Source organism: Mycobacterium sp. IDUB_3, assembly GCF_055419585.1.
Map to the genome: position 1 here is coordinate 402342 of NZ_JBVAXZ010000002.1, position 111234 is coordinate 513575.

Annotated in this window: 109 protein-coding genes, 4 pseudogenes and 1 riboswitch (2 of these 114 running past the window's edge); of the genes and pseudogenes, 65 read left to right on the forward strand and 48 right to left on the reverse strand. The window is 68.6% G+C overall.

The window, feature by feature from the left end:
- From ACZYVJ_RS22790 to ACZYVJ_RS22815, 6 genes are all read left to right on the forward strand, one after another.
- On the forward strand, positions 1–825 hold the 3' portion of the coding sequence (locus ACZYVJ_RS22790; RefSeq protein WP_463833434.1) for a Rieske 2Fe-2S domain-containing protein. 183 nt of this gene lie to the left of the window's left edge; 825 of the gene's 1008 nt are visible here — the last part of the coding sequence; its start codon lies beyond the left edge, outside the window; its stop codon occupies positions 823–825.
- The gene (locus ACZYVJ_RS22795) at positions 822–1904 is read left to right on the forward strand and encodes an NAD(P)H-dependent amine dehydrogenase family protein (protein ID WP_463833435.1); all 1083 of its coding nucleotides are present in this window, start codon (positions 822–824) and stop codon (positions 1902–1904) included. Before ACZYVJ_RS22790 ends, ACZYVJ_RS22795 begins: the two co-directional genes overlap by 4 nt.
- A gap of 210 nt (positions 1905–2114) precedes the next feature.
- A complete protein-coding gene (locus ACZYVJ_RS22800; protein WP_463833436.1) occupies positions 2115–2654 on the forward strand; it encodes a hypothetical protein in 540 nt (179 codons plus the stop codon).
- 87 nt (positions 2655–2741) lie between these two features.
- On the forward strand, positions 2742–3479 hold the full coding sequence (gene dapB, locus ACZYVJ_RS22805; protein WP_463833437.1) for a 4-hydroxy-tetrahydrodipicolinate reductase: 738 nt from the start codon (positions 2742–2744) through the stop codon (positions 3477–3479).
- Complete coding sequence (locus ACZYVJ_RS22810; protein WP_463833438.1) at positions 3476–3943, forward strand: tetratricopeptide repeat protein; 468 nt, start codon at positions 3476–3478, stop codon at positions 3941–3943. The genes dapB and ACZYVJ_RS22810 overlap by 4 nt, the downstream gene beginning before the upstream one ends.
- Positions 3940–4395, forward strand: coding sequence for a flavodoxin family protein (locus ACZYVJ_RS22815; protein ID WP_463833439.1), 456 nt, complete (start codon positions 3940–3942; stop codon positions 4393–4395). The genes ACZYVJ_RS22810 and ACZYVJ_RS22815 overlap by 4 nt, the downstream gene beginning before the upstream one ends.
- 502 nt (positions 4396–4897) lie before the next feature.
- On the opposite strand, the pseudogene ACZYVJ_RS22820 reads toward ACZYVJ_RS22815, so the two are convergent.
- The 9 genes and pseudogenes from ACZYVJ_RS22820 to ACZYVJ_RS22860 form a co-directional block, all read right to left on the reverse strand.
- Positions 4898–7509, reverse strand: a pseudogene (locus ACZYVJ_RS22820) (FAD-dependent oxidoreductase); the annotation flags it as partial.
- Positions 7494–7910, reverse strand: coding sequence for an SCP-2 sterol transfer family protein (locus ACZYVJ_RS22825; RefSeq protein WP_463833440.1), 417 nt, complete (start codon positions 7908–7910; stop codon positions 7494–7496). The gene ACZYVJ_RS22825 and the pseudogene ACZYVJ_RS22820, both read right to left, overlap by 16 nt.
- Positions 7903–8925 (reverse strand): hypothetical protein, encoded by a 1023-nt coding sequence (locus tag ACZYVJ_RS22830; RefSeq protein ID WP_463833836.1) that lies wholly within the window; start codon positions 8923–8925, stop codon positions 7903–7905. Before ACZYVJ_RS22830 ends, ACZYVJ_RS22825 begins: the two co-directional genes overlap by 8 nt.
- Complete coding sequence (locus ACZYVJ_RS22835; RefSeq protein ID WP_463833441.1) at positions 8922–9191, reverse strand: hypothetical protein; 270 nt, start codon at positions 9189–9191, stop codon at positions 8922–8924. Before ACZYVJ_RS22835 ends, ACZYVJ_RS22830 begins: the two co-directional genes overlap by 4 nt.
- The gene (locus ACZYVJ_RS22840) at positions 9188–9646 is read right to left on the reverse strand and encodes a hypothetical protein (protein ID WP_463833442.1); all 459 of its coding nucleotides are present in this window, start codon (positions 9644–9646) and stop codon (positions 9188–9190) included. The genes ACZYVJ_RS22835 and ACZYVJ_RS22840 overlap by 4 nt, the downstream gene beginning before the upstream one ends.
- Complete coding sequence (locus ACZYVJ_RS22845) at positions 9643–10848, reverse strand: polyprenyl synthetase family protein (RefSeq protein WP_463833443.1); 1206 nt, start codon at positions 10846–10848, stop codon at positions 9643–9645. The genes ACZYVJ_RS22840 and ACZYVJ_RS22845 overlap by 4 nt, the downstream gene beginning before the upstream one ends.
- On the reverse strand, positions 10817–11614 hold the full coding sequence (locus tag ACZYVJ_RS22850; RefSeq protein WP_463833444.1) for a hypothetical protein: 798 nt from the start codon (positions 11612–11614) through the stop codon (positions 10817–10819). Before ACZYVJ_RS22850 ends, ACZYVJ_RS22845 begins: the two co-directional genes overlap by 32 nt.
- 102 nt (positions 11615–11716) lie before the next feature.
- Positions 11717–16021, reverse strand: a complete 4305-nt coding sequence (locus tag ACZYVJ_RS22855; protein WP_463833445.1) for an AAA family ATPase — start codon at positions 16019–16021, stop codon at positions 11717–11719.
- Between the two features lie 290 nt (positions 16022–16311).
- Positions 16312–17145 (reverse strand): thioesterase family protein, encoded by an 834-nt coding sequence (locus ACZYVJ_RS22860; protein ID WP_463833446.1) that lies wholly within the window; start codon positions 17143–17145, stop codon positions 16312–16314.
- Between the two features lie 39 nt (positions 17146–17184).
- On the opposite strand from ACZYVJ_RS22860, the gene ACZYVJ_RS22865 reads away from it, so the two are divergent.
- Entirely contained in the window at positions 17185–18717 is a 1533-nt protein-coding gene (locus ACZYVJ_RS22865) for a class I adenylate-forming enzyme family protein (RefSeq protein WP_463833447.1), read from the forward strand.
- Positions 18714–21941, forward strand: coding sequence for an acetyl-CoA carboxylase family protein (locus ACZYVJ_RS22870; RefSeq protein WP_463833448.1), 3228 nt, complete (start codon positions 18714–18716; stop codon positions 21939–21941). The genes ACZYVJ_RS22865 and ACZYVJ_RS22870 overlap by 4 nt, the downstream gene beginning before the upstream one ends.
- 12 nt (positions 21942–21953) lie before the next feature.
- On the opposite strand, the gene ACZYVJ_RS22875 is transcribed toward ACZYVJ_RS22870, so the two are convergent.
- Entirely contained in the window at positions 21954–22283 is a 330-nt protein-coding gene (locus ACZYVJ_RS22875; RefSeq protein ID WP_463833449.1) for a PE-PGRS family protein, read from the reverse strand.
- 133 nt (positions 22284–22416) lie between these two features.
- Here ACZYVJ_RS22875 and ACZYVJ_RS22880 point away from each other — a divergent pair, with 133 nt between their 5' ends.
- From ACZYVJ_RS22880 to ACZYVJ_RS22895, 4 genes are read left to right on the forward strand one after another with little or no spacing between them, the layout of a single operon-like run.
- Positions 22417–23199 carry an SDR family oxidoreductase gene (locus ACZYVJ_RS22880; protein WP_463833450.1) on the forward strand — a complete coding sequence of 261 codons (783 nt, stop codon included), beginning with the start codon at positions 22417–22419 and terminating at the stop codon, positions 23197–23199.
- Entirely contained in the window at positions 23196–24389 is a 1194-nt protein-coding gene (locus tag ACZYVJ_RS22885) for an acyl-CoA dehydrogenase family protein (RefSeq protein ID WP_463833451.1), read from the forward strand. The genes ACZYVJ_RS22880 and ACZYVJ_RS22885 overlap by 4 nt, the downstream gene beginning before the upstream one ends.
- A complete protein-coding gene (locus tag ACZYVJ_RS22890; RefSeq protein WP_463833452.1) occupies positions 24386–25489 on the forward strand; it encodes an acyl-CoA dehydrogenase family protein in 1104 nt (367 codons plus the stop codon). The genes ACZYVJ_RS22885 and ACZYVJ_RS22890 overlap by 4 nt, the downstream gene beginning before the upstream one ends.
- A gap of 56 nt (positions 25490–25545) precedes the next feature.
- A complete protein-coding gene (locus ACZYVJ_RS22895; RefSeq protein WP_463833453.1) occupies positions 25546–26760 on the forward strand; it encodes a glycosyltransferase in 1215 nt (404 codons plus the stop codon).
- On the opposite strand, the gene ACZYVJ_RS22900 is transcribed toward ACZYVJ_RS22895, so the two are convergent.
- On the reverse strand, positions 26749–27498 hold the full coding sequence (locus ACZYVJ_RS22900) for a dienelactone hydrolase family protein (RefSeq protein WP_463833454.1): 750 nt from the start codon (positions 27496–27498) through the stop codon (positions 26749–26751). The two genes, ACZYVJ_RS22895 and ACZYVJ_RS22900, sit on opposite strands and share 12 nt — an antisense overlap.
- Positions 27499–27596: 98 nt before the next feature.
- Between ACZYVJ_RS22900 and ACZYVJ_RS22905 the strand changes: the two genes are divergently transcribed.
- The 9 genes from ACZYVJ_RS22905 (at position 27597) to ACZYVJ_RS22945 (ending at position 37033) form a co-directional block, all read left to right on the forward strand.
- Positions 27597–28397, forward strand: a complete 801-nt coding sequence (locus ACZYVJ_RS22905; protein ID WP_463833455.1) for a thymidylate synthase — start codon at positions 27597–27599, stop codon at positions 28395–28397.
- Positions 28398–28458: 61 nt separating this feature from the next.
- Positions 28459–28983: a dihydrofolate reductase gene (locus ACZYVJ_RS22910; protein WP_463833456.1), complete on the forward strand. Its 525-nt coding sequence runs from the start codon at positions 28459–28461 to the stop codon at positions 28981–28983.
- A 71-nt stretch (positions 28984–29054) separates the two neighbouring features.
- Positions 29055–29789 (forward strand): cell division protein DivIVA, encoded by a 735-nt coding sequence (locus ACZYVJ_RS22915; protein ID WP_463833457.1) that lies wholly within the window; start codon positions 29055–29057, stop codon positions 29787–29789.
- Positions 29790–29845: 56 nt separating this feature from the next.
- Complete coding sequence (locus ACZYVJ_RS22920; RefSeq protein ID WP_463833458.1) at positions 29846–31066, forward strand: winged helix-turn-helix domain-containing protein; 1221 nt, start codon at positions 29846–29848, stop codon at positions 31064–31066.
- Positions 31066–32469 (forward strand): class I SAM-dependent DNA methyltransferase, encoded by a 1404-nt coding sequence (locus tag ACZYVJ_RS22925; RefSeq protein ID WP_463833459.1) that lies wholly within the window; start codon positions 31066–31068, stop codon positions 32467–32469. The genes ACZYVJ_RS22920 and ACZYVJ_RS22925 overlap by 1 nt, the downstream gene beginning before the upstream one ends.
- Positions 32466–33599 (forward strand): restriction endonuclease subunit S, encoded by a 1134-nt coding sequence (locus ACZYVJ_RS22930; RefSeq protein ID WP_463833460.1) that lies wholly within the window; start codon positions 32466–32468, stop codon positions 33597–33599. The genes ACZYVJ_RS22925 and ACZYVJ_RS22930 overlap by 4 nt, the downstream gene beginning before the upstream one ends.
- Before the next feature lie 10 nt (positions 33600–33609).
- Positions 33610–34362, forward strand: coding sequence for an FAD-dependent thymidylate synthase (gene thyX / locus ACZYVJ_RS22935; protein WP_463833461.1), 753 nt, complete (start codon positions 33610–33612; stop codon positions 34360–34362).
- Positions 34363–34434: 72 nt separating this feature from the next.
- Positions 34435–35337, forward strand: a complete 903-nt coding sequence (gene dapA / locus ACZYVJ_RS22940; RefSeq protein ID WP_463833462.1) for a 4-hydroxy-tetrahydrodipicolinate synthase — start codon at positions 34435–34437, stop codon at positions 35335–35337.
- A 19-nt stretch (positions 35338–35356) separates the two neighbouring features.
- Positions 35357–37033, forward strand: coding sequence for a ribonuclease J (locus tag ACZYVJ_RS22945; RefSeq protein WP_463833463.1), 1677 nt, complete (start codon positions 35357–35359; stop codon positions 37031–37033).
- Positions 37034–37037: 4 nt separating this feature from the next.
- Here ACZYVJ_RS22945 and ACZYVJ_RS22950 read toward each other — a convergent pair whose 3' ends face one another.
- Genes ACZYVJ_RS22950 through ACZYVJ_RS22960 form a run of 3 tightly spaced genes read right to left on the reverse strand, consistent with a single transcriptional unit; the run spans position 37038 to position 39060 of the window.
- A complete protein-coding gene (locus tag ACZYVJ_RS22950; protein ID WP_463833464.1) occupies positions 37038–37910 on the reverse strand; it encodes an SAM-dependent methyltransferase in 873 nt (290 codons plus the stop codon).
- 5 nt (positions 37911–37915) lie between these two features.
- The gene (locus ACZYVJ_RS22955) at positions 37916–38746 is read right to left on the reverse strand and encodes a mycofactocin-coupled SDR family oxidoreductase (RefSeq protein ID WP_463833465.1); all 831 of its coding nucleotides are present in this window, start codon (positions 38744–38746) and stop codon (positions 37916–37918) included.
- Positions 38746–39060 (reverse strand): putative quinol monooxygenase, encoded by a 315-nt coding sequence (locus ACZYVJ_RS22960; protein ID WP_463833466.1) that lies wholly within the window; start codon positions 39058–39060, stop codon positions 38746–38748. The genes ACZYVJ_RS22955 and ACZYVJ_RS22960 overlap by 1 nt, the downstream gene beginning before the upstream one ends.
- A 170-nt stretch (positions 39061–39230) precedes the next feature.
- Here ACZYVJ_RS22960 and ACZYVJ_RS22965 point away from each other — a divergent pair, with 170 nt between their 5' ends.
- Positions 39231–41744, forward strand: coding sequence for an FtsK/SpoIIIE family DNA translocase (locus ACZYVJ_RS22965; protein ID WP_463833467.1), 2514 nt, complete (start codon positions 39231–39233; stop codon positions 41742–41744).
- A 5-nt stretch (positions 41745–41749) separates the two neighbouring features.
- Here the strand turns inward: ACZYVJ_RS22965 and ACZYVJ_RS22970 are convergent, their stop codons facing one another.
- A complete protein-coding gene (locus ACZYVJ_RS22970; RefSeq protein ID WP_463833468.1) occupies positions 41750–42292 on the reverse strand; it encodes an amino-acid N-acetyltransferase in 543 nt (180 codons plus the stop codon).
- A gap of 38 nt (positions 42293–42330) precedes the next feature.
- On the opposite strand from ACZYVJ_RS22970, the gene pgsA reads away from it, so the two are divergent.
- The 4 genes from pgsA to pspM all read left to right on the forward strand — a co-directional run bounded on the left by pgsA (position 42331) and on the right by pspM (position 45153).
- Positions 42331–42930, forward strand: a complete 600-nt coding sequence (pgsA, locus tag ACZYVJ_RS22975) for a CDP-diacylglycerol--glycerol-3-phosphate 3-phosphatidyltransferase (RefSeq protein WP_463833469.1) — start codon at positions 42331–42333, stop codon at positions 42928–42930.
- Between the two features lie 115 nt (positions 42931–43045).
- Entirely contained in the window at positions 43046–43372 is a 327-nt protein-coding gene (gene clgR / locus ACZYVJ_RS22980; RefSeq protein WP_007774977.1) for a transcriptional regulator ClgR, read from the forward strand.
- Positions 43373–43505: 133 nt separating this feature from the next.
- Entirely contained in the window at positions 43506–44333 is an 828-nt protein-coding gene (gene pspA / locus ACZYVJ_RS22985; protein ID WP_463833470.1) for a phage shock protein PspA, read from the forward strand.
- A gap of 10 nt (positions 44334–44343) precedes the next feature.
- Entirely contained in the window at positions 44344–45153 is an 810-nt protein-coding gene (gene pspM, locus ACZYVJ_RS22990) for a phage shock envelope stress response protein PspM (protein WP_463833471.1), read from the forward strand.
- Positions 45154–45162: 9 nt separating this feature from the next.
- On the opposite strand, the gene ACZYVJ_RS22995 is transcribed toward pspM, so the two are convergent.
- Positions 45163–45594, reverse strand: coding sequence for a limonene-1,2-epoxide hydrolase family protein (locus ACZYVJ_RS22995; protein WP_463833472.1), 432 nt, complete (start codon positions 45592–45594; stop codon positions 45163–45165).
- Positions 45595–45644: 50 nt separating this feature from the next.
- Here ACZYVJ_RS22995 and ACZYVJ_RS23000 point away from each other — a divergent pair, with 50 nt between their 5' ends.
- The 3 genes from ACZYVJ_RS23000 to ACZYVJ_RS23010 are packed head-to-tail and all read left to right on the forward strand — an operon-like array spanning position 45645 to position 47380.
- A complete protein-coding gene (locus ACZYVJ_RS23000; RefSeq protein WP_463833473.1) occupies positions 45645–46811 on the forward strand; it encodes a glycosyltransferase in 1167 nt (388 codons plus the stop codon).
- Positions 46812–46860: 49 nt separating this feature from the next.
- Positions 46861–47133, forward strand: coding sequence for a hypothetical protein (locus tag ACZYVJ_RS23005; protein WP_463833474.1), 273 nt, complete (start codon positions 46861–46863; stop codon positions 47131–47133).
- Between the two features lie 52 nt (positions 47134–47185).
- A complete protein-coding gene (locus ACZYVJ_RS23010; protein ID WP_463833475.1) occupies positions 47186–47380 on the forward strand; it encodes a DUF3046 domain-containing protein in 195 nt (64 codons plus the stop codon).
- Positions 47381–47389: 9 nt separating this feature from the next.
- Here the strand turns inward: ACZYVJ_RS23010 and ACZYVJ_RS23015 are convergent, their stop codons facing one another.
- Positions 47390–48067, reverse strand: coding sequence for a (2Fe-2S)-binding protein (locus ACZYVJ_RS23015; protein ID WP_463833476.1), 678 nt, complete (start codon positions 48065–48067; stop codon positions 47390–47392).
- Positions 48068–48107: 40 nt separating this feature from the next.
- Positions 48108–48246: riboswitch (cobalamin riboswitch) on the reverse strand.
- Between the two features lie 168 nt (positions 48247–48414).
- On the opposite strand from ACZYVJ_RS23015, the gene recA reads away from it, so the two are divergent.
- The 4 genes from recA (at position 48415) to ACZYVJ_RS23035 (ending at position 52145) form a co-directional block, all read left to right on the forward strand.
- The gene (gene recA / locus ACZYVJ_RS23020; protein ID WP_463833477.1) at positions 48415–49455 is read left to right on the forward strand and encodes a recombinase RecA; all 1041 of its coding nucleotides are present in this window, start codon (positions 48415–48417) and stop codon (positions 49453–49455) included.
- Positions 49421–49942: a recombination regulator RecX gene (gene recX, locus ACZYVJ_RS23025; protein ID WP_463833478.1), complete on the forward strand. Its 522-nt coding sequence runs from the start codon at positions 49421–49423 to the stop codon at positions 49940–49942. The genes recA and recX overlap by 35 nt, the downstream gene beginning before the upstream one ends.
- Positions 49943–50004: 62 nt before the next feature.
- Complete coding sequence (gene miaB, locus ACZYVJ_RS23030; RefSeq protein WP_463833837.1) at positions 50005–51516, forward strand: tRNA (N6-isopentenyl adenosine(37)-C2)-methylthiotransferase MiaB; 1512 nt, start codon at positions 50005–50007, stop codon at positions 51514–51516.
- Between the two features lie 8 nt (positions 51517–51524).
- A complete protein-coding gene (locus tag ACZYVJ_RS23035; protein ID WP_463833838.1) occupies positions 51525–52145 on the forward strand; it encodes an Rv2732c family membrane protein in 621 nt (206 codons plus the stop codon).
- A gap of 6 nt (positions 52146–52151) precedes the next feature.
- Here the strand turns inward: ACZYVJ_RS23035 and ACZYVJ_RS23040 are convergent, their stop codons facing one another.
- The gene (locus ACZYVJ_RS23040; RefSeq protein WP_463833479.1) at positions 52152–53483 is read right to left on the reverse strand and encodes a DUF349 domain-containing protein; all 1332 of its coding nucleotides are present in this window, start codon (positions 53481–53483) and stop codon (positions 52152–52154) included.
- A 319-nt stretch (positions 53484–53802) separates the two neighbouring features.
- Between ACZYVJ_RS23040 and ACZYVJ_RS23045 the strand changes: the two genes are divergently transcribed.
- The 8 genes from ACZYVJ_RS23045 (at position 53803) to ACZYVJ_RS23080 (ending at position 64205) form a co-directional block, all read left to right on the forward strand.
- Positions 53803–54732 carry a DMT family transporter gene (locus ACZYVJ_RS23045; RefSeq protein ID WP_463833840.1) on the forward strand — a complete coding sequence of 310 codons (930 nt, stop codon included), beginning with the start codon at positions 53803–53805 and terminating at the stop codon, positions 54730–54732.
- Between the two features lie 238 nt (positions 54733–54970).
- Positions 54971–55948, forward strand: coding sequence for a DMT family transporter (locus ACZYVJ_RS23050; protein WP_463833480.1), 978 nt, complete (start codon positions 54971–54973; stop codon positions 55946–55948).
- A 53-nt stretch (positions 55949–56001) separates the two neighbouring features.
- Entirely contained in the window at positions 56002–56694 is a 693-nt protein-coding gene (locus ACZYVJ_RS23055) for a class III extradiol ring-cleavage dioxygenase family protein (protein ID WP_463833481.1), read from the forward strand.
- 8 nt (positions 56695–56702) lie between these two features.
- Positions 56703–57647: a tRNA (adenosine(37)-N6)-dimethylallyltransferase MiaA gene (gene miaA, locus ACZYVJ_RS23060; RefSeq protein ID WP_463833841.1), complete on the forward strand. Its 945-nt coding sequence runs from the start codon at positions 56703–56705 to the stop codon at positions 57645–57647.
- A 4-nt stretch (positions 57648–57651) separates the two neighbouring features.
- The gene (dapF, locus tag ACZYVJ_RS23065) at positions 57652–58524 is read left to right on the forward strand and encodes a diaminopimelate epimerase (protein ID WP_463833482.1); all 873 of its coding nucleotides are present in this window, start codon (positions 57652–57654) and stop codon (positions 58522–58524) included.
- Positions 58525–58569: 45 nt separating this feature from the next.
- Positions 58570–60009 (forward strand): GTPase HflX, encoded by a 1440-nt coding sequence (hflX, locus tag ACZYVJ_RS23070; RefSeq protein WP_463833483.1) that lies wholly within the window; start codon positions 58570–58572, stop codon positions 60007–60009.
- Between the two features lie 154 nt (positions 60010–60163).
- Positions 60164–61324 carry an acyl-CoA dehydrogenase family protein gene (locus tag ACZYVJ_RS23075; RefSeq protein ID WP_463833484.1) on the forward strand — a complete coding sequence of 387 codons (1161 nt, stop codon included), beginning with the start codon at positions 60164–60166 and terminating at the stop codon, positions 61322–61324.
- 634 nt (positions 61325–61958) lie between these two features.
- The gene (locus ACZYVJ_RS23080; protein ID WP_463833842.1) at positions 61959–64205 is read left to right on the forward strand and encodes an LGFP repeat-containing protein; all 2247 of its coding nucleotides are present in this window, start codon (positions 61959–61961) and stop codon (positions 64203–64205) included.
- A 17-nt stretch (positions 64206–64222) separates the two neighbouring features.
- Here the strand turns inward: ACZYVJ_RS23080 and lexA are convergent, their stop codons facing one another.
- Positions 64223–64921 (reverse strand): transcriptional repressor LexA, encoded by a 699-nt coding sequence (gene lexA / locus ACZYVJ_RS23085; protein ID WP_463833485.1) that lies wholly within the window; start codon positions 64919–64921, stop codon positions 64223–64225.
- Positions 64922–65213: 292 nt separating this feature from the next.
- On the opposite strand from lexA, the gene ACZYVJ_RS23090 reads away from it, so the two are divergent.
- The 3 genes from ACZYVJ_RS23090 (at position 65214) to ACZYVJ_RS23100 (ending at position 66897) form a co-directional block, all read left to right on the forward strand.
- On the forward strand, positions 65214–65708 hold the full coding sequence (locus ACZYVJ_RS23090; protein WP_463833486.1) for a LysM peptidoglycan-binding domain-containing protein: 495 nt from the start codon (positions 65214–65216) through the stop codon (positions 65706–65708).
- Positions 65709–65857: 149 nt separating this feature from the next.
- Positions 65858–66322: a transcriptional regulator NrdR gene (gene nrdR, locus ACZYVJ_RS23095; RefSeq protein ID WP_463833487.1), complete on the forward strand. Its 465-nt coding sequence runs from the start codon at positions 65858–65860 to the stop codon at positions 66320–66322.
- An 89-nt stretch (positions 66323–66411) separates the two neighbouring features.
- Entirely contained in the window at positions 66412–66897 is a 486-nt protein-coding gene (locus ACZYVJ_RS23100; protein ID WP_463833488.1) for a peroxynitrite isomerase, read from the forward strand.
- A 22-nt stretch (positions 66898–66919) separates the two neighbouring features.
- On the opposite strand, the gene ACZYVJ_RS23105 is transcribed toward ACZYVJ_RS23100, so the two are convergent.
- The 3 genes from ACZYVJ_RS23105 to ACZYVJ_RS23115 form a co-directional block, all read right to left on the reverse strand.
- A complete protein-coding gene (locus tag ACZYVJ_RS23105; protein ID WP_463833489.1) occupies positions 66920–67606 on the reverse strand; it encodes a PhzF family phenazine biosynthesis protein in 687 nt (228 codons plus the stop codon).
- Between the two features lie 45 nt (positions 67607–67651).
- Entirely contained in the window at positions 67652–68683 is a 1032-nt protein-coding gene (locus tag ACZYVJ_RS23110) for an alpha/beta fold hydrolase (RefSeq protein WP_463833490.1), read from the reverse strand.
- Between the two features lie 72 nt (positions 68684–68755).
- Positions 68756–69727: a proteasome assembly chaperone family protein gene (locus ACZYVJ_RS23115; RefSeq protein WP_463833491.1), complete on the reverse strand. Its 972-nt coding sequence runs from the start codon at positions 69725–69727 to the stop codon at positions 68756–68758.
- Between the two features lie 230 nt (positions 69728–69957).
- Between ACZYVJ_RS23115 and ACZYVJ_RS23120 the strand changes: the two genes are divergently transcribed.
- Positions 69958–70794: a trypsin-like serine peptidase gene (locus tag ACZYVJ_RS23120; RefSeq protein WP_463833492.1), complete on the forward strand. Its 837-nt coding sequence runs from the start codon at positions 69958–69960 to the stop codon at positions 70792–70794.
- A gap of 58 nt (positions 70795–70852) precedes the next feature.
- Here ACZYVJ_RS23120 and sthA read toward each other — a convergent pair whose 3' ends face one another.
- Positions 70853–72268 carry a Si-specific NAD(P)(+) transhydrogenase gene (gene sthA, locus ACZYVJ_RS23125; RefSeq protein WP_463833493.1) on the reverse strand — a complete coding sequence of 472 codons (1416 nt, stop codon included), beginning with the start codon at positions 72266–72268 and terminating at the stop codon, positions 70853–70855.
- A 112-nt stretch (positions 72269–72380) separates the two neighbouring features.
- Here sthA and ACZYVJ_RS23130 point away from each other — a divergent pair, with 112 nt between their 5' ends.
- Positions 72381–73439, forward strand: a complete 1059-nt coding sequence (locus ACZYVJ_RS23130; RefSeq protein ID WP_463833494.1) for a DUF4192 domain-containing protein — start codon at positions 72381–72383, stop codon at positions 73437–73439.
- A gap of 20 nt (positions 73440–73459) precedes the next feature.
- On the opposite strand, the gene ACZYVJ_RS23135 is transcribed toward ACZYVJ_RS23130, so the two are convergent.
- From ACZYVJ_RS23135 to ACZYVJ_RS23145, 3 genes are all read right to left on the reverse strand, one after another.
- A complete protein-coding gene (locus ACZYVJ_RS23135) occupies positions 73460–74149 on the reverse strand; it encodes a metal-dependent transcriptional regulator (protein WP_463833495.1) in 690 nt (229 codons plus the stop codon).
- Positions 74150–74278: 129 nt separating this feature from the next.
- Positions 74279–75238: a sigma-70 family RNA polymerase sigma factor SigB gene (sigB, locus tag ACZYVJ_RS23140; protein WP_007774892.1), complete on the reverse strand. Its 960-nt coding sequence runs from the start codon at positions 75236–75238 to the stop codon at positions 74279–74281.
- Positions 75239–75405: 167 nt separating this feature from the next.
- Positions 75406–75840: a DUF3099 domain-containing protein gene (locus ACZYVJ_RS23145; protein ID WP_463833496.1), complete on the reverse strand. Its 435-nt coding sequence runs from the start codon at positions 75838–75840 to the stop codon at positions 75406–75408.
- 58 nt (positions 75841–75898) lie between these two features.
- Here ACZYVJ_RS23145 and ACZYVJ_RS23150 point away from each other — a divergent pair, with 58 nt between their 5' ends.
- Positions 75899–76138 carry a DUF3039 domain-containing protein gene (locus tag ACZYVJ_RS23150; RefSeq protein ID WP_064879665.1) on the forward strand — a complete coding sequence of 80 codons (240 nt, stop codon included), beginning with the start codon at positions 75899–75901 and terminating at the stop codon, positions 76136–76138.
- On the opposite strand, the gene ACZYVJ_RS23155 is transcribed toward ACZYVJ_RS23150, so the two are convergent.
- Positions 76139–77143 (reverse strand): YihY/virulence factor BrkB family protein, encoded by a 1005-nt coding sequence (locus ACZYVJ_RS23155; protein ID WP_463833497.1) that lies wholly within the window; start codon positions 77141–77143, stop codon positions 76139–76141.
- A gap of 66 nt (positions 77144–77209) precedes the next feature.
- The gene (locus tag ACZYVJ_RS23160; protein WP_007774888.1) at positions 77210–77395 is read right to left on the reverse strand and encodes a DUF7455 domain-containing protein; all 186 of its coding nucleotides are present in this window, start codon (positions 77393–77395) and stop codon (positions 77210–77212) included.
- Between the two features lie 133 nt (positions 77396–77528).
- Here ACZYVJ_RS23160 and ACZYVJ_RS23165 point away from each other — a divergent pair, with 133 nt between their 5' ends.
- Complete coding sequence (locus tag ACZYVJ_RS23165; RefSeq protein WP_463833498.1) at positions 77529–77909, forward strand: DUF952 domain-containing protein; 381 nt, start codon at positions 77529–77531, stop codon at positions 77907–77909.
- Here the strand turns inward: ACZYVJ_RS23165 and ACZYVJ_RS23170 are convergent.
- From ACZYVJ_RS23170 to ppgK, 3 genes are all read right to left on the reverse strand, one after another.
- Complete coding sequence (locus tag ACZYVJ_RS23170; protein WP_463833499.1) at positions 77843–78271, reverse strand: RidA family protein; 429 nt, start codon at positions 78269–78271, stop codon at positions 77843–77845. The genes ACZYVJ_RS23165 and ACZYVJ_RS23170 overlap by 67 nt on opposite strands.
- Positions 78272–78371: 100 nt before the next feature.
- Positions 78372–79919, reverse strand: a complete 1548-nt coding sequence (locus ACZYVJ_RS23175) for an RNA polymerase sigma factor (RefSeq protein WP_463833500.1) — start codon at positions 79917–79919, stop codon at positions 78372–78374.
- Between the two features lie 175 nt (positions 79920–80094).
- Positions 80095–80904 (reverse strand): polyphosphate--glucose phosphotransferase, encoded by an 810-nt coding sequence (gene ppgK / locus ACZYVJ_RS23180; RefSeq protein WP_463833501.1) that lies wholly within the window; start codon positions 80902–80904, stop codon positions 80095–80097.
- 101 nt (positions 80905–81005) lie between these two features.
- On the opposite strand from ppgK, the gene ACZYVJ_RS23185 reads away from it, so the two are divergent.
- A complete protein-coding gene (locus ACZYVJ_RS23185; protein ID WP_463833502.1) occupies positions 81006–81884 on the forward strand; it encodes an inositol monophosphatase family protein in 879 nt (292 codons plus the stop codon).
- A 9-nt stretch (positions 81885–81893) separates the two neighbouring features.
- On the opposite strand, the gene cei is transcribed toward ACZYVJ_RS23185, so the two are convergent.
- Positions 81894–82544: an envelope integrity protein Cei gene (gene cei, locus ACZYVJ_RS23190; RefSeq protein ID WP_463833503.1), complete on the reverse strand. Its 651-nt coding sequence runs from the start codon at positions 82542–82544 to the stop codon at positions 81894–81896.
- 170 nt (positions 82545–82714) lie between these two features.
- Here cei and ACZYVJ_RS23195 point away from each other — a divergent pair, with 170 nt between their 5' ends.
- A complete protein-coding gene (locus tag ACZYVJ_RS23195) occupies positions 82715–83017 on the forward strand; it encodes a DUF4193 domain-containing protein (RefSeq protein WP_036468275.1) in 303 nt (100 codons plus the stop codon).
- A 4-nt stretch (positions 83018–83021) separates the two neighbouring features.
- On the opposite strand, the gene ACZYVJ_RS23200 is transcribed toward ACZYVJ_RS23195, so the two are convergent.
- Positions 83022–83507: a DUF3093 domain-containing protein gene (locus tag ACZYVJ_RS23200; RefSeq protein WP_463833504.1), complete on the reverse strand. Its 486-nt coding sequence runs from the start codon at positions 83505–83507 to the stop codon at positions 83022–83024.
- A 25-nt stretch (positions 83508–83532) separates the two neighbouring features.
- On the opposite strand from ACZYVJ_RS23200, the gene dut reads away from it, so the two are divergent.
- On the forward strand, positions 83533–83997 hold the full coding sequence (gene dut, locus ACZYVJ_RS23205; protein ID WP_007774869.1) for a dUTP diphosphatase: 465 nt from the start codon (positions 83533–83535) through the stop codon (positions 83995–83997).
- Complete coding sequence (locus ACZYVJ_RS23210) at positions 83994–84770, forward strand: DUF3710 domain-containing protein (RefSeq protein WP_463833505.1); 777 nt, start codon at positions 83994–83996, stop codon at positions 84768–84770. Before dut ends, ACZYVJ_RS23210 begins: the two co-directional genes overlap by 4 nt.
- 57 nt (positions 84771–84827) lie before the next feature.
- Here ACZYVJ_RS23210 and ACZYVJ_RS23215 read toward each other — a convergent pair whose 3' ends face one another.
- Positions 84828–85529 carry an alpha/beta hydrolase gene (locus ACZYVJ_RS23215; protein ID WP_463833506.1) on the reverse strand — a complete coding sequence of 234 codons (702 nt, stop codon included), beginning with the start codon at positions 85527–85529 and terminating at the stop codon, positions 84828–84830.
- A gap of 138 nt (positions 85530–85667) precedes the next feature.
- On the opposite strand from ACZYVJ_RS23215, the gene ACZYVJ_RS23220 reads away from it, so the two are divergent.
- A complete protein-coding gene (locus tag ACZYVJ_RS23220) occupies positions 85668–86036 on the forward strand; it encodes an OB-fold nucleic acid binding domain-containing protein (protein WP_067346731.1) in 369 nt (122 codons plus the stop codon).
- Between the two features lie 53 nt (positions 86037–86089).
- Positions 86090–86746, forward strand: a complete 657-nt coding sequence (locus tag ACZYVJ_RS23225) for a DUF3159 domain-containing protein (protein WP_463833843.1) — start codon at positions 86090–86092, stop codon at positions 86744–86746.
- Here the strand turns inward: ACZYVJ_RS23225 and ACZYVJ_RS23230 are convergent, their stop codons facing one another.
- Positions 86747–87424, reverse strand: coding sequence for a potassium channel family protein (locus tag ACZYVJ_RS23230; RefSeq protein WP_463833507.1), 678 nt, complete (start codon positions 87422–87424; stop codon positions 86747–86749).
- Between the two features lie 34 nt (positions 87425–87458).
- Positions 87459–88124: a potassium channel family protein gene (locus tag ACZYVJ_RS23235; protein ID WP_142279296.1), complete on the reverse strand. Its 666-nt coding sequence runs from the start codon at positions 88122–88124 to the stop codon at positions 87459–87461.
- Between the two features lie 126 nt (positions 88125–88250).
- Here ACZYVJ_RS23235 and ACZYVJ_RS23240 point away from each other — a divergent pair, with 126 nt between their 5' ends.
- Both ACZYVJ_RS23240 and ACZYVJ_RS23245 read left to right on the forward strand, forming a co-directional pair.
- The gene (locus ACZYVJ_RS23240) at positions 88251–90245 is read left to right on the forward strand and encodes an APC family permease (protein WP_463833508.1); all 1995 of its coding nucleotides are present in this window, start codon (positions 88251–88253) and stop codon (positions 90243–90245) included.
- A complete protein-coding gene (locus ACZYVJ_RS23245; RefSeq protein ID WP_463833509.1) occupies positions 90242–91471 on the forward strand; it encodes a class I SAM-dependent RNA methyltransferase in 1230 nt (409 codons plus the stop codon). The genes ACZYVJ_RS23240 and ACZYVJ_RS23245 overlap by 4 nt, the downstream gene beginning before the upstream one ends.
- Here ACZYVJ_RS23245 and ACZYVJ_RS23250 read toward each other — a convergent pair.
- Positions 91468–91683: pseudogene (locus ACZYVJ_RS23250) on the reverse strand (MarR family transcriptional regulator); the annotation flags it as partial. The gene ACZYVJ_RS23245 and the pseudogene ACZYVJ_RS23250 sit on opposite strands and share 4 nt — an antisense overlap.
- Positions 91684–91738: 55 nt before the next feature.
- Here ACZYVJ_RS23250 and ACZYVJ_RS23255 point away from each other — a divergent pair.
- The 3 genes from ACZYVJ_RS23255 (at position 91739) to dxs (ending at position 95767) form a co-directional block, all read left to right on the forward strand.
- On the forward strand, positions 91739–92104 hold the full coding sequence (locus tag ACZYVJ_RS23255) for a hypothetical protein (protein WP_463833510.1): 366 nt from the start codon (positions 91739–91741) through the stop codon (positions 92102–92104).
- 214 nt (positions 92105–92318) lie between these two features.
- A complete protein-coding gene (locus ACZYVJ_RS23260; RefSeq protein ID WP_463833511.1) occupies positions 92319–93791 on the forward strand; it encodes a cation:proton antiporter domain-containing protein in 1473 nt (490 codons plus the stop codon).
- A gap of 50 nt (positions 93792–93841) precedes the next feature.
- Positions 93842–95767 carry a 1-deoxy-D-xylulose-5-phosphate synthase gene (gene dxs, locus ACZYVJ_RS23265; protein WP_463833512.1) on the forward strand — a complete coding sequence of 642 codons (1926 nt, stop codon included), beginning with the start codon at positions 93842–93844 and terminating at the stop codon, positions 95765–95767.
- 58 nt (positions 95768–95825) lie between these two features.
- Here the strand turns inward: dxs and ACZYVJ_RS23270 are convergent, their stop codons facing one another.
- The 3 genes and pseudogenes from ACZYVJ_RS23270 to ACZYVJ_RS23280 all read right to left on the reverse strand — a co-directional run bounded on the left by ACZYVJ_RS23270 (position 95826) and on the right by ACZYVJ_RS23280 (position 98697).
- On the reverse strand, positions 95826–97130 hold the full coding sequence (locus ACZYVJ_RS23270; RefSeq protein WP_463833513.1) for an HRDC domain-containing protein: 1305 nt from the start codon (positions 97128–97130) through the stop codon (positions 95826–95828).
- A gap of 1 nt (position 97131) precedes the next feature.
- Positions 97132–97798, reverse strand: a pseudogene (locus tag ACZYVJ_RS23275) (DUF3000 domain-containing protein).
- An 89-nt stretch (positions 97799–97887) separates the two neighbouring features.
- Positions 97888–98697, reverse strand: a complete 810-nt coding sequence (locus ACZYVJ_RS23280; protein ID WP_463833514.1) for an enoyl-CoA hydratase/isomerase family protein — start codon at positions 98695–98697, stop codon at positions 97888–97890.
- Between the two features lie 87 nt (positions 98698–98784).
- Here ACZYVJ_RS23280 and hemE point away from each other — a divergent pair, with 87 nt between their 5' ends.
- The 4 genes from hemE to ACZYVJ_RS23300 all read left to right on the forward strand — a co-directional run bounded on the left by hemE (position 98785) and on the right by ACZYVJ_RS23300 (position 102719).
- Positions 98785–99834 carry a uroporphyrinogen decarboxylase gene (hemE, locus tag ACZYVJ_RS23285; protein WP_463833515.1) on the forward strand — a complete coding sequence of 350 codons (1050 nt, stop codon included), beginning with the start codon at positions 98785–98787 and terminating at the stop codon, positions 99832–99834.
- Positions 99831–101207: a protoporphyrinogen oxidase gene (locus ACZYVJ_RS23290; protein WP_463833516.1), complete on the forward strand. Its 1377-nt coding sequence runs from the start codon at positions 99831–99833 to the stop codon at positions 101205–101207. The genes hemE and ACZYVJ_RS23290 overlap by 4 nt, the downstream gene beginning before the upstream one ends.
- 5 nt (positions 101208–101212) lie before the next feature.
- On the forward strand, positions 101213–101908 hold the full coding sequence (hemQ, locus tag ACZYVJ_RS23295) for a hydrogen peroxide-dependent heme synthase (RefSeq protein ID WP_064879708.1): 696 nt from the start codon (positions 101213–101215) through the stop codon (positions 101906–101908).
- 61 nt (positions 101909–101969) lie between these two features.
- Positions 101970–102719, forward strand: a complete 750-nt coding sequence (locus ACZYVJ_RS23300) for a class I SAM-dependent methyltransferase (protein WP_463833517.1) — start codon at positions 101970–101972, stop codon at positions 102717–102719.
- Positions 102720–102828: 109 nt separating this feature from the next.
- Here the strand turns inward: ACZYVJ_RS23300 and ACZYVJ_RS23305 are convergent, their stop codons facing one another.
- The 5 genes from ACZYVJ_RS23305 to ACZYVJ_RS23325 form a co-directional block, all read right to left on the reverse strand.
- Entirely contained in the window at positions 102829–103635 is an 807-nt protein-coding gene (locus ACZYVJ_RS23305) for an endonuclease domain-containing protein (protein WP_463833844.1), read from the reverse strand.
- Positions 103636–103799: 164 nt separating this feature from the next.
- Complete coding sequence (gene msrB / locus ACZYVJ_RS23310; protein ID WP_463833518.1) at positions 103800–104222, reverse strand: peptide-methionine (R)-S-oxide reductase MsrB; 423 nt, start codon at positions 104220–104222, stop codon at positions 103800–103802.
- Positions 104223–104287: 65 nt separating this feature from the next.
- Entirely contained in the window at positions 104288–105628 is a 1341-nt protein-coding gene (gene aftC / locus ACZYVJ_RS23315) for an arabinofuranan 3-O-arabinosyltransferase (protein WP_463833846.1), read from the reverse strand.
- A 40-nt stretch (positions 105629–105668) separates the two neighbouring features.
- Positions 105669–107234 carry an alpha/beta fold hydrolase gene (locus tag ACZYVJ_RS23320; protein ID WP_463833519.1) on the reverse strand — a complete coding sequence of 522 codons (1566 nt, stop codon included), beginning with the start codon at positions 107232–107234 and terminating at the stop codon, positions 105669–105671.
- A 14-nt stretch (positions 107235–107248) separates the two neighbouring features.
- Positions 107249–108046 (reverse strand): pyrimidine reductase family protein, encoded by a 798-nt coding sequence (locus tag ACZYVJ_RS23325; RefSeq protein WP_463833520.1) that lies wholly within the window; start codon positions 108044–108046, stop codon positions 107249–107251.
- Here ACZYVJ_RS23325 and zapE point away from each other — a divergent pair.
- Positions 108045–109166, forward strand: coding sequence for a cell division protein ZapE (zapE, locus tag ACZYVJ_RS23330; RefSeq protein WP_463833521.1), 1122 nt, complete (start codon positions 108045–108047; stop codon positions 109164–109166). The genes ACZYVJ_RS23325 and zapE overlap by 2 nt on opposite strands.
- Here the strand turns inward: zapE and ACZYVJ_RS23335 are convergent.
- The 3 genes and pseudogenes from ACZYVJ_RS23335 to ACZYVJ_RS23345 all read right to left on the reverse strand — a co-directional run bounded on the left by ACZYVJ_RS23335 (position 109144) and on the right by ACZYVJ_RS23345 (position 111066).
- Positions 109144–109693: pseudogene (locus ACZYVJ_RS23335) on the reverse strand (N-acetyltransferase family protein). The gene zapE and the pseudogene ACZYVJ_RS23335 overlap by 23 nt on opposite strands.
- Complete coding sequence (locus ACZYVJ_RS23340) at positions 109681–110211, reverse strand: hypothetical protein (protein WP_463833847.1); 531 nt, start codon at positions 110209–110211, stop codon at positions 109681–109683. The pseudogene ACZYVJ_RS23335 and the gene ACZYVJ_RS23340 overlap by 13 nt, the downstream one beginning before the upstream one ends.
- Positions 110212–110304: 93 nt before the next feature.
- Positions 110305–111066: a Clp protease N-terminal domain-containing protein gene (locus ACZYVJ_RS23345; protein ID WP_463833522.1), complete on the reverse strand. Its 762-nt coding sequence runs from the start codon at positions 111064–111066 to the stop codon at positions 110305–110307.
- A 104-nt stretch (positions 111067–111170) separates the two neighbouring features.
- On the opposite strand from ACZYVJ_RS23345, the gene ACZYVJ_RS23350 reads away from it, so the two are divergent.
- Positions 111171–111234: the beginning of a DUF732 domain-containing protein gene (locus ACZYVJ_RS23350; protein WP_463833523.1), read on the forward strand. It continues 284 nt past the right edge of the window; only the first 64 of its 348 coding nucleotides appear in the window; its start codon is at positions 111171–111173; the stop codon falls past the right edge of the window.

Below are 111234 nucleotides of genomic sequence, written 5' to 3' on the forward strand. Positions count from 1 at the left end.
GGGTATGGCGGCAAGGTCGTCGGCGAGGTGCTGCAGTGCCCGTTCCACGGGTGGCAGTGGAGCCGGGAAGGCCGCAACGTCTGCATCCCGTACCAGGATCGACCCAACCGCGGTCGCCGCATCCGCACCTACCCGGTGGTCGAGCGCAACGCGTCGGTATACATCTGGCACGACCTGGACCGCCGCGAACCCTACTTCGACGCGCCCGACGTGTTCGCCGCGTTCGAGGATGGCAGCAGCGCCGACGACTACTACCCCCAGCAGCGGCTGTATCGCGAAACCCTGGAACTGCACCCGCAATACGTGCTGGAAAACGGGGTGGACTTCGCGCACTTCAAGTTCGTGCACAATACCCCGATCGTGCCGGTGTTCACCCGCCACGACTTCGCCGAGCCGGTGTCCTACGTCGACTTCACCATCACCTTCGAAGGCGACGACGGGCAGAAGATCGAGGACGTCAACAGCGGCGTGCAGGCCATCAACGGCGGACTGGGCATCGCGGTGACCAAGAGCTGGGGCATGATCGACAACCGCACAATCTCGGCGATCACGCCGATCGACGAGTTCACCTCCGATGTGCGCTTCATGGTCTACATCGGCCGCACGCCCCACCAGGACCCCGACCGCGCCGCCGCCAAGGCGAAAGAATTCGGGCGCGAAGTCATCCGCCAGTTCGAGCAGGACATCGAGATCTGGCAGCACCAGCGCTATTCGGATCCACCGGCCCTGGCCCCCGACGAGTACGAAGGCTTCACCGCAATTCGCAAGTGGGCCAAGCAGTTCTATCCCGAGGCGTTCGCATCGCAGGAAGGTTCAAGGCAATGAGTGCAGCACCGGTTCGCGTCTTTCAGGTCGGAAGCGGGAACGTCGGCACCGAGATGATCAAGCGGATCGCCACCCAGCCCGACATCGATCTCATTGGCGTGCACTGTTATTCGCCGGAGAAGGTCGGCAAGGACACCGGAGAGTTCGCCGGGCTGCCGCCCAACGGGGTGGCCTTCACCGGGACGATCGAGGAGATCATCGCCGCCAAGCCTGACGTGCTGACATTCCACGGGGTGTTCCCCGACGAGGACCTCTACTTACAGGTGCTCGAGGCGGGCATCAACATCGTCACCACCGCGGACTGGATCACCGGCTGGCACCGCGACAAAAACCACCCGCACCCGTCGGGCAAACCGGTCAGCCGGCTGCTGGCCGAGGCCGCCGAGAAGGGCGGCGCGACGTTCTACGGCACCGGGATGAACCCGGGGCTCAACCAGATCCTGGGCGTGGTGTGCTCGGCCGACGTCGCCGACATCGAGAACGTCACCACCATCGAATCGGTCGACGTGTCCTGCCACCACTCCAAGGACACCTGGATCGAGGTGGGGTACGGCCAGCCCGTCGACGACCCCGAAATCCCCTCCAAGCTCGAGAAGTACACCCGCGTCTTCGCCGACAGCGTGTACATGATGGCCGACTGCTTCGACCTGCGGCTCGACGAGGTCAAGTTCAGCTACGAGCTGGGCGCGTGCACCAAGGATGTCGACCTGGGCTGGTACACGCTGCCCAAGGGTTCGCTGGGCGGTAACTACATCAAGTACCAGGGCATGGTCGACGGCGTGCCGCGGGTCGAGACGCACCTGGAATGGCAGATGACCCCGCACACCGATCCCAGCTGGAACATCAAGGGCTGCTACATCACTCAGATCCAGGGCGACCCCTGCATCTACAACAAGCACATGATCTTCCCGAAACCCGGAGTGGACCTGTCCAACCCGGACAACTTCGCCTCCATCGGCATGACCGTCACCGGCATGCCGGCGCTGGCTTCGATCAAGTCGGTGGTCGCGGCACCGCCAGGACTCATCACCAGCGCCGATCTGCCGCTGCGCGGGTTCGCCGGGCGCTTCAAGATATAGCCGTTCCGGATGGTGAAAGTCGTTGGTGCGATTCGCGTTCAGCCGCAACGGGGTTCGCTGTTCGACACCCAAGCCACTACGACCGGAGGCGCCAGGCCGCCTCGCTGAACGTGCTCCTGCCACTTCAGCAAAAGGGCAAGCCGGGTGTTTTGACGCGGGCATCAGACAATTCCGCGTTTTTCGTGGGAGCGCTGCGGGTAACCTCTCGTGGTGCGCGCGGGATTTGTAGTCGCGGCAGCCGCGGTCGCCGCGGTCATTGGCGCATGCTCGTGTCCCTCCGGTTCGGCCGACCCCACATCCGAGAGTCCACCGTTCCCGATCGGTCAGATGGGCGTGCCCGTGCATGCGCGGGCGGCCGGCGGCGCGACGGCCGACATCACCGTCAACAGTGCAACGTGGTTGCCGCCGGGGTGCGCTTCTCATTTTGCCAATCCGGCGTCTGACCCCGGATGCAAGGTGGTGGAGATGACCATCACCGCGACGTCCCACAAGTTCTTCCATTTCAACGAGCGCTATATGTTCGCCGGATACGGCGGTGGCAACGAGGCGCCCCAGCCGGCGACGACGGCGGTCGACTACCAGAGACTGAACAAGATGCCCCCGTTGCAAACGGGCGGCCTGCACGACGGGCAGACCGCGCATGGATTCGTCGGCTTCGTTATGCCGGCGGGAGGCGACCTGTACCTCACGATCAACGATCCCGACCAACCCGCTCCCTACACCGAAGCGGGCTGGCTCATTCACGCCTGATCGGCGCGAGAAACCCACGTTGGCGTTGTCATGACCTAACTCGACGCACGCCGCGGCGCAGAATTGACCCGGTCTAGGGTGAAGAACATGCGGGTAGGAGTGCTGGGAGCCAAGGGCAAGGTCGGATCGGCGATGGTGGCGGGGGTGCAGGCCGCCGAGGACCTGACCCTGTCGGCCGAAGTGGACGCCGGCGACCCGATGAGCCTGCTGACCGAGGGCAACACCGAGGTCGTCATCGACTTCACCCATCCCGACGTGGTGATGGACAACCTGAAGTTCGTCATCGACAACGGGATTCACGCCGTCGTGGGGACCACGGGCTTCACCGCCGAGCGGCTGCAACAGGTGCAGGACTGGCTCGCCGGCGGCGCAGGCACGTCGGTGCTGATCGCGCCGAACTTCGCCATCGGGGCGGTGCTGTCCATGCACTTCGCCAAGCAGGCGGCGCCCTTCTTCGACTCGGCGGAGGTGATCGAGCTGCACCACCCGCACAAGGCCGACGCCCCGTCGGGCACCGCGACGCGCACCGCGAAGCTGATCGCCGAGTCGCGAAAAGGCTTGCCGCCCAACCCCGATGCCACCAGCACCAGCCTGCCGGGCGCGCGTGGCGCCGACGTCGACGGCATCCCGGTGCACTCGGTGCGGCTGGCCGGGCTGGTCGCCCATCAGGAGATCCTGTTCGGCACCGAGGGGGAGACGCTGACCATCCGCCACGACAGCATCGACCGGACCTCGTTCGTGCCCGGCGTGCTGCTGGCCGTGCGGCGGATCAAGGAACACCCCGGCCTGACGGTGGGTCTCGAGGCCCTGCTCAATCTGCAATGACCAAAGCCGTACGCACCCAATTGCTCGTCGCCTTCATGTGCTTCGCGCTGTTGGTGTACTTCGCGCTGCTGGGGCGCGTGGCCGTCGCGATGATCGGCTCCGGCCGGGGCGCCGCCGTCGGCCTCGGACTCGCGGTGCTGATCCTGCCCGTTATCGGGCTGTGGGCGATGATCGCCACCGTGCGTGCCGGATTCGCGCACCAGAAGCTGGCCCGGCTGATCGCGGCCGACGGAATGGAACTGGACACCAGCTCGCTGCCGCGCCGCCCGTCGGGCCGCATCCAGCGCGACGCGGCCGACGAACTGTTCGCCACGGTGCGCGCGGAGGTGGAGGACGATCCGGACGATTGGCGGCGCTGGTACCGGCTGGCCCGCGCCTATGACTACGCGGGGGATCGCCGTCGCGCCCGCGAAGCCATGAAGACGGCCTTGGACTTACACCGAGACCTGCAGGGCCGCCCATGAGCAAGACGCTGCTGATCGTGCACCACACGCCGTCGCCGCACACCCACGAGATGTTCGAGGCGGTGGTCTCCGGCGCCACCGACCCCGACATCGAGGGCGTGGAGGTGGTGCGGCGCCCGGCGCTGACGGTCTCGCCGGCCGAGATGCTCGCGGCCGACGGCTACCTGCTGGGCTCGCCGGCGAACCTCGGGTACATCTCGGGCGCGCTCAAGCACGCGTTCGACTGCGCCTACTACCAGCTGCTCGACTCGACCCGCGGGCGACCGTACGGGTTGTACCTGCACGGCAACGAGGGCACCGAGGGCGCCGAGCGCGCCGTCGACGCCATCACGACGGGCCTCGGTTGGGTGAAAGCCGCGCAGAGCGTGGTGGTTTCAGGCAAGCCGAGCAAGGACGACGTCGAGGCATGCTGGAACCTGGGGGCGACGGTCGCCGCGCAGCTGATGGAGTGATGCCCAAAACCGCTCAGGGCGAGGGCGTTTCACCGTGTTCCCGGAAGCTGGTCGAGGCGCCCGGAGTCGAGAACAGCGATCTCGGCTCGACCTGTGGCAGTGCAGTGGGCTCGACGTTAGACATCGTCCTGAGAAAGGCCGAACCCACGTCGGGCTGGGCGGTTGCTTCCGGCAGAGGGTAGGAGGTTATCGGCCGAGCCGCCAAGACTGCCGGGTCGGGCATCTGGAATGGCTCGCCAGGACGGTCGAACGGCGTTGCTAATGGGTCGAGATGGACCTCGGTGAGTTGAGTCTGGTCCCATCTGAACGGCGGCCGGTCGATCACCTTCGGCGGTATCGCGTCCGAATTCTGACTGTCATCGCTCTGAGACACGCCCTCGCCCCAGGCCGGGCCGTCGGGCGAAGGCGGCCCGTTCGGCGGGCGGTTCGGACCACTTTTGCCGCCGTCGTCGGCAGTAACCGTGGTCGGTGTTGACGGGGTCCATGCCTGCGGCCGCGCCGGACTTGCGCCCGCCGCCTGCTCGAGGTACTGCCGCCACGCCTGGAGGTAGCCGAACAGTTGCTGGGTGTAGTCAGCCGGCGCCGGCGAAACCGGCGGCGCCGCGGCGGTGGGCGGCCCCATCGGCGTTGGCGGCATGAACGGCATGAACGGCATGAACGGAGGCATGAACGGCATGTACGGCGGCATGAACTGTCCTCCCGCGGGCGCGGTGGGCAGCACGGGCGGCGCGGTCAGGAATGGTGAACCGGCCGCCATGGCCGCCCACTGCTCCAGCAGCTGTCGCCAATTCTGCAGGTAGCAGAGCAACTGCTGGTTGTAATCCGTTGTAGGCATGGACATTTGTTGACCTCCAGCTAGTGCGGGATAGGGGACGGAGGGGCGCCGGGCGAAAACGCGACCGGTGTGTCCAACGGATGCGGCAGCGACCGCTCACAGAGTGTCGAGTCGAGCATGCGGAGCGCGCGGGTGTCGGCCGGCTCGCGGTTTTCGATGTCGAACACGTAGCAGTAGTCACCGGCCGGTGTCGGCATCCGGATCGGGCTCGACAAACCTTGATCGAGGAAGCCGTACGGGAAATCCCAGTAGAGCGCCGGGGTCTTCTCCCGGCGATCGCGACCACCCGATTCGACCCAGATGTAGTGGTCGAGAATGGCATTGACGGCATGTCGTCCCGACTCGCACGCGGACTCCATCGACGTCACCCGGGTGAAAGTCTTGTTCCACGTTCCCGCGAAGACCACCGAATTGTTGTGCACCTGGTAGCCGCCGTGGCGGGCCTGCCAGACGTTGCGCTGCTGGAGATCTTCGAGCCACCCGTCCTCGTCCGGGGTAGCCGTCCACGACGTTCCATGCGGATTCCACGGGTCGCTGCCGGGCCGATTGTTCCAGTCTCCGACGATGGGAACGAGGTACGGTGACTCGTTGCGAACTACGCGGCCGTGGCCCTGACCGGGTCCGGTAGCCATGACCAACCCGCGATCGAGCGCATACCACGCCGGCCGCGGCATGACCCCTTCCCCGGCGGATCCCGGACAGCTCGTGAGCGCGGATGTGATCTGGCGCCACACCTCCGCGGCGATTTCGTCGGGTGTGCAGTCGCGGGCCGTCTTACCCTGCCCGGAAGCGTCGACCAGGTGGGAAGAGGGAGTGTTGAAATCCCCGATGTCGACCGAGAGCACCGAGATGCAGCCGTCGCGGTCCAGAATCGGTCGTTTCTCCCACAATCCAGACTGGTTGATCGATGACAGCGCCCACTCCGTGCCGGTGAGCAGGATGTGCCCGCGGAGCAACTGAAATTCCGTGTCGAAGTAGTACTGGATGCCGCACAGCGTTTGGAACCGGTCCCATGGCACCCGTCCCATCTCGTCCAACGAGTAGGGATTCCGTCGGTGCCGCGGCCTCGTGGTCCGGGGCTGCAGTGGACCGTCGGGCGGGGGAGGGAGGGTGGTGAAACCGTCCAGCCTGCCCACGGTTCCGCCGGTGCCCGCCGCACGCAGCGCGGTGATGATGTATTCGGCTGCGGGGGCGTCGACGGCGACGACCGTGTAGTCGGGAGCCACCCGGATACCGTCGGCAAAGGTGATCCGCGCGCGGGGCCGCAGATGGGGTGGCTGAGCCGGGTCGAAGGCCGGAGGGTCGAGGCGAGTCGCCGTGTTGTGGACGAAGCCGACGCCGAGTGTGACGAGGTGGCGGTACCAGTGGTCCAGCCACGACTCGGTGGTGGGACCGTTGAGCACCCCGTCGGCCTTGTTGTCGCGGCGGTCCATGTTCAGGTACAGCTGCAGGTAGGTGCTCATGTTGGTGCGCGCGTCACCCCAGACCGAATCGAGAGCGACCAGGATTCTTGGCATTTGGCGCAACAGCTGGTCGCAAGTCGGCGAATAGGAGAACTTGTTGATCCCGGTCGTGGGGTCGTGTCCGACCAAGAAGTCGTAGGCGGACACGTTCTGCAGTTCCCGCCCGCGACGCAAAGGGCTGGTGGACAGGTAGTGGAGCAGCCTGCCCAGGTAGGTCCCGACGTCGCTGGGGGTGAAGCCCAATGTCGCAAGTTCGCTGAGGATTCCGAGAAACTCGGCGGGGCTGCGTGGGAGTTCGCTCGGAAAGACGAGGGACGGCCGGTGATACACCGTGGTGCCCTTGGTAATGACCCGCCGAACGTTGTCGTAGACGGTGCGTGAAGTCGGTGTCCAGCCGGCCGGGCCGCGGCCCGTCTGCGTGAGCTGATAGACCGGGATGCGCTGGAACAGGTCCCAGATGTGTAGGTAGAACGCCGGAAAGAAGCGAAAGCCATGTTCGCCCGCAACCGCTCGCTGCGGGGTGCGCGGCCGGCCCTGTCGGCCGGGGAAGGGGCGCAGCTCGGCCTGGCTCCCGTCGCGCGTGCCCACCGTCGAATATTGAGAGGCGGCGAGGCCGCCGAGCTTGACCGGCGGGTAGGTTCCCGCCGGCTCGGATCCCAACCCGTTGCGTTCATCCTGTCGCGACTCGTACACCGTGACCACGAAACCGCGCTCCGCGAGTTCGTGAGCGGCGGTGAGGCCGGCGATGCCGGCACCGAGTACCGCCACGGTGGGACGTCGGTGCTGTGACGCCGGCGTCGTTATGCGCTCGGACATGGGGCCCCCGCGCGAAGTTCGGACAGGAGTGTGGGCTGCGAGGAGGCCCGGACCGCGGCGTGGACGTACGCCAGCAGCGCGTCGTGCGCACGCTGGACGTCATCGAGCGGCCCTCGTACGCGCACCGTGCCGGTCTCCACGGCCTCGCCGAGCCCCACCCCGGCATCGAGCAGGTCGAGGATGGCGCCTCGCGAAGTGGCGATCCGGGCACCGGCCGGCTGGCTCGCACCTTCGGACACCCGAAGTCGAGTGCCGCCGCGCAGCGAAAACATCTCGCCGTCGACGTCGAGTTCGACCACCATGGGGCCCAGCGCCGCGACCAGCAAGCGGTAACTGTCGGGCACCTCGTCCTCCAGGTATTCGAGCGAGCGCCGCAATAGCGACGAAATGGGTTCAGCCATAAAGAAACTCGAATACACCGGTGCCGATGAAGTCGAAGCTCTCGCCGTTGATGGTGCCGCTCGCCCGGGTGGTACCGCCTGTTTCGCAGAGCACAGTCGATCGGTCGAGGAACGCCTCGCTCGGCTGCGCCAGGCGGGCATAAGAAAGCGAGCGGAACTCGGCGTGCACCGTGTCGCCGGCCCGTGTCGCGGTGATGGCCATCCGGGCCGGAACGCCCGGCACCTCGCCGTCCAGCAGCAGCCGCATCGGGGGCGGCAAGGTGCAATCGGCCGCGCGGGCGAGCCGGCCGTCCGAGCGCGTCCGCACCGCCGCGTGCCGGAATATCGCGGCGGGCTCGTCGTGGTGCCAGACGTACAGTGCTTGCGACAGGCAGCGGGCCCGGCTCCGGTCGGTCGTCTGCAAGAACACCATCGACCACGGGTTCTGTGGCTCGGTGGGCAAAATGGTGCCCCACGTCCAGCCGAAGTCGTCGCCCCACCGGAACCGGCCCCAGTTGTGGTCGTGATAGGCGAGGTCGCCTTCGACGCGGTGTTCGCGACCGCCGATACGCAGCGATCCGTCGGCGCGCAGCCGCGGTACGAAGAGCCAATTGATCCGGCCGTCGCCCAGCGGTTGGTTGCGGACCACGAACGGGTGGCTCGCCGAGGTGAAGTGCAGCTCACCGCGAATGTCCTTGTCGGGCAGGTCGATTGTCACGTGGTAGCCGTCGGGTAGTACGGTCATCCGGCTGCCGCCGATGGTCAGTTCACCAAGATCGGCCGAGACGTTCAGGGCGCGCTCGTCGAACTGCTCGATGGCGCCGGTCCAGTTCTCGTCGTGCGCGATCACGATGACGCGTGGCGCAAGTCGGGTTTCATTCGCGTGGAACTCTTCTTTGTTGAGGCTGAAGTTGATCAGGAGCCGCCAGCCTCGTCCGTGGACCACGAAGTGGTGCCACTCCTTGAAACCCGTGGGGCGGGCCGTGGCCAGCACCGGCGCGCGGAGGAAGTCGTTGCGTGCGAGCAGCGCGGTCATCGTAGCCACCGCGTGGTCGGTATGACTGCCTGCTCAGTCGGATTCTGCTGTGCCGTAGCAGGATTGGCGATCCGTTCGATCGCCGCACCGAGGCTGGCAAGCCCGAGCAGGACGTGCACGAAGTCATCTGGGCCGTGGCAGGTGTCGGATCGGCGGTCGTCGTCGGCCAGGGTGTGAACCATCCGGGCCACGCCGGCGAGGCCGACCAGGTAGCCGATGAAATTGCTCTGGTCGGCCAGAGCTTCGCGAGGATCGGTCAGCGTCATGCGAACCCCTCGGGTCGCAGGCGAGCCAGGATCCGGTCGCCGAGGTCGTGGCCGATGACAACGTCGGCCAGCAGATCCGCCCAGGCATCGGGGGCCCCGTTGGGCGCGGCGGGGCCGTCGAGAACGTTGAGGCTCAACATCTCCCAGACGCGCCGCAGGTTCTCGACGGCTTCGGAAGCGACCAACGCGTCGCGCAGCCGCGCCCCTCGTGGGGTGGCTGCGTAGCGGCGGCCTTCGGCAACAAGCAGGTCGTGCAGCGCGCGGGCGGCCGCGGGGTTGCCCAGCACCGCGCGGCGCGCGCCGACAAGCAACTCGAACGCGGTTCGCTCCGTCCCGCTAGCCTCTGCCGGCGGCGTCGGGCTCAGCTGCGGGGTCTCGCGGTCGATGAGGTCGAGAGTGAGCTCGCGGATCCGTTCGAGCTCCGCCAGCATGCCGATCATGAATTCGGGGTTCATCGGGTCCGCCCGTGCACGTAGTCCACCAGGTCGGCCAGCATGTCTCGATGGCGACTGCGGGGGAACCAGTCGAGACCGGCGAGCACGGCGGCCGCCTTCCGGGCATGCTCGGCGGCGACATTCCGAGCGTGCTTAAGCGAACCGGCCCGGTGCATCAGATCGTAGATCCATCGAATGTCGTTGAGGCTCTTGGACTCCGAGGGGTGGTGTCCCTGCAGCCGAGCCTGGATCTGGGCCCGGCCCGACTGAGACAGTTGCCCACAGACGGTAAGTCGATCCAGCAACTGGGTCAGCTCTAACTCGCCGTCGGGTCCCGGTCGGCGCTTGGCCAGGATCGCCACGGCGCGTTCCCGGTCGTTCGGCTCGGCGCATCGCAAGGTGTGCAACAGCATCAGGGTCCGCTTGCCCTCCCAGATGTCGCCGCCGATCTCCTTGCCGTACTCCTCGGGATCCGCCCGCAAGTTCAATAGGTCGTCGGTGATCTGAAAGGCCGCGCCGAGGTGCCGGCCGAGGGACTCCAAGGGGGCCATTCGCTCGGGTCCGGCGCCGGCCGCGATCGCGCCCGCCTGCAGCGGGGTGATGAACGTGTACCAGCTGGTCTTGAGCTCCACCATGGTGAGGTAGTCGGCGTCGTTGAGCCTCCAGGTGTTGGACCGGACCCACTCGAGTTCCACCCCCTGACCGTCGACGGTCATCCGCGTCATCTTGGCGATGGCGCGCAGGATGCGCAGGGCGGCCCCGAGCCCGACCCGTTCGACGTTGTCCAGCAGCGGTTGCAGCGACAGCGACAGCATGGCGTCACCGACGTTGACGGCGATCGGCACCCCGTGGTCGATGTGCAGCGTGGGTTTGCCGCGCCGCCACCATGATTCGTCCTCGATGTCGTCGTGGATGAGGAATGCGTTGTGGTAGAGCTCGAGGGTCGCGGCGGTCGGGAGTATTGCCTCGAGGTGACCGCCGAGGCCGAGACAAGTGGCGATGCTCAGCGCCGGCCGCAGCGCCTTCCCGCCGCGCAGCGGGTAGTCGAGGATCAGGTCGTAGAGACCGTTGGACCCGCGCTCACCGGGACCGTACAGCCGGTCGATCTCGCCGTCACAGGCCTCCTTGCACAGGGCCAGATAGTCGTCGAGCGGGTTGCAGGCTGGCGGGTTGGTGCTGCCGTTGAGTGGCCTAATCTTTGAGAGCGACGACACCTGTGGCATCGGTGATCCTAGTCGCGTAACGGATCCGGGGGGAGAGTTGGATTGCGCCCGTTCCGGTTTCGCCGTCGACCTCCACGCCGGGAAGGACGCTGAATGCGAGGTCCACCGGCTCCTCACCGGGCGATGCCTCCGGCGCCGCGCCTTGGGAGATCCGCCGGCGACGGCCGATCAAGACCATCCGGACCTTCGTTTGGGCGGTACCGTCGAGCGGCTCGAATCGGTAGAGCGAGTTGACGTTCGCCGCGGCCAGTATCTGCTGAAAGAGGTTGTAATAGCCGCTGACCAACTGGTTGAGCTTTTGGAGCCCCACAGTATTGGTGACCAGGCAGGACGGCGCCCGATACCCGGCGTTCTCGACGTACACGCGGGCGTTGATCAGCGCATCCTGTAGGTGCTGCGCGTCGGTCGACGTGACGGTGATGACATTCGGCGGTTTCGGCGCGGCGAAGCACGCCTTGAGGACGTCGGTGTCAAAGTTGTTGGCGAGGGTCTTGGTCGCCGCCATCACTCCGGTTAGCAGCGCATCGGGGGTCGGCGCGATCGCCTCCGCGACTGTCAGCTGGATCGTTGGCTGCGGAGGCGGGGACGGAGGTGGGGCAAGGGTGAGAAAGCCCGCGGACGTCCCCAGCAGGCCATTGGGGACATTGATCTGACCAGGGTCGCGGGTATCCCAGTGCGGGATGGCTTGCCACGCAACGCTGCACTGCTCGAACGTCTCTTTGACCGCTTGGTTGGCGAGGGCCAACCGTTCTGCACTCAGGTACATGGTTGCCGCTCCTTGACCGCCCCCGGCTGTCGGTACGAGTCATGAGACAAATACCACACTCGCGCAATCACTTCAGCAAAGTTTCAAAAGTGGGGTAGTGCATTACTTGTTCAGCAGTGCCACCTCTTGACCAGGGGTCATCTCACCGCGCGCCACCGCGTCGCAGTGCGCCAGATGCAGCGGCGCGACGGGATCGTCGGGCAGCAGCTCGCGACAGCGTTCGAAGGCGGCGCGAGCGCCATCGACGTCGCCCGCGTCGAAAAGTGCGAAGGCCTCGTCGAACGCCGGCTGCGCCGCGCGTTTCGCGGCGCGAAGCGGAGCCGAATCCTCGTCGTACACTTCGTAAATCGTCACCGGCCGGCGTCGGTTGACCACCATGACGCGCTCCATGCGACGGACTTTGAACGGATCCGACGCAGCGAGGCGCTGGTACGTGTGATCGGAGATGAGCAAGGCGGATCCGTAGCGCTTGTTGGTGCTCTCGATGCGTGCGGCCAGATTCACCGCGTCGCCGATGATGGTGAGCACCATGCGATTCACCCCGCCGACGAGCCCGACTCCGACCATCCCGGTATTGATGCCGATTCCCGCCCGCAGTTCTTCGGATCCGGCTGCTTTTCGCTCCCGGTTGTGCGCGCGCAAGGAGCGCAGCATCGCCAGTCCCGCCCGGACGGCGTCGGGTTCGGACTCGAAGACGGCGACGATCTCGTCCCCGCGTACGTCTTGAATCATGCCGTTGTAGCCGATGATTGGGAGTTCGACGGCACGCAGAAAACCCATCGCCAGGTTGCTCGCCTCGGAGACGTTCATGTCCTCGATCATGGTTGTGTAGCCACGGATGTCGCTGATGAGCACCGTCATCTCGCGCTCGACCCGGTAGCCGTTGCGGACGCGGCGAAGGTCGTCGATGTCGAGGATGCGCAGCAGTTCGTTGGGCACGAATCTCGATTGCGCGTCCATCAGGGACTGCCGGTGCTCGTCGGCGGCCCGTAGTCGCGCCTCGAGCTGGAAGTTCCACAGTGGAGCGGCGGCCTGGGCGCACAGGAAGGCGACGGCCTGCTCGTGGTCGGCGCCGAAGTGTCGGCCGGACTCGTCCTGCTCGGCGTAAATCACGCCAATTGTTTTGTTGTGCACCCTGATCGGAGCGGCGAGTATGGACGGCGCCTGATGCTCGGCTGCGACGATGACCGGCGAGCCACCGTCCAGCACGCGGCGCACGATGGCCCTGTCATAGCCAACTTCGGTCCACGGCCCCTCGACAATCGAAATGTGTCCGTGATCCTGGATGGCCCGGACCGACAGATTCTCGGCTTCGCCGGTGAGGAGCAGGACGCGGCCCGCTCCGGTGGTGTCCGCGACCGACCCCAGGATGATGTTGGCCAAGCCTTCCTGGTTCGGCGCGCCCGACAGCGCGCGGAGGAGCTGATGCGCGCCGACCGGGTCGATCCCGGTCGAACCCGTCGTAAGGTCGCGCCTGAGTAGCCAGGGGTACTCCCGCGCGAGCCGGTCCGTACGCATCGCGAAACCCAAGTTCAGCCAGCGCTGGTACGCCGATCGCAGCATGTGTTCGCGCAGCGTCGTTCGCCTGAGGTCGGCGTAGAGCGCGGCGGCTTCCTCATATGCACACGCACTGATCATGGGAAGCTGGTTTTCCTCGGCGAGTTCGATCGCTTGGTGGAGGTAGCGCTCCGCCCTGGCGTGTTGCCCCCGCGCTCGTGCCCATGCTCCCTGGATCAGTTCGTGCGGTGCCTTGTAATTTTCCGGTGCGCCCGCGGCCCATTTGCGGTGCAACGCCAGTGCCTGGTGTACGAAGGCGGCCGTCGCCCGATCCCGCGGCGCCTGCTGGATCATGCTTAAGGCGCCGATCAGGTAGATGAGTTGTGAGATCGCGGTGCCGGCGAGACCGCCGAGATGCTCGATCGCCTCCGGCGTGGCGGCGAGCGCCCCGGCGTAGTCGCCGCACCAAAAGTGCAGGCCCTGCATCCGGGCCGCGGCCGAGCTCAGCGCCACCTCGTCGCCTTCGCGGCGGGCCGCCTCCAGCACGTCTCGCTCGTCGTAACCGCTCTCGCCGGCGAGCAGGAAGGGATCGGCGCTGCGGCCCATCAGGTTGAGGCAGAACTGGTGCGTGGCCTGGCACAGGGCGCTGGGCACGGGCTGGGAACGCACGTGCGGGATCAGTGAGCTGGCGAGGGCGTCGATCTCCGCGAGCGGACGGCCGGCCCAGAATGACTGGGAAAGCAGGACCGCGACCAGGTATCCGGCGTACTCCTGGTCACCTTGGTCGAGGGCCTCCTCGGCGCTGGCGCGCAGCTCGCTGAGGCCGTCGCGGAGGGGGTGTCGCCAGTGGTGGATGTAGCCCAGATGCATGAAGACCGTTTGCGGCCGCGTCTCCCGGTATTCCGGGCGCTCCGCCAGCTGCATGCCTACTTCGCCGAAGCGCTGCCCGCCCGCGTGGTCACCGGCCAACACGAGGACGATCCCGTAAGCCGCGACGACCAGCGGCGAGGACGGCGTGTGCCCGTGGGCCAACGTGAGATCGAGTTGCTTGCGCACCAGCAAGGGCAGGAGGTTGGGCCGGACGAGGACCGCCAGGCTGCACAGTTCGACAAGAACCCGGTGCAGCGCGATGACCTTCTGGTCGTCGCACTGCGGCAATGCCAACAGCCGCTCGTTGCTCCAGCGGCGCATCGTCAGCCTCATCCGCACGACGGCGTTGGCCATGCGCGGCGTGCCCGCGTCGGTCGGCACCCTTTCGCCGAGCTCGGCGAGCGCTCGCAACCCGATCTCGAGCGCCTCCTGGAGACGGTTCTCTGCTACGCGGCCTTTCAGCCGGAGGTAAGCGATGCGCGCGCGGTCCGGTGGGTCGCGCAGGATCTCCTCGGCTTCGTCGAGTAGCGAATTCAACGCCGGTACGTCACCCACCAGCAACGCGAAGTCAGCGGCATCGAGCTGCAGCTGCCGGGTAAGGGCGAAGTGAGCGGCCCAGCGCTGCCCACCGAGCAGGTCCAATGCGTCCCGGCAGTAGTTGAGCGCCAACGGAAATGAAGCCTGGGCCCGCGCCTTCTGCGCCGCACGCCGCAACACCTCGACGAAACGAACGCGGTCGGCGTCGTCGGTGAGTCCACGTCCGCCGATGCCGAGGTGGCGCGCGGCCTCGAACAACCGGTCGTCCTCCTGCTCGACCAGCCACCGACCGATCCGCAGGTGTGTCGTGCGGACCTCGTCGTCGGACAGGCCGACTCGCGCCGCCTCGGTCACCCGGTCATGGCTGAAGCGGTACCGGGCGTCGTGACTGATCGCGTTGGCGATCCGTCTGCCGCCGCTGTCGACGGCCTCGAGCAGACGAAGCTCGAGGCACGCCCAGAGCGCCTGGGCCACCACATCGGGCGGCTGCGCGGCCGCTGCCGTGGCGTCGTTCAGGTCGAACTCGCCGCCGAAGCACGACAGCGAGCTCAACACCGACCGATCCTCCGGACTCAGCTGGCCCAGGTAGCGGCCGAGAAACTCCGCGGCCGTGGCAGTGACCTCGAGCGACGCCAGGACGCGCAGGTCCCAGCCGGGCCGCCCACCCTGCCCCACCGGGATGAGTGCGCCTTCGCGTTGCGCGCGGTACAGCAGCTGACGGACCTGCAGTGGGTTGCCGCCGGTCCGATGGTGGAACTCGGCGGCCACGTCGCCCAGCTCCACGCTCTGGCCGCACACGTCGGCCAGCAGCTCCTCGACGTCTTCGGGGGCCAGCGGTTGCAGTTCGATGGTGGTGAGGTTTTCCGATTTGATGCCCCCGGCGTCCGGGTCGAACTCACCCGCGCGGTGGCCGCCGACCACCAGGACGTTGCGAAGCGACACCGTCAACAGCTCGGACAACAGCAGCAGCGTGTCTCGGTCTGCCCACTGCAGGTCATCGATCGCCAGCACCACCGGACGGTAGGACGCCGTGGTCGACACCAGCAGGATGGCAGCGCGGTGCAGACGACGGCGAGCATCCGCCGCATCGAGATTGGCGTCAGTCGAGGCCTCGCCGAGCACCGGCGCCAGTTCGGGCACGAGTGGCGAGAGGACGCCCGCAAACCCCGACATCTCACTGACGAGGTCGGCACGCCAACGATCACGCTCCGCCGGGCCGGTGGCCTCCATGGTGCGGACAACCGAGCTCAGTGCGTCGGCCAACGCCGAGTACGGAGCCGGCCCGCCGTCTCGGCACCTCCCGTAGGCGAATACACAGTCGCGACGGGAGATCTCGACGCCGAACGCCTGGATGAGCGTCGACTTGCCCACCCCTGGGACCCCGCTGAGCAGGACGCATCCTCCGCTGACCCGTTCGGCCGTCGCCACCGCGGTCCGGAGTTCGCTGAGCTCCTGCCGTCGGTTGGCCACCCGGCCGTCGAGGTCCAGTACCGGGGTCGTCACGGTCCGGCGCACTCCGTGCTGAGCGCCGTCCGCCGGATGGCGCTGCAAGGGAATGGCGACTCGGAGCGCATGTGCATGGCGGTTTCCTCCAAGGGAAATGTCCACCCACCGGAGCGACGGTCCCCCGCTGCGGGACTGTGCAGATCCGTCCGGCGCGTAGTGCACAGCAGCATAGCCCAATACCAGGCGCATTCCGAGACTTACAGTCTCGGGGTAGGGTCGCCGCGCAGCTAATGGAGTGACGCCCGCCGCGCAGCTAATGGAGTGACGCCCGCCGCGACGCTGACGGATCAGGCGTAGGTCGGCTTGAAGGCGTCGGCCGGTTGGGCCAGGGCCAGCGCCGAGCTGGTGCCGATCGGCCCGTGCCGGTCGAACAGCGTCGCGGCGCCGGTGGCGACCCCGGCCCAGCCGTAGTGGCTTTGGGCGGCCAGACCGAGGAATTCACCGTCGGGCAACCGGCTCGCGGTGACGGTGTAGTCGGCGTTGATGTAGCGCAATCCGCCGGTGCCCCAATGGGTGAGCGAGCTGGTGATGTCGCCGACGAAGGCCAGGCGGGTGAACGGCGTGAGAGGGTGGCCGTGCACCATCGGGCGAAACAGCCAGGCCCAGGCGAACTTCTGGGAATGGGTCTGCTCCCATTCGCCTGCGGCGATTCCGGGGCTGCCTTCCGACGTGGCCCCGTAACCCCAGATGAGGAACGGCATGTTCGCGGGGAAGCCGTCGGAGGACGTTGGGAGCGGCGGCATCTGCGCGGGGGACGACCACACCTGCCCGTCGGGATGATCGCCGCGGCGCAGGAACAGCGCGCTGGCCCGCGCGACGATGGTGCCGTTCTGCACCAGGCTGCCGTCGACCAGCTTGATGCGCCGGCCCTCCCGCTGCACCGACGTCCGGATCTGCACCGGCTCCATCAGGGCCGGGCGCAACAGGTCAACGGTGAACCGGGCGGGCTGCAGGTCCGTGTCGATACCGGATTGCTCTATGCCCCAACCCAACAGGCCACCGACGATTTGGCCGCCCATGGCCGCGCCCCACGGGCCCTGCGTCATCTGGCCCGGAACATAGGAGTCGCCGTCTACAGTGAAAAACGCCTCGGGCATGATGGCGGAATCCTCGATCGTCACCGCTATCACGATAGGGCAGCAGGATAGTAAGGACCGGGCATGCCTCCAGTGATCGAAATGTCGCGCGGCCGCAACCCGTTCCCGCTGACCGGCGTCTCACGCGGCTCCGACGGCATCCCGCGCTATGACGAGCTCCCCGCCACCCTGCTGGACATGCTCGCCGAACAGGTTGACGCCCGACCGGACGCCGAAGCCCTGGTCGAGCTGGGGGCGAACCGGCTGACCTACCGGCAGCTCTGGGACCGGGCGGCGCGTGTGGCCGGCGGGCTGCGCGCCGGCGGACTGAAGCCGGGTGACCGCGTCGCGGTGCGTTACCCCGCCGGAATCGACTGGGCGCTGGCGTTCTGGGGCACCGTGATGTCCGGTGGCGTTGTGGTGGCGGTCAATACGCGATCGGCGCAACCCGAGGTCGAGTTCGTGCTGTCCGACTCCGGTGCGCACGTGGATCTGGCGCCCGGCGCCGCGCTGCCCGACGGGCAGCCCTATGTCACCGAGCAACTCGGCCGCGCCGACACGGCCGCCCTGTTCTACACCTCGGGCACCACCGGCCACCCCAAGGGCGTGCCGACCACGCATGAGGCATTCCTGACCAACACCGAGAACGCGATCCGCTGCCTGCGGCAGCCGCGGGATCTCGGCGAGGCGATGCGCACGCTCATCTCGGTTCCGCTGTTCCATGTGACCGGTTGCAACACGCAGCTGCTGGCTGCGGCCCGGCTGGGCGGAGCCTCGGTGATCATGCCGGCGCTCAACCTGGACGGGTTGCTCACCGCGCTGACCGCCGAGCGCGTTTCAGTGATGGTCACCGTCCCGGCCGTCTACTCGTTGTTGTTGCGGCACGGTGGTTTTGCGACGCTCGATGTGTCGAACGTGCGGTGGGTGGGCTACGGCGGCGCGCCGATCGCCCCGTCGCTGGTGCGCTCGGTGAAGGACGCGTTCGGCCACGCCACGGTGTTCAACGGCTATGGCATGACGGAGACGGCATCGCTGATGACGGTGCTGCCCGACGACGAGGCCGTCGAGCACGCCGACTCCGTCGGTTACGCCGTCCCGTCGGTGGATCTCGGGGTGATCCCGTTCGGGGACGACCCCGGCGTGGGCGAGTTGGTGGCGCGGGGCGCCAATGTGACTGCCGGCTACTGGAATCGGCCGGAGGCCACCGCCACCACCTTCGCGGACGGCTGGCTGCACACCGGTGACGTGGTGCGCGTCGACGACGCGGGCCGGGTGCACATCGTCGACCGGCTCAAGGACATCATCAACCGCGGGGGCGAGAACGTCTCCAGCGTCGAGGTGGAGGCCGTGCTGCTGGCGGCACCCCACGTCGCCGACGCCTGCGTCCTCGGGGTTTCCGACGACGTGATGGGGGAGAAGGTGGGGGCGGTGTTGTTCGGCGGTGACGACGAGATCGACGTGCCTGCTGTGCTCGACCACTGCCGCAGCCAGCTGGCCGACTTCAAAGTGCCGCAATATGTCACGGTGGTCTCTCATGCGCTGCCGCGCAACGCCGGCGGCAAACTGCTCAAGGCCAGGATGCGCGAGCAGGTCCAGTGGGGCGAGCCGCTGCGATGAACGCGAGCCTGCTGGTCGCCAACCGCGGCGAGATCGCACTTCGAATCATCCGCACCGCAATCGAATTGGGCATGCGAACGGTAGCGGTCTACGCCGAGGACGATGCGGACAGCCCGCACGTGCACGCGGCCGACGAGGCGATCGGTCTGCCGGGCGCCGGCCCGCGGGCCTACCTGGACCAGACCGCCATGCTGGCGGCGGCGAAAAGCTCCGGCGCGAGCCTGATCCACCCCGGTTACGGGTTCCTCAGCGAGAACGCCGAATTCGCCAACGCCTGCGCGGCCGGCGGCTACACGTTCGTGGGTCCCGACGCCCGGGTGCTGGAGTTGCTCGGCAACAAGACGGCGGCCCGTGGCGCCGCGGTGGCCGCCGGGGTGCCGGTGCTGCCCGCGACCGAGGGGCCCAGCAGCGTCGAGGACGTCCGGGCATTCTTCGCCGCGCAGGCCGGCGGCATCATGATCAAGGCCCTCGCCGGCGGCGGAGGGCGCGGAATGCGCAAGGTGCACAGCGCCGATCAGATCGACGACGCCTACCAGCGCTGCGCCGCGGAAGCGCAGTTGGGCTTCGGTGACCCCGCGTTGTTCGCCGAGGCGCTACGCACCGACGCCCGCCACATCGAGGTGCAGGTCGTCGCCGCGCCGGCCGGACACCAGACCCACGCACACGCCGTCGGCGACCGCGACTGCAGCATCCAGCGGCGCTACCAGAAGCTGGTCGAAATCGCTCCCGCCCAAGGCCTTTCGGACGAAGTACGGCGGGCTCTGCACCAGGCGGCGGTACGGCTGTGCGCCCGCGTGGGCCTGCGCGGGCTGGCCACCGTCGAATTCCTGGCTACCGGCGAGGAATTCGTCTTCCTCGAGGTCAACCCACGCATCCAGGTCGAGCACACCGTCACGGAGGAAACCACCGGGCTCGACCTGGTGGCCGTCCAGCTGGCCATCGCCGGCGGAGCGTCCTTCTACCAGCTGGGGCTGGCATCCGGAATCGCCTCCGACGGCCTGGAAGTCATCGGCGAGCCGGCCGCTCGCCGCGGCATCGCCATTCAGCTCAGGGTCAACTCGGAGACCTTCGGGCCCGACTTCTCCGTCGTTCCCACTGCGGGCACGCTCACGGCGTTCTCCCCGCCGAGCGGCCCCGGCGTGCGCGTCGACACGTACGGCCGGGCGGGTCTGGTGATAAGCCCCCAGTACGATTCGCTGCTGGCCAAGCTCATCGTGGACGTGCACGGATCATCGTGGCAGGCGGCGGTGCGCAAGGCGCGCACCGCGCTGGCCGAGTTCGGCATCGAGGGCGTCCACACCAACATCGGACTCCTGCGCGAGCTGCTGACCGACGACCAGATCGAATCCGGTTGGGTGAGCACCGGTTTTCTCGACGAGAGGCTACCCGAATTGGCCCGGGCCGCGCAGTCTCACCAGCAGGAACCGCGGGTGGCGGCGGTCGAGCTCTATCCCGGCGAGGACGCGCTGCGGGCGCAGATGGCCGGCACCGTGGTCGAGGTGGCGCCCGAGGGAACCGAATACGCCGCGGGCGGCCAGCTGGCTGTGCTGGAAGCGATGAAGATGCAACACGTGCTCGTCGCGCCGGACGCACTGCGAACCGTCCGGGTTCTGGTCACGCCCGGGCAGGTGGTCGGGACCGGGGACCCGCTGCTGGTCTTCACCCGCACCGCGGCGACCGTCGACGACGAGTCCGTCTCGGCCGCAATGGATCTGGACCGGCCGCGGGCCGATCTGGACGAGGTCGTGCACCGGCATTCCCTGACGCTGGACGAGGGCCGCCAGGCCGCGGTTGCCAAGCGGCACAGCCGAGGTCGGCGAACCGCGCGGGAGAACATTGCCGACCTCGTCGATCCAGACAGCTTCGTCGAATACGGTGCGCTGGCGATTGCGGCGCAGCGCAGCCGCCGCTCCGAAGAGGACCTGATCGCCAACACCCCGGCCGACGGACTGGTCGCCGGCCTGGCCACCATCGGCGCGGACCGGTTCGGGCGGCCCGCGGCGCAGGCCGTCGTGGTGTCCTACGACTACACCGTGCTGGCCGGCACGCAGGGCATGCGCAACCACGCCAAGACCGACCGCGTGTTCGACCTGGCCGCGCGGAAACGGTTGCCGGTGGTGCTGTTCGCCGAGGGCGGCGGGGGCCGGCCGGGCGACACCGACGTCGGCGGTGCCGCCGGGTTGGACGTCCCGACCTTCCGGATGCTGGCGGCACTGAGTGGGAAAGTGCCGCTGGTGTCGGTCGTGTCGGGCCGGTGCTTCGCCGGCAACGCCGCGCTGGCCGGTGTCTGCGACGTGATCATCGCGACACCGGACGCGAACATCGGGATGGGCGGCCCGGCGATGATCGAGGGCGGCGGGCTGGGCGTGTATCCGCCGGAGGCGATCGGGCCGATCGGGGTGCAGCGCCGCAACGGCGTGGTCAGCCTTGTCGCCCGGGACGAGTCGCACGCGGTCGCTCTGGCCAAGCAGTACCTCTCGTACTTTCAGGGCGCTCTGAGCGACTGGACGGCGCCCGACCCGCGGCTGGCACGGCATGTGGTGCCGCAGAACCGGTTACGCGCCTACGACGTGCACCGGGCCATCGAGTCGATCGTCGACGTCGGTTCGGTGCTGGAGCTGCGGCCGGACTACGGCGTGGGCATCGTCACCGCGCTGGTGCGCGTCGAGGGAGAGCCGTACGGGTTGATCGCCAACAGCACCCATCACCTGGGCGGCGCCATCGATCCCGAGGCGGCCGACAAGGCGGGCGACTTCCTCGCCCTGTGCGAATCGTTTGGGCTGCCGGTGATCTCGTTGTGCGACACCCCGGGCTTCATGGTCGGGCCCGACGCGGAGATCCAAGCGGCGGTTCGCCGCTTCGGCCGGATGTTCATACTGGGCGCCCGGCTGACGGTGCCGCTGGGAATGATCATCCTGCGCAAGGGATATGGGCTCGGCGCGATGGCGATGGCCGGCGGTTCCTTTCGCGCGCCGCAGTTCACCGTCGCATGGCCGACGGGCGAGATCGGCGGCATGGGCCTGGAGGGCGCCGTGCGCCTCGGGTTCAGCAAGGAGCTGGCCGCCGCAGGCGATCCCACCGAGCGACAAAGCCTGTTCGAGCGCCTGGTGGCCGCGGCCTACGAGCACGGCAAGGCGCTGCGGGCGGCCACCACGTTCGAACTGGACGACGTCATAGACCCAGCAGCCTCCCGGGCCTGGATCACCAGGCTCTCGGGAGGCTGACGGGTTCAGCGATTACGCGTGGCCGGAACCGCAGCCGACGCCCGGCAGACATCCGGTGCCGCCGGGGATGCCACCCGGGCCCGCGTTCTGGCCGCCGGAGCCGCAGCCGACGCCGGGCACGCAACCCTGGCCGCCCGGGCCGCCGCCGGGACCGTTGAACTGGCCACCGGAGCCGCAGTTTCCATTGGCGTCGCAGCCGCCGCCGCCCGGGTCGTCCTTGAAGATCACGTGGGTGGGCGCGGGCGAAGTGGCGGCTGGTCCGGCGACGTAGACGTCAGCAGCGGCCGCAGGCGCGGCGGCGATGGCCGCAGCGACAGCCCCGGCGACAACCAGCGGTTTCATGAGTGTCAATTTCGATAACATGCGCGTGGCATACCACCTCAACACATGTCCAAAACATCGTGAATAAAATTCGACAGCAACGAAGTCCCGCCTGCCCTACGGCGGCTGCCACCGCGACGGAAGGCCCAACGCCATGACCTCACAAGATCTGACCGGCCGCACCGCGATCATCACCGGTGCGTCGCGCGGAATCGGGCTGTCGATCGCCCAGGAGCTGGCGGCCGCGGGGGCCAACGTGGTGCTCACCGCGCGCAAGCAGGAGGCCGCCGATGAGGCCGCCGCCCAGGTGGGGAAGCAGGCCCTCGGGGTGGGCGCCCATGCGGTCGACGAGGACGCCGCGCGCCGCTGCGTCGAGCTCACGCTGGAGCGATTCGGCAGCGTTGACATCCTGATCAACAACGCCGGAACCAACCCGGCATACGGTCCGCTGATCGACCAGGATCACGCCCGTTTCACCAAGATCTTCGACGTCAACCTGTGGGCCCCGCTGCTGTGGACCTCACTCGTGGTCAAGTCGTGGATGGGTGAGCACGGCGGGGCGATCGTCAACACGGCCTCGATCGGCGGCTTGCACCAATCGCCGGCGATGGGAATGTACAACGCCACCAAGGCCGCGCTGATCCATGTGACCAAGCAACTGGCGCTGGAACTTTCGCCGCGCATCCGGGTCAACGCGATATGCCCGGGGGTGGTCCGCACCCGGCTCGCCGAGGCGCTGTGGAAGGACCACGAGGACCCGCTGGCGTCGTCGATCGCGCTCGGGCGCATCGGGGAGCCGATCGACGTGGCCGCGGCCGTCGCCTTCCTGGTCTCCGACGCGGCCAGCTGGATCACCGGCGAGGCCATGGTGATCGACGGTGGCCTGCTGCTGGGCGCCGCACAGGGATTCCAGTCCGCACCGGGCGGCGGGCGATGACCGCCGCCGTCGATACCGCCGAGCTGGACGGGCGGGTGCAGGCACTGCTCGACGAGCACGATCCGGCAACCAGCGACCCACGGGATTTCCTTGGCGCGCAGTACGACGCGGGGCTGGCCTGGGTGCACCTGCCGCACGGTTTCGGCGGGCTGGATCTGCCGCGCACCGCACAGGAGCGCGTTGATGCCCGGCTGGCCGCGGCCGGTGCACCGGTGGGCGGTACGCGCAAGAATTACATCGGTATGGGCATGGCGGCGCCGACGATCGCGGCGTTCGGAACCGACGAGCAGAAGCGAAAGTTCCTGCGCCCGTTGTTCACCGGTGAGCAGATCTACTGCCAGCTGTTCAGCGAACCCGGCGCGGGATCCGACCTGGCCGGGGTGGCCACCCGTGCGGTGCGCGACGGCGACGACTGGGTTGTCAACGGGCAGAAGGTGTGGACGTCGCAGGCGCAGCACGCGCAGATGGCCATTTTGGTCGCCCGGACCGATCCGGCCGTGCCCAAACATCATGGGCTGACCTACTTTCTCTGCGACATGACGCAACCGGGCGTCGATATTCGGCCGTTGCGCCAGATCACCGGCGAGGCCGAATTCAACGAGGTGTTCCTCACCGACGTCCGGGTGCCCGATGCGAATCGGCTCGGGCCGGAGGGCGGCGGCTGGCGGGTCGCCACCACCACCCTCAACAACGAACGCGTCGCGATCGGGTCGCGTGCGGGGGTTCCCCGGGAAGGGGGTCATATCGGCAAGGTCGCCGCTGCCTGGCGCGACGAGCCGGTGCTGCGCAACCCCGCGATGCACGACCAGCTGATGCGGCTGTGGGTTGAGGCGGAGGTCCTCCGGCTGGCCGGCGAACGGTTGAGGCAACAGGCGGCCACCGGTCAGCCCGGACCCGAGGGGGCCGGCATGAAGGTGGCATTTGCCAAGCTGGCGCAAGCGATTTCGGGCTTCGAGATCGAGCTGCACGGCGAAGCCGGACTGCTCTACGATGACTGGACCATGCGCAGGCCCGAGACGGTCGACCTGGTCGGTCGCGGCCCCGGCTACCGCTACCTGCGGGCGCGCGGCAACTCGATCGAGGGCGGTACGTCAGAAATCCTGCGCAACACCATCTCCGAGCGGATCCTCGGCCTGCCGGGTGAACATCGTGTCGACAAAGACGCCGCCTGGAAGGATTTGCCCCGATGAGCGCGCACACCGCCGACCTGCTCTACACCGACACCGAAGAGGCGTTGCGGGCCGGCGTCCGTCAGCTGTTCGCCGAGCGGTGCACGTCCGAATCGGTGACGCGCCTCTATGACCAGCAACCGCAGGACTTTTCGGGCGTATGGCGCACGCTGGCCACCGAACTGGGCGTGGCCGGCCTGCTGGTTCCGGAATCGCTGGGCGGCGCCGGCGCGAGCGCCCGCGAGGCGGCCGTGGTCATGGAGGAGATCGGCCGGGCCGTCGCCCCGGTGCCGTTCCTGTCCAGCGCGGTGCTCGCCACGATCGCGCTGCTGCGTGCCGGTGACACCGAGACCGTGTCGGCGCTGGCCCAGGGCGAGCTGACGGCGGCGTTGGTGGTGCCGCTGTCGAGCGCACCGGGCGACCCGACTGGGGACGTCAGCGGCGGCGCCGACGGGCTGAGCGGGTCGGTCACCAGCGTGGCCGGCGCCGACCCCGCCGATGTGCTGGTGGTCCCGGTCGCAGGGAGCGACGGGCTCGAGCTGCATACCGTCGCTCGCGACGCGGCGGGCGTGCAGATCTCCCCGGCGCTCGCGCTGGACATGACCAGACCCCTTGCCGCCGTGTCTTTTTCGGGTTCCCCGTCGTCCCGGGTCGGGGTGGGCGACGAGCCGGTCACCGAAGCCATCCGGACCGGCGCGGCCCTGTTGGCTTCCGAGCAACTCGGGGTGGCCCAATGGTGCTTCGAGACCACGCTGGAGTACGTCAGGGAGCGCAGGCAATTCGGCCGGACGATCGGGTCCTACCAGGCGATCAAGCACCGGCTGGCCGACCTGTGGTTCGAGGTCGGCGCGGCGACGGCCGCGGCCCGCTATGCGGCCGACACCTGCGCCGGCGGCGGCCCCGACGCGGACGCGGCGGCGGCCATCGCGCAGGCCTACTGCAGCGATGTCGCTGTGCACGCCGCCGAGGAGTGCGTGCAGCTGCACGGCGGCATCGGGATGACCTGGGAATATCCCGCGCACCTGTACCTCAAGCGGGCCAAGAGCGACCAGTTGGCATTCGGCACCGCCTACCGTCACCGCGCCCGCCTGGCCGAATTGGTCGATTTGCCGGCGTTCTGACCTGCGGCGCCCGCCGACGGTAGAGTTTGCCGACCGAGCAGGTGGGAGTGGCGCGAATGCGGGTGTTGCTGTCGGCGTACGACTCGCGCGGGGGCGTCGAGCCGTTCGCCGCGCTCGCGGTGCACTTGCGGGCGCTCGGCGTCGACGCGCGGGTGAGCGCGCCGCCGGATACCGAATTCGTTGAGCTGCTGGCCCGCGTCGACGTGCCGTTGCTGCCGTTCGGCGCCTCACTGCGGGCGATGAAGACTGGGCCGGCGCCGTCGGAGGCGGACCTGCGCCGGCACCTGGACGGGCTGATCGCCGTGCAATTCGACGCCGTGGCCGCCGCGGCCGAGGGCTGCGATGCGCTGGTGGTGGCCGGCTTTCCGCCTGCCGCCGCGGCCGCCCGATCGGTGGCCGAAAGCCTGGGGATCCGCTACGTCTACGCCAGTTACCAGCCCACCATCCTGCCGTCGCCGCACCACCCGCCGCCGACGTACGCCAGCGGGCCGTTCCCGCCCGGCACGGTCGACAACCGGCTGCTGTGGCAACTCGACGGCCGACACATGCAGGAGCCGTTCGGCGCGACGCTCAACGGTCACCGGGCGGCGATCGGACTGCCGCCGCTCGACAACCTGCGCGACTACGCGCTGACCGACCGCCCGTGGCTGGCGACCGATCCGATCCTGGACCCGTGGCGGCCCGCGGACCTCGACGTGGTGCAAACCGGCGCCTGGCTGCTGCGCGACGAACGCCCGCTGCCGGCCGAGTTGGTCGAATTCCTCGACTCGGGAGCACCGCCGGTCTATGTGGGGTTCGGCAGCATGCCGATGCGCGCCTCGCAAGACGTCGCGCGCACGGCCATCGAGGCGATCCGCGCGCAGGGCCGCCGGGCCGTGGTCTCGCGCGGCTGGGCCGACCTGGCCCCGATTGACGACCGGAACGACTGCCTGGCCGTCGGCGACGTCAACCACCAGGCACTGTTCGCGCGGGTCGCCGCCGTGGTCCACCACGGCGGAGCCGGCACCACGACGACGGCCGCCCGGGCCGGCGCGCCGCAGGTCGTGGTGCCCCAAGGGGCCGACCAGCCCTACTGGGCGACCCGGGTGCGCGACCTGGGCATCGGTGCCGCCCATGACGGTCCCGTCCCGACCACCGAGTCGCTGTCGACCGCGCTCAAGGCGGTCCTGACCGACCAGACGTGCGAGCGGGCAACATCCGTGGCCGCCAAGATCCGCACCGACGGCACCGCGGTGGCCGCGACGCTGCTGATGACCGCGCTAACGCGGTAGCGCCGACGCGAACAGCTCCGTCATCGCGTCCCAATGCCGCTCGGCCGCGGCGGCGTCGTACGGCGCGTTATCCGGAACCGCGAATCCGTGACCGGCCGAATACCACTCGATCGTGTGCTCGACGCCGGCCGCCGTCAGCGCCTTGTCGAGCTGCTCGGCGTCACCGGCGGTGAATGACGCGTCGTTCTTGGCGCCGCCCACGTACACCGTGGCGCTCATCCGGTCGGCCAGCAGGTGCGGGCTGTCCTCGGTGTCGGTCACCAGGCCACCGCCGTGGAAGGACGCCGCCGCGGCCACCCGGTCGGGCACCCGGCCGGCCACCATCAGCGACATCCGCCCGCCCATGCAGTAGCCGCACACCCCGAATCGCTCGCCGACCACCTCCGGGCGGGCGGCCAGATAGTCGAAGAACGCGCCGGCGTCGGCGGCCATCCGGTCGGGGGTGACGCTGCCGATCATCGAGAACAGGCGCCCGCGTTCCTTCTTGTCGCTGAACACGGTCGCCATGTCGAACGGCGCCCAGTCCGCGGTGCGGTAGTAGACATCGGGAAGCAGCACGGTGTAGCCGAAGCCGGCCAGCTTGGCGGCCATCTGCTGGAATGTGTCGCGTACGCCGCCGGCGTCGGGATACATGACCACACCGGGCCATGGGACTTGGGATTCCGGGCCGTCGGGCGTGAACAGGTGCACCGTGCAGCTGCCATCGGGGGTGGTGACGACGTCGATGATGTTCGGCATGGCACCCGTTCTACTCCGCGGGCCTGGACACAGATTCATCGGCGCCGACCCGCCGCGCCCGGCTCCGCCGCGCTTGCGATCGCCGCTAAGCTGGCGGCGTGCCGATCCCGACGCCCTACGAGGACTTGCTCCGCCTGGTGCTGGATCAGGGAACGGCCAAATCCGACCGCACCGGCACCGGAACCCGCAGCCTGTTCGGTCAGCAGCTGCGCTATGACCTGGCGGCCGGTTTCCCGCTGCTCACCACCAAGAAAGTGCACCTCAAGTCGGTCATCTACGAATTGCTGTGGTTCCTGCGCGGCGACTCCAACGTCGCCTGGCTGCACGAGCACGGCGTCACCATCTGGGACGAATGGGCAAGTGACACAGGCGATCTCGGGCCGATCTACGGCGTGCAGTGGCGGTCCTGGCCGACACCGTCGGGCGAGCACGTCGATCAGATCACCGCGGCCCTCGACCTACTGCGCACCGACCCCGACTCGCGGCGCATCATCGTGTCGGCCTGGAACGTCGGCGAAATCCCGCGGATGGCGTTGCCGCCGTGTCACGCGTTCTTCCAGTTCTACGTGGCCGACGGGCGGCTGAGCTGCCAGCTCTACCAGCGCAGTGCCGACCTGTTCCTGGGTGTGCCGTTCAACATCGCCAGCTATGCGCTGCTGACGCACATGATGGCCGCCCAGTCCGGCCTCGCGGTCGGCGAGTTCGTGTGGACGGGCGGGGACTGCCACATCTATGACAACCATGTCGAGCAGGTGCGGTTGCAGCTGAGCCGCGACCCCCGGCCGTACCCGGAACTCGTTCTGGGTGCCCGGGATTCGATTTTCGATTACACCTACGACGACGTCGTCGTAAAGAACTACGACCCACATCCGGCGATCAAAGCCCCAGTCGCTGTATGAAGCGCGCCGGCCACCGGGCCGGCTCGGGCGGCTTGCAAGCCGGGATCAAGGAGTAGCGCGTATGACCGAGGTGGGCCTGGTGTGGGCTCAGTCGACCTCCGGCGTCATCGGGCGGGGTGGCGACATCCCCTGGAGCGTGCCCGAAGATCTTTCCCGGTTCAAAGAGGTGACGATCGGACACCCGGTGATCATGGGCCGGCGGACCTGGAACTCGTTACCGGCGAAGGTGCGCCCGCTGCCGGGCCGGCGCAACGTCGTCCTGTCCCGCGACACCGGCTTCGTCGCCGACGGGGCGCAGCTGGCCGGGACCATGGAGGAGGCCCTCGCCCACGCCGCGTACGACCCCGAGACGTGGGTCATCGGCGGCGAGCAGATTTATTTGCTGGCGCTGCCGTACGCCACCCGTTGCGAGGTCACCGAGATCGAAATCGATTTGCGGCGCGACGACGACGACGCGTTGGCGCCGACGCTGGACGACACTTGGGTGGGTGAAACGGGGGAGTGGCTCGCCAGCCGCTCGGGGCTGCGGTATCGCTTCCACAGCTACCGTCGGCCCTCCGCGCACCCGTTCGCGCCCACGGCCTGACCTGACATACTCGGACCCGGGGCGGGTCGCACAGCGTCAACCAGGCGTTCGGAGAGAAGGGGGAATTGGCAGTGAAAACCGAACCCGTGAAGACGTTTTCTCGAAAATTCATGGGCTACGACGCGGCCGCAGTTAATGCCCACATCGAGATGCTGACCACCAAGCAGCAGCTGCTGCTTGACGACGTCGCGAGCCTGCGGGCCCGGCTGCAGGAAGCCGGCGATCAGACGGCCGCGCTGCGCAAGGAGGTGGCCGCGCTCACGGACACCTCGCCGTCGCCGCACGCGGTGCAGCAGCGGATGGCGAAAATGCTGAGCCGCGCGGTCGACGAGGTGGCCGAGATGCAGGCTGAGGCGCGGGCCGAAGCCGATGCGCTGATCGCGGCGGCCGAGGCCGAGGCCGAAGCCGCGGAGCGCAAGCGCGACGAGGTGCTCGCCGACATGGCCACGCAGCAGAAAGCCCTGGAAACCGAGTACCAGGAGACCAAGGAGAAGCTGGACGCCGAACTGGCCGAGATGCGCGCCGAAACGCAATCGGCGATCGAGGAGGCGCGCCGGGACGCCGAGCGGGAGTGCGAGCAGCTCCTCGGCGACGCGAAAAAGGGCGCCGACCATTATCGGGAGAAGGCCCGGCGCGCGGTGGACGAGGCGACGGCCAAGCGCATCAAGATCCTCGAGCAGCTGATGGGCGTGTACCGCGACCTCGACGAGGTTCCGAAGGCCCTCGATGCGGCCTACGAGGAACAAGGCGACTCGGACGACGAAGGCGTGTTGAAACCGCTGGACCGCAAGGTCGCCGCCGGCTGAGCCCACGCTGGCCTGGCCGCCAAGGGTTGTCGCACCCAAGAGGTATCCTCAGCGCCGTGCCAACCCGCAGGCTATCGGCCACCCAAGCCCGGCGGATAGCCGTTGCGGCCCAAGGATTTACCGACCCCCGGCCCGGTGGCGAGATCACCCGGGCGCACTTGAAGCGGCTTATCTCCAGAATCCAAGTGCTGCAACTGGATTCGGTCTCGGTAGCGGTGCGCGCGCACTATGCCCCGGTGTTCAGCCGGCTCGGCCCCTACGACCGTGACGTGCTCGACCGCGCCGCCTGGGGCCCGCGGTCGTCGCGGCTGCTGGCGGAGTACTGGGCGCATGAGGCCGCGCTGATGGCGGTCGAGGACTGGCCGCTGTTGCGCTGGCGGATGCGCCAGTACCGGCATGGCCGGTGGGGCACCCACATCGTCAAGGCCAACCCGCGGCTGGCCGACGAGATCGTCGCCGCCGTCGCCGAGCTCGGACCCAGCACGGCGGGGCAGATCGAAGCGCATCTGGCCGCCGAGCCGCGACGGAAAAAAGGAACCTGGTGGACCCGCAGCGACACCAAGTGGGTGGCCGAGGCACTGTTTTCCGCCGGAGTGCTCACCACGGCCACCCGGGTGGGCTTCGCTCGCCACTACGACCTGGTGGAGCGGGTGCTGCCGGCCGCCGTGCTGACCCGCGAGGTCGACGACGACGAGGCGATCCGCGAACTCACGCTGCGGGCCGCCAGCGCGCTGGGGGTGGGTACCGAGGCCGATATCCGCGACTACTTTCGGCTGTCGGCCCAGCAGGTCAAGCCGGCGATCGCCGCGTTGGTGGCCACCGGTGACATCGAACCGGTCGACGTCGACGGGTGGTCGGCGCCGGCCTACCTGCGGGCAGGCCGCACGGTGCCCCGCGCCGACCGCGGCACCGCGCTGCTGTGCCCGTTCGACCCGCTCATCTTTTTCCGCCCACGCGTCGAGCGATTGTTCGAATTCCATTACCGCATAGAGATTTACACCCCGGCCGCCAAGCGGCGGTACGGCTACTACGTGTGGCCGCTGCTGATAGACGGTCGGCTGGTGGCGCGGGTCGACCTCAAGGCCGACCGCGCCGCCAACTCGCTGCGGGTGCTCGGCGCGTTCGGCGAGCCCGACGCGCCAAAGGCCCGCGTGGCCGCGGCGCTGACCGGTGAACTCGAGTCCATGGCGTCCTGGCTGGGCCTGGGCGGATTCAGCGTCGCCGGGCGCGGCGATCTGTCCGGCGAGTTGCGCGCGGCGGCCAAACGGGTCAGCTGATGCCGGCGCCGACGTCCAAGGAGCTCAAAGCCACGCTGTGGAAGGCGGCCGAAAAGCTGCGCGGATCCCTGTCGGCAGGCGAGTACAAGGACGTGATCCTGGGGTTGGTGTTCCTCAAGCACGTCTCCGAATCGCACTGGAAAGCATTGGCGGACAACGTCACATCCGATGACCCCGGCCGTCTGGCCGACGACGCGATGGACGCCGTGATGACGGCGAACCCGGCGCTGGCCGGGACGCTGCCCCGGCTGTACGAAAAGCTCGACCCGCGTCGCCTCATCGAGCTGGTGACGGTGCTCGACGGCGCACTTATCGGCGGCGGCGGGCGGGCCGGGGACCTGATGGGCGAGGTGTACGAGTACTTCCTGGGCAATTTCGCCCGCGCGGAAGGCCGGCGGGGCGGCGAATTCTTCACCCCACCCAGCGTCGTGCGGCTGCTCGTCGAGGTGCTCGAACCGACCGGCGGTCGCGTGTATGACCCGTGCTGCGGCTCGGGCGGGATGTTCGTGCAGACCGAACACTTCATCGCCGAACGCGACGGCGATCCCGCGAAAGTCACCGTCTACGGCCAGGAAAGCGTCGAGCAGACCTGGCGGATGGCGAAGATGAACCTCGCCGTGCACGGCATCGACAACTCGGGCCTGGGCGCGCGGTGCGCCGACACGCTAGCCACCGATCTGCACGCCGGCGTGCAGATGGACTACGTGCTGGCCAATCCGCCCTTCAACATCAAGGATTGGGCCCGCGACGAGGACGACCCGCGGTGGCGCTTCGGCGTTCCGCCCGCGACCAACGCGAATTACGCCTGGATTCAGCACATCCTGTCCAAGCTGGCCCCGGGCGGCACGGCCGGCGTGGTGATGGTCAACGGCTCGATGTCGTCGACCGCGATGGGTGAGGGCGACATTCGGGCCCGGATCATCGATGCGGACCTGGTGTCGTGCATGGTCGCGCTGCCCGCCCAGCTGTTCCGCAGCACCGGAATACCGGTGTGCCTGTGGTTTTTCGCCATGACCAAGGCGCACCGGCCGGGGCAGGTGCTGTTCATCGATGCGCGCGGCCTGGGCTACCTGGTGGATCGGGCCGAGCGCGCCCTGACCCGCGAGGAGATCGCCCGGATCGCTGACACCTACCACGCGTGGTCGGGCACTGCGTCGGCCCTCGCCAAAGGTCTTGCCTATCAAGATGTTCCGGGGTTTTGTCAGTCCGTGTCGGTGGACGCCATCAGGGCCGCGGGCTACCCGCTGACGCCGGGCCGCTATGTGGACGCACCCACCGCGCCGGACGACGGTGAACCCGTCGGCGACAAGATCACACGGTTGACCGACGACCTGCTGGACGCGCTGGACGACTCGGCCCGCACGGAAAACGTGGTGCGCCAACAGCTGAAGCGGCTGCGGTGAAGACCCTCCTGGGCGAGCACCTCGACTTCAGCACCGGAAGCAGCGCCCCGCCACGAGACGCCGCCGGGCGCGTCCCCGTCTACGGCGCCAACGGCGCGATCGGTTACGCCACCGTCCACAACGCCACCGGGCCCTTGATCGTGCTCGGCCGCGTCGGGTCGTACTGCGGCAGCCTGCGCTACTGCGACTCCGACGTCTGGGTCACCGAGAACGCGCTGGTGTGCCGCGCCAAAGACCCGCGAGAGACCCGGTATTGGTATTACGCCCTGCAGACCTGCCGGCTGGCCGATCATCGATCCGGATCGGGGCAGCCCCTGCTCAACCAGAGAATCCTGAACGACGTTCCGGTGTGGGCCGCCGCCGCGCACGAACGGTGGCGGATCGCCGGACTGCTGGGCGCTTTCGACGACAAAGTCGCCGCCAACGACCGGGTGATCGACACGGCGGAACGCCTGATGGTCGCCCTCGCGGAATCGGCACCGGATCGGGTGCGGCTGTCCACCCTGGCCACCCGGTCGACGGCGACCCGCAACGTCAGCGAGTTCGACGCGCGCCTCGCCCACTTCAGCCTGCCCGCGTTCGACGACGGGGCGACACCCCGTATGGCCGGCGCGGCGCAGGTGCGCAGCGCCAAGCTGCTGCTGACCCAGCCGTGCGTCCTGTTCGCGAAGCTGAACCCGCGGATCCCGCGGATCTGGAACGTGGTGGGCCTGCCGTCGGACATGGCGGTGGCCAGCACCGAGTTCGTCGTGCTGCTGCCGGCCGGCATCGATTCCTCGGCGCTGTGGTCGGCGCTGCGGCAACCCGACGTCTCGCAGCGGCTGCAGCGGCGGGTCGCGGGAACCTCGGGCAGCCATCAGCGAATTCAGCCTCGTGACCTGCTGGACGTGTCGGTCCCCGACGTGCGCCGGTTGAGCCCCGAGGCGCTGCGGACGATCACCGGGTTGGGTGCGCTGTGTCACGCGCGCCGCACCGAAAACGCCCGGTTGTCGGGGCTGCGCGACGCGCTGCTGCCGTCGCTGGTCTGCGGCAGGGTGCGGGTCAGAGGCGCCGATCCGCCCGGCACGCTTGAGGCGGATTGCCCGGCTTCTCCTCGCGCCGTTCCACGGCGCGCATCGTCGCCGGGCTAAGGTGAGCGCCGTGGCCGAGATCGCGCCGCTGCGCGTGCAACTGATCGCCAAGACCGACTTCTTGGCGCCGCCGGACGTGCCGTGGAGCACCGACGCCGACGGCGGCCCCGCGCTGGTCGAGTTCGCCGGCCGGGCCTGCTATCAAAGCTGGTCGAAACCCAACCCCAAGACCGCGACCAACGCCGGCTACATCAAGCACATCATCGACGTCGGCCACTTTTCGGTGCTCGAACACGCGAGCGTGTCGTTCTACATCACCGGCATCTCGCGATCGTGCACACATGAGCTGATCCGGCACCGGCACTTCTCCTATTCGCAGCTGTCCCAGCGCTACGTCCCGGAGAAGGACTCGCACGTCGTCGTGCCGCCAGGCGTGGCAGACGATCCGGAACTGCAGCAGATCCTGGCCGCGGCCGCCGACGCCAGCCGCGCCACCTACACCGAATTGCTGACGAAACTCGAAGCGAAATTCGCCGACCACCCGAATGCGGTGCTGCGGCGCAAGCAGGCCCGCCAGGCCGCCCGCGCCGTACTGCCCAACGCGACCGAAACCCGCATCGTCGTGACCGGCAACTACCGGGCGTGGCGCCACTTCATCGCCATGCGCGCCAGCGAGCACGCCGACGTGGAAATCCGGCGGCTCGCCATCGAGTGCCTGCGCCAGCTGGCGGGCGTGGCGTCCACGGTGTTCGCCGACTTCGAGATCTCCACCCTGGCCGACGGCACGGAGGTCGCGACCAGCCCACTGGCGACCGAAGCCTGACGCGTCGACGCGCTGCGGCGCGCGTCCACGTGGGTGCTAAATACCTTGCCGTCGCCAGGTAACCTGAACACCGTGAGCACGGTCGGATTCGACGCCCCAGCCCGGTTGGGAACCGTGCTGACCGCGATGGTCACACCGTTTCGCCCCGACGGCTTCGTTGACACCGCCGCGGCCGCCCAGCTGGCCAATCACCTGATCGACGCGGGCTGCGACGGGCTGGTGATCTCCGGAACCACCGGCGAGTCCCCGACCACCACCGACGACGAGAAGCGAGAGCTGCTGCGCGTCGTGCTGGAGACCGTCGGCGACCGGGCCCGCGTGATCGCCGGCGCGGGCACCTATGACACCGCCCACAGCGTCCGGCTGGCCAAGGCCTGCGCGGCCGAGGGCGCGCACGGGCTGCTTGTGGTCACCCCGTACTACTCGAAGCCGCCGCAGAGCGGGCTGATCGCCCACTTCACCACCGTCGCCGACGCAACCGAGTTGCCGGTGCTGCTCTACGACATCCCGCCGCGTTCGGTGATACCGATCCAGCCCGAGACCATCCGCGCGCTGGCGGCCCACCCGAACATCGTCGGGATCAAGGATGCAAAGGCCGACCTGCACAGCGGTGGCCAGATCATCGCCGAGACCGGCCTGGCCTACTACTCCGGGGACGACGCGCTGAATCTGCCGTGGCTGGCGATGGGCGCCACCGGCTTCATCAGCGTGATTTCTCACGTGGCGGCGGGGCAGCTGCGGGAAATGTTGTCCGCCTTCGCCTCGGGCGACATCGCCACGGCCCGCAAGATCAACGCCACCGTCGCCCCGCTGTGCGACGCGATGGCCCGCCTGGGCGGGGTGACGATGTCCAAGGCGGGCCTGCGCCTGCAGGGCATCGAGGTCGGCGATCCGCGGTTGCCGCAAATGCCCGCAACGCCAGAGCAACTCGACGCGCTGGCCGCCGATATGCGCGCGGCCTCGGTGCTGCGGTGACCCGAGGAGTGTCCGAGAAGTGGATGTAGACCTCGCCCCGCCAGGCCCCTTGGCCGCGGGAGGGTTGCGGGTCACTGCTCTGGGCGGCATCAGCGAAATCGGCCGCAACATGACGGTTTTCGAGCACCTGGGCCGGCTGTTGATCATCGACTGCGGCGTGATGTTCCCCACCCACGACGAGCCCGGGGTGGATCTGATTTTGCCGGATCTGCGCCACATCGAGGACCGCCTCGACGATATCGAGGCGCTGGTGCTCACCCACGCGCACGAGGATCACATCGGCGGCATCCCGTTCCTGCTCAAGCTGCGCCCCGACATCCCGGTGGTCGGTTCGAAGTTCACCCTCGCGCTGGTCGCCGCGAAGTGCCGCGAACACCGCCTCAAGCCGGTGTTCGTCGAGGTGGCCGAGGGCCAGAAGAGCACCCACGGCGTGTTCGAATGCCAGTACTTCGCCGTCAATCACTCCATCCCCGACGCGCTGGCGATCGCCGTGCACACCGGCGCGGGAACCATCCTGCACACCGGCGACATCAAGCTCGACCAGCTACCGCTGGACGGCCGGCCGACCGACCTGCCCGGCATGTCCCGCCTCGGCGACGCCGGGGTGGATCTGTTCCTGTGCGACTCAACCAATTCCGAGCATCCCGGCGTCGGGCCGTCGGAAAGCGAAGTGGGCCCGACGCTGCACCGCCTGATCCGCGGCGCCGACGGCCGCGTCATCGTGGCGTGCTTCGCCTCCAACGTTGACCGGGTACAGCAAATCATCGATGCCGCAGTCGCTTTGGGCCGGCGGGTATCGTTCGTCGGCCGATCCATGGTGCGCAACATGGGCATTGCCCGCGAACTCGGCTTCCTGCGGGTGGCCGATTCGGACGTGATCGACATCGGCGCCGCCGAGATGATGCCGGCCGACCAGGTGGTGCTGATCACCACCGGGACCCAGGGCGAACCGATGTCGGCGCTGTCGCGGATGTCGCGCGGCGAGCACCGCAGCATCACGCTGACCGCGGGTGACCTGGTGGTGTTGGCGTCGTCGCTGATCCCGGGTAACGAGGAAGCGGTCTACGGCGTCATCGACGAGCTCGCCAAGATTGGGGCCCGCGTCGTCACCAACGCCCAAGCGCGCGTGCATGTTTCGGGCCACGCCTACGCCGGGGAACTGTTGTTCCTGTACAACGGGATTCGGCCGCGCCACGTCATGCCCGTGCACGGCACGTGGCGCATGCTGCGCGCCAACGCCAAACTGGCGGCCCGCACCGGCGTGCCGGAGGAATCGATCCTGCTGGCCGAGAACGGGGTGAGTGTCGACCTGGTGGCGGGGAAGGCTTCGATCGCCGGTGCGGTGCCGGTCGGCAAGATGTTCGTCGACGGCCTGATCCAAGGCGACGTCGGCGATATCACCTTGGGCGAGCGCCTCATTCTGTCGTCGGGTTTCGTGGCGGTGACCGTGGTAATCGCGCGCGGCACCGGGCGTCCGGTCGCCCCGCCGCAGCTGCATTCGCGCGGATTCTCCGAGGATCCCAAGGCGCTCGAGCCCGCCGTGCGCAGGGTGGAGGCCGAGCTGGAAGCGCTGCTGGCCGAGAACATCACCGATCCGAGCCGCATCGCGCAGGGCGTACGGCGCACCATCGGCAAATGGGTGGGCGAGACCTACCGCCGCCAGCCGATGATCGTGCCGACCGTCATCGAAGTCTGACCCGCTAGAGCTTCTCCGCGTAGGCCGACCACTCCAGTTGCGAGGCCTTGAGTTTGCGGCCGGTGGGTTCGACATAGCGCTGGGCGAGCTCCTCGGGACCGGCCTGCTCCACCAGCCGCCAGCCGTACTCGCCGAGGAACGCGGCGACCTCGTCGGGCTGCAGGCCGAAATGCCACAGCTGCCGCCGCTGGCGCACGGTGCGGTACAGCGTGCGGGTGCCATACCGGTTGGTGCCGTCGATGAAATCCCTACGGACGTAGGTGAACACCAAACGGCTGCCGGGTGCGGTCGCGCGCAGGCCGTCCAGCGTGCGCCGCACCGTCGCCTCGGTGAGGTATTGGGTGACGCCCTCGCAGATGAAGAACACCCGGTAGTCGGTGCGATAGCCGTGCTCGGCGAGCGAGGTGAGCAGGTCGTCATGCTCGAGGTTCAACGCCACCAGCCGAACCGACAGCGGCAGCTCGCCGAGCACCCGGCGCACCGTCTTGAACTTCCTGGCGACGTTCACCGGCAGATCGACCTCGAACACCGGGATGCGCACCCGCCGCGTCAAGAGGTAGGCGCGGGTGTCCAGCCCCGCCCCGAGGATGACGACGGCGTTGATGTCGTCGAGCGAGTCCTTGAGCTTGTCGGCGATAAAACGCTTGCGGCAGGCCAGATTCGCCCACAATCCCGGACCGGTGAACTCCGAGCCGCGGATCATCAGCCGGCGAATCGGCGCGAACCGGGTCGCCCCGACGAGCCACCGCAGCGGGCGGGGCAGGAAGAGCTCGGCGAAGTCGTCGTCGACCAGGCGGCGCCCGGGCGGCTCGTTCTGCTCGACCGCGGCCAGCACCATCGGGCCAAATGCAGTCTGCGCAACCGGGTTTCGTGCCATGGCGGCTACTTGTTCAGGAATCCCGCGTCGACCGGCAACGTCACACCGGTGATGTAGCGTGCCTGATCGGACACCAGCCATGCCACCGCGTTGGCGATGTCCTCGACGTCCAGTACCTCGACCGGCATGGCGTTGCCCATGGCTCCCGGTGTATCCGTCCCGGCGGCCATCTTGGCCAGCCACTCGCGGGTGAACTCGTTGTTGATCATCGGCGTCTCGACGCCGGACGGATGGATGGAGTTGACCCGGATCATCTGTCCGGCAAGTAGATTCGCGTAAACCCGCATCAGCCCGACCACCCCGTGTTTGGCGGCGACGTAGCCGACGGAACCGGCGTCCGGGCCGCCGACCCCGGCCAGCCCCGCGCTCGAACTGATCAGCACGATCGACCCGCCGGTGCCCTGCTTGACCATCATGGGTATCGCGACCTTGATGGTGTGGTAGACGCCGGTCAGGTTGACGTTGATGACGTCGTGCCAGCCGTCGTCACCGGATTGCATGGGGGCGATCCCGGCGTTGGCCACCACGATGTCCAGCCGGCCGAACTCGTCCAGGCCCGCCTGCAGCGCCGCCGACAGCGATTCGCGGTCGCGGACGTCGCCACGAGCGGCCACGATGCGGGCGCCGGTGTCTTCCACCAGCTTCACGGTGGCCGCCAGGTCCTCGGGCGTGGCCAGCGAGTAGGGGACGCTGGCGATCTGGTCGCACAGGTCGACGGCGATGATGTCCGCGCCGTCGGCGGCCAGCCGCACCGCGTGCGCGCGGCCCTGGCCGCGCGCCGCGCCGGTGATGAAAGCGACCTTGCCCGTCAAGGGCCCTTGCGACGAGCGGGTCATCAGGGCCGCAACTGTCCTTTGGCCGGGTCGCCCGCCGGGACCGGCTGCAGCATCTTGATGTCGGGGGCCCCGTCCAGGTGCTCGCCGGCCGCGGTGAACATCTTGGTGACCGCCGGTGCGGTGCTGTGCGCCTTGAGCGCCTCGGCGTCGGCCCACTGCTCGACGAAGACGAACGTCTCGCCCGACTGGTGCAGCGAATAGACCTGGCAGCCCGGCTCGTCGTGCACTTCTTCGACCGCCCGCGTGAGGATGTCGCGAACGGTGTCGACCGACTCCGGTTTGACGGTCAATGTAGCGACGACGACAACGGGCATTGCTGGCCTCCTGGGGCGCGGTGGGGGTGGGTGACGAGCACGACTTCTAACAACCGAATGTCACCCTACTCACGCGATTCGGCGCCCGATTGGCCCCATGCCCGACAAGCCGAACCGTAACCAGTGTGGCGGGTGGTGTAGATGATGTCGTTGCGACTACCCTTGCCGTCATGCCCAGTAAGACCGCCGCCCGCTCCGGAAGCCGAACGAGCAGGTCAAAGGCTACTTCGCGCGCCAGCGGGTCCAGGGGTGCGCGCCCGGCGGCGCCCCGAAAGAAGGTCGGCAAACCCGCCAGGCGGCGTAATCACGCGCCGCTGGTCGGCGCCGGGGTGACCTGCGGCCGCGCCGCGCGCGCCGTCTGGCTGCTGGCCGCCCGGGGGACGGGCACCGCGGCCCGGTCGATCGGGCGGGCCCACGACATCGACCCCGGGCATCGCCGCGACGGCATCGCGCTGCTGTTGCTGGGCTTTTCCGTGGTGGTCGCCGCCAGCTCGTGGTTCCACGCCGCCGGCCCGGTCGGCACGTGGGTCGACACCCTGCTGCGGACCTTCATCGGCGCGGGTGTGCTGGCGCTGCCCGTCGTCACCGCCGCGGTGGCGGTGACCCTGATGCGCACGGAGCCCAACCCGGATGCGCGCCCCCGACTGATCCTGGGGGCCAGCCTGATCACGCTGTCGGTTCTCGGCCTGCGCCACCTGTGGTCCGGTTCGCCGGGAGACCCGGAAGCGCGCCGCCGCGCGGCGGGTTTCATCGGCTTCGCCATCGGCGGGCCGCTCTCGGACGGGCTCACGCCCTGGATCGCCGCGCCGTTGTTGTTCATCGGCTTCATGTTCGGCCTGTTGCTGCTGACCGGCACCACCATCCGCGAGGTGCCCGTGGTGATGCGCAACCTGTTCCACACACGGTTCGTCGACGAGGACTACGACGACGAGCCCTACGACTACGCGGACGAGTTCGACGACGACGCCGAGGCGGAGCCCGCCAACTACTCCGACGACGCGTCCTCCGTCCCGGAGGCGCCGCCGGCGTGGTCACCGGACGACGATGCCCAGGCCGCGCTGCAGGACGACATTCCCACCGTGCCCGAACCGGCCGTCCAGCCCGCCCTGGGGGGCTCGCGGGGCCGCAAGCGCGGACGGTCGACGGACAAGCACGACACCGTCGAGCTGGACCGGGTCGTCGAGGGTCCCTACACGCTGCCGTCGCTGAGCCTGCTGGTGGCGGGCGACCCGCCCAAGAAGCGCAGCGCCGCGAACAACGTCATGGCCGACGCCATCACCGAGGTGCTGACCCAGTTCAAGGTGGACGCCGCCGTCACCGGCTGCACCCGCGGGCCGACCGTGACCCGCTACGAGGTCGAGCTGGGGCCGGGCGTCAAGGTCGAGAAGATCACCGCGCTGCAGAAGAACATCGCCTACGCGGTGGCCACCGAGAGCGTGCGCATGCTGGCCCCGATCCCGGGCAAGTCGGCGGTGGGCATCGAGGTGCCCAACACCGACCGGGAAATGGTCCGGTTGGCCGACGTGCTCACCGCGCCGTCGACGCGGCGCGACCATCACCCGCTGATCATCGGGCTCGGCAAGGACATCGAGGGCGATTTCATCTCGGCGAACCTGGCCAAGATGCCGCACCTGCTGGTGGCCGGCTCGACCGGTTCCGGTAAGTCCAGCTTCGTCAACTCCATGCTGGTATCGCTGCTGGCGCGCGCCACTCCGGAAGAGGTCAGGATGATCCTGATCGACCCGAAGATGGTGGAACTCACGCCGTACGAAGGCATTCCGCATCTGATCACCCCGATCATCACCCAGCCCAAGAAGGCGGCGGCCGCGCTGGCGTGGCTGGTGGAGGAGATGGAGCAGCGCTACCAGGACATGCAGGCGTCCCGGGTGCGGCACATCGACGACTTCAACGAGAAGGTCCGCTCCGGTGCCATCACCGCGCCACTGGGCAGCCAGCGCGAATACCGGCCGTACCCGTACGTGGTGGCGATCGTCGACGAGCTGGCCGACCTGATGATGACGGCGCCGCGCGACGTCGAGGACGCCATCGTGCGGATCACCCAAAAGGCCCGCGCCGCAGGCATTCACCTGGTGCTGGCTACCCAGCGCCCGTCGGTGGACGTGGTCACCGGTCTGATCAAGACCAACGTGCCGTCCCGGCTGGCGTTCGCCACGTCGTCGCTGACCGACAGCCGCGTCATCCTGGATCAGGCCGGCGCGGAAAAGCTGATCGGCATGGGTGACGGCCTGTTCCTGCCGATGGGGGCGAACAAGCCGATCCGGCTGCAGGGCGCATTCATCACCGACGAGGAGATCCACGCCGTCGTCACCGCCTGCAAGGACCAGGCCGAACCCGAGTACACCGAGGGCGTCACCGCCGCCAAGCCCACCGGCGAACGCACCGACGTCGACCCCGACATCGGCGACGACATGGACGTGTTCCTGCAGGCCGTCGAGCTGGTGGTGTCCAGCCAGTTCGGCTCCACGTCGATGCTGCAGCGCAAGCTGCGCGTCGGCTTCGCCAAGGCCGGCCGGCTGATGGACCTGATGGAGACCCGCGGCATCGTCGGGCCGTCGGAGGGCTCCAAGGCGCGCGAGGTGCTGGTCAAGCCCGACGAACTCGCGGGGACGCTGGCGCTGATCCGGGGCGGCGCCAATGCCGACGGATCCGACGAGACCGAATAACGCCGCTAAAGCCTCAGCAGCATCCGCGAGTTGCCGAGGATGTTCGGCTTGACGTAGCTCAGGTCCAGGAACTCCGCGACACCGATGTCATAGGAGCGGCACATCTCCTCGAACACCTCGGCGGTGACGGGCGTGCCCTCGATTTCGGTGAAGCCATGCCTGGCGAAGAATTCGGTTTCGAACGTCAGCACGAACAGCCGCTTCAACTGCAACTCGCGGGCGACCTCGAGCAGCCGGTCGACGATCGCGTGGCCGATGCCGTGTCCGGTCAGCGCCGGGGCGACCGCGACGGTGCGGACCTCGCCGAGGTCCGACCACATCACGTGCAGCGCGCCGCAACCGACCACCTGGCCTGGAGAATCGGGGTGCTCGGCCACCCAAAACTCCTGGATAGCCTCGTACAGCGTCACGAGGTTCTTCTCCAGCAGGATCTTTCCCGCGTAGGTGTCGACCAGCTGCTTGATGGCCGGCACGTCGGACGTTCGCGCGCGCCGAACCAGCGGCCGAGGGCGCTGCGGACTTTGGGTCACGGCTAACAGTATCGACATCGCGGACGGGTGCGCTGGTCAACCGTTATTCTGTTGCCGTGTCGGGGCAGCCGCAGACGGGTCCGGTGGTAGGCCGCGCAAACATCGCCAACCTCGCCAACACGCTGACCCTGTTGCGGCTTGTGCTGGTGCCGATCTTCCTGCTCGCCTTATTCGCTGGAGACGGCCACCAAAACGGTTTCCGCGTGGTGGCTTTCGTCATCTTCGCGGCCGCCTGCATCACCGATCGGCTGGACGGCCTGCTGGCCCGCAACTACGGCATGGCGACCGAATTCGGTGCATTCGTAGATCCGATCGCGGACAAGACGCTGGTGGGGTCGGCGCTGATCGGGCTCTCGATGCTCGGTGAACTGCCGTGGTGGGTCACGGTGCTGATCATGGTCCGCGAATTCGGGGTCACCGTGCTGCGGCTGGCCGTGATCCGCCGCGGCGTCATCCCGGCCAGCTGGGGCGGCAAAGTCAAGACCGTGGTGCAGGTGCTGGCCATCGGATTGTTCGTGCTGCCCTGGGCGGGATCGCCGGGGCCGTTCCGGGTGATCGCGGCGGTGGTGATGGGCGTGGCAATCGTGCTCACAGTGATCACCGGGATCGACTACGTCGTGTCGACCGTCCGGGAAGTGCGCCGCACGCCCGGCTGATTTCGGCGGGTGCGACGGGAACCAGACCCTCGCCGGCGGCGTTCACCTAATGAGCACCTGCCGGAGGCAAGCTGAGTATCTGCCGCGCAGGTTCGACTGGACGAAGGAGGGCGGGATGCCGCCATTGGTGCGAGAGGTCATCGGCGACGTGCTGCGCGAGGCCCGCACGACACAGGGCCGGACGCTGCGCGAGGTGTCCGATTCGGCGCGGGTGAGCCTCGGTTACCTGTCCGAGGTGGAACGCGGCCGCAAGGAACCGTCCAGCGAGCTGCTGAACGCGATCTGTGACGCGCTGGACGTCCCGCTGTCGTCGGTTCTCACCCACGCCGGCGAGCGGATGGCCAGCGAGGAGCGCGCGGCCGTCGGCGCGGCCACCGACGGCGCGAGCGGCACCAGCATCAAGGTCGTCATCCCGCCGGTGGCGTCGTTGGCGCTGGCCTGAGCGCCGGGGACCGATCCCGCGTAAGGGGTGGGGCGATCGGCGCCGACCCACTAAATTGAGCGACAGGCGCAGAGCCCCGCAGGCCCATCCGGGGACCATCCGGATCCTCAAGAAGCGAAGGTGGAGCTAACTCATGGCCAATCCGTTCGTCAAGGCGTGGAAGTACCTCACGGCGCTGTTCAATGCCAAGATCGACGAGCACGCAGACCCCAAGGTGCAGATCCAGCAGGCCATCGAGGAAGCGCAACGCACGCACCAGGCGCTGACCCAGCAGGCCGCACAGGTCATCGGCAACCAGCGGCAACTCGAGATGCGGCTCAACCGTCAGCTGGCGGACGTGGAGAAGTTGCAGGTCAACGTGCGTCAGGCCTTGACGCTGGCCGACCAGGCCACCGCAGCCGGTGACGCCGCGAAGGCCGCCGAGTACAACAACGCCGCCGAGGCTTTCGCCGCCCAACTGGTGACCGCCGAGCAGAGCGTCGAAGACCTCAAGACGCTGCACGACCAGGCGCTGGGGGCGGCCGCGCAGGCCAAGAAGGCCGTCGAGCAGAACGCCATGATGCTGCAGCAGAAGATCTCCGAACGCACCAAGCTGCTCAGCCAGCTTGAGCAGGCCAAGATGCAGGAGCAGGTGAGCGCTTCGCTGCGGTCGATGAGCGACCTGGCCGCCCCCGGTAACGTCCCCAGCCTCGACGAGGTGCGCGACAAGATCGAGCGGCGATACGCGAACGCGATCGGGGCCGCCGAGCTCGCGCAGGGTTCGGTGCAGGGCCGGATGCTCGAGGTCGAGCAGGCCGGGGTGCAGATGGCCGGTCACTCCCGCCTGGAGCAGATTCGCGCCTCGATGCGTGGTGAGGCGCTTCCGACCGGTGGGACGCCGGCCGCCGGGACGACGCCCGCCACTCCCGCGCCCGCGGAGAGCGCGGGCGGCTCGGTCCCCGAGAAGCCACTTGGCCAGTAGCCGAAGTGTCATGGCGGTGAAAGCGACGCAGCCCGGTCCGTGGCGCGCGCTGCTGCATCGTGGCCTGGCCACCGCCGCCGACCTGTCCGATCTGGTGGCCCGCCGGATCAGCGCGGCCGCGGATCCGCGCGCCCGGTTGCTGCGGCGGCGTCGCCGCGCGCTGCGGTGGGGCCTGATCTTCAGCGCCGGATGCGTGTTCTGGGCCGCGGTGACGATGCTGCTCGCCGCCTGGGGCTGGTTCGCATTGCTGCTCGAAATCACCGGTGGCGTCGCGGTTTTCATGGCCATCCCGGCGACGCTGTTGCTGCTGCGCTATCGCTGGCTGCGGTCCGAGCCGCTGCCGACGCCCCGGACCACGAACGTGCGCCGGCTGCCGCCGCCGGGTTCGGCGGCGCGCCCCGCGATGTACGCGCTGGGCGCCTCCGAGCGTGGCTTTTCCTCGCTGGTGGCCGTGATCGAGCGGGGCACGATGTTGCCGACCGCCGAGATACGCGACCTGACCGCGGCCGCCACCCGGACCTCGGCCGCAATGGCGTCCACCGCCGCGCAGGTGGTGTCGATGGAACGTGCGGCACAGGCCAGCGAGGAATCGCGGTCGTATCTGGTGCCCACCATCAACGCGTTCACCGCGCAGCTGGGTGCCGGTGTCCGCCAATACAACGAAATGGTTACCGCGGCAGCGCAACTGGTGTCGTCGGCGAACGGCGACGGATCGGCCGCGTCGCAGCATTACCGCGCCGAGCTGGCCGGGGCGACCGATCGCCTCATCGGCTGGGCGCAGGCGTTCGACGAACTCGGCGGATTGCGCGGGACCGGCTAGGCGCCGGCGTCAGAACGTAGCTTTCAGCGACGGCAGCACCAGCGCCGCCAAGCCGCGCGCGGTGGCCTTGAGCATGTCGAAGAAGTCGAAGTAGTCCCGCCACAACGTGATTCGCCCGTTCTGGACCTCGAACACGCCGCACACCCAGAACTGCAGCCGCAGCGGGCCGAAGATCAGCGCGTCGGTGCGTTCGGTGAGCACCGCGCCGCCGTGGGCCGCGATGCGATGGATCTTCACCTCAAAGGCGGCGCGGCCCTCCATCCGGCGAAACAGCTTGATGGCCCTGGCCCGGCCATGGATGGTGGGCAGGCCGACGTTCTCGTAGACGAGATCGTCGGCCAGCGCGGCGTCGGCGGCGTCGTAATCCGCGTCCTGCAGGGCGTTCAGGAATCCTTCGACCGTGCGGGTGTTCGCAACGGTTGTGCCAGTCAGCTCGGTCATCTTGCCAGCGTAGGCGCGTGGCAACGGGGCGCTATGGCAGGGTAAGCACGATGCGCGTCGCCGTGGTCGCCGGGCCGGATCCCGGGCATGCGTTCCCGGCGATCGCGCTGTGCCGGCGCTTCGCCGAAGCCGGCGACGAGCCCACTCTGTTCACCGGCGCCGAATGGCTGGACGCCGCCCGCGGGACCGGCATCGACGCCGCCGCGCTGGACGGGCTGGCGGCCCTCGACGACGACGTCGATGCCGGGGCCCGGATCCACCGGCGCGCCGCGCGGATGGCCGTGCTCAACGTGCCCGCGCTGCGCGAATTGGCGCCCGACCTGGTGGTGTCCGACGTCATCACCGCCGGCGGTGGCATGGCCGCCGAGCTGTTGGGCATCCCGTGGATCGAACTCAACCCGCACCCGCTGTACCTACCGTCGCAAGGACTGCCGCCGATCGGCAGCGGGCTGGCGCCGGGCACCGGCATCCGGGGCCGGCTGCGCGATGCCGCGATGCGCGCGCTGACGGCGCGATCGGTGCGTACCGGCCTGCAGCAGCGCGCCGACTCGCGCGTCGAGATCGGGCTGCCGGCGCGCGATCCCGGCCCGCTGCGCCGGCTGATCGCGACGCTGCCCGCGCTGGAGGTTCCCCGCCCGGACTGGCCCGCCGAGGCCGTCGTCGTCGGGCCGTTGCACTTCGAACCGACCGACCGGATTCTCGAGGTCCCGGCGGGGTCCGGGCCGGTGGTGGTCATCGCGCCGTCGACCGCCTTGATCGGCACCGAGGGCCTCGCCGAGGTGGCGCTGGCGTGCTTGACGCCGGGGGAGACCCTGCCGGCGGGGTCGCGCCTGCTGGTGTCGCGGTTGGACGGTCCGGAGCTGACGGTGCCGCCGTGGGCGACCGTCGGGCTGGGACGCCAGGACGAGCTGCTGGCGCATGCCGACCTGGTGATCTGCGGCGGCGGCCACGGCATGGTGGCCAAGACGCTGCTGGCCGGCGTGCCGCTGGTGGTGGTGCCCGGCGGCGGTGACCAGTGGGAGATCGCCAACCGGGTGCAGCGCCAGGGCAGCGCCCGGCTGATCCGGCCGCTGACCGCCGACACGCTGGTGGCCGCGGTCAACGAGGTGCTGTCGTCGCCGGGTTACCGTGCGGCGGCGCAGGCGGCGGCGGCCGGCGTCGCCGGCGTCGCCGACCCGGTCCGGGTGTGCCGCGACGCGCTGGCGGTCGCCGGATGATCCGCAGCGCGCCGCCGCGGTCGCCTTATGCTTCGGCGGGATGCACCCGATGAGGATCATCACGACAATCGCCGCCGGCGCCGTGGCGGCCGGCGCGCTGGCCGGCGCGGCCGTCGCGCACGCCGACAGTCCCGAGGAACAGCAGGCCTGCCAGTTGATGGACGATCCGGCCGCCGCCCAACAGGGACTCGCGCCGGCCGAGTACGCCTTCATGCAGTTGCGCGCCACCATGTCGGCCCAACGCGCGCGCGACGTGATGTCCATCGCGGTGCAGGAGGACTGCCCCAACCACATCATCGACCTGCCGGCCAGCTGGCGGTAGCGCGCTTCGCGCTCAGGTGTCCGATACCTGCGGGCTGGGTATGTTGACTGGCGTGCGGCTAACGGAGTTTCACGAGCGGGTAGTCCTACGCTTTGGCACTACCTACGGGTCTTCGGTCCTGGTGGATCACGTGCTGACCGGCTTCGACGGCCGCACGGCGGCCCAAGCCATCGAGGCCGGGATCGAGCCCCGCGACATCTGGCGGGCGTTGTGCGTGGACTTCGACGTGCCTCGGGAACAGTGGTGATCTGACGCGTCAGTCGTATGCCGGGTACGCGTTCTGCCGCAGCACGCAGTCGCCGCACAGAGAACTTCCCGGCAGTCGATAGAAAAGGCAACAGCTGCGGCGGCTGAAGCCCAGTTCTGGGCCGGTCAGGACACCGGACCCGGCCAGCACGCCGGTGTCCAACAGCGACCGCGTCATCTCCACGATCGCGGGGCGCAGGTCCGGCCGCGCCGACAGCATGGCCCGTGCGGCTCCCACCAGTGCGGAGGCGATGTTGCCCGCGAGCAGGGCGGGCGCCAGGTTGACCCGCAGGCCGGCGGCGAGCGGCCGCATGTGCTCGCTCACCACGATGCGATACAGCATGTCCGGTGCGGGGAAGGTGACGGGTTTCCCGGCAGGTTCGGGCAGTCGTAGCTGTGCACCGTCGTCGGCGCGCTGCAGGTCTTCGAGGTCGGGGACGACGCCGTGGCCGACCGCGCAGGCGAGCACCGGAGACCACAGCCGAGTGGCGTGGGCGAGGTGAACCAGCGACGCGCCGATCCGCAGATCGGCCGTGCGGTAGCGCCGAATGGTGGCGTCGATCAAGTCGGCACAGCCGTCCGCGTAGGACTGTCCGACCGGATGCCATCCCGCGGCGTCTCCACCCACGGTCAGAGTGAAAAAGCCTCCGTAGCAAGCTATTTCAGCCAGCTGAGCGGAGATGTCCATTGCTTCGCGACCGCCTCTTGGGGAAATCCGCCCCGGTTGTGGTGAGGGCGCGTCGACGGCGAGTATCTGGCTCTCTCGGGTGGGCATGCCCATGGAGATCACAGTGGCGGGACCGCACCGGATTCACACCGGTTTCCTCGTGCTTTCGGGCTGGAAGGCCCGTCGACGCCTTTCGGTAGCCGATGTTGCCACACGCGACGGAGAGAACGGCGTGTCGACCTTGAATCGAACACCTGTTCGGCTACTGTGGTGAGTGTTCGGCCAGCCAACTTGTCGGTGGCCCTCTCTAGTGTCACCGACAACCGACCGATACCGGTCAGACGAACACCGACTATAGGAGAGGCACCATGGCGCAAGCCCCCGACCGCGAGAAGGCTCTCGAACTGGCGATGGCCCAGATCGAAAAGAGCTATGGCAAAGGCTCGGTGATGCGTCTCGGCGACGAGACCCGTCAGCCGATCTCGATCATCCCGACCGGATCCATCGCACTGGACGTTGCCCTGGGCATCGGCGGGCTGCCCCGCGGCCGGGTCGTGGAGATCTACGGCCCGGAATCCTCGGGTAAGACCACCGTCGCCCTGCACGCGGTGGCCAACGCCCAGGCCGCCGGCGGCGTCGCCGCCTTCATCGACGCCGAGCACGCCCTGGATCCCGACTACGCCAAGAAACTCGGCGTGGACACCGATTCCCTGCTGGTCAGCCAGCCCGACACGGGGGAGCAGGCCCTCGAGATCGCCGACATGCTGATCCGCTCCGGCGCCCTGGACATCCTGGTCATCGACTCGGTGGCCGCGCTGGTGCCGCGCGCCGAGCTCGAAGGCGAGATGGGCGACAGCCACGTCGGACTACAGGCCCGGCTGATGAGCCAGGCCCTGCGGAAAATGACTGGCGCGCTGAATAATTCGGGCACCACCGCGATCTTCATCAACCAGCTGCGCGAGAAGATCGGAGTGATGTTCGGCAGCCCCGAGACCACCACGGGTGGAAAGGCTTTGAAGTTCTACGCGTCGGTGCGCATGGACGTGCGCCGGATCGAGACGCTCAAGGACGGCACCAACGCGGTCGGTAACCGCACCCGGGTCAAGATCGTCAAGAACAAGGTGGCGCCGCCCTTCAAGCAGGCCGAGTTCGACATCCTCTACGGCCACGGGATCAGCCGGGAAGGATCGCTGATCGACATGGGCGTGGAGCAGGGCTTCATCCGCAAGTCCGGCTCCTGGTTCACCTATGAGGGTGAGCAGCTCGGTCAGGGCAAGGAGAACGCCCGCACCTTCCTGATGGAAAACGACGAAGTCGCCAACGAGATCGAGAAGAAGATCAAGGAAAAGCTCGGCATTGGCGCGGTCGTGACCGATGACGACGTCCTGCCCGCCCCCGTCGACTTCTGAGCCCTCCCGCGAAGAGCAGGCGCGGGCGCTGTGCCTGCGCCTGCTCACCGCGAGAGCGCGCACCAGGGCCGAGTTGCACGGCCGGCTGGCCAAACGCGGCTATCCCGACGACGTCAGTGAACGGGTGCTCGACCGGTTGGCCTCCGTCGGCTTGATCGACGACGCCGACTTCGCCCAGCAGTGGGTGCGGTCCCGCCGGGCGCACGCCGGGAAGAGCAAACGTGCCCTGGCCGCCGAGCTGCACACCAAAGGCGTCGACAACGACGTGATCACCGCGGTACTGGCCGGGATCGACGCCGGCGCCGAGCGGGACCGGGCGGAGCAGTTGGTCCGGTCCAAGCTGCGCCGCGAGACGCTGAACGACGACGACGCGCGGGTGACCCGCAGGCTGGTGGGGATGCTGGCGAGGCGGGGTTACAGCCAGAACATGGCGTGCGAGGTCGTGTTCGCCGAGTTGGCCGCCGAGCGGGAGCGCCGCCGGGTCTAGGCCGGTGACGTGCGGTTTCTCGCGCGCCGACCGGTCGCCGTACCATTGGCCCCGTGACTTCGATGGTGCGAGAGACCGTGGCGGCGGCCGCCGCGCCGGCGCGCACCTACCAAGTCCGCACCTACGGCTGCCAGATGAACGTCCACGACTCGGAACGGTTGGCGGGCCTGCTGGAAGCGGCCGGCTACCAGCGCGCGGCCGACGGCGCCGACGCCGACGTGGTGGTGTTCAACACCTGCGCCGTGCGCGAGAACGCCGACAACAAGCTGTACGGCAACCTCAGCCACCTGGCGCCGCGCAAGCGCGAGGATCCCGAGATGCAGATCGCCGTCGGCGGCTGCCTGGCGCAGAAGGACCGGGACGCCTTGCTGCACAAGGCGCCCTGGGTCGACGTCATCTTCGGCACCCACAACATCGGGTCGCTGCCCACGCTGCTGGAGCGCGCCCGGCACAACAAGGTCGCCCAGGTGGAAATCGCCGAGGCGCTGCGGGAGTTTCCGTCGTCGCTGCCCAGCGCACGCGAATCCGCCTATGCCGCTTGGGTTTCCATTTCCGTCGGGTGCAACAACAGCTGCACGTTCTGCATCGTCCCGTCGCTGCGCGGCAAGGAGGTCGACCGCAGCCCTGACGACATCCTGGCCGAGGTCGCCTCGCTGGTCGACGACGGCGTGCTCGAGGTCACGCTGCTCGGTCAGAACGTCAACGCCTACGGGGTGTCCTTCGCCGACCCCGGCCTGCCCCGCGACCGCGGCGCCTTCGCCCGCCTGCTGCGGGCCTGCGGCGACATCGACGGCCTGGAGCGGGTGCGGTTCACCTCGCCGCATCCGGCCGAATTCACCGACGACGTGATCGAGGCCATGGCGCAGACGCCGAACGTCTGCCCCGCCCTGCACATGCCGCTGCAGTCCGGATCCGACCGGGTGCTGCGCGCCATGCGACGGTCCTACCGGGCCGAGCGTTACCTCGGCATCATCGACCGCGTCCGGGCCGCCATGCCGCACGCCGCCATCACCACCGACCTGATCGTCGGATTCCCCGGTGAGACCGAAGAGGACTTCGCCGCCACGCTCGACGTGGTGCGTCAGGCCCGGTTCTCGGCCGCGTTCACCTTCCAGTACTCCAAGCGGCCCGGCACCCCGGCCGCCGAACTCGACGGCCAGATCCCGAAAGCCGTTGTGCAGGAACGCTATGAGCGGCTCATCGAGCTGCAGGAGGCGATCTCGCTGGAGGGCAATCAGGCGTTGATCGGTCACACCCTCGAATTGCTGGTCGCCAGCGGTGAAGGGCGCAAGGACAGCCGCACCGCCCGCATGTCCGGGCGGGCCCGCGACGGCCGGCTGGTGCACTTCGCCGTCGACACACCCGGGGACGTCAGGCCCGGCGACATCGTCACCACGGTGATCACCGGCGCCGCACCCCACCACCTCATCGCCGACGCGGGCGTCGTCACGCATCGCCGCACCCGGGCGGGCGATGCGCAGGCCGCCGGGCAGCGCCCGCGCGGCATCGGCCTTGGCATGCCCGCCGTCGGGCCGCCCGCCGGCCCGGCCGAACCCCTTGGATGTGCGCTGTGAAAAACGAGATGAACAACGACGACGCACAACTCGGCGCCCTGCGGACCGAGATCGAGGCCGCCGAACGCCGCGTGGCCCGCGGAATCGACCCCGGGCCGCGGGCCTTCTTCGTGTCGATCCTGGTGTTCGTGCTGCTGGCGTCGTTCATCCTGCCGCACACCGGCGACGTGCGCGGCTGGGACGTGTTGTTCGGCAGTCACGGCGCCGGTGCGGCCGCCGTCGGCCTGCCGTCGCGGGTGTTCGCCTGGCTGGCGCTGGTGTTCGGCGTCGGCTTCTCGATGCTGGCGCTGGTGACGCGGCGCTGGGCGTTGGCCTGGGTTGCGTTGGCGGGCACGGCCATCGCGGGCGCCGCGGGCATGCTGGCGATCTGGTCGCGTCAGACCGTGGCCGCGGGGCACCCGGGGCCGGGCTGGGGTCTGATCGTCGCCTGGCTCACCGTGCTCGTCCTCATCTACCACTGGGCCCGGGTGGTCTGGGCGCGCACCATCGTGCAACTCGCCGCCGAGGAGCAGCGGCGCCGCGTCGCGGCGGAGCAGCAGTCAATCACCCTGCTGGACGGCCTCGACGATCCGGCCCCGCCCGCCCCCGCGGAGACCCGCGACGACCCCGGCACGACCAACGGGATCTGACGGCCGCTAGGGCTTGCGGGTCAGGGCCTCGACGGCCGCCTGCGCCCATTGCCGCCACTGCTCAGCGTTGGCCTTGGCCTCTTCGGCCTCCTTGGTGCGGCCCGCGGCCGCGGCCTTCTGCGCCTGCTGTTCGTATTGCTCGGCGCGGGCCTGGAACTGCTCGGCCCGGGCCTGCGCTTGTGGGTCGGACCAGCCCACGTCGCCGGCGTCGCGCACCTTCTTCTCGACCGCGCGCAGCCGGCGCTCCAACTCGGCGGACCGCTCGCGCGGGACCTTGCCGATCGCGTCCCACTTCTCGGTGATCGCGCGCAGCGCCGCGCGGGCGGCGTCGTGGTTGCTGGTGTCCAGCTTCTCCGCCTCGGCCAGCAGCGCCTCTTTGGCGGTCGCATTGGCCCGGAACTCCGCGTCCTTCTCCGCCGTCACCGCGTTGCGGGCGGTGAAGAACACGTCCTGGGCGGCCTTGAAACGCCGCCACAGGGCGTCGTCGACCTCCCGGGTCGCCCGGCCGGCCGCCTTCCACTCGGTGAGCAGCTTGCGGAATTCCGCGCTGGTTGCGGTCCAGTCGGTCGAGTCGGACAGCGCTTCGGCCCGCTCGCACAGGCGCTCCTTGGCCTCACGGATCCCCGCGCGCTCCCGGTCCAGCTCCGCGAAATGCGATCCCCGCCGCCGGTTGAAGGCCTCCCGGGCCGCGGAGTAGCGCTTCCACAACGCGTCGTCGACCTTGCGGTCCACCCCGCTGATCGTCTTCCACTCGTCGAGGATCGCGCGGAATCGGTCACCCGCGGCCTTCCACTGCGTCGAGTTGGCGGCCAACTCCTCGGCCTCCGCGGCCAGCGCCTCCTTGCGGGCGGTCTGGGTGGCGCGATGCTCCTCGCGCCGGGAGCGCTCGGCGGCGACGGTCGCCTCCGCGTGCTCGGCGATGGTGGTCAACCGGCCCGCCAGCGCGTCGATATCGCCCAGCACGGCCGCCGTCGGCAGTGTCTCGGCCAGCTCGGCCGCGTGTGCCTTGATCTTGCGCGCGTCACCGCTGCCGGAGGCCAGGCGCTCCTCCATCAGGGTGACCTCGGTGGCCAGGTCGTCGAAGCGCCGGCCGAAGTGGGCGAACGCCGCCTCGCGGTCGCCGGCCTGCCAGGAGCCGATGATGCGCTCGCCGGCGGAACTGATCAGCCATACCGTGCCGTCGTCTTCCACGCGCCCGAACTCGTGTGGATTGCTGGGCGGCGGCGGCACCACCAGCGGGTGCGCGGTGGTGGGCCGCGGTGTCGGCCGGGGGCCGGGACGCGGTCCCGGACGCGGCGCGGGCCGAGCTGAATCGTCGCGAGGCTCGTCAGCCGTCATGCGCTCGTCACTACCCTTCCAAACCGTTCGCGCGGTCCGTGTCCCGCGCGCCTGCCGCGCGTAGCGGCACCGTCTCCTGCATCTGCCGGACGCCCGGGGCCGGGTTGTCCCAACAGCTGCTTAACAGTATTCAAGCAGCTTGCTCTGGCACGCGCCGCCACCTTTCCATTCCCGACCGGCCCGGCGGCCGCGAGGCGCCGTCGCCGTCTCCGGGTGGGCGGGTACCGTCGTCCTATCGCGTCACCGCAGCGGAGTCCGGAGAACCCGGGTGGCGTTGTCTTCGGCCCTCGTCGGGGTCGCGCGTCGATGGGAGGTCACCATCGCCAAAGTGGACATTGCGGCGCTTCTCGCGCTGATCGCCGCGCTGATGTCGGGCGTCGGCGACGTGATCCGGCAGCGCTCCGCGCAGGAAATCACCGACGAGCAGGTGGGACACCTCGAGCTGTTGCGGATGTCGTTGCGCGACGTCCGGTGGTGGCTGGGCGGGATCGCGGCGGTGGGCAGCTTCACGCTGCAGGCGGTGGCGCTGAGCCTGGGGTCGGTGGTGCTGGTGCAGGCCTTGCAGGTGACGGCGCTGCTGTTCGCCCTGCCCGTCTACGCCTGGCTGACCAAGCACCGGTTGAGGCGCCGGGAGTGGGTGTGGGCGGTCCTGCTGGCCGGCGCGGTGGCGGCCTTCGTCACCGTCGGCGAGCCGGCCGCCGGTTTTCAGCGGGCGTCGCTGGATTCCTGGGCGGTGGTCGCGATGGTGATCGGACCGGTGATGGCGTTCTGCGTGCTGGGCGCGCGCCTCTGGTCGGGCCCGCTGGCCGCGGTGTTGCTGGCGCTGGTGTCGGCGTCGTCCTGGGCGTTGTTCGCGGTGCTCACCAAGGCGGTCGTCGACGTGCTGCCGGACGGGCCGGGGGCGCTGCTGCGCACCCCGGAACTGTACGGCTGGTTGTTGGTCGCGGTGCTCGGCACGATCTTTCAGCAGTCGGCGTTTCGGGCCGGTGCGCTCACCGCGTCGTTGCCGACGATGACGGTGGCCGAGCCGCTTGTCGCGTCGGTGCTCGGGGTCACCGTGCTCGGTGAGACGCTCGGCGCCAAGGGCCCCGCGGTAATCGCGCTGGTGGCCGCGGTGGTGGTGGTCGTCGTCGCGACCACCGCGCTGGCCCGGGGCGAGGCCGCCTCCATGAGCGCGGCCGACGGCTCGCCGGACGATCAGAGCGATGTTGTGACTCTTATCCCATCGCGCGCGGTGGGCGAGGCGTGAAAAGGGCTGGCAGCGAACGGGGCTTCGCCATCGCTCACAGCTACCTGTGTAGTTCTCTTAGAGTTATCCCACGCGTTACATAGATTGCTGAAGTAATAGTTGAACGGTTACCTACGGCGCAGTTAGCAACGTGTGCAACGTCATAAGTTTGTAGTTGAACTGAACGCAAATTGTGCGTGTATTTGCTGGCGCCACGGGGAAAGCTGGGTCGAACGGTCGTTAGGCGGAGGGGTCGAGCATGTCGAAAGTTGATGTCGCAGCGTTACTGGCTTTGTGCGCGGCGCTGGCATCGGCGGTCGGCGACGTGATCCGGCAGCGCTCCGCGCACGAGGTCACCGACAAGCAGGTCGGCCACCTCGAACTGTTCCGCATGTCGCTCAAGGACACCCGGTGGTGGCTGGGCGGCCTGGCCGCGATCACCAACTACAGCCTGCAGGCCGCCGCCCTGGCGTGGGGCTCGGTTGTCCTGGTGACCGCGCTACAGGTGACCGCCCTGCTGTTCGCCCTGCCCATCTACGCGCGGCTGGCCCATCACCGGGTGAAGCCCCGCGAATGGATGTGGGCGCTCATCCTGGCCGCCGCGCTGGCGGTCGTCATCATCGTCGGCGACCCCGCGGCCGGGCAGCAGCGCGGGCTGCTGCAAACCTGGCTCATCGTCGCCATGGTCATGATCCCCCTGCTGGTGGCCTGCGTGGTGGCGGCGCGGCGCTGGTCCGGCAGCGCGTTCTCAGCCGTGCTGCTCGCGGTGGTGGCGGGTTCCTCGCTGGCGCTGTTCGCGGTGCTGACCAAGGGCGTCGTCGAGATGTCCGAGAACGGCCCGATGGCCGTGGTGACGTCGCCAGAATTCGTGCCCTGGCTGCTGGCGGCCCTGGCCGGGATGATCTTCCAGCAGTCGGCATTCCGCGCCGGCACGCTGACCGCGTCGCTGCCGACGATGACGGTGGCCAAGCCGACGGTCGCCGGCCTGCTCGGGGTTCTGGTGCTGGGTGAGACGCTGAACGCCAGCGGCCCCAGAGCGTTCGCGCTGATCGGGGCGGTGGCAGTGGTCATCATCGCGACGATCGCTCTGGCCCGCGGCGAAGCCGCCAGCATCGACCAGGCGGAGCGGGGGGCGGGTGGTGCCCCGCGAGAAGTGCGGGCCCGAGAGATAACCGAAGACGACGACTTCGGTCCCTTCAGTGACCGTCTGGTTGTGGCGGACAGCTTCCTGCGGTGACGTCCGACACGGCAGGCCGCACTAGCGCCGGGTCGCCGCGTTAGTTTGGTGGCGTGCTGAGCGCCATTGCGATCGTCCCGTCGGCGCCGGTCCTCGTCCCGGAACTCGCCGGAATGGCCGCCGCCGAAGTGGCAGACCTGGCCGCGGCGACGCTCGCCGCGGCCGCCATGCTGCCCGACCGCTGGGTGGTGATCGGGGTGGGACCCGACGACGACGTGCTGAGTCCCCACGTGGCGGGCACCTTCGCGGGTTTCGGTGCGGACGTCCGGGTCCGGCTCTCCCCGCAGTCTGACGAGGCCGCCCCGCCGATGGCGCTCCCGGTCTGTGCGCTGCTGGCCGGCTGGGTGCGCGGCCAGGCACAGCCGCACGCCACCGCGCAGGTCCGCGTCTACCGCGCGGACCACGACGCCGACACCGCGCTGAGCCTCGGCACCCACCTGCGCGGCGAGATCGACCGGCTGGCCGAGCCGGTCGGGGTGCTGGTCGTGGCCGACGGCGCGAACACGCTGACACCGGCCGCCCCCGGCGGATACGACCCGGACAACGACGACGCCCAACAGGCTCTGGACGACGCGCTGGCCGGCGGCGACATCGCCGCGCTGCGCCGCCTGCCGCGCCAGATCCTGGGGCGGGTCGCATTTCAGGTGCTGGCCGGCCTGGCCGAGCCCGGACCCCGATCGGCCAAGGAGCTGTACCGCGGAGCGCCCTACGGGGTGGGCTACTTCGCCGGCGCCTGGCAGCTGTGACGGCCGCAGTGCGCCCCCTGGCGATCATCGGCCCGACAGGCACCGGCAAGTCGCAGTTGGCCCTCGACGTCGCGGAACGGGTCGAGGGGCTCGGCGGCCGCGCCGAGATCGTCAACGCCGACGCGATGCAGCTCTACCGTGGCATGGACATCGGCACGGCCAAGCTGCCGGTCGACGCCCGCCGCGGCATCCCGCATCACCAGCTCGACGTCCTCGACGTCACCGAGACCGCGACCGTCGCCCGCTATCAGGTGGCCGCCGCGGCCGACGTCGAAGCGATCGCGGCCCGGGGTGCGCTGCCGATCATCGTGGGCGGCTCCATGCTGTACATCCAGTCGCTGCTCGACGACTGGTCGTTTCCGGCCACCGATCCCGAGGTGCGCGCGCGCTGGGAGCAGCGGCTCGCCGAGATCGGGGTGGGCGGGTTGCACGCCGAGCTGGCCCGTCGCGATCCCGCCGCGGCCGCGTCCATCCTGCCCACCGACGCCCGGCGCACCGTGCGGGCCCTGGAGGTGGTCGAGCTGACCGGCCAGCCGTTCGCCGCCTCCGCGCCACAGATCGGCGAACCCAGGTGGGGCACCGCGATCGTCGGATTGGACTGCGACACAACGCTTCTCGACGACCGGTTGGCCCGGCGCACCGATGCCATGTTCGACCAGGGCCTGGTCGATGAGGTGATCGCGCTGCTGGACAAGGGCCTGCGCGACGGGGTCACCGCATCGCGGGCGCTGGGCTACGCGCAGGTGCTGACCGCGCTGGACCAGAGCGGTCCGGGGGGCCCCGGCGCCGATCAACTGCGGGAGGCGCGCGAGCAGACCTTCTTCGGCACCCGGCGCTACGTCCGGCGCCAGCGGTCCTGGTTTCGCCGCGATCACCGGGTGCAGTGGCTCGACGTCGCCGACGGCGCCCACGTCGTCGACGCCGCCGTGCGGGCGTGGCGGCAAGTACCCTGAACAGGTGATCTTCGCGAAGGGCCACGGCACCCAGAACGACTTCGTGGTGCTGCCGGACCCGCAGGCCGAGCTGAGCCTGACCGGGGCGCGGGTGGCCGCGCTGTGCGACCGGCGTCGCGGGCTGGGCGCCGACGGGGTGCTGCGGGTTACGACCGCAGGCGCGGCGCTGTCAGCCGGCGTGCTCGACCGGGTGCCCGACGGGGTGGGCGCCGACGACTGGTACATGGACTACCGCAACGCCGACGGGTCCGTCGCCCAGATGTGCGGCAACGGTGTGCGTGTCTTCGCGCACTACCTACGCGCCAGCGGCATGGAATCCCGCGACGAATTCGTGGTCGGATCGCTGGCCGGTCCGCGACCGGTCGCGGTGCACCGCGCCGATGCCACCACCGCCGACATCAGCGTCGACATGGGCAAGGCGAACACGCTGGGCCCCGGCGACGCGGTGGTGGGTGGCCGGCGGTTCACCGGCCTGTCGGTCGACGTCGGCAATCCGCACCTGGCCTGCGTCGACCCGCAACTGACGGCCGATGCGCTGGCGGCGCTGGACGTCGCGGCGCCGGTCAGCTTCGATGCCGCCCAGTTCCCGGACGGGGTGAACGTCGAGATCGTCACCGCACCGGCCGATGGGGCGGTGCACATGCGCGTGCACGAGCGAGGAGTCGGCGAGACGCGTTCGTGCGGCACCGGAACGGTCGCGGCCGCGGTCGCCGCGCTGGCCGGGTCGGGCGCCTCCACCGGCACCCTGACCGTTCACGTGCCCGGCGGGGAGGTCGTCGTCACCATCACCGACGCCACCAGCTTCCTGCGAGGACCGTCCGTACTGGTAGCCCGAGGAGAACTCAGCGAGGAATGGTGGCGCGCACAGCAGCGTTAATCAAGTGCACGTCACAGCTTTTGCGTGCATCATCTTTTATTGCCTATGACAGAACCAGAATTTCATGACCACGCTCCGGCAATCCCGGAGCCCAGCACGGGTGAACTCGCCCTCGAGGATCGGTCTGCGCTGCGCCGCGTCGCCGGCCTGTCGACCGAACTCACCGACGTCTCCGAAGTCGAATACCGCCAGCTCCGGCTCGAGCGGGTCGTCCTGGTGGGCGTGTGGACCGACGGCACCGCCGCGGACAGCGAGGCCAGCATGGCCGAGCTCGCCGCCCTGGCCGAAACCGCCGGCTCGGAGGTGCTCGAAGGGTTGATCCAGCGCCGCGACAAGCCCGACCCGTCGACCTACATCGGCTCCGGCAAGGCGCAGGAACTGCGGGAGGTGGTCCTGGCGACCGGCGCCGACACCGTCATCTGCGACGGTGAGCTGTCCCCGGCTCAGCTGACCGCACTGGAAAAGGCCGTCAAGGTCAAGGTGATCGACCGCACCGCGCTGATCCTGGACATCTTCGCCCAGCACGCCACCAGCCGGGAGGGCAAGGCGCAGGTCGCGCTGGCGCAGATGGAATACATGTTGCCGCGGCTGCGCGGCTGGGGTGAGTCGATGTCGCGGCAGGCCGGTGGCCGGGCCGGCGGCAGCGGGGGAGGCGTGGGCCTGCGCGGTCCCGGTGAAACCAAGATCGAGACGGACCGGCGGCGCATCCGCGAGCGGATGGCCAAGCTGCGCCGCGAGATCAAAGACATGAAGCAGGTCCGCGACACCCAGCGCAGCCGGCGGGTGCGCAGCGACCTGCCCGCGATCGCCATCGTCGGCTACACCAACGCCGGCAAGTCGAGCCTGCTCAACGCGTTGACCGGGGCCGGAGTGCTGGTGCAGGACGCGTTGTTCGCCACCCTGGAGCCCACCACCCGGCGCGCCGAGTTCGAGGACGGCCGACCCTTCGTGCTCACCGACACCGTCGGATTCGTCCGGCACCTGCCCACCCAGCTGGTCGAGGCGTTCCGCTCCACGCTGGAAGAGGTCGTCGACGCCGATCTGCTGGTGCACGTCGTCGACGGCTCCGACGTCAACCCGTTGGCGCAGATCAACGCGGTCCGCCAGGTCGTCTCCGAAGTCGTCGCCGACTACGGCACCGACCGCGAGGGCGACGCACCACAGGAGTTGGTGGTGGTGAACAAGGTCGACGCCGCAAGCGATTTGATGCTGGCCAAGCTTCGTCACGCCCTGCCGGGTGCCATGTTCGTGTCCGCTCGCACCGGCGACGGCATCGACGCCCTGCGCCGCCGGATCGCCGAACTCGCCGTACCGGCCGATACCGCCGTCGACGTGGTGATCCCGTACCACCGCGGCGACCTGGTGGCCCGCCTGCACGCCGACGGGCGCGTCCAGCAGGAGGAGCACAACGCCGAGGGCACCCGGATCAGGGCCCGCGTTCCGATGGCCCTGGCCGGGCGGCTGCGCGAGTTCTCGGCCGGCTGACCGGCGCACGCGCCCCCGGTATCTCCGGCGATCCGTGCAGCGCAGGGCCCGTCCGACCCCCTCGAGGCGGCGGTAGCCGACCCCGCCGGCTGCCTACCAACCGTCCGGTTGGTATATCTTGGGCTGCAGAAATCCCAGTCGCCGGAGGTCTTCCATGAGCAGCGCCATCAAATACCAGCGCACTCTTTTCGAGCCAGAGCACGACCTGTTCCGTGAGTCCTACCGGGGCTTTTTGGAGCGCCACGTCGCGCCCTACCACGACGAGTGGGAGAAGGCGAAGATCGTCGACCGCGGTGTGTGGCTCGAGGCGGGCAAGCAAGGCTTCCTCGGCATGGCGGTGCCCGAAGAGTACGGCGGCGGCGGCAACCCGGACTTTCGGTACAACGCGATCATCACCGAGGAGACCACCGCCGGGCGCTACAGCGGCATCGGTTTCGGCCTGCACAACGACATCGTCGCGCCGTACCTGCTTGCCTTGGCCACCGAGGAGCAGAAGCAGCGTTGGCTGCCGAAATTCTGCACCGGAGAGCTGATTACGGCGATCGCGATGACCGAGCCTGGAACCGGTAGCGACCTGCAGGGCATCAAGACCCGCGCGGTCAAGCAGGGCGACCACTACGTGCTCAACGGCTCAAAGACGTTCATCACCAACGGAATCAACTCCGACCTGGTGATCGTGGTCGCGCAGACCGACCCGGAAAAGGGTGCGCAGGGCTTCTCGCTGCTCGCCGTCGAGCGCGGCATGGAGGGCTTCGAACGGGGCCGCCACCTGGACAAGATCGGGCTGGACGCCCAGGACACGGCCGAGCTGTCGTTCACCGACGTACACGTGCCGGCCGAAAACCTGCTGGGCCAGGAGGGCATGGGGTTCATCTACCTCATGCAGAACCTTCCCCAGGAACGCATCTCGATCGCCATCATGGCGGCCGCGGCCATGGAGCAGGTGCTGGAACAGACCCTGCAATACACCAAGGAGCGCAAGGCATTTGGCAAGCCGATCGGCAGCTTCCAGAACAGCCGCTTCGTGCTCGCCGAGCTGGCGACGGAGGCGACCGTGGTCCGCATGATGGTCGACGAATTCGTCCGGCTGCACCTGGACCACAAGCTGACCGCCGAGCAGGCCGCGATGGCCAAGTGGTACTGCACCGAAAAGCAGGTGTACCTGATCGACCGCTGTCTGCAACTGCACGGTGGTTACGGCTACATGCGCGAATACCCCGTTGCCCGTGCCTATCTGGACGCGCGGGTGCAAACCATCTACGGCGGCACGACCGAGATCATGAAGGAAATCATCGGCCGCAGCCTCGGCGTATAGCGTTTCTTTTGCTGGATGGCGGCCGCGCGCTTAGAAATGGGCGCGACCAACATTCGTCGGGCGACTCGCGCAGCGCTTTGCCGGTGAGCGACAAACGCACCGATGCGTGATTGGCGTGATTGGTCCGTAGCGTCGGGGTAGGGCGTCGTGGAATGCGCCGATGGCTCACGTACCTTCCGCGGATGTGTTTCGGGTGTGGCGACCGCGTCACCACACGTGGTCAGGCCCATGACCGATGCCGGCGACGGCTGGTGCGCGCTGCGCGGCCGCGTCCGGTGCAATTCCGCTGTGCGAGTCGGCAGTCCGGCCGCGACATTCGATCCCGCGTTCGCGCTTTTCTGTGCGATATGAGCAACACCGCGCGAACGGCGGCGCGACTCGGACGCGATTGGGGCCGTTGGCACGCATCATTTCGACATCGGTGTGGTATCCGTTTTTGTAGAATTCGTGATTTGACTTCGCATTCCTTGCTGGCTGGAGCAAAGTAATGCGAGCCCGGCGGTAAGGCTGATCGTGCGCGGGTCGATTTCCTGCGCAAGCACGGCCCGCTCGCCGGTTATGCAGGTAAGGGCATAGCCGCAGATAGACCCCTATCCGCCGGCTGGGAGGCTTGGTGAAGGTGCAGAGAGGTCACATGCGCAAGCTGATCGGAAGCGCGCTGGTCAGCTTGACGACCACCGCACTGGCCGCTGTGTTGCTGGCCCCCACCGCGATAGCAAGTCCGATCGGCGACGCCGAAGCCGCGATGATGGCCGCATGGGACAAGGCCGGCGGCGACACCTCGCCGCTGGGCGCCCGCAAGGGCGACGTGTACCCGGTCGGGGACGGTTTCGCCCTGGACTTCGACGGCGGCAAGATGTTCTTCACGCCGGCCACCGGGGCCAAATTCGCCTACGGGCCGGTGCTGGACAAGTACGAGCAGCTCGGCGGGCCGGCCGGTAGCGACCTGGGCTTCCCGGCCATCAACGAGGTGCCCGGTCTTTCCGGTCCGGACAGCCGGGTGATCACCTTCTCGGCCGGCGACAAGCCGGTGATCTTCTGGACGCCCGAGCACGGCCCGTTCGTGGTGCGCGGCGCCCTGAACACCGCCTGGGACAAGCTGGGCAGCTCGGGTGGCGTTCTCGGCGTGCCGGTCGCCGACGAGACCTACAACGGCGAGGTGTCCTCGCAGAAGTTCAGCGGCGGGCAGGTCTCGTGGAATCGACAGACGAAGCAGTTCGCCACCGAACCGCCGGCGCTGGCCGACCAACTGAAAGGCCTGCAGGTCGCGATCGATCCCACCGCGGCGATCAACACGGCGTGGCGCGCGGCCGGCGGACCCACCGGACCCTTGGGCGCCAAGCAGGGCGGGCAATATCCCGTCGGCGGTGACGGAATCGCCCAGAACTTCGCCGGCGGCAAGGTCTTCTTCACCCCGGCCACCGGTGCGAACGCCGTCGAGAGCGACATCCTGGCCAAATACGAGTCGCTGGGCGGGCCGGTCGGCAGCGACCTGGGATTCCCCACCACCAACGAAACCGACGGCGGCATAGGGCGTTCCAGCCGCATCGCCACCTTCTCCGCGGCCGACAAGCCGGTCATCTTCTGGACGTCCGAGCACGGCGCGTTCGTCGTGCGCGGGGCGATGAAGGCCGCGTGGGACAAGCTGCGCGCCCCCGCCGGCAAACTCGGTGCGCCCGTCGGCGACCAGGCCGTCAACGGCGACGTGGTTTCGCAGCAGTTCACCGGCGGCAAGATCTCGTGGAACCGGGCCAAGAACACGTTCAGCACCGAACCGTCCAACCTGGCGCCGCTGTTGTCCGGCCTGCAGGTGTCCGGTCAGAACCAGCCGAGCAATTCGGCCATGCCGGCGCACCCGAAGAAGTTCACCTGGCACTGGTGGTGGCTGATGGTCGCCATTCCGGTGCTGGCGCTGCTCGTGCTGTTGGTGTGGATGCTGTTCGTCCGGCGCCGGCGCCGGCCCGGGCACGAGGATGTCGCCGGCTACGCGCCCGGCCACGGCGGCGACTTCGGCTACGACGCCGATGAACGCTGGGGACACGACGAATCCGACCACGACGCCGAGTCGTTTGCACTCAGCGCGCCGCAACAGCCTGAACCGGAACCCGACGCCGGACGGGTCAGCTGGCAACGTCAGGTTCCTGCCGAAACCGACTACGGGTTCGAGGACGCAGACCCCGACGCCGTCGACACCGACTCCATCCCGGTGGTCTCCGAGGAGATGCTGGCGGAGGCCGAGTATTCCGACGCCGGAGCCGACTACACCGACTCCGTTCCCGAGGTCGCCGAGCCCGAGACGGCGGACGACGCCGCCTACGTCGACGCCGAGGACCCCGACGCCGGCTACGCGGAGGAGGTGTTCCCGGAGGACGAGTATCCCGAGGTCGCCGCGCCCCACACCCCGCCGGACAGCGACGCCGTGACCGGCGCCCTGGAAACCGTCGAATCCGACGACGAATACGAAGAGCTCGCAGCGCCGGAGCCAGACGTCGAGGCCGCAGCGCCGGAGCCGGACGTCGAGGCCGCAGCGCCGGAGCCGGACGTCGAGCCCGCAGCGGACACACCGGCGGGAGCGGACGTGGCCGCCGCCGTGGTCGCCGGCGCCGTTGCGGCCGGGGCGTCGGCACGAGGCGGTCGGCACGCCGCCGCGGACGAAGGGGACGCTTCGGAGAACGGTCTGGCGGGCCCGGATGGGCGACCCACGATCCACCTGCCCCTCGACGACCCGTACCAGGCGCCCGACGGCTACCCGATCAAGGCGAGTGCTCGCTACGGCCTGTATTACACACCGGACAGCGACCTGTATCGGGATACGCTCGCCGAAATCTGGTTGTCGAGCGAAGAAGTCGCTCAGGCCAACGGCTTCACTCGGGCCGACTGACCCGGCGCACCGGCGCCTCAGACCTTGCGGATGACCGTGACGACCTTGCCCAGCACGCTCGCGTCGTTGCCCGGGATGGGGTCGAACGCCGGGTTGTGCGGCATCAGCCACACCTGACCGCCGGCGCGTTTGAACGTCTTGACGGTGGCCTCGCCGTCCAGCATCGCCGCGACGATGTCGCCGTTGTCGGCGACGTTCTGCTGACGGACCACCACCCAGTCACCGTCACAGATCGCGGCCTCGACCATCGAGTCACCGACCACCTTGAGCAGGAAAAGCGTTCCCTCACCGACTAATTCACGCGGCAGGGGAAATACGTCCTCGACGGCCTCTTCGGCGAGGATGGGTCCACCGGCCGCGATGCGCCCGAGCACGGGGACGAATGTGGGCTCCGGTAGGGCGTCCGAGCCGGCCACCTCGGTGGCGGGCGCCACCACGTTGTCATCGGCCCCGCGGACATCGACGGCCCGCGGGCGGTTGGGGTCGCGACGCAGATATCCCTTGCGCTCCAAGGTACGCAGCTGGTGCGCCACCGATGACGTCGACGTCAGACCGACGGCGTCGCCGATCTCCCGGATGCTCGGCGGGTAGCCGCGGCTGGTGACCGAGGCGCGGATGACATTCAGAATGGTGCGCTGCCGTTCGGTCAGCGAGGAGTCCACGGAGTGCAACCGACCCTCGGGGCCGGCCGATGAGATGTCGTTGCTGTCGCCCATGGCACTGAATGTAGCCGCACCGCGAACAAGAATCAAACATGTGTTCGAGTAGCGTGTCGTATCGTACGGACCGCCCGGCGAAAGGGCGAAAGTCGGGTGAATCACAAATGTGTAACTCTTCGGAGCATCGGGTATTTGTGCCGTGTGACAGTGGTAAAGGCCGACGAACTTGTCGGTGGTGTGATCTAGCGTTTGCTCGTGCGACACGCTTCGCTCAAATGTTCGGGTTTCGAACATACAAGCGATTAGAGTCGAACACACGAGCGAGAGCTAGTTGACCGGAGGAACGAAGATGACAGTCATCCACACGCCTGCGCCGCGTATCAGCAGTCTTCGGCGCCCGATCAACGGACCCGTCCAGGATGCTCGCTACGGGCGGGACGGCCTGGCCAGGTCCCGCGGGCCCTTGCCGTCACGGCCGGCGGGTGTGGCGACGCGCTACTACGGCACCGGAGTGGCAATGTCCGTCGCCCCGCACCGCAGGCGCGCCACCACCTGGGCGTCCACCATCGGGTTGGCGCTGGCCGCCGGGGCGATCACGCTGTGGCTGGGCCTCGTCGCGAACGTCGGCCAGGTACTCAACGGCGACTCCGCGAACTCCGCGGCCCCCGTTCCCGACCGCCTCGCCGTCGTCCGCGTCGATGCGGGGGAGTCGCTTCAAGACTTCGCGCGCCGGGTGGCGCCCGACGCGCCGACCACCCAGGTGGCCGCCCGGATCAGCGAACTCAACGATCTGCACTCGCCCAACCTGATCGCGGGCCAGACTCTGATCGCTCCGGTCGGCTGACAATCGTTGTGCGAGCACGGCTCTGGACCGACGGCCCCCGGACGCCAGCGGTCAGTCCGTAGCCCCGGCGGCTCCATTAGCCGTGCAGGTCAGCGCGCGGGTACGCTCAAACTTCAGCGGTACCTTGTCGGCGCGATGAAGGAGCGGTCATGCACTGTCCGTTCTGTCGCCATCCCGACTCCCGGGTGATCGACTCGCGCGAAACCGATGAAGGGCAGGCCATCCGGCGCCGCCGATCCTGTCCCGAGTGCGGGCGACGTTTCACCACCGTGGAGACCGCGGTCTTGGCGGTGGTCAAGCGCAGCGGCGTCACCGAACCATTCAGCCGTGAGAAGGTCGTCAGCGGTGTCCGCCGGGCCTGCCAGGGGCGCCAGGTCGATGACGATGCGCTGAACCTGTTGGCCCAGCAGGTCGAAGACACCGTGCGCGCCGCGGGCTCGCCCGAGATCCCCAGCCACGAGGTCGGCCTTGCCATCCTGGGGCCGCTGCGCGACCTCGACGAGGTGGCCTACTTGCGGTTCGCCTCCGTGTACCGGTCCTTCGAGTCCGCGGACGATTTCGAACGCGAGATCCAGGCGCTGCGGGATCATCGCGGAGTGGCGACCCCGGGCTGACGGAACCCGCCGGCCGGCGTACGTCGGAATTGCCCAGCTCCTCAGCGGGCCGTCCCGGCCCGCATCGTCGCCCGGCTAGGCTCGGTCTCATGCCCCCTGACTTGCATCCCGACCTTGCGGCGCTGGCCCCGCTCCTTGGGACCTGGGCCGGGCAGGGCTCGGGTAAGTATCCGACGATTCCGCCCTTCGACTATCTCGAAGAAGTGGTGTTCGGCCATGTGGGTAAGCCGTTTCTGGCCTATGGGCAGAAGACCAAGGCGGTGGCCGACGGCAAGCCGTTGCACGCCGAGAGCGGTTATCTTCGCGTGCCCCAACCGGGTCGCGTCGAACTGGTTCTCGCGCATCCCAGCGGCATCACCGAAATCGAGGTCGGCACCTATTCCGTCACCGGCGACCTCATCGAAATGCAGATGTCGACGACAACGGTGGGGCTGACGCCCAGCGCCAAAGAGGTGACGGCGCTGGGACGTTCCTTCCGCATCGACGGCGACGAGCTCTCATATACGGTGCAGATGGGTGCGGTCGGGCAACCGCTACAGGACCACCTCGCCGCGGTGCTGCGCCGGCAGCGCTGAAACGCCAGGGCCTCGGCCGTTCTCAGTCCAGGTGTCGCACACCGTCATTGACGACCCGCCCGGCCACCCCGACCCAGCCCTCGGCGTTCCACGTCGTGTCGATGACCGAGCCCTTGCCCTGGGTGATCCGCAGGCTCTGGCTCAGGTAATCGGTGATCCGCATCGCCGCCGAACCGGTCGCCTCGTCCTCGACCACACCGAGGTTTGCGGCGAACATGCGCGACCGCAGCGACCCGGCCGCCCGATCCGTCCAGGCCCACAGGTAGTGCGCGGTGTCGTCGGGATAGTCCGATGGGTCCGCGGCGAGAATCTGGTCGGCCGAGGCGAATTCGTGCAGGGCGAATTCGGGCGCCCAGTCCGAACGTGCGTTGATGCTGGCCCGGTGTTCGTCGCAACCCACCTGCACGATCCCGGCCGGTACCTGCAGTGTGTTGATCGGCGAACCGTGCTCGCGCAGCCACCACGTCGCGCCGACGGTCGGGTGCCCGGCGAACGGCAGTTCGGTTCGCGGCGTGTAGATGGTGGCGTGCGCGGTTGACGAGCCGGGGGCCGGAAGGCCGACGAAAACGGTCTCGCTGTAGCCCAATTGGGCTGCCAGCCGCTGCCGGGCCGCGACCTCGACCCGGCCGGCGTCCACCACACCCAGCGGATTACCGAAATTGCCGTCCGAGTCGGTGAACACCCGCAACACCGTCACGTGGATCCCCATGGCCCGACTGTACGACGCGGCATCGGGCCGCATCGATCAAGGTGATCAGGTGGCGCTGCGCTCGTCGGACCCCATGGCGTTGAGCACCGCGACGCGAGTGGGCTGGGGGCCCGAGACGGCTTGCTCCCCGCCGCCGGTGCGGAGCAAGCCGCGAAGGCTGGCCTGGTCGTATTCGGCGGGGTCGGTGGAATCGATGAAGCGCTCGACGACGTCGATGAACCGCGCCGGATCGTCGTGAAAGGGGAAGTGGCCGGAGCCTTCGAAGATTTCCAGACGCGAGCCCGGCATCGCGGCATGCGCCATCCACGCGTGCCGGACCGGTACCACCACATCCTTTGTGCCCCAAACGATCTGCACCGGAATGGCCTCGGTCAGATAACATCGGTCGAGCATCGTGACGATCTGCCCACGCCAATCCACCACCGCCCGCAGCGTCCGGCTGAACGCCGCGGAGGCCGTCGGTTCGGGCAGGTCGTCGAGGATTCGCAGCACGTTGGGCAGGTCGCGGCCCAGCCCACTGCTGCCCAACGCCAGGCCCAGGACGCGTCCCATGGCCTGAACCGCCGGCAGCACCAGCGGCAACCGCAGCAGCGCGATCGCCTCGCTGCCCATCGGTAGCGAGGCCCAGCGCAGCACGAAGTTCACGTCCTTGGTGACGCCGCCGGCGCCAACCAGGATCAGCCGTTCCACCAAATGCGGGAATTGATAGGCGAATTGCATGGCCACGCCGCCACCGAGCGAGTGACCGATGACGGTGGCCCGCTCGATGTCGAGCACGCTGAGCAGGTCACGCATCCCGTTTGCGTACGCCGCAATCGAGTAGTCGGCGCGCGGCTTGTCGGATCGCCCGTGGCCCAATAGATCCGGTGCGATCACGGTGAAACGCTGGGCGAGCTTGGCCTGCACCGCATTCCATGTGGTGGAGTTGTCGCCGATGCCGTGGATCAGCAGAATCGCCGGCCCGGAACCGGCGATGCGGTAGGCCCGTTTGTAACCGTGGATGGTGCGGAACTCGAGTTTGGGTGCGGTCACTTCACGCACCGGGCGGAGCGTGGCTTTGCGCTTCCGCTCGGTCATATCGCCAACCTTGGTGTCGGGCCGGGCTAAGGGCGGCCTGGCTGGGGCTTTGGCTAGGTGGCGCTGAGTGGGTCAGGCCTTGTCGTCGTCGTCGAACTTCTTCTCCGCCTGCTGGGCCAGAAATCGCTCGAACTCTGCGCCCAGCTCATCGCCGCTAGGCAGATCCTCGTCGCGAGCTAGTAACGATCTGTTCTCCTGAGCGTCGATGAAGGCATCGTACTGGCGCTCCAGCGCGGCCACCACTTGAGCGACCTCCGCGCTCGCTTCGACCTGCTCGTCGATCTTGCCCCGAATCACCTCGGCCGCTTCGGCCAACGCCGTCAGCGGCAGCTCCAACGACGCGGTCTTGGCGACCTGCTCGAGCAATGCGTGCGCGGCGGCCGGGTAATCGGTCTGGGTGAGGTAGTGCGGGACGTGCACGGTGTAGCCGACGACCTCGTGACCGTGCTGGCCCATTCGGTACTCCAGCAGGTTGGATGCGCTGCCGGGAACCTGGATCTCGGAGATCCACGGTTGGAAGTTGGCGATCAACTCCGGGTTGTTCGAGTGTGCGGTCATGGTGGTCGGCCGGGTGTGCGGAACCGCCATCGGGACCGTGCCCAAGCCGATGGTCTGGCGCACGCCGAGGCGCTCGGCCAGCAACCGAACGGCCGTGATGAAGCGCTCCCACTTGAGGTCCGGTTCCATGCCGGCCAGCAACAGGAACGGCGTGCCGATCGTGTCGCGCATCGCGTACAGGCTCAGCTCAGGATCCTCGTAGTGGGTGAAGTGGTCGGTCTTGAACGTCATCAGCGGCCGTCGCGAGCGGTAGTCCAGCAGTTCGTCGATCGCGAAGGACGCGACCAGCTCGGTGTCCAGCACCGCTTTCAGATGTGCGGCCGCCAGCTTGATGGCATGACCGGCGTCGGAGAAGCCCTCCAGCGCATGCACCAACACGGGACCGCGGCCGTCGGACGTCGACAACTGCGGTGCCGGTAGCTCGAGCTCGTACATGCCAGCCTGCCCTGGCTGGTAGTGATCACCTGGGTCTCGGTGGTGAGCCATCTGCGATCGCCTCCTCTCGGGGGTCTCTTCAGGGTGCACTTCCAAGTGTCCCCTGAATCAGGCGGCACCAACATCTCTCAGCGAACTTCACCGTCACGCTATGAGCTGAAACGCGATAATCCTCAGGCGTAATCCGCCAACGACGCCACGGGCGCCGCCGGTGCGTGCGCCAGCAAACGCGGTTGCGCACCGCGATGTGTGGGAGTCGGCTTGTCGACCACCGGTCAGGCATGATGAAGGCGATGCGCATTCGGATCCTGATGCTCTGCTTGGTAGTGGGGGTGGCTACGTCGCTGACGGCGTGTCGTCCTCCGGCCCAGCATGTGTCGGGTGCCCCGGTGTCCGCCCCGCGCGTCGGCGGCCCGGTGCAGCGGCTCAGCCAGCCCGAGCAGAAGGCCGTCGCGGGTCCGGTCGAGCCGGATCGGCGCATCGGGGCGATCTTTATCGACGGCGGCCCGCTGCATGTGTGCACCGGCTCGGTGGTGCATTCCACCGGCGGCAACCTGATCATGACCGCCGCGCACTGCCTGGCCGGAGCGTCGTTGATCACCTTCGTGCCCGGTTTCGCCGGGGACGCCGCACCCGGTCCCGCCGATGTGTGGAAGGCCGACGCGGTCTATCTCGATCCACGCTGGACGGCCAGCAAGGACCCGCACGCCGACTACGCGATCGCGCGGGTCAGCAACGACGCCGGCGCTCCCGTCGAGTCTCGGGTCGGCCTGGCGCTGACGCTGGGTGTGACGCCGCCGCCCGGCAGCCGCGTCACCGTGCTCGGCTACCCGGCCGGCGTGGGCGGTTCGCCCATCGGGTGTCAGGCCAGCACGTCGATCACCGATACCGGGTTCCCCGCGTTGGCCTGCGAGGGACTGGTGGACGGCACCAGCGGTGCGCCCTGGGTCAGCGGCACCACGCTCATCGGGGTGATCGGTGGTCTCGAGCGGGGCGGCTGCGCCGCGAACATGTCGTACTCGGCGCCGTTCGACGCGCAAACCGCGGAGCTGCTGAAGCGCGCCGAGGTCGGCGGTCCCGGCGATCCGGTCCCGAACGACCTCCAGGACGCCTGTTAGCGGTTAGTGGCGATCGCCAGCGCGGCGGAGCCGGGCGCAGCGGGTCGCCACCATCGGGTTACTGGCGGAACTGGTTGAGCGCCCGGACTTTGTTCATCACGTCGAGCGCCGCCACCTTGTAGGCCTCGGAGAACGTGGGGTAGTTGAACACCGCGTCCACCAGGTATTCCACCGTGCCGCCGCAGCCCATCACGGCCTGCCCGATGTGCACCATCTCGGTGGCGCTGGTGCCGAAGATGTGCACGCCGAGCAGCTTGAGGTCCTGGGTGGACACCAGCAGTTTGAGCATCCCGTAGGAGTCGCCTGCGATCTGGCCGCGGGCCAGCTCGCGGTACCTGGCCACCCCGACCTCGTAGGGCACTGAGTTCTTCGTCAGCTCCACTTCGGTGGCGCCGACGTAGGAGACCTCGGGGATGGAGTAGATGCCGATCGGTTGCAGGTCGGTGATGCCGTCGCTCGCTTCCCCGAACGCGTGGTAGGCGGCCAGCCGTCCCTGCTCCATCGACGTCGCGGCCAGCGCGGGGAAGCCGATCACGTCGCCGACGGCGTAGATGTGGGGCACCTTGGTCTGGAAGTTGTCGTCGACGAAGATCCGCCCGCGGTTGTCGGCTTCCAGCTCGGCGTTTTGCAGGTCGAGGTGATCGGTCTGGCCTTGCCGCCCGGCCGAGTACATCACCGTCTCGGCGGGGATCTGCTTGCCGCTGGCCAGGGTGGTGACGGTGCCCGCCGACCCGACGTCGACCGCGGTCACCTCCTCACCGAACCGGAATGTCACCGCCAGGTCGCGCAGATGGAACTTCAGCGCCTCGACGACCTCGGGGTCACAGAAGTCGAGCATGTCGTCGCGCTTCTCCACGACGGTGACCTTGGTGCCCAGCGCGGCGAACATCGACGCGTATTCGATGCCGATGACACCCGCGCCGACGACCACCATCGAGGTTGGCAGCGACTTGAGATCGAGGATCCCGTCGGAGTCGAGCACCCGGTGCTCGTCGAACTCGACGCCGGAGGGCCGGGCCGGCCGGGTGCCCGTGGCGATGACAACGTATTTGCCTGTGACGGTTATCTTTTCGCGCCGCGACGGGTCCTCGACCTCGATAGTGTGTGGGTCGACGAAACGCCCGTGGCCGATCAGCAGGTCGATGCGGTTGCGCATCAGCTGGTTGCGGACCACATCGACTTCCTTGCCGATCACGTGCTGGGTTCGGGCCAGCAGGTCGGCCGGGGTGATCTTCTCCTTCACTCGGTAGCTCGCGCCGTAGAGTTCGCGCTGGCTCATCCCGGTGAGATAGAGGACCGCCTCGCGCAACGTCTTTGACGGAATGGTGCCGGTCTGGACGCACACACCGCCGAGCATCTGGCCGCGCTCGACGATGGCGACCGACTTACCGAGCTTGGCCGAGGCGATGGCGGCCTTCTGTCCGCCGGGCCCGGACCCGATGACCACCATGTCGTACTCTTGCGCCGAACTCATGGCCTAAACAGTAAGGCAGCACAACGCACACTGCTGGGTTCATCCACAGGTCCGCTGCCGCATCGGCGCAAGCGCGCACCGGTTGACGGTGGCGGCCGTCAGCGTTGTGCTCATGACGACGCCTCGAGAAGACTTCGAACTTTCCCGCCCCGGTGCGCTCATCGCCGCGCTGCCGGCCGTTCTCGGCTTCGTTCCCGAGAATTCATTGGTATTAGTGTCTTTCGGCGACGGGGAACTCGGCTCGGTGATGCGTGTCGACCTCTCCGAGGAGCTTGTCGATGGGGTGGAGCACCTGGCGGAGGTCGCCGCCGCGGCCACCCCCGAGGCCGTGGTCGCGGTGATCGTCAACGCGGACGGGGCCTACTGTCCCAGCTGCAACGAGGAATACCGGCAGCTGGCGGCGGCGCTCGCAGAAGCCTTGTCGCAGCATCACATTGAGTTGTGGGCCACGCACGTGGTCGACCGGGTGGCCTTCGGCGGCCGCTGGCACTGCGCCGAGGGCTGCGGGTCGAGTGGGCTGGTCGACGATCCCGCAGCCTCCCCGCTGGCCGCCGCGGCGGTGCTGGAAGGCAGACGGCTTTATCCGCGTCGTGCCGACCTGCAGGCGGTCATCGCGCCCGATGACGCGGCGCGCACCGCCGCGCTGGCCGGCGCGGTCCGGCAACAGGCCGCCCGGCGCCGCGCGGCGCATCGTGCGCATCCGGTGCGCTGCACCCGCGGCGACGTGGAGACGGCGATGGCCGCAGCCGCCCGGGTCGCGGCCGGGGAACCGCTGTCCGACAGCGAGATGGCGACGCTGGGGTGTGCTCTGAGCGACCCGCAGGTGCGCGACATCCTGTATGCGCTTGCGGTCGGGGAGAGCGCCGGCGAGGTCGAGTCGTTGTGGGCGCTGCTGGCGCGCACGCTGCCGCCGCCGTGGCGGGTCGAGGCTCTGGTCCTGATCGCGTTCAGTGCGTATGCCCGCGGCGACGGGCCGCTCGCCGGGGTGTCGCTGCAGGAGGCGCTGCGCTGTGCGCCCGACCATCGGATGGCGGGCATGCTGGACACCGCGTTGCAGTCGGGTCTGCGGCCGGAGGACATCCGGGATCTGGCGCTGACCGGCTACCGGCTGGCCAAGCGGTTCGGCGTGCAGCTACCGCCGCGACGGCCGTTCGGCCGCAGGGCGGGCTAGGTGGGCACGAACGGCCCGGGTCAGACCTTCTCGACCTTGACCGCGTGCGCCATCTCGTGCGGCAGGGTGACGTTCTCGTGGCCCGGAATGACGATGGTCACCCCGGCGGAGCTGGTCTCGACGGTGACGCGCGCGTTCGGCACGACGCCGGCGTCCTTCAGGCGCGAGATCAGGTCGATGTCGCCCTGGACGTGCTCGGTCAGCTGGCGCACCACCACGGCTACCGGCGCGCCGGCGGGTAGCTCGGTCAGCCGGACCAGGGGACCGTCCTCGGACCAGGACTCGGGGCCCACGCCCAGGTCCAGGAGTCCGGGGATCGGGTTGCCGAAGGGCGAGGTGGTCGGGTGGTTGAGCACCTTCACCAGGCGGCGCTCGACGTCCTCGCTCATCACGTGCTCCCAGCGGCACGCCTCGGCGTGGACCTCTTCCCAGGGCAGGCCGATGACGTCGACCAGCAGGCGTTCCGCGAGGCGGTGCTTGCGCATCACGGAAACGGCCAGCGCCCGGCCCTTGTCGGTGAGCTCGAGGTGGCGGTCGCCGGCCACGTGAAGTAAACCGTCCCGCTCCATGCGCGACACGGTTTGGCTGACAGTCGGCCCACTCTGATCGAGGCGTTCGGCGATTCGGGCACGCAGCGGCGTCACGCCCTCTTCTTCGAGGTCGTAGATGGTCCGCAGATACATCTCGGTGGTGTCAACCAGGTCGTTCATTCAGCACCCTCCGTCGACGCTGAGTCTACTTCGCCAGCTACGCGAATGGTTGTAACGCCTCCCAGGCAAGCAGTATGCCCGCCGCTGACGCGGCGGGCATACCGTCTGCTACCTAGCTTGAGTGAGGTGTTAGCTCGCGTACGACCGTAGTCTGTCGGCGCGCTCCCCGTTGCGGAGTTTGGACATTACGTCCCGCTCGATTTGGCGGACCCGCTCGCGGGACAGACCGAACAGCTTGCCGATCTGGTCCAGGGTGCGCGGCTGGCCGTCGTCCAGGCCGAAACGCAACCGGATCACCTGGTGCTCACGCTCGTCCAGGGTGGCCAGCACACTGCGGATGTCGGTGTGCAGCAGCTCGGCGATCACCGCGTTCTCGGCGGACATCGCCTCGGCGTCCTCGATGAAGTCGCCCAGCGGGGCTTCCTCCTCGGAGCCGACGGGCATGTCCAGGCTTACCGGGTCGCGACTGTGCTCGAGCAGGTCGTTGATCTTTTCGACCGGGATGCCCGACTCGGCGGCCAGTTCCTCGTCGGTCGCCTCGCGGCCCAGGTTCTGGTGCATCTCGCGCTTGATCCGCGCCAGCTTGTTGACCTGCTCCACCAGGTGGACCGGCAGCCGGATGGTGCGGCTCTGGTCGGCCATGCCGCGGGTGATGGCCTGACGGATCCACCACGTCGCGTAGGTCGAGAACTTGAATCCCTTTGTGTAGTCGAACTTCTCCATCGCGCGGATCAGCCCGAGGTTGCCCTCCTGGATCAGGTCCAGCAGCGGCATGCCACGACCCGTGTACCGCTTGGCCAGTGACACGACCAGACGCAGGTTGGCTTCCAGCAGGTGACGGCGCGCCGCCTGACCGTCGCGAACCACGGCCTCCAGATCGCGTTTGCGGTTCTCCCCGAGGCGCTTACGCGTTGCAAGCAGGTGTTCGGCGTAAAGCCCGGCTTCGATGCGCTTGGCCAGTTCGACCTCGCCGGCCGCATTGAGGAGTGCCGTCTTACCGATTCCGTTGAGATATACGCGCACCAAGTCCGCTGCGGGGCTTTGAGCATCCAGATCGCCGTCAAATCTGCTCGTGCTGGCGTTCGCCATAGCGACCTCCCGTTCGGCTTTGTTCTGTCATGGAGTTCAACGACAGATCAGCTCTGAGAGTTCCCAGCGATTCGCTATCTCACACGTCTTGACGTGCAGAAATGTGCCGCAGACCTGAGAATGTCCTGAGAAGTACGCCGCGGCGGCACCTTCAGCAGAAACGACGGCTACCCGCGGTCTACTCCGTCTCGCGCGCCCGGATGCCACTGCTGCTGCGGGGGCTGCGGGGCCTCGAGCGCGCGACGTTCGGCCCGCGGGAACAGGGGGGTGCGCTGTCGGGCGTTGTCGAACCGGCGCGGCTCGTCGGCACTGCGCGGCGGCCGGTCGTTGGCGATCAAAACGGCCATCCACGGCAACGGGATTGACAGCGCCACGATCGCCAGCGAGATCAGCCCGTTGTGCCAGGCGCCGTAGGCTAGCGCGGCGAGGATGAGCGCCGGGATCCGGAAAGCCATCAAGGTCAGGTATTTACGGACCCGCGCACGGTGCTGCTCCTCATACGAGGTCGCTGCGGCGGTGATGAGCACTGGGCGGCCTTTGTTGCCGTCAAAGTCATCGAACCCCGGATCGGAGCCGTGCTTCATTCCTCCACTGTTCCACAACTGGCCGATTCCGGCTTGACCGGTTTCCGGGCCTGCCGGGCAGTGCACAATGTCAGGTATGCAGACCCAAACGATCGAACGCACCGAGACCGACGAACGCGTCGACGACGGGACCGGCAGCGACACCCCGAAGTACTTCCACTACGTCAAGAAGGACAAGATCGCCGAGAGCGCGGTGATGGGCAACCACGTCGTTGCGTTGTGCGGCGAGGTTTTTCCCGTCACCAAGGCGGCCAAGCCGGGCTCACCGGTCTGCCCGGACTGCAAGCAGATCTACGACCGGATGAAGAAGGGCTGATCAGCCTGGCGGCTCCGCCGGCGCGACGTCGCGTTGCGCGGTGATGGGATTTTTGGTCACGGGATTCGACAGCGTGTCCGCCGCCTTCGCCAGCGCGGGCGAGCGCGACAGCAGCCATCTGCGCAGCCGGTGCGCGTGCGTCCTGGGCGCGGGGAACTCCTCCTGGATGGCGGCATTGAGCTCGGCGCCGATCATGATCGCGAAGCCGCCGAAGAACGAGAACAGTAGGAATGCGATCGGCGTGGACAGCGCGCCGTAGGTGTAGCCCGTACTGGTGATCCACTGCAGATAGATCCGCAGGCCCAAGGTGGCGATCACGAACACCGCGGTGGCCAGCGCCGCGCCGAATATCAGCCGATGCGTCGGCAGCGGCTCCGGCAACGCTACGCGGTACAGGATCACGACCCCGAACATCAAGGCGAGGATCAAGGCCGGGTAATAGCCGTAGCGCAACACGTTGGCCAGGCTGACCGGAATGTGCTCACCCACCTTGCGCGGTCCCAAGACCACCAACGGCGCCGTCGCCACCACGAACACCAGCCCCACCACGTAGAGGAACAACGCGAACAGGCGCTGGCGCACCGGGTGGCGCAACGGCGTCTGGTCGTGCGCCTCGACCACGGAGTCGACGAACGACGAGATGGCCGACGACCCCGCCCACAACGAGATGATGAAACCCAGCGACACCACCTCGCCGCGGGCGTGATTGGCGATGTCACGCACGGTCGGCTCGATGATCTCGTTGACCACGCTGCGGGAGAACACGCTGTGTGCCGTCGAGATCAGCTGACGCAGGATGCTGGGCAGCATGTCCGGGCCGAACAGCGGAGCCACGTAGGCCAGCGTGCCCAGCAGCCCGAGCAGCAACGGCGGCAGGGACAACGCCGACCAGAAACCAGCCTGAGCTGACTCCGAGAAAATCGAGTCATCCCAACTCTTGGAGAGAGTCCTCAGGGTGATTCGCCAGATGTGGTGGCGCGACGGTTTTGCGACCTGCTCGCTCATACCCGTCCAGCATTACCGAAGATCACTCGCACCGCCCACATTGGCGATGGGCGAGTTGACTGCGGGCTAGCTTTCGCTGAACTCCAGCACGGCGTCCAGCTCGGTCAGCTTGGCCTCGTGCTCGTTGGCGTGGTGCTGGCAGAAGAGAAGCTCCAGTCCGGAAGGCAGCTTGGCGCGCACACGGGCCGCAGCACCGCAGCGATCGCAGCGGTCGGCCCGGGTCAGTTCTGGACTCGTCAGAGTTGCATTCATGGCTTCTCCGTTCTCGTACATTCACTTTCTCAGACGTATGGCGTTTTCGCCTTGTTCCCCGATCGTTATCGGTGTGTCGTTTCTCACGGGGCCGGTCAGGTTTGGTGCGGGCGGTCTCTAGGGTGTCGAAGTTGTGACCTTCGTTCCTGATGCCCTGGTGCACCTGTGCGGAACCGAGCAGTGGGCGCGGGCCCGCAGGCGGGGCGCCATCCACCCGGACGACGCCGGTGGTGGCGAGTTCATCCATCTGTCGACGCCGGAGCAGGTGCACCTGCCGGCCAACCGGCTCTACCGCGGTCGTGCCGACCTGGTGCTGTTGCACATCGACCCGGCCCGGCTTGCCGCGCCGGTGCGGTGGGAGCCGGGGGTGGCAACCGATCCGGAGTCGATGTTGTTCCCACATCTGTACGGCCCCCTGCCGGCGGCCGCTGTGGTCCGGGTCACCGCCTACCCGCCGGCCGGCGACGGCTCCTTCGCGCCGATCTCCGGCGGCGAGGCCGGGGAGTCGACGTAGGCGTCGGCCTCGATCTCCACCAGCAACTCGGGCGCGATCAGCGCCGAGACCTCGACCATGGTCGCCGCGGGGCGCACCGCGCCGAAGACCTGCTGGTGCACGGCTCCCACCTCGCGCCAGCGCGAGATGTCGGTGACGTAGATGCGGGTGCGCACCACGTCGGTCAGCGCTGCGCCCGCTTGGTGCAACGCAATCTCGATGCGGCGCAATGCATCTCGCGCCTGGGCTGCGATGTCGCCTGCGGGCCCGGTGCCGGTCGTCCCGGCCACCGCCACATGCGGGCCGACCCGCACCGCGCGCGAGTACCCGACCGCTGATTCGAAGCCGGATTCTGACGAGACGAGGGTGCGGTGCGCTGACATGGACGTCACCGTACGACGCCCGCGCGCCGAGCGCAGCCGAATTTCACCGGCCCTCGAGATGGCTTGTGGGCAAGCCGCTTTCGATCGACGCCCGACTCGACTAGTCGAGGTAGTCGCGCAGCACCTGAGAACGGCTGGGGTGGCGCAGCTTCGACATCGTCTTGGACTCGATCTGGCGGATGCGCTCACGGGTCACGCCGTATACCTGCCCGATCTCGTCCAGGGTGCGGGGCTGGCCGTCGGTGAGACCGAAGCGCAGCCGCACTACGCCCGCCTCGCGCTCCGACAGCGTCTCCAGCACCGACTGCAGCTGGTCCTGCAGCAGCGTGAACGACACCGCGTCCACGGCCACCACAGCCTCGCTGTCCTCGATGAAGTCGCCCAGCTGGCTGTCGCCCTCGTCGCCGATGGTCTGGTCCAGCGAAATCGGCTCGCGGGCGTATTGCTGGATCTCCAGCACCTTTTCGGGCGTGATGTCCATTTCCTTGGCCAGCTCCTCGGGCGTGGGCTCGCGGCCCAGGTCCTGCAGCAGCTCGCGCTGGATACGGCCCAGCTTGTTGATGACCTCGACCATGTGCACCGGGATGCGGATGGTGCGGGCCTGGTCGGCCATGGCGCGGGTGATGGCCTGACGGATCCACCACGTCGCGTACGTCGAGAACTTGTAACCCTTGGTGTAGTCGAACTTCTCGACCGCGCGGATCAGACCCAGGTTGCCCTCCTGGATGAGGTCCAGGAACGCCATGCCGCGACCGGTGTAGCGCTTGGCCAGCGATACCACCAGCCGCAGGTTGGCTTCCAGCAGGTGGTTCTTCGCGCGATCGCCGTCGCGGCAGATCCACACCATGTCGCGCCGCTGGGCGGCGGGCAGTTTGTCGCCGCGCTCGTTCAGCTCGGTCATCAGCTGCGTGGCGTAGAGGCCGGCCTCGATCCGCTTGGCCAGCTCGACCTCTTCCTCGGCGTTGAGCAGCGCGACCTTACCGATCTGCTTGAGGTAGGCGCGAACCGAGTCGGCGGAGGCCGTCAGCTCGGCGTCCTTGCGGGCCTGCCGCAACGCCTCGGACTCGTCCTCGTCCCAGACGAAATCGCCGGAGGCCTTGTCCTTTTCGGTGGGCTCGGCGATTTCCTCGTCTTCCTCCGCGGCGGCGACGCCGGCCTTGGCGGCGGGCTTCGCGGCGGCAACTTCCTCACCCTCGGCCTCGGGCTCGGCCTCGTCGGATTCGGCGTCACCCTCTTCGGTGTCTTCGCCGTCGGACGCTACGTCGACCTCGAGATCGTCGAGGACGAGGTCGGCGTCGATCTCGAGGTCTTCGCCTGGCTCAACCTCGAGGTCGGGTTCGTTATCGAGATCCTCGGCGGCACCGTCGGAATCGAGGGCGTCCGGATCCGCCGGCCCGCCCTTGGCCGCTTTGCTTCCGCGCGCTGACGGCGCCTTGGCGCCCTTGGCGGCGGCGCGGGTCTTCTTCGGGTCGGCGGCCGTGTCGGCCTCGGACTTGGTGGACGGCGATGCTGCCTTGGCGGCCCGCTTCGCGGGCGCCGATCCGTTGGCAGCCTTGGCCGCCGGCCGCTTGGCGGGGGACGACGGAGACTTCGTGGCGGTGCGTTTCACCGGCCCATCCGTCGCCGGGCTTGCTTTCGTCGCTGCCACTTACACCCCTTCGTTTGGGCTCACCTTCGGTGGGTATTGGGCATGGTTAACCGAAAGTGTCTGCTATGTCGATGTCGGCGTTGGTATCAGCGTGGTAGTTGCACGCTATCGGTTGGGCGTTCGCCGAGGACCATTGTAACGACAGTGCGCGGTACTACGGCTCTGCCGGGCGAAATCAGTGAGTCACGTCCGAGGTGGCGGCCATCGCCGCGCCGACGATCCCGGCGGTGTTGAGCAGGGCGGCGGCCACCACCGGGGTGCGGTTGGTCAGCAGCGGCAGCCATTTATCGGCCTTGCGGCTGATCCCCCCGCCCGCGATGAACAGATCCGGCCACACCGCGTTCTCGATGCTCACCAGCACTTTGGTCACCTGTTTGGCCCACTTTTCGTAGGACCAGTCGTTCTTCTCCTTCACCGAGGACGCCGCCCGCTGCTCGGCCTCTTTGCCGCCGACCTCGAGATGGCCGAACTCGGTGTTCGGTATCAGCGTCCCGTTGTGAATCACCGCGGAGCCGATCCCGGTGCCGAAGGTCAGCAACACCACCAGGCCCGATTGGCCTTTGCCCGCGCCGTAATGTTCCTCGGCCAGCCCGGCCGCGTCGGCGTCGTTGAGGACGGTGACTTCCTGACCGTCCAGCTCGGCGCTGATGATGTCGCGCGCGTTGGCGCCGATCCAGGCCTTGTCCACGTTGGCCGCCGTCTGCACCACGCCGTGGGTGACGACTCCGGGGTAGGTCACGCCGAGCGGGCCGGTCCATTCGAACGCGTTGACCACCTGGGCGATAGTCTTGGCCACCGCCGAGGGCGTCGCGGGCTGTGGGGTCAGTAGCTTGACCCGCTCGCCGATCAGCTGCCCGGTGTCCATGTCGACGATGCCGCCCTTGATGCCGCTGCCGCCGACGTCGATACCGAATCCACGACGCTGCGGCCTGCCGTCGGCGATCGCGGTGCCGGGCGTGTCCGTAGTCGAGTCGGTGCTGGTCATCGAAGCTCCTCGGCGTGACTGGGCTGTCCGCCCACCTTAGCGCCGCGGCGGTGCCGTCCGCGGCGTCTGCGCGGCCGTGGCGACTGTGATGCGATAGACCGGTGACCCCTTCCGATGACGAGCTCGTACGGCTGCGCTCGATCGCCGAAACCCTGGCCGCGGAGGCCGCCGCGTTCGTGAGGCGTCGGCGGGCGGAGGTTTTCGGCGCTGAGGCGGGCGGCTTGCAAACCCCGGACAGTGGCGCGGTGCGCTCGAAGAGCACCCCGACCGACCCGGTGACCGTGGTCGACACCGAAACGGAACGGCTGTTGCGCGACCGCCTGGCCGAATTACGGCCCGGGGACCCAATTCTCGGCGAGGAGGGCGGCGGGCCCGCCGATCCGGCGGGCACCCCGGCGGGATCGGTCACCTGGGTGCTCGATCCCATCGACGGCACGGTGAATTTCGTCTACGGCGTCCCCGCCTACGCGGTGTCGGTCGGCGCACAGGTCAACGGCGAGTCGGTGGCCGGGGCGGTCGCCGATGTGGTCGGACACCGGGTCTACTCGGCGGCGCTGGGCCTGGGTGCGCATGTCACCGACGACGAGGGCACGCAGCCGTTGCAGAGCTCCGCGGTCGACGATTTGTCGATGGCGTTGCTGGGCACCGGTTTCGGCTATTCGCGGCAGCGCCGCGCGGCGCAGGCCGCGCTGTTGGCCCGGATGCTGCCGGTGGTCCGCGATGTCCGTCGCATCGGTTCGGCCGCACTGGATCTGTGCATGGTCGCCTCGGGCCGGCTGGACGCCTACTACGAGCACGGCCTGCAGGTGTGGGATCGCGCCGCCGGTGCGCTGATCGCCGCGGAGGCGGGGGCCCGGGTGGTGCTGCCCGCGCCCAGCGTGAACGGGGCCGGCCTGGCGCTGGCCGCCGCGCCCGGCATCGCCGACGAGCTGCTGGCCGTGCTGGAGCGCTTCAACGGGCTGGATCCGATTCTGGATTGACCGCCTGACTCAGCAGCTGCTGGCGTGAATCTTGGCCAGCAGCGCGGGATCTGAGGGCTCGGTGGCGCCGGGACGCAGGGTGGCGAGCACCGCGTCGATGTCGTCGTTGTGGGCCAACGCGCTGAAGTCGGTGCCCAGGGACAGGTCGACGGAATCGTCGGCGCGGTTGTCGTTGAACAGCTCGGTGCACGGCGCCACCAGCCACACGGCCGCCGCGGTGGCCTGCCCGGCGGTGCCGAAACGGATCTGGCCCTGGCAGGTGAGTCGGCTGCCCGCATACAGGGGGTCGTTGGCGGCGGTCGGTTGCGCGAAGCCGAGGTCTTTCATCGCCCCGGCGACATCGCCGGCCTGCCCGCCCCGGCCGCTGGCGTTGAGGACACGAACCTTGGTGTCCGCGAGTTTGGCGGGTGTGACGTCCATCATGGCGCTGCGCGACACCTGCTCACCGAGCTGGGCCGGCGCCGAATCGGCCGCCTGGGGCGGCGGATTGCACACCACGGCCTCGTGCACCTTGGCGGGCCGCGTCAGCGCGATCGTCCAGATCACGCCGGTGGCCACCGCGAGAAGCGCCACCACGACGATGGCCGGACGGGGGTTGCGCCGCCGAAAGGGACGGCCGTGCTTGTCAAAGGCTGTACCCTCGGTGATTTGCGTGACCACAGCTGCACTCTAAACCCACTGTTCAGACACGAGCGCAAGGGTAAAAATAGGGGTGTGACGTAAATCACACCTTAATGGGCCGTGATACGGGCACGAATCGTTTGGTGGATGCGTTCGACGCTGGTACAAAGCGATGCTTGGATAACGAGGGCATGTGAGGGGATAGGGCAATGCCTACCGACTATGACGCTCCACGGCGTACCGAGACTGACGACGTTTCGGAGGACTCGCTGGAGGAGCTCAAAGCGCGACGGAACGAGGCGGCTTCGGCCGTCGTCGATGTCGACGAATCTGAATCCGCTGAGAACTTTGAACTGCCTGGGGCCGACCTGTCCGGTGAAGAACTGTCGGTGCGCGTGATTCCGAAGCAGGCCGACGAGTTCACCTGCTCGAGCTGCTTTTTAGTGCAACACCGCAGTCGGCTGGCCAGCGAGAAGAACGGCGTGATGATCTGTACCGACTGCGCGGCCTGATCGGTCAGCTGCGTAATGCCGACAGCACCCGCTCGGGGTGACGGCAACTCACCAGCCAGTACGGCGTCGGATCGTCCGGATCGTCGAGTACCGCCAGGATCATCGGCCCTACCCACGCCCTGTGCAGCACGTACGCCGCTGGATCGAGTTGCCGGCCCAGGGCAGCGGACTTGGCCGAGGGCGCTATCTCCGCGGACCTGGAGATCACGGTGACCGGCAGGTGCGCCTGGCCGGCCCACAGCTGCACCTCGCCCGGCGCCGCCGGGTCGGCGGTGACCCGGATCTCGATGCGGCCCAGCCACAGCAGCGCCGCCGCCGCGACCGCGAACAGCGCCGCGTACGGCCACCAGGACGCCTGCCGGGTGACGCCCATGTTGAATTCGAAAGCGATGATCCCGGCCAGCGCGAAGGCCGGTGGCCACCACCACCACGGAACCCACAATCGTTCGCGATACCGCACGTTGTGCGGCGCGACGCGCGTATCGGACACGCAGTCAAGGGTAGTCTGTGGCCCCGTGTCGACCAGTCTGGCCATCGTCCGTCTTGACCCCGAGCTTCCGCTGCCCAGCCGCGCCCACGAGGGCGACGCCGGGATCGACCTCTTCAGCGCCGAAGACGTCAAACTGGAACCCGGGCGGCGCGCCCTGGTGCGGACGGGGGTCGCGGTCGCCATCCCGTTCGGAATGGTCGGCTTGGTGCATCCACGCTCGGGACTGGCTGCGCGAGTTGGACTTTCGATCGTCAACAGTCCGGGTACCATCGACGCGGGCTATCGCGGCGAGATCAAAGTTGCGCTGATCAACCTGGACCCGACCGAGCCGATCGTGGTGCACCGCGGCGATCGCATCGCCCAGTTGTTGGTGCAGCGAGTCGAATTAGTGGAGTTGGTCGAGGTGTCGTCGTTCGACGAGGCCGGGCTGGCCGAAACATCCCGTGGCGATGGTGGTCACGGTTCCTCCGGCGGACATGCGAGTTTGTGATGGCATTCGGTAAACGCACACCCAAAGACGACGACGCCTCCGGCGCCGACACCTCGGCGGCCGACGAGGTCGCGGCCCGCGACGCCGCCGAGCCGTCCCCCGAGGAGCTCGAGGGCCCGTTCGACATCGAGGACTTCGACGACCCCGCGGTCGCGGAGCTGGCGCGGCTCGACCTGGGCTCGGTGCTGATCCCCATGCCGGAGGCCGGCCAGCTACAGGTCGAACTCACCGAAACCGGTGTGCCCAGCGCGGTCTGGGTCGTTACGCCCAACGGCCGCTTCACCATCGCCGCCTATGCCGCGCCCAAGACCGGCGGCCTGTGGCGCGAAGTGGCCGGCGAGCTCGCCGAATCGCTGCGCAACGACTCGGCCCAGGTCAGCATCAAGGACGGGCCATGGGGTCGCGAGGTGGTGGGCACCGCGACCGGCGTGGTGCGGTTCATCGGCGTCGACGGCTACCGCTGGATGATCCGCTGCGTCATCAACGGCCCGCACGAGACGATGGAAGCGCTAGAGCAGGAGGCGCGAGCGGCCTTGGCGGACACCGTGGTTCGGCGTGGCGACACGCCGCTTCCGGTGCGCACACCGCTGACCGTGCAGCTGCCCGAGCCGATGGCGCAGCAACTGCGCGAGGCCGCTGCCGCCCAACAGGCCGCACAGCAGGACGACGCCCAACAGGCCGAGGGGCAACAGGCACCGCCCGGCGAGCCGGCCGTGCGCCGCAGCGTCGACGGGTCGGCCATGCAGCAGCTGCGCACCACCACCGGCGGCTGAGCCGGCGGAGCCCGGTGACGATGCGCGCCGGCATGGCGGGCTGAGGAGGCGGGCCGTCTAGCAAAGCTCGGCCAGCGCGCCTAGGCAGGCCGCGCCCAGGGCGGCGGGGTCCGCGCCGATCTGATCCAGCGTCACCGTCCGCAGCGCCGCGCGCGGCGCCGCGGCGACCCAGTCGAGCCCGGCCTGCAACGGATGGATCGGATCGTCGACCGCGGATGCCACTCCCAGCGGTGCGGCCAACTTGGCCAGCTCCTCGCAGCTCGGCGCGACGTAAGCGGCCGCCTCCTCCATGGCGTCGGGCAGATGAGGCCACTGGGTCCCCCACGACCGGGTCAGCTCGTCGGCCAGCCAGGGCGGGCTGGACGCCCGCATCTGGGTCGTGGTCGCCGTCAGTCCGCCGGCGCGCAACTGTGACGCCGAATACCGTGCGGCAAGCGCCGCGGGCGCGGCTCCGGGCGCGCCCGCCCAGGCCGGCAGCGCGGCCAGCACCGCGACCGTCCGGTCGGGGTGGGCCAGGGCCCAGGCCGCTGCCACCGCGGCGCCGATCGAGACCCCGCCCACAGCGACCGGCCCTTGGTGGCCCGCGTCATCCAGCGCCGCCAGGTAGCCCTCGATCAACCGGTCGGGCCGCGGCGGCGGGGTCACCAGCAGCGCGCCGAGCTCGGACAAGGGGCCGGAAAACGCCCGGTCAACGTAGTCGTCGTCGGAGCCGGTTCCGGGCAACAACACCGTCGTGACACCGCGCAGATCGACCACCACCTCTTGATAGTGCCCCGCCGTTCGCCCGCCCTCCAACACGACGTTTGAGTCGGTTGGCGCTTGGGGAACCAAGAGGTCTACGGTGTCCGTTGGCATAAATGGAAGCGTCGAGGCTTATCAGCATTGTCAGGAGTGGCCATGGGGGCCCAAGGGTATCTGCGGCGGCTCACCCGTCGGTTGACGGAGGATCCGGAGCAGCTCGACTCGGAGGAACTTTCCGACGAGGTCGCAAGCACCGGCGCGCAACGCGCGATCGACTGCGAACGTGGCCAAGAGGTCACGATGGTGGGCACTCTCCGTAGCGTCGAGTGCAACGGCAGGGCCTGTGCCGGCGGAGTGCGCGCCGAATTGTTCGACGGCAGCGACACCGTCACGCTCGTGTGGCTGGGCCAGCGCCGCATCCCGGGCATCGACTCGGGCCGCACCCTGCGAGTGCGTGGGCGCCTCGGCAAGCTGGAGAATGGAACGAAGGCGATTTACAACCCGCACTACGAAATTCAGCGGTGACCGAGCCCGAAGATCTGGGGGTGGCCCCGCGCGAGTCGGGCGTATCGGAACAAATGACCTCTAACCGCATCAACCCGGAACGTCTGCTGGCACAGGCAGGCGGCGTCAGTGGTGTGATCTATTCGTCGCTGCCGGTGGTGGTCTTCGTCATCGCCTCGAGCGTGTCGGGACTGGTTCCCGCGATCGTGGCCGCGCTGGCGGTGGCCGCGCTGATCCTGGTGTGGCGGCTGATTCGCCGCGACTCCCCCCAGCCGGCATTCTCCGGCTTCTTCGGCGTCGCGCTGTGCGCGCTGATCGCCTACGTGCTGGGGGAGTCCAAGGGCTACTTCCTGCTGGGCATCTGGATGTCGCTGGTGTGGGCCGTGGTGGTCGCGGCGTCGGTGCTGATCCGCCGTCCCCTGGTCGGCTACGGGTGGAGCTGGGCCACCGGGCGTGGGGACGGTTGGCGCCAGGTGCCCCGGGCCGTCTACGCGTTCGATATCGCCTCGGTGGGCTGGGTGCTGGTGTTCGCCGCCCGGTTCGTGGTTCAGGGACTGCTGTACGACGCCGACCGGACCGGCTGGCTGGCGGTGGCGCGGATCGCGATGGGGTGGCCGCTGACCTTGCTGGCCGCGTTGGCCACCTACGCGGCGATCAAGTCGGCGCAACGGGCCATCGCCGCCGCCGGTGTCCCCGTGGTCGACGTGGAACCCGGCGCCGTCACCGACTGATCAGCCGCCGGCCGGATCGTGGCTGCCCAGTAGCAGCTTCTGCAGGTCCTCTTCCGCCTCGGCGACCGCGACGAACAGCAGCTCGTCACCGCCCTCCAGCGGCTCGTCCTCTTCGGGCACGATCACCCGCGGGCCGCGCAGGATCGTCACCAGCGAGGTGTTCCGCGGCAGTTGCAATTTGCGTACCGGCTTGCCGCCCCATGGCGTGTCGTCGGGCAGCGTGATCTCGACCAGGTTGGCCTGCCCCTTGCGGAATTCGATCAGCCGCACCAGATCGCCGACGGCGACGGCCTCTTCGATGAGCGACGCCAGCATGCGCGGCGTCGACACCGCCACGTCGACCCCCCAGGCGTCGGTGAACAGCCATTCGTTGCGGGGATCGTTGACCCGCGCCACCACCCGCGGCACCGCGAATTCGGTTTTGGCCAAAAGGCTTAGTACGACGTTGGCCTTGTCGTCGCCGGTCGCGGCCACCACCACGTCGAACTCCTGCAGGAGCACCGACTCCAGCAGGCTCAGTTCGCAGGCGTCGCCCAGTCGCCAGTGCGCGGCCGGGATGGCGTCGACGTCGACGTGATCGGGATTGCGTTCGATCAGTGTCACATCGTGGCCGTTGCCGATGAGTTCGCGGGTGACCGAGCGGCCGACCGCGCCGGCGCCGGCTACAGCTACTTTCATGCGCGCCGCTCCTTAAGCCAGTCGCTCGAATTCATCACAAGTCTTCGCTGGGTGGTAGGGCGGCGATGGCCACCGCCTCGGCGGCGCGGCCGGAGATCGCGGCGACATACACCTGGTCGCCCGCCTGGATAACCGATTTGGGTTCCGGCAACACCCCGGCCCCGAACCGGATGAGGAACGCGACCCGGGCGCCGGTGGCCTGCTCGAGATCGGTGACCCGATGCCCGATCCAGTCCTCGTGCAAGACGACCTCGGACACGGCGACGGTGCCGGTCGGATCGCGCCACTTGGCCGTCTCGGTCTCGCGCAGCAGCGCGTTGAGCAGGCGGTCGGTGGTCCAGGGCACGGTCGCGATGGTGGGAATGCCCAGCCGCTCGTAGACCTCGGCGCGCTTGGCGTCGTAGATGCGGGCCACCACCCGCTTGACGCCGAACGTCTCCCGGGCCAGGCGCGCCGAGATGATGTTGGAGTTGTCGCCGGAGGACACCGCGGCGAACGCGTCGGCTTCGTCGATGCGGGCCCTCAGCAGCACATCTCGGTCGAATCCCTGCCCCAGCACCCGCTCGCCGGCGTATTCGGGGCTGAGCCGGTTGAACGCGGTGCTGTCACGGTCGATCACCGCAACGTCGTGACCGATGCGGGAGAGCCCGTCGGCGACCGAAGAACCGACCCGACCGCAGCCCATCACCACTACTCGCAACTTGAGGTCCTCTCGACCGCGTCCTGCGCCCTTCACCGGCAACCCACGTCGGCCAGCCGTTTCGGTCGGCGAACATTCTCCTACGAACGCTACCGCCAAACCCGTCTGGGCTTACTCTTGGCTCTCGTGTCCAAACTTTCAACCGCCACCCGTCGGTTGCTTATCGGTCGGCCGTTTCGCAGCGACCGGCTGAGTCACACGCTGCTGCCCAAGCGGATCGCCTTGCCGGTGTTCGCCTCCGACGCGCTGTCCTCGGTTGCGTACGCGCCCGAGGAGGTCTTCCTGATGCTTTCGGTGGCCGGGGTGACGGCGTATGCGCTGACACCGTGGATCGGGCTCGCGGTGGCCGCGGTCATGCTGGTGGTGGTGGCCAGCTACCGGCAGAACGTTCACGCTTACCCGTCCGGTGGTGGTGACTACGAGGTGGTCACCACCAATCTCGGTGACACCGCCGGGCTGGTGGTCGCCAGCGCGCTGATGGTGGATTACGTTCTGACCGTTGCGGTTTCGACGGCGTCGGCGATGGCGAACATCGGCTCGGCGATCCCGATCGTGGCCCAGCACAAGGTGTTCTTCTGCGTGCTGTCCATCTTGCTGGTGATGGCCCTGAACCTGCGTGGGGTGCGCGAGTCCGGGTTGGCGTTCGCCATCCCGACCTATGCGTTCATCATCGGCGTGCTGGTGATGATCGGCTGGGGTCTGTTCCGGATCTTCGTGCTGGGTAATCCGCTGCGCGCCGAGTCCGCCGGTTTCCAGATGCACGCCGAGCACGGCCAGGTCGTCGGTTTCGCCTTGGCATTCCTGGTGGCGCGATCGTTCTCCTCGGGGTGCGCGGCGCTGACGGGTGTGGAGGCGATCAGCAACGGGGTGCCGGCATTCCAGAAACCCAAGTCGCGCAACGCGGCGACCACCCTGCTGATGCTGGGCGGCATCGCGGTGACGCTGTTGATGGGCATCATCGTGCTGGCCCAGAAGATCGGGGTGAAGCTGGTCGAGGACCCGGCAAGGCAACTGGGCGGGGCGCCGAAGGACTACTACCAGAAGACCTTGGTCACCCAGCTGGCGCAGACGGTGTTCGGCAGCTTCCATATCGGGTTCCTGCTGATCGCCACGGTGACCGCCCTCATCCTGGTGCTGGCGGCCAACACCGCGTTCAACGGGTTCCCGGTGCTCGGCTCGATCCTGGCGCAACACAGCTACCTGCCGCGCCAATTGCACACCCGCGGAGACCGATTGGCGTTCTCCAACGGAATCCTGTTTCTGTCCGGGGCGGCGCTGCTGGCCATCATCGCATTCCGCGGTGAGGTCACCGCGTTGATCCAGCTGTACATCGTCGGTGTGTTCATCTCGTTCACGCTGAGTCAGATCGGCATGGTGCGGCACTGGACCCGGTTGCTGCGCAGCGAAACCGACCCGCGGGCGCGGCGCAAGATGATGCGCTCGCGGGTGGTCAACACGGTCGGCTTGCTGTCCACCGGCGCGGTGTTGTTGGTGGTCCTGGTGACCAAGTTCGCATCCGGGGCGTGGATCGCGCTGTTCGCGATGAGCCTGCTGTTCGGAATCATGAAAATGATTCACCGGCACTACAACACCGTGAACCGCGAATTGGCGGAGCAGGCCGCCGCCCAGGACGACGTGGTGCTGCCCAGCCGCAATCATGCGGTGGTGCTGGTGTCGAAGCTGCACCTGCCGACGCTGCGCGCGCTGGCCTACGCCAGGGCCACCCGGCCCGACGTGCTGGAGGCCGTGACGGTCAGCGTCGACGACGCGGAAACCCGCGAGCTGGTACACAAGTGGGAGGAAAGCGATATCAGTGTCCCGCTCAAGGTCATCGCCTCGCCGTATCGTGAAGTCACCCGTCCCGTCCTGGAATACGTCAAGCGGGCCCGGGAAGAGTCGCCGCGCACCGTGGTGACGGTGTTCATTCCGGAGTACGTTGTGGGCCACTGGTGGGAGCAGGTGTTGCACAACCAGAGCGCTCTTCGGCTCAAGGGCCGCCTGCTGTTCATGCCGGGCGTCATGGTGACTTCGGTTCCGTGGCAGTTGAGTTCGTCGGAGCGGCGCAAAACCCTGCAGCCGCGTGTGGCGCCCGGTGACGCGCGTCGGGGAATCTTCGATTGACCCGCGAATCGACCCGCGCGCCGCGCGCGGCACCACCCGCCGTGGGGGAGCTGACCCTGACCACCGATGCCCCGGCCAACGGCGGCAGCTGCGTTGCGCACCACGAAGGCCGGGTGGTGTTCGTCCGGTATGCGTTGCCCGGGGAGCGGGTGCGTGTCCGGGTCACCGCGGATCGCGGATCCTATTGGCACGCAGAGGTTATCGAGGTCATCGATGCGGTGCCCGGCCGCATCGAGCCGCTGTGCCCCATCGCCGGTGTGGACGGCGCCGGCTGTTGCGACCTGGCGTTCGCCGCCCCCGATGCGGCCCGCACGTTCAAGGCCGAGGTCGTGGCCAACCAGCTCGAGCGCCTCGGTAAGCATGTCTGGAGCGGAGAGGCCGAGCCGCTGGCGGATTCCGCGCCGACCGGGTGGCGCACCCGGGTTCGGCTCGACGTGGGTCCGGACCGTCGCCCGGGCTTTCACCGGTACCACAGCGACGATTTGGTGACCGACCTGCGTTGTGCGCAGCTGCCTGCGGGCATGCTCGACGGGATCGCCGACCTCGAATGGCCGCCGACCGCCCAGCTGCACGTGGCCCTCGACGACGACGGCGCGCGCCACGTGGTGCGCACGCTGCGGCAGGGCAGGCAGACCGCGACCAAGGTGGTGGAGGGCCGATACGAGGCGGCGCAGCGGGTGGCCGGGCGCAGCTGGCAGGTGCCGGTGACCGCCTTCTGGCAGGCGCACCGCGACGCGGCGGGGGTATACAGCGAGCTGGTCGCGGACTGGGCGCAGCTGGGCACCGGCATGTGCGCGTGGGACTTGTACGGCGGCGCAGGCGTTTTCGCCGCGGTGCTGGGCGATGCCGTGGGTCCGTCCGGGCGGGTGCTCAGCGTCGACACCTCGCGCGCGTCGACCCGGGCCGCCCGGGCCGCACTGGCCGATCTGCCGCAGGTGCAGATCGTCACCGATTCGGTGCGGCGGACGTTGGCGGCGCAGCGCGGACGCGCCGACCTGGCGGTGCTGGATCCGCCGCGGGCGGGGGCCGGGCGTGAGGTCATCGATATGCTGGCCGCCGCCGGCATTCCGCGGGTGGTGCACATCGGTTGTGAGGCAGCATCTTTCGCCCGCGACATCGGGATCTACCTCGGGCACGGTTACACCGTCGAGAAGATCAAGGTGTTCGACGCCTTCCCGCTGACGCATCACACCGAATGCATCGCGCTGCTGACCCGGCCCTCTTAGTCGGGTGACTGCTGCCGCCAGCGTTCGAGCATCGTCGGGATCTCGTCGAGCATGAAGGCGTAGAAGTCGCGCATCCGCGTGAGCCGTTGTCCGGCAAGGCTGTCCGATCCGGTCGCCGCGATCCCGGCCTCGGCCGCGGTCTGCATCGCCGATATTACGACGTTCTGGTTGGTGAAAAGCGTCGCCCGCGCGTCGTCGCGCAGCCGGTAACGTGAGGGTTGCGCGGCTGATCGACTGCTCGATACCTATGAGGCCGAGCGTCGCCCGTTGGCGAGCGAGGTGCTGCGCGGCGCCAGCGCGATGACCCGGGTCAACGTCCTGAGCAACAACCCTATTGGCCGATTTGTGCGAGATCGCATCGTGGTGCGGTTGGTTGGTTTGGCGGCGGTGCAGCGTTGGGCGAGCTACTCCGCGTCGCAGCTGTGGGTGAGTTACCGCAAGGGACCACTCGGCGGGCGGAGCCGAAAGCCGCGTCCGGGCGATCGGGTCAGTGATCTGCCATGCATCCGCGAGGACGGTGCAGTGTCGCGCCTGCACGCCGAACTGGGCGGTCGTTGGGCGTTGCTCGCGCCGCGCGATGCCGGTGCGATGGGCGCTGAGGCTGTTCGGGACCGGCGTGTACGCCGCCACTAGGGCGGATAAGACACCGTGACCGCAATGCCACAGCGGGTGGTGTTTCCCGGGAGCGGCTAGACTCCGTCGCGGTGTGCCGGGAAGTCTGGTCGGCGATGTCGTTGTCGACCAACCGAAAGGCTTGGGTGCCTACCAACAAAGAACGGGCCGCGGCCGTCGAGTCGGGTCGGTCGCACGCGCGATACGTACTCAGCTGTATGCGATTGCTGCCATCGTGAACGAAACTTTTCGTTACGCGCTGATCGTGCTGTTCGCCAGTGGCGTCGGCTTGGTTGCGGTGTTGGCGAACCGACTGACCGAGCGGGTCAAGATCCCCGTGCCCCTGCTCGTGCTGGTCGGAGCTGCCATCGCGGCGCACTCCGTGTCGGTGGTGCAGCCGCCGTCCGAGCGGACCGTCGAGCGGGTGATCACCATCGCGCTGGTGTTGGTGTTGTTTGACGGCGGCATGCACATCGGGCCTGCGCGCTTCCGCGCGGCGGCCGTCCCGATCCTGTCGGTGGGCGTCGTGGGCACCGCCCTCACCGCCGCAGGGGCGGCACTCGTGGTGCACTACGCCTGCGGAATCAGCTGGTTTCCCGCGGTTCTCGTGGCCACAGCTGTGGCTCCCACCGATCCGGCCGTGGTTTTCTCCGTTTTGGGCAAACGCGAGATCAGGGGTCGCAGTAGCACCATCCTGGAGGGCGAGTCTGGTGCCAACGATCCGGTTGGCATCTCCTTGATGTCCAGCCTGGTCGCTGCCGGTGGGCTCAGCGCAGCCGGATTCGCCAGCGTGGGAACCCAATTCGTTCTGCAGATGGCGATCGGCCTGGCCGTCGGGGTGATCGGGGGACGTGCCCTGCTCGTATTCATGCGCCGAGTGGCGTTGCCGAGCGAAGGTCTCTACTCGCTGCGAACGCTGGCGTCCTGTCTGATGTTGTACGGCATTGCCACGCTCGCCCACGGCTCGGGATTTCTGGCCGTGTTCGTCGCCGGCATCGTGATCGGCGACGCTCGCGCGCCCTACAAGCCGGAGATCAAGCGATTCCACGCCGCCCTGGCCGGTCTGGCGGAAATCGTCGCGTTTGCCGTCCTGGGTTTGACCGTCGACCTCAATGTGCTTGGCCATCCCGATGTATGGATTCCGGGGCTCGTCCTCGCTGTGGTCCTGACAGTGCTGATTCGGCCGTTGGCGGTGGGCTCCTGCCTGCTACCTGTCCGACTCCAGCGAAACGAACGCATCTTCGTTCTCTTCGCCGGGCTCAAGGGTGCGGTGCCGATCCTGCTGGGCGAGTTCCTGCGGGCCGCTCACGTCGCCGACGCCGAGCGCCTGTACGGCATCGTGGTCGTCGTGGTCGTCTTCTCGGTGCTGGTGCAGGGTAGCTCGGTGCCTGGTGTCGCCAGACTGTTGCACTTGCCCATGCGCGCCGTGGAGACCCAGCCCTGGGAGATAGGTGTGCGGCTCGCTGACGAACCGCAGGGAGTCCATCGCTTCAGCGTCGCCACCGGGTCTGTCGCCGAACGGTCCACAGTCGAAAGTCTCGGTGACCGCGTCGGTGACATCTGGGTGAGCATCGTGGTCCGCACCACTGGCCTGGTGCCGGTGCGGGGCGACACCGAACTCGAGGCCGGCGACGAGGTCGTGATCCTGGCAGATCCCGAACTTCATGACTCCCTGGCTGAAATGTTCGGGCCCGCGCAGGCGCGCTAGGCGCCGGCCACGTTCTCTGCCATTCGCCGGGCGCTGCGTAGACTGACTGGATGCTGGAACAGATCCGCGGACCCGCTGATCTGCAGCACCTTTCTGCGCATCAGCTTCGCGATCTGGCCGCCGAGATTCGCGAGTTCCTGATTCACAAGGTTGCTGCCACTGGGGGACACCTGGGGCCCAATCTGGGCGTGGTCGAACTGACGCTCGCCCTGCACCGGGTGTTCGACTCACCACACGATCCGATCATCTTCGACACCGGCCATCAGGCCTACGTGCACAAGATGCTGACGGGCCGCTCCCACGAGTTCGAGAGCCTGCGCAAGAAGGGCGGGCTGTCCGGATATCCGTCGCGCGCCGAGAGCGAGCACGACTGGGTGGAGTCCAGCCACGCCAGCGCGTCGTTGTCCTACGCCGACGGCCTGGCCAAGGCCTTCGAACTGAGCGGGCACCGCAACCGGCACGTGGTCGCGGTGGTCGGCGACGGCGCGCTCACCGGCGGCATGTGCTGGGAGGCGCTGAACAACATCGCCGCCTCCGGTCGGCCGGTCATCATCGTCGTCAACGACAACGGCCGCAGCTATGCCCCGACGATCGGCGGTGTCGCCGACCATCTCGCCTCGCTGCGGCTGCAGCCGGTCTACGAGCAGGCCCTGGAGAAGGGCCGCGACGCGCTGCGCGCGCTGCCGCTGGTCGGCAAGATCGCCTACCGCGTCATGCACAGCGTCAAGGCCGGCATCAAGGACTCGTTGTCGCCGCAGCTGCTGTTCACCGATCTGGGGCTGAAGTACGTGGGCCCGGTCGACGGCCACGACGAACGCGCGGTGGAGGCCGCGCTGCGGCACGCCCGCGGCTTCGGCCGACCGGTGATCGTGCACGTGGTGACCCGCAAGGGGATGGGCTTCGCGCCGGCCGAGGACGACGAGGCCGAGCAGATGCACTCCTGCGGCGTCATCGACCCGGTCACCGGTCAGGCCACCAAGATCGCCGGGCCGGGCTGGACGGCGACGTTCTCCGACGCCCTCATCGGCTACGCCCGTAAGCGCCGCGACATCGTGGCCATCACCGCGGCCATGCCCGGTCCGACCGGGCTGACCCCGTTCGGGCAGCAGTTCCCGGACCGACTGTTCGACGTCGGCATCGCCGAGCAACATGCGATGACGTCGGCGGCCGGGCTCGCCATGGGCGGCATGCACCCGGTGGTGGCCATCTATTCAACCTTCCTCAACCGGGCCTTCGACCAGATCATGATGGACGTGGCGCTGCACAAGCTGCCTGTCACCATGGTGCTCGACCGGGCCGGCATCACCGGTTCGGACGGCGCCAGCCACAACGGCATGTGGGACATGTCGATGCTGGGCATCGTGCCCGGCATGCGGGTGGCCGCACCCCGGGACGCCACCCGGTTGCGCGAGGAGCTCGGTGAGGCGCTCGACGTCGACGACGGACCCACGGCGCTGCGTTTCCCCAAAGGTGATGTGGGCGAGGACATCCCGGCGATCGAGCGCCGCGGATCGGGCATCGCGGGCGTCGACGTGCTCGCGGTCCCGGCCGCCGGGTGCAACCACGACGTGCTGTTGATCGGTGTCGGTGCGTTCGCGCCGATGGCGCTGGCGGTGGCCAGGAGGCTGCAGGATCAGGGGATCGGCGTCACGGTCATCGACCCGCGCTGGGTGCTGCCGGTCTCGGAGAGCGTTCTGGAGTTGGCGGCCCAGCACAAGCTCGTCGTCACGTGCGAGGACAACGGGGTCAACGGCGGGGTGGGCTCGGCGGTGTCCGCCGCCCTGCGCCGCGCCGAGATTGACGTTCCGTGCCGCGACGTGGGACTGCCGCAGCGGTTCTACGAGCACGCCTCCCGCGGTGAGCTGCTGTCGGATCTCGCGCTGACCGACCAGGACGTGGCCCGCCGCATCACCGGCTGGGTCGCGGCGCTGGGCAGCGGCGTCACCGAAGCGGAGATCCGCGAGCACCTCGACTAGCACCGATGGTGACGACCGGCTTCGCCCGGCTGCGCCGTGCTCGCGATCGCGAGCGCCGCTAGTCAGCGGCCTCGGATTCCGCGGGCGGGGCCTGCAACGCCCGGGCCAGAACCGGATCCACCAGTTCCCGCTGCCACGGCCGGGCCTGGCCGGCGCGCAGGAACGTCTCGACGGCGTCGAACGGATCGGGCGCCGGCGTCCAGTCCCAGCACAGCCGTCGCACCAGGTCCGGCGAGACCAGGTTCTCGGTGGGCACGTGGACCCGGTCTGAGACCTCGGACAGCGCCGAGCGCGCGGCCTCCAGCCGGGCGGCGGCCTCCGGCTTGCGTCTGCTCCACCGCGCCGGCGGCGGCGGACCGTTCGGCGGCTCGCTGTCCCCGGGTGGGTTCTTGGTCCGCCGGGCCTCGTCCAGCGCCCCCAGCCATGTCGCGGCGCTGCGCCGCTGGTTGCGCCCACCGAACACCGGCAAGGCGACGAGCTCCTCGACGGTCGTCGGGTTGGCCAGGGCGGCGTCGATGATGGCCGAGTCGGGCAGGATGCGGCGGGGCGCGATGTCGCGGCGCTGCGCGATCCGGTCGCGCGTCAACCACAGTTCGCGGACCGCCGCCAGGCCACGCTGATCGCGTACCCGATGGATGCCCGACGTTCGCCGCCACCGGTCCCGGCGCACGGGCGCGCCCGGATCTTTCGAGTCCGCGTCGCGCAGGTAGTCGAATTCCTGTGCGGCCCAATCGGTTTTGCCCTGCTCGGCCAGGACGTCGGCGATCGCGGCGCGCAGTTCGATGAGCAGTTCCACATCCAGCGCGGCGTAGTTGAGCCAGTCGGCGGGCAGGGGCCGTTTGGACCAGTCGGCCGCGCCGTGACCCTTGGCCAGCCCGAAGCCCAGCAGGCGCTCGACCATGGTCGCCAGGTTCACCCGGTCGAACCCGGCCAGCCGTCCGGCGAGTTCGGTGTCATACAGCGCCGGCGGCCGCATGCCCACCTCGGCCAGGCACGGCAGGTCCTGATCGGCGGAGTGCAGAATCCATTCGTCGCCGCCCAGCACCTCGGCCACCGGCCGCAGGACTTCGAGCGGGTCGGCGCCGTGGCTCACCGGATCGATCAGCACGGTGCCGGAACCGGCCCGCCGGATCTGGATCAGGTAGGCCCGGTTGGAGTAGCGGAAACCCGACGCCCGCTCGGCGTCCACCGCGAACGGCCCGCGCCCGCGGTCCAGTCGCTGCGCGGCGGCCTCGATTTCGTGCACGCTCACCGAGATGGGCGGGACGCCCTCGGAGGGTCGCGGCAGCGGGGTGGGGGCGGGGTCGGTGCCTACGTCGCCGGGCGCGCTGCTACCCGGCCCGTCGGTCGACGGTTCGCCCATGCTAGGCGCGTGACCGTGAGCTCAGGTCGGTGACTCCAGCGGGTGGTAGGCCCGCGGCGTGCTCCAGTACCTCGCAGAACGCCTCGACATGACCGCCGACCGCGGGTGACGTCGCGGTCCATGACGCGCGCAGCTCGAGCTGGTGGGCGCGCGGCGGCCCGGAGATGTCTCCGTAGCGGACCGATGTGGTGGCGGTGACGGTGCCGCCCAGGGCGACGACTTGTTCCATACGTGACTCCAGTGCCTCGACTAGCCAGCTCCACGCTACTTCGGGCAGCAGCGGGTCGACCGCCTCACTGGGGTCAAGGTCGGCCTGGATGTAGGCGACCATGCGGATGGTGCCGTCCCACGCGTCGGCCCCTTCGGGGTCGTACAGCAGGATCAACCGTCCGAAGGCGTCGCCGTCGGACCGTTCGGGAATGATGTCGGCGTCGGGATGTTTGACCTCGGCGCCCAGGGCGTAGCTGTGGGGAGCCAAGCGTTGCGGCGGCCGGATGGGACCCAACTCGATCTCCGGCCGCACGACGACGGCGTTCATCGCCGCCACCGCCTCGCGGAAGGGGGCCGGTTCGGATGAGGTCACTTGGCGCCGCTCCTGTTCATCCCGACCGTTCTGCGTCGTCACGGCACGGGTCACAGGGATCGACGGTAGACCTACAGCCCGACACGCCGCGACAGGCGCGCCGCGTTTCAAACCGGCCGCGACCAAGCCGTTACCAGGCCTCCACCAAAGCTATATGTGCAGCTCAGGCCGTGGTCAGCGGGTGAAACGCGCCCGGCGCTTCTCACGGTGCGCGGCCAGGCCTTCCTGCACGTCGGGGCCGCTGAAACTGAGGAATTCCAGGCCCACCGAGGTCTCGAAGGTGGGGCCCATCATGCGATACCAGTGGTTGAGGCTGCGCTTGGTCCACTGGATCGCGTTCTGCGCTCCCTGCGCCAGGTTCTCGGCGATGCGGGCGGCGGTGGACAGCACGTCGTCGTCTTCGACGCAGACCGCCACCAGCCCGATCCGCTCGGCTTCCTCGCCCAGCAGCGTCTCGCAGGTCAGCAGGTAGTACTTGGCCTTGGCCATGCCGACCAGCAGGGGCCAGCAGATGGCGGCATGGTCGCCGGCCGTCACACCCAGCTTGGTGTGCCCGTCGATCAGCTTCGCGGTCCGGCCCGCCACCGAGATGTCGGCGAGCAGGGCCACCACCAGGCCCGCGCCCACCGCCGGCCCCCGGATCGCCGACACGACGGGGGTGTCGCAGTTGATCATGTTGTGCACCAGGTCGCGCGCTTCGCGCATGATGCGGATCCGGCCCTCGTAGTCGTTGATCGTCTCGTCGATCAGGTCGAAGCTGCCACCGGATGAGAAGGCCCTGCCTTCACCGCGGACCAGGACGGCGCGCACAGCGGGATCGCGGTCGATCACCGGCCAGATGTCGGCGAGGTCGCGGTGCATCTGCGGCCCGACCGAATTCAGCCCGGGGGAGTCGAGGACCAGTGTCAGCACGCCGTTGTCACCGAGCTCGCAGCGCAGGCTGGGAAACGCGTCGTAACTCGCTTGGGGCTGACTCACTGGCATCTCCGAGCTCCTGACGTTCAAACGGTCGCGGTCGTGATCGTACGCAGCGCAGTTCGGTGTTCTCCGGTCATGGCAGCATTAAGGCTGATGAGTACTCGCCGCGACCTTCCCGAGTCGCCGTATCTGGCCGCCGTGAGCGGCCGCAAACCCAGCCGGGTGCCGGTGTGGTTCATGCGGCAGGCCGGTCGCTCGCTGCCTGAATACCGGGCGCTGCGGGCCCAGACCGACATGCTGTCGGCCTGCTTCGACGCCGAGCTGGTCTGCGAGATCACGCTGCAGCCGGTGCGCCGCCACGACGTCGACGCGGCGATCCTGTTCTCCGACATCGTGGTGCCGTTGCTCGGTGCGGGCATCGACCTGGACATCGTCGCCGGGGTCGGGCCGGTGATCGAGTCGCCGGTACGCACCGCCGCCGACGTGGCCGCGATCAAAACCCTTGAGCGGCAACGGGTTCAGCCGGTATCTGACGCGGTGTCGCTGCTGGTGGCCGCGCTCGGCAGCGTCCCGCTGATCGGCTTCGCGGGCGCCCCGTTCACGTTGGCGTCCTATCTGATCGAGGGCGGCCCCAGCCGCCACCACGCGCGCACCAAGGCGATGATGCTGGCCGAGCCGGACACCTGGCACGCGCTGATGGAGAAGCTGACCGACATCACGGTGGGCTTCTTGCAGATGCAGCTGGAGGCCGGGGTGGATGCCATCCAGGTGTTCGACTCGTGGGCCGGGGCGCTGTCCCTCGCGAATTACCGGACCTACGTTCAGCCGCACAGCACCAGGGTGTTCGCCGCGCTTGCCGACTACGGCGTGCCGATGACCCACTTCGGGGTCGGCACCGCCGAGCTGCTGGGCGCCATGTCCTCGGTTGGCGCGAACGTGGTGGGCGTGGATTGGCGGACCTCCCTGGCCGACGCCGCCACCCGCGTGCAGCCCGGTACGGCGTTGCAGGGCAACCTCGATCCGGTGGTGGCGTTGGCGGGCTGGCCGGTGGTGGAGCGCGCGGCGCGCGCGGTCGTGGACGACGGCCGGCGGGCGATCGACGCCGGCGCCGCCGGTCACGTCTTCAACCTCGGCCACGGCGTGCTGCCCGAAACGGACCCCGGCGTGCTGACCGACCTGGTGTCGCTGGTCCACTCCCTATGACGTTTCCCTCGTATTGTGTTGTGGGGGGCGGTATTTCGGGTCTGACGGCGGCCTACCGGCTCCGTATGGCCGTCGGTGACGATGCCGCGATCACGCTGTTCGATCCGGGGGACAGGCTCGGCGGCGTCCTGCGCACCGAGGTGGTCGGCGGAGTGCCGATGGACTTGGGTGCCGAGGCGTTCGTGCTGCGCCGCCCCGAGATGCCGGCGCTGCTGGCGGAACTGAATTTGTCCGAGTGTCAGCGGGTTTCGACGGGCGCGCGCCCGCTGATCTACAGCCGGCAGGAACTGCGTGCGCTGCCCGCGGGCACCGTGGTCGGGATACCGTCGTCCGCGGCGTCGGTGGCCGGGCTGGTCGATGACGCCACGGTGGCCCGCATCGAGGCCGAGCCCACCCGCCCGCTGGCATGGGAACCGGGCGGCGATCCCGCGGTTGCCGACCTGGTGGGCGAGCGATTCGGTGAGCAGGTGGTGGCCAGGTCGGTGGATCCGCTGCTGAGCGGGGTTTATGCCGGTTCTTCGGCCACCATTGGCCTGCGCGCGGCCGCCCCGACGGTGGCGGCGGCGCTGGACCGCGGCGCCACCAGCCTGACCGACGCCGTGCGGCGGGCGCTGCCGCCGGCCACCGGCGCGCCGGTGTTCGGGTCGCTCGAGGGCGGCTACCAGATGCTGATCGACGAGCTGCTCGCGCGCGGCCGCCCCCGCTGGGTGCGCGCCGCGGTGTCGCGGCTCGAGCGCGCCGGCGCCGGCTGGACCGTGGTCGACGACACCGGCGCGCGCTCGGCCGCGGACGGAGTGATCCTGGCCGTGCCGGCGGAGCAGTGTTGCCGGCTGCTGGCTGAGGTCGCCCCGCGCAGCGTCGCCGCGGCCGGCCGCATCACCAGCGCATCGTCGGTGGTAATGGCGCTCGCCGTGCGGGGTGATACCGCGTTCCCGAACTGCTCCGGCGTGCTGGTCGCCACCGGTGAGCGATTGCGGGCCAAGGCCATCACGCTCTCGTCGCGCAAGTGGGGTGTGCGGGGTGACGCCCAGCTGCTGCGACTCTCGTTCGGGCGGTTCGGCGATCGCGTGGCGGCCGACACGTCCGACGACGAGCTGCTGACCTGGGCGCTGGGGGATCTGACCACCGTGTTCGGGCTGACCATCGACCCCGTCGACGTCCGCATCCAACGCTGGATCGACGCGATGCCGCAATACGGGCCGGGCCATGCAGACCTGGTCGCCGAGGTGCGGGCGGGCCTGCCCCCGACGCTCGCGGTGGCCGGCAGCTACCTCGACGGCATCGGCGTGCCGGCCTGCGTCGGCGCCGCCGGGCGCGCGGCCGAGCGTGTGATCAGGGCCATCGGAGGCTTGGACGCGCAGGTGGCACGATAGGTTCCATGGCCAAGCTCGACTACGACTCGCTCAACTCCACGATCCGCTACCTGATGTTCTCGGTGTTCTCGGTAGAGCCGGGTGAGCTCGGTGAACAGCGCGACGACGTCATCGATGAAGCGTCGACGTTCTTCAAGCAGCAAGAGGAGCGCGGTGTCGTGGTGCGCGGCCTCTACGACGTCGCGGGTCTGCGGGCCGACGCCGACTTCATGATCTGGACCCACGCCGAACGCGTCGAAGCGCTGCAGGCCACCTACGCCGATTTCCGGCGCACCACGGCGCTGGGGCGGGCGAGTTCGCCGGTGTGGAGCAGCGTGGCGTTGCATCGGCCGGCCGAGTTCAACAAGAGCCACATCCCGGCATTCCTGGCCGGCGAGGAACCCGGCGCCTACATCTGCGTGTATCCCTTTGTGCGGTCCTACGAGTGGTACCTGCTGCCCGATGAGGAACGCCGCCGCATGCTCGCCGAGCACGGTATGGCCGCGCGCGAATACAAGGACGTGCGCGCCAACACGGTCCCGGCGTTCGCGCTTGGCGACTACGAATGGCTGCTGGCCTTCGAGGCTCCCGAACTGCACCGCATCGTGGACCTGATGCGCGAATTGCGCGCCACCGACGCCCGCCGGCACACCCGCGAGGAGACGCCGTTCTTCACCGGCCCCCGGGTGCCCGTCGAGCAGCTGGTGAATGCCCTGCCATGACAACCGCGCCGGCGACGATATGGCGCGTAGCGCCACAAATGACGCAGAGGAGTGGCGCCAAATGACGACATTCGACCCGACTGATCCCACCCGCTTCGAGGAGATGTACCGCGACCAGCGGACGTCGCACGGCCTGCCGGCCGCCACGCCGTGGGACATCGGCGGCCCGCAGCCGGTGGTCCAGCAGCTCGTCGCGCTGGGGGCGATCAAGGGTGAGGTACTCGACCCGGGCACCGGCCCGGGCCATCACGCCATCTATTACGCGTCCAAGGGCTTTTCGGCGACCGGTATCGACGGGTCGGCGACCGCCATCGAGCGGGCGCGGGAGAACGCCCAAAAGGCCGGGGTGTCGGTCAATTTCGAGCTGGCCGATGCGACGAAGCTGGATGGATTCGACGGCCGGTTCGACACGGTGGTCGACTGCGCCTTCTACCACACCTTCAGCACCGAGCCCGAGCTGCGCAGGTCCTATGTGCAGGCGCTGCACCGCGCCACCAAACCAGGTGCGCGGCTGTACATGTTCGAGTTCGGCGAGCACAACGTCAATGGCTTCAAGATGTTGCGGTCATTGTCGGAGAACGACTTTCGCGATGTGCTGCCGGACGGTGGCTGGGAGATCACCTATCTGGGCACCACCACCTATCGGGTCAACGTCAGCGTCGAGTCCATCGAGGCGATGGCCAAGCGCAACCCCGACATCGCCGATCAGGCGGACAAGCTGCTGGAGCGTTTCCGGGTGATCGAGCCGTGGCTCGAGGGTGACCGGGCGCATGCCCCGTTCTGGGAAGTGCACGCCACTCGGATGGACTGAATCGCGCTTGCGTCACGGTTTGTCCGGGCGGGATCCTCGGGCCGCGCGGCCTCCTCGCGCCGCGAAACTTAAACTGTTGCGGTGCTTTTCGGCGTGTCGTCGCAACTGGTTAAGTGTCGCGGTATCCGCGGCGGATGAGCGCTCGGCGCACGCGGTCCACGACGTCGTCTGGCTTGTCGTCGGCGATCACCCGGATGACGGTCCACCCCAGGTCGTCGAGCCTGCGTAGCCGACTCTGGTCACGCGCGTACTGCTTGCGGTTCGTGCGATGGTGATCGCCGTCGTACTCTGCGGCCACTTTGTACTCCTCCCAGCCCATGTCGAGGCGCGCGACAAGGCGCCAGTTCTGTTGCACCGGTATCTGGGTGGCAGGGACGGGCAGGCCGGCGTCGATCAAGAGCAAGCGCAGCCAGGTTTCCTTGGGTGACGCGGCACCGGGATCTACCAGTGGGAGCGCTGACCTCAGCCGACGCAGGCCGCGCGCACCCCGGTATCGCTTGGCCAGCAGCAGTACGTCCTCGCGCAAGAACGGTGTCGCACGCATCAACGCGTCGACCCGCGCCACCGCCTCGCCGAGGGGCGGTTGCCTGGCAAGGTCGAACGCGGTCCTGGCAAGAGTGGTCACCGGCAGACCGCTGACCCGGGTGACTTCGTCGGGCTGGATGCGCTGGTTTCGGGTGATCACACCGCGAGGCGGATGCGGGTTGCGCCAGATCAACTCGATGGCCTCGTCGTCGTCGATCCACTGCGACCCGTGCAGCGCCGCGGCGGCGAGCCCGGCCAGCACGCTGCGCCGCCGCGACCACAAAAACGCCCCGATCGAACGCGTTCTCAGCGACAGTGTCGCGGCATCCGACAGATAGACGTCCGGATAGATCGCGCGGAAGCCGGTCCGCAGTTGATACGGGCTCACCAGCCCGAGTCACACAGCCTCGCTGCCCACGAATACGTCGTCCACGACCTCAAAGACGTCACGACATGTCGGTGAGATCCCGCGAAACTTGAAAAGTTTCGACGCTTTGCGGCGCGTCGTCGCAACCGTTTAAGTGTCGCGGCGCCTGAGAAGCGAACCGCGAGGAGCTAGCTCGCCGGCACCAGCCGCAGCGAGACCGAGTTGATGCAGTAGCGCTGATCCGTCGGCGTCGGGTAGCCCTCGCCGGCGAACACGTGGCCCAGGTGGCTGTGGCAGTTAGCGCACAGCACCTCGGTGCGGGTCGTGCCCATGGAATGGTCGGGGCGCAAGATCACCGCGTCGGACTTGGCCGGGTCGAAGAACGACGGCCAGCCGCAATGCGACTCGAACTTCTCTGTGCTGCGGAACAATTCGGCACCACAGGCCCGGCACTGGTACACGCCTTCGGTTTTGGTGTCGGTGTATTCACCGGTGAAGGGCCGCTCGGTGCCGGCCTTCCGCAGCACGTGGAACTCTTCCGGGCTGAGTTTCTTGCGCCACTCGTCGTCGCTCAGTTGCACCTTGGGCTGCGACACGTCAGGGGAAGTCATCCATCCACGCTAGCTCGGATTGCGCTGGCCTGCTGCACCCGGCTCCGCCGCGTTTGCGACCAGCGCTAGCTCGGATTGCGCTGGCCCGCTGCGCCCGGCTCCGCCGCGCTTGCGGCCAGCTCGGGGCTCCCGCTCTCCTCCGTCAGCCACGCCGGATCGATGCCGCCATCCAGCCGGTTCTCGGCCTTGGCGTCGAGGTAGCGGAAGAGCAGCACGGTGAAGGCGACGATCAGCAGCAGCGACCAGCCGTAGGTGATCTTGAGGTAATGCAGCGCCCGGCCGTACCTCATCGCCCGGTAGATCAGCCAGTCGTCCAGCGTCATGAAGCCGTAGATCGCGAGCCAGGCAGGCCAGTTGCGGATCAGCGAATTTCGCAGCACCACCGTCATCAAAAACGGGAACAGCATCATCGAGTAGTAGCCCTGGGCCAGCGGGAGCACCAGCCAGGAACACAACAGCAGCACTCCCGACGAGCTGGTGAACCAGAACAGCGGGTCGCGGGTGCGGTAGTAGCGGTACAGCAGCCACAGCGCGCCGATCGCGATCAGCACGAACATGATTCGCATGAACACGATCAGCCAGGTTGGCAGACCGAAGTACACGCCGTTGCCCTCGATGGAGCTGTTGAAGTAGTCCCGGGTGCCGCCGATGTACGGCAGGGTTTTGGTGAAGAACTCGATCGGGTGGCTCACCAGCGGCCAGGCGGCGATGTTGATCACCACCGGCACGACGAACGCGGGTATCAGCGTCCGCCACTGGCGGTTCAGCAGGGGCAGCAACAGCAGCGGGCCCAGCACGGGTTTGAGCGTGAGCGTCAGGCCGATGGCGAGGCCGGCCCACCACTGCCGGCTGATCCTGCCGTCCAACAGCCAGCGCAGAAACAGCATCTCGGCCAGCAGGACGCAGCCGTTGATGTTGGTGAACACCAGCGTGCTGGTCACGCTCTCGGTGCAGAACATGGCCAGCAGCAGCGCGGGCGCGGCGACCGAGGACAGCGTGAACTTGAACAGCCGCAGCAGCAGGTACCAGGCGATCAGGATCGCGACGGTGTTGATACCGATGAACAGAAACCGCGACGGCGTGAAGGGCAGGTAGCCGAACGGCGCCATCAGCAGGGTGCCGCCCGGCGGGTAGAGGTAGTGCGGGTCGACGTAGTCGAAGTGCTCGTTGTAGATGTCCCAGCCGTGCCGGAAGTTGAGGACCGCGCGGTACACCGGCTTGAAGTCGTCGGTGATGTTGCCGTTCAGGGTGAGCACGATGCTGCGGTGCAGCACCGACAAGATGGCCATCGGCCACAACGCCATCCGCAGCACGGTCGCGACGCTCGGCGCGCCGGTGCGGGGTCCAAAGGCGGCCAGGGTCCGGTCACGCAGGCCGGTTCGGGTCGATTCAGCTGCCGTCACCAGCGCACCTTATACCGGCGCCCGCGTGGGCCGGAAAGCAGCGTCAGGCCGGGCAGTAGGTGTCGGTGTTGGGCAATTTGCCGCTGCTGAGGTAGCCGATCAGCGGCGGAACGGCGCAGCCCGAGAAGATGGTGGCGCCGTGGCCGATGCCCTGCCACATCACCCGCTTGCTGGCCGCGTTGGCGTTGATGATGCTGGCCGCGGTCGCCGCGACGCCGTCGGTGCCGACGATCGGGTCGTTCTGCACGCCGAGCAACAGCACGTCGACCTTGAGGGTCTTCGGCGTGGCCGGTGGTGAGCCGGTGGGCCAGTGCACGCACTTGACCATGTTGAGTGCCGCCACGGTTCCGAAGTCGGGGTAGAGCTTGCCCCAGGCGACGACGAGTTCGCGCACCCGGTCCGGGGTGGGGCGATTGACGGCGTCGCTGCACACGTTGACGAACTGGCCGTCGGAGTCCTGGATGGCGTTGGCGTGGTTGATCAGGTTGTTCAGCGCGTTGGTGTCGCCCGAGCGGGCGCCCGCGAGCGCGTTGGCGAGGTTGGTGGTGGCGTTGACGCGGCCGCCGGCCGGATAGCCTAGCGCGACGGTGATGGCGTTGGCCACCTGCGCCACCGACGCGCCGCCGGGGCCCTTGCCCGCGCGGGCGTCGGCCAGCAGGGCGCTGACGGCGCCCTTGGGGTCCGCGCCCAACGCGCAGTTCACCGCGATGCACTGCGCGGCGAACGCGTCGAGGGCGGCCTGCTGCCCCTTGACCTGCTGTTCGGCGGCGGCTTCGGCGTTGGTGCCCAACGCAACCGGTGAGTCGAGGACCAACCGGGCCACCTTGTCCGGCCGTGATCCGGCGTAGGCCAGCGCCACCTGCGCGCCGTTGCCGATGCCGAGCAGCGCGAGGGTGGGCACGTCCCACAGCGCGCGCAACCGCTCGATGTCGGAGGCGGCGTGCGCGTCGTCGTAGGAGGAGGCGTTGGGTCCGATACCGACGGCGTCGCCGCAGTTGGTGGTGGCGGTGTTGGAGATTTCGGACAGGTTGGCCACCGGGTCGTCGCCGGTCTGGAATTGCGACTGGTCGCGCATCTGCTGACGGTCGAACTTGTCGCGGCAGTCGATGGGGCTCGACATCCCGATGCCGCGGCGGTCGACGGACACGATGGGGTGGGTGGCGAGCACGTCGGCGCCGGCCCGAGACAGCCAGATCGGCAGTTGCGCCGAGGACGGCAGATCGGAGCCGGTGGTGAAGACCAGCGGCCCGGCGTCGTGGGGTGTCTTGTCGGAGCGGGCGCGCACCACGCCGATGGTCAGGGTGCCGCCCCCGCCGTTGACCGGATCCAGGTCGGCGTCGTAGTTCGCGCAGTCCAGCTGGACGCCGCCGGCGGCTGGGACGGCCGCGTCGGCGAAGACCTTGGAGGTGCAGTCGTGCCACGCCAAGTCGTTCTTGGGTGCGGCGATCGGCGGTGGGCCGCTGGGCGCCGGCTTCGAGGTCGCCGCCCCCTGCGGTCGCGCACCGGAATTGGTGGCGAACCGCGGATCGGCGGCCAGGCCCGGGACGCAGCCGGCCAGCAACGCGGTCACCGCGACCAGGATCGTGGCGCACGTGTACGGCCGACTCATGCCGACCACAGTAGCTAGGCCTTGACGTAGCGGGTGTAAAGGTAGCCGGCGTTGTCGGTCAGGACGTGGGCACACCGCATCTGGGTGAGCAGCTGCCCCGAGCCGGTCGCGATGCGTCGCGCCTGGCCGCCGACGAGGCAGGGCGCGATCGTCAGGCACAGCTCGTCGAGCATGTCGCGCTGTATCAGCGAGTCCAGCAGTGTCGGGCCGCCCTCGGTGAGGATGCGGCGCATGCCGCGCGCGCCGAGGGCCGCCAACATGGCGGCCTCATCGACGTTCTCGGGATCGCGGCCGGAGCAGTCGAGCACCTCGCACAGGCCGCTGAGCGCGCGGCGCGTCTGCTCGGCCGCCGCGGTGCAAGTGAGCACCAACGGCTCCACCTCGGTGCGGGTAAACACCGCCATATCCCGGTTGAGGTGGCCGGATCCGGTCACGATCGCCAGTTGCGGGACCTCACTCTGGCCGCGGGCCTGCCGCCGCTGCCGCTCGGCGGCGCCGACCTGCGCGCCCGAGTAGCCCTCGATCCGCACCGTGCCCGCGCCCACCACGATGACGTCGGCGAGCTCGCGCAGCAGGTTGAAGATGAACCGGTCGCCCGGACCGCCCATCGCCCCGCTGCTGCCGCCCGTGGTGGCCCCGCCGTCGACGCTGGTGATGAAGTTCGCTCGCACCCACGTCCCGTCGTGTTCGGGATAGTCGTAGAGCCGGGGGAGGTCGCCGTCATCGAGTCCGCGAACCGCGCCGAGCAGCGACAGCGGCGTCCCCGAGGTCGCGGACGTCGCGAAACTTTCGGGGCCGCCAGAGTCGGGCATGAGTCTGATTGCAGCACGCCGCTACAGTTCCTGCATGCACGGGTCCACCTCCGCGGGCGCTTCGGGCGGCGTGGCCCACCTGGTGGATCGGCATCCGACGGTGTCGCCGGAGCGGCTGATTGCCCAATTGCGACCGCCCCCGACCTTCGCCGACGTGAGCTTCGCGACGTATCAGCCGGATCCGGCGGAGCCGACGCAGGCCGCCGCGGTGCTGGCGTGTCAGGAGTTCTGCCGGCAGGCCGTCGAGCGTCGCGCCGGCCGGCGAAAGCTGTTGGGCCGACGGGAGATTCTGCCCGGCATCGGGCTCTACCTGGATGGTGGATTCGGCGTCGGCAAGACGCACCTGCTCGCGTCGGCCTACTACGAACTGCCCGGCGACGGTCCGGGCAGGTCACCGGATGGCCCGGCGCCCAAGGCGTTCGCGACGTTCGGTGAACTGACCCAGCTGGCCGGCGTGTTCGGCTTCGTCGAGTGCATCGACCTGCTCGCCGATTACACGGCGGTCTGCATCGACGAATTCGAACTCGACGACCCGGGCAACACCACGCTGATCGCGCGGCTGCTCTCGTCGCTGGTCGAGCGCGGGGTCTCGGTGGCCGCCACCTCCAACACGCTGCCCGAGCAACTCGGCGAGGGCCGCTTCGCGGCGCAGGATTTCCTGCGCGAGATCAACACGCTGGCAAGCATTTTCACGACCGTGCGGATCGAGGGACCCGACTATCGGCACCGCGGGCTGCCACCCGCACCGCAACCGCTGTCCGACGACGCGGTTGCCGCGCGCGCCGCGCGAGTCGACGGTGCGACGCTGGACGACTTCGACGCTCTGTGCGCGCACCTGGCCACCATGCATCCGTCGCGGTATCTGACGTTGCTCGAGGGGGTGCGCGCGGTGTTCTTGACCGGCGTGCACGGTATCGACGATCAGAACGTCGCGCTGCGGTTGGTGACGCTGACCGATCGGCTCTATGACGCCGGCATTCCCGTGCTCGCCTCGGGCGCCAAACTGGACACCATCTTCAGCGCGGAGATGCTGGCCGGTGGCTACCGAAAGAAGTATCTGCGGGCCACTTCCCGGCTCCTGGCGCTGACCGCGGCGGCTAATCCAGCTCGCGGATCATGACATAGTCGCTCTCGAACCCCGGCGCCGAGTTGAAACGTCCTGGTGCCGTTGATCGTGAACCCGCTATTGAGGTAAAAGCGTTGTGCGCGTTGGTTTGCCCGGTTCACGCCCAGCCACACGCAACGAACACCCCAGTCGGTCGCGACGGCCAGCATGCGTTCCATCAACGCCGCCGCGGCCCCGCTCGCATGGTGGTCGGGCAGGACATACATCTTCGACAGCTCGGCGGCCGGACGGATTTCGACCGCCTGCAGGACGCCGGCGTGCTCGGAGACGCCGCGGACCAGCATGGCGTAGCCGACAATCCGGCCGTCCTGGCGCGCGGTGACGATGGCGCGATCCGGATCGCCCAGATACTGCGCGAAGTGGGCGGCCGACAGGTTGGCTTCGATGAACGACGCGATGTTCTCGGCGGCCGCCGACGGCGGACACGCCAACGGAAAGGTCTGTGCCGCAACGGCGGCCAGCTCTACGGCGTCACCGCAATCCGCCGGCGCGATCTGGAAGGTTCCGGTCAGAGGTTCCACTGCGCGAGGTGATAGCCCGTCTTCTTGTCCAGCAGGACGACGGTGGAGACGGGATCGCGGTACGCGTCCCAATACACCCCGCCGCGCACGATCGCCCCGTTCGGGGCATTGACGAGCACGTTGTCCAGCGCGTCGGGCGCATCGGAGGCCCGCGGCTTGTAGGCGTCGGCGTTGGGGGTCACACCGTTGAAATCCATCACGGTCGCCATGACGTACGGGTTGGGCACCCGGATCGCGCGGATGGTCACGTCGGCGCGCTCGACGGTGCTGCCCGGAAAGCCCTTATAGGTGCCTTCGCGGGTGTAGCCGAATCCGGGCGGCGGGTCGCAGGGCCCCACGCCGCTCACGGTGACGTCGGCGATGAACGTGCCGGTGTCCACCCGCAGCGTGTCACCGATGTGGCCGATCGGCGCATCTCCGGCCCACGCGCGGGGCAACGGAACCGGGCCGACGCCGACGGCGATGACGCCGGCAATGGCGACCAGAAAGGCGGACGCCACCATCGGCCAGCGGTGCATCTTCGCCATGTCGTGCCTCCTTGGCGCCGTTGCGGGGGACCCTCGCATGATTGCACACGCGGCGACGCCGAAGGGAGGGGTCGGCCGCACCGGTCAGCCGCCTCCGGCCGCGCCCGAGGCGACATTTCCGCCGCCGGACAGGGATTGCAGCGCCGCGATCAGATCCGCCTCGACCCGGTCTTTGTCGACGCCGCATCGGTGCAGGGGCCCGTCCCCGCCCTCCAGCTCCAGCAGCGCCAGCAACTGGTGCTCGGTGCCGACGTAGTTGTGGCCCAGGCGAAGTGCCTCGCGTACGCACAGTTCGAGGGCCTTGCGCGCCGGTCCGCTGAACGGAATGAGCTGCGGCGGTTCGGGATCCGTGCGCAGGGTGGAGATCGCTTCGGTCGCGGCGGCACGCAGCGCCTCGGTGTCGACCTTCTGCAGGTGCAACAACACCGTCGCCAGGGCGGCCGCATCGCCGAGCACACCCAGCAGCAGGTGATCGGGGGTGATCTCGCCGTTGCCCGCGTGGTGCGCGGCGTTCTGGGCCGCCACCACCGCGCCCCGCGCCCGCGGGGTGAAGCGCGAGAACCCCTGTTCCAGATCGAGCGCGGCGGGCTCGGCGCGCGGGACGAAGCGCTTCTGGGCGGCCTGCTTGGTGACGCCCATGCTCTTGCCGATGTCGGTCCAGGACGCCCCGGAACGCCGGGCCTGGTCCACGAAGTGGCCGATCAAATGGTCGGCGATCTCACCCAGGTGTTCGCCGGCCAGGACGGCGTCGGCCAGCTGGTCCAGCACGTCGGGTCGGGTGGCCTTGATGGCGTCGATCAGCTCGTCGAGGCGGATCGGGTAGGCGATGCGGACAGGCTCGGACATGTCGTCAACGCTAGGTTGACGATGGATGTCTTGTCAACCGTAGGTTGACGATGCGTTCGTTGCACGAGATGCGGGTTGCTCGCCCTTCTGTCAATCTGTAATTCATGAAACTGTTTCTCGCCGCAGCGGCGGGCTTTGCCGCCGTAATTGGTATGGCGGTGCCTGCAC

Bases quoted from the DNA above. Each gene is read 5' to 3' on its own strand.
- ACZYVJ_RS22885 (WP_463833451.1), top strand. From the start codon at position 23,196: ATGACCGCCGCCGTCGATACCGCCGAGCTGGACGGGCGGGTGCAGGCA.
- ACZYVJ_RS23000 (WP_463833473.1), top strand. From the start codon at position 45,645: ATGCGCGTCGCCGTGGTCGCCGGGCCGGATCCCGGGCATGCGTTCCCG.
- ACZYVJ_RS23155 (WP_463833497.1), bottom strand. From the start codon at position 77,143: ATGAGCGAGCAGGTCGCAAAACCGTCGCGCCACCACATCTGGCGAATC.
- sigB (WP_007774892.1), bottom strand. From the start codon at position 75,238: ATGGCGAACGCCAGCACGAGCAGATTTGACGGCGATCTGGATGCTCAA.
- dxs (WP_463833512.1), top strand. From the start codon at position 93,842: ATGCTGGAACAGATCCGCGGACCCGCTGATCTGCAGCACCTTTCTGCG.
- ACZYVJ_RS23150 (WP_064879665.1), top strand. From the start codon at position 75,899: ATGCAGACCCAAACGATCGAACGCACCGAGACCGACGAACGCGTCGAC.
- ACZYVJ_RS22815 (WP_463833439.1), top strand. From the start codon at position 3,940: ATGAGCAAGACGCTGCTGATCGTGCACCACACGCCGTCGCCGCACACC.
- ACZYVJ_RS23005 (WP_463833474.1), top strand. From the start codon at position 46,861: ATGAGGATCATCACGACAATCGCCGCCGGCGCCGTGGCGGCCGGCGCG.
- ACZYVJ_RS23135 (WP_463833495.1), bottom strand. From the start codon at position 74,149: ATGAACGACCTGGTTGACACCACCGAGATGTATCTGCGGACCATCTAC.
- pspM (WP_463833471.1), top strand. From the start codon at position 44,344: ATGGCGGTGAAAGCGACGCAGCCCGGTCCGTGGCGCGCGCTGCTGCAT.
- ACZYVJ_RS22825 (WP_463833440.1), bottom strand. From the start codon at position 7,910: ATGGCTGAACCCATTTCGTCGCTATTGCGGCGCTCGCTCGAATACCTG.
- ACZYVJ_RS22910 (WP_463833456.1), top strand. From the start codon at position 28,459: ATGACCGAGGTGGGCCTGGTGTGGGCTCAGTCGACCTCCGGCGTCATC.
- clgR (WP_007774977.1), top strand. From the start codon at position 43,046: ATGCCGCCATTGGTGCGAGAGGTCATCGGCGACGTGCTGCGCGAGGCC.
- ACZYVJ_RS23340 (WP_463833847.1), bottom strand. From the start codon at position 110,211: ATGCACCGCTGGCCGATGGTGGCGTCCGCCTTTCTGGTCGCCATTGCC.
- ACZYVJ_RS23075 (WP_463833484.1), top strand. From the start codon at position 60,164: ATGAGCAGCGCCATCAAATACCAGCGCACTCTTTTCGAGCCAGAGCAC.
- ACZYVJ_RS23105 (WP_463833489.1), bottom strand. From the start codon at position 67,606: ATGGGGATCCACGTGACGGTGTTGCGGGTGTTCACCGACTCGGACGGC.
- msrB (WP_463833518.1), bottom strand. From the start codon at position 104,222: ATGACTTCCCCTGACGTGTCGCAGCCCAAGGTGCAACTGAGCGACGAC.
- ACZYVJ_RS23110 (WP_463833490.1), bottom strand. From the start codon at position 68,683: ATGACCGAGCGGAAGCGCAAAGCCACGCTCCGCCCGGTGCGTGAAGTG.
- recX (WP_463833478.1), top strand. From the start codon at position 49,421: ATGACGACGTCCTGCCCGCCCCCGTCGACTTCTGAGCCCTCCCGCGAA.
- ACZYVJ_RS22970 (WP_463833468.1), bottom strand. From the start codon at position 42,292: ATGTCGATACTGTTAGCCGTGACCCAAAGTCCGCAGCGCCCTCGGCCG.
- hflX (WP_463833483.1), top strand. From the start codon at position 58,570: ATGACAGAACCAGAATTTCATGACCACGCTCCGGCAATCCCGGAGCCC.
- ACZYVJ_RS23120 (WP_463833492.1), top strand. From the start codon at position 69,958: ATGATGAAGGCGATGCGCATTCGGATCCTGATGCTCTGCTTGGTAGTG.
- ACZYVJ_RS22875 (WP_463833449.1), bottom strand. From the start codon at position 22,283: ATGAAACCGCTGGTTGTCGCCGGGGCTGTCGCTGCGGCCATCGCCGCC.
- ACZYVJ_RS23230 (WP_463833507.1), bottom strand. From the start codon at position 87,424: ATGAAAGTAGCTGTAGCCGGCGCCGGCGCGGTCGGCCGCTCGGTCACC.
- ACZYVJ_RS22840 (WP_463833442.1), bottom strand. From the start codon at position 9,646: ATGAACCCCGAATTCATGATCGGCATGCTGGCGGAGCTCGAACGGATC.
- sthA (WP_463833493.1), bottom strand. From the start codon at position 72,268: ATGAGTTCGGCGCAAGAGTACGACATGGTGGTCATCGGGTCCGGGCCC.
- ACZYVJ_RS23130 (WP_463833494.1), top strand. From the start codon at position 72,381: ATGACGACGCCTCGAGAAGACTTCGAACTTTCCCGCCCCGGTGCGCTC.
- ACZYVJ_RS23290 (WP_463833516.1), top strand. From the start codon at position 99,831: ATGACGTTTCCCTCGTATTGTGTTGTGGGGGGCGGTATTTCGGGTCTG.
- ACZYVJ_RS23015 (WP_463833476.1), bottom strand. From the start codon at position 48,067: ATGGACATCTCCGCTCAGCTGGCTGAAATAGCTTGCTACGGAGGCTTT.
- ACZYVJ_RS23320 (WP_463833519.1), bottom strand. From the start codon at position 107,234: ATGAGTCGGCCGTACACGTGCGCCACGATCCTGGTCGCGGTGACCGCG.
- ACZYVJ_RS22865 (WP_463833447.1), top strand. From the start codon at position 17,185: ATGCCTCCAGTGATCGAAATGTCGCGCGGCCGCAACCCGTTCCCGCTG.
- ACZYVJ_RS22810 (WP_463833438.1), top strand. From the start codon at position 3,476: ATGACCAAAGCCGTACGCACCCAATTGCTCGTCGCCTTCATGTGCTTC.
- ACZYVJ_RS22955 (WP_463833465.1), bottom strand. From the start codon at position 38,746: ATGACCCGCTCGTCGCAAGGGCCCTTGACGGGCAAGGTCGCTTTCATC.
- ACZYVJ_RS22880 (WP_463833450.1), top strand. From the start codon at position 22,417: ATGACCTCACAAGATCTGACCGGCCGCACCGCGATCATCACCGGTGCG.
- ACZYVJ_RS23225 (WP_463833843.1), top strand. From the start codon at position 86,090: ATGACCTCTAACCGCATCAACCCGGAACGTCTGCTGGCACAGGCAGGC.
- ACZYVJ_RS22995 (WP_463833472.1), bottom strand. From the start codon at position 45,594: ATGACCGAGCTGACTGGCACAACCGTTGCGAACACCCGCACGGTCGAA.
- miaB (WP_463833837.1), top strand. From the start codon at position 50,005: ATGGTGCGAGAGACCGTGGCGGCGGCCGCCGCGCCGGCGCGCACCTAC.
- hemQ (WP_064879708.1), top strand. From the start codon at position 101,213: ATGGCCAAGCTCGACTACGACTCGCTCAACTCCACGATCCGCTACCTG.
- dapB (WP_463833437.1), top strand. From the start codon at position 2,742: ATGCGGGTAGGAGTGCTGGGAGCCAAGGGCAAGGTCGGATCGGCGATG.
- ACZYVJ_RS22835 (WP_463833441.1), bottom strand. From the start codon at position 9,191: ATGACGCTGACCGATCCTCGCGAAGCTCTGGCCGACCAGAGCAATTTC.
- ACZYVJ_RS23325 (WP_463833520.1), bottom strand. From the start codon at position 108,046: ATGCCCGACTCTGGCGGCCCCGAAAGTTTCGCGACGTCCGCGACCTCG.
- ACZYVJ_RS22850 (WP_463833444.1), bottom strand. From the start codon at position 11,614: ATGTACCTGAGTGCAGAACGGTTGGCCCTCGCCAACCAAGCGGTCAAA.
- ACZYVJ_RS22965 (WP_463833467.1), top strand. From the start codon at position 39,231: ATGCCCAGTAAGACCGCCGCCCGCTCCGGAAGCCGAACGAGCAGGTCA.
- ACZYVJ_RS22925 (WP_463833459.1), top strand. From the start codon at position 31,066: ATGCCGGCGCCGACGTCCAAGGAGCTCAAAGCCACGCTGTGGAAGGCG.
- ACZYVJ_RS23345 (WP_463833522.1), bottom strand. From the start codon at position 111,066: ATGTCCGAGCCTGTCCGCATCGCCTACCCGATCCGCCTCGACGAGCTG.
- ACZYVJ_RS23280 (WP_463833514.1), bottom strand. From the start codon at position 98,697: ATGCCAGTGAGTCAGCCCCAAGCGAGTTACGACGCGTTTCCCAGCCTG.
- ACZYVJ_RS23270 (WP_463833513.1), bottom strand. From the start codon at position 97,130: ATGGGCGAACCGTCGACCGACGGGCCGGGTAGCAGCGCGCCCGGCGAC.
- ACZYVJ_RS22950 (WP_463833464.1), bottom strand. From the start codon at position 37,910: ATGGCACGAAACCCGGTTGCGCAGACTGCATTTGGCCCGATGGTGCTG.
- ACZYVJ_RS22960 (WP_463833466.1), bottom strand. From the start codon at position 39,060: ATGCCCGTTGTCGTCGTCGCTACATTGACCGTCAAACCGGAGTCGGTC.
- lexA (WP_463833485.1), bottom strand. From the start codon at position 64,921: ATGGGCGACAGCAACGACATCTCATCGGCCGGCCCCGAGGGTCGGTTG.
- ACZYVJ_RS23220 (WP_067346731.1), top strand. From the start codon at position 85,668: ATGGGGGCCCAAGGGTATCTGCGGCGGCTCACCCGTCGGTTGACGGAG.
- ACZYVJ_RS23100 (WP_463833488.1), top strand. From the start codon at position 66,412: ATGCCCCCTGACTTGCATCCCGACCTTGCGGCGCTGGCCCCGCTCCTT.
- ACZYVJ_RS23050 (WP_463833480.1), top strand. From the start codon at position 54,971: ATGTCGAAAGTTGATGTCGCAGCGTTACTGGCTTTGTGCGCGGCGCTG.
- ACZYVJ_RS23115 (WP_463833491.1), bottom strand. From the start codon at position 69,727: ATGGCTCACCACCGAGACCCAGGTGATCACTACCAGCCAGGGCAGGCT.
- ACZYVJ_RS22900 (WP_463833454.1), bottom strand. From the start codon at position 27,498: ATGCCGAACATCATCGACGTCGTCACCACCCCCGATGGCAGCTGCACG.
- zapE (WP_463833521.1), top strand. From the start codon at position 108,045: ATGAGTCTGATTGCAGCACGCCGCTACAGTTCCTGCATGCACGGGTCC.
- ACZYVJ_RS23160 (WP_007774888.1), bottom strand. From the start codon at position 77,395: ATGAATGCAACTCTGACGAGTCCAGAACTGACCCGGGCCGACCGCTGC.
- ACZYVJ_RS23080 (WP_463833842.1), top strand. From the start codon at position 61,959: ATGCGCAAGCTGATCGGAAGCGCGCTGGTCAGCTTGACGACCACCGCA.
- ACZYVJ_RS22845 (WP_463833443.1), bottom strand. From the start codon at position 10,848: ATGCCACAGGTGTCGTCGCTCTCAAAGATTAGGCCACTCAACGGCAGC.
- ACZYVJ_RS22795 (WP_463833435.1), top strand. From the start codon at position 822: ATGAGTGCAGCACCGGTTCGCGTCTTTCAGGTCGGAAGCGGGAACGTC.
- ACZYVJ_RS22830 (WP_463833836.1), bottom strand. From the start codon at position 8,925: ATGACCGCGCTGCTCGCACGCAACGACTTCCTCCGCGCGCCGGTGCTG.
- ACZYVJ_RS22870 (WP_463833448.1), top strand. From the start codon at position 18,714: ATGAACGCGAGCCTGCTGGTCGCCAACCGCGGCGAGATCGCACTTCGA.
- nrdR (WP_463833487.1), top strand. From the start codon at position 65,858: ATGCACTGTCCGTTCTGTCGCCATCCCGACTCCCGGGTGATCGACTCG.
- hemE (WP_463833515.1), top strand. From the start codon at position 98,785: ATGAGTACTCGCCGCGACCTTCCCGAGTCGCCGTATCTGGCCGCCGTG.
- ACZYVJ_RS23300 (WP_463833517.1), top strand. From the start codon at position 101,970: ATGACGACATTCGACCCGACTGATCCCACCCGCTTCGAGGAGATGTAC.
- ACZYVJ_RS23090 (WP_463833486.1), top strand. From the start codon at position 65,214: ATGACAGTCATCCACACGCCTGCGCCGCGTATCAGCAGTCTTCGGCGC.
- ACZYVJ_RS23170 (WP_463833499.1), bottom strand. From the start codon at position 78,271: ATGTCAGCGCACCGCACCCTCGTCTCGTCAGAATCCGGCTTCGAATCA.
- ACZYVJ_RS23040 (WP_463833479.1), bottom strand. From the start codon at position 53,483: ATGACGGCTGACGAGCCTCGCGACGATTCAGCTCGGCCCGCGCCGCGT.
- ACZYVJ_RS23035 (WP_463833838.1), top strand. From the start codon at position 51,525: ATGAACAACGACGACGCACAACTCGGCGCCCTGCGGACCGAGATCGAG.
- ACZYVJ_RS22890 (WP_463833452.1), top strand. From the start codon at position 24,386: ATGAGCGCGCACACCGCCGACCTGCTCTACACCGACACCGAAGAGGCG.
- ACZYVJ_RS22895 (WP_463833453.1), top strand. From the start codon at position 25,546: ATGCGGGTGTTGCTGTCGGCGTACGACTCGCGCGGGGGCGTCGAGCCG.
- recA (WP_463833477.1), top strand. From the start codon at position 48,415: ATGGCGCAAGCCCCCGACCGCGAGAAGGCTCTCGAACTGGCGATGGCC.
- pspA (WP_463833470.1), top strand. From the start codon at position 43,506: ATGGCCAATCCGTTCGTCAAGGCGTGGAAGTACCTCACGGCGCTGTTC.
- ACZYVJ_RS23195 (WP_036468275.1), top strand. From the start codon at position 82,715: ATGCCTACCGACTATGACGCTCCACGGCGTACCGAGACTGACGACGTT.
- ppgK (WP_463833501.1), bottom strand. From the start codon at position 80,904: ATGACCAGCACCGACTCGACTACGGACACGCCCGGCACCGCGATCGCC.